Source organism: Loktanella sp. S4079 (assembly GCF_000967725.1).
Lineage (GTDB): Bacteria > Pseudomonadota > Alphaproteobacteria > Rhodobacterales > Rhodobacteraceae > Yoonia.
This window is the reverse complement of record NZ_JXYE01000002.1, coordinates 508365-623707: the sequence shown is the minus strand read 5'-3', so window position 1 is coordinate 623707 and position 115343 is coordinate 508365. Positions and strand designations below refer to the sequence as shown.

Sequence of the window (115343 nt, the reverse complement as noted above, 5' to 3'; positions counted from 1 at the left end):
CGTCACAGCGCTGGCTCCCACCATTGGCTATGACAACGCCACTACCGTCGCCAAAACAGCGCATAAAAACGGCACCACCCTCAAGGAAGAAGCGATCAATCTTGGGTTTGTCGACGAAGAGACCTTTGACAAGGTCGTACGCCCAGAAGACATGATCGGCCCTAAGTGAAGCCCATCAACCTAAACCAGGCCCGCAAAGCGCGTACCCGCGCCGAGGCCAAAGCCAAAGCGGACGCCAATGCTGTCCGCTTTGGTCGCACGAAGGCTGAACGCCTTTTAGATGCGGCACGTGAAAAGCAATCCCAAGATCGGCTTTCACAGCTGAAATTCGAAGATGATTGAACACGCGCGCCCTGTAAAACGGTCATTGACCCTACGTGGGCACCGAACAAGCGTGTCTTTAGAGGACATCTTCTGGGATCAGTTTCGTCAAATCGCAGCAGAAGATGGCAAAACAATCAACGGTCTTGCCGCTGAAATAGACGAAGGTCGAGGAGACATCGGTCTCGCTTCGGCCTTGCGTGTCTATGTACTGGAACGCGCCTTGATGCGCGGTCAGTCTTTGGAATAAAGCGCTCCGCGCAGACTTCCTAAGCGCTCTTGATCACGTTTTTCAACGTCGTTCAATTTAGTTGGTTTCGCAGCACGAGCGGCAGCTGCGTCTTTGTTGAACATTTTGGCGACTTGTTCAGGTGTAAGCTGCTTTTCAGCAGTCGGTGCTTTCTTTTCTGACTTGGATTTGCGCCCAAATAATCCACCGATACCTTTTTTGGACGAACCCGGTAGTGCAATGGTCATGTCAGTTCTCGTTTCGTTGAGTGGTTTCGAATTTCCCGCGGTAGCGAGCAATCCATCAAAATCACAGCTACCTTAAATTCATGTTAGCGCTTGTTTTCTTTAAGTGTCGACAAAAACCGTACGTTAACGCAACTGTGAGCAGATAATCGCACAATAGGACATACCATCGGCAAGCTTACGCCCCATTGCTGCCACGGTTGGGCGTGCTGCGCTCATTTTTTTATCATTTAGTTAAATTAATGCGGAATCGCGCCGTCTGATTCGTAACCAGATCCCATCTTTGGCGCGGACAGTCAGATGTGCCACGGGCACTGGTTCTTGGTCTTCGACAATCTCAAACGCGAATGCACGTAGCAGAGCCGCCAAAAGGGTAACCCCCTCGATCATTGCAAACCCCGCGCCAGTGCAAACGCGTGGCCCCGCAGAGAACGGGATATAGGCATCCCTAGCGCAGGCTTTGCCGTTCTCCGTCTGCCAACGATCTGGATCGAACCCATCGGCATTGTCCCAAAGTCGGGTGTGACGATGCAGGTGCCACGGAGAAAGCACGATTTGCGCACCGGTTTTGATGGCGCGTTTGCGAAACTCAGTTGGCTCTGACGCCTCGCGCACCATCATCGGCACAGGCGGATACAGACGCAGTGCTTCGCGAAAAACATCACGGGTCACCTTGAGACCTGATAGCGATCCAAATTGATTGTCAAAATCCGCCGCTTCGGCTGCAACCTTTGCCTGCCAATCTGGATAGAGCGCCAAGAGATAAAGCGTCCATGCCAGCGCCGATGCACTGGTTTCATGACCTGCAAGGAAAAAGATCGCGACCTGATCCACCATCTCTTCGACGTCAAAGGTTTCGCCGGTTTGTGGATCAACCGTTGTCATGATCTTGGTTGCCAGATCATCAGGTGCGGTCCCTGCCTTAATCATTTCTAGGCGATTGACGGTCAATTCCGTGATAAGCGCCCTAATACGCTTTGCCGCGTGTTTCGTGTCGCGCCGAAAAAACCGCGGCATCCAGCGAGGACCCGGAATAAAGGCAGCAAGGTTCAAAATCGGCTGGCTTCGCTGATAGTCGCGAAACTCAACAAACACTTGCTGCGCAAGTTCGTCTTCGATCGGCAGCGAAAACAGCGTACGAAAAATCACATCGGCAGCGGCATGGCTCGTCAGCGCCTCGATTTCTTGGGGCGCCCCGTCTGCCAGTTCCGCAAAGCGCAATTGCGCTGCCTTGCCAGCCGCGATCATACCCGGAAACGTATCGCGCAGGCGCCCCCCATCAAAGGCAGGGTCAATGATGCGGCGCTGCCGTTTCCAAGTCTCGCCATTCGTCAAGAACACGCTGTCACCCAGCAAGGGTCGCAAGCCTGCGCCCACGCGATCCGATTTTGGGAATTGGTCTGGCCGGGTCTTGAGCACCTTTTTTATCAGATCGGGATCATTCACGAGGTAGCTGCGGAAAAACGGCGTCCGAAACTCTGCCATCCACGCACGGTACAGTTTGGCAGGTTGCGCCGATAAGATATCACGCCGAAACAAGCGCATATAGCGCATTAAAGATACGCGTTCAGGGCGCGCGGTTGGTTTCGGGGGGATCCGTTTCACAACGGTAGCACCGAAGTATATTTCGAGGCGACCACATCAATACGTGACCGCGATGGCGGCCTATCTTTGAAGCGCTGCGCGAGCGTCATCGGTCCTGCGGTGATCTGAAAATAGTCGTAATCTTTGGGCTGATCAAACGCACAGAGGTATTGGAAATGCAGGCGAAAGAAACGCCAACGCAGCTCCTTCCAGCGTGCTGGCGTCAGGCTCTGCGTATAGGCTGCTGATATGACCAAGGGCCAATGTTTGCCGGGCGGCGCAACGCCTGTGACGCTCACTGGATCGCAAAGCGCAAAGGAACAGCCATCACCCGGCGCAGTCACATCGACCCATGTTAAGGCGTTCTGGGTAGATAAAAATGCCAGATCAGTCCGCAGTCGGCGCGCCTTGGGCAAGAAAGAGACCATCGGCACCACCTGCCCCAATGACAAGAACGCGAGCTTGGGTCCATTGGCAGGCACCCGCCCCTGCCGTATCAGATCGGCTAGAATTGAAACCGCCAAATGCGCCCCCGATGAATGCCCAACGACGAGAACCTCATCAACATTGCTTCGAAATGCCTCTGCGATTGTATCACCAAAGGATTTCATCCGCTCTTCTAATGCAGGTGGGTTTGCACCATTGAGCCGCGCTGAGAATGCATAGTCATGCATTAGGTAGTAGGCAAAGAATTTATTATCTTTGCCCTTAAACCAGCGCAACAGTTGCACCGTGACAAATGCCCAAAGAAGGTATTTGAGAGCCCAACCGACCCAAGACCCCCCAGTTTCGATGAGCCCAATACCAGTTAATGTGCCAACCTTTGTCAGAATGCTTTGGACAGTGTTCCCAAGTATCAACCCAAGCCCAAGCGCGACCAGTAGCTGAAGCAGCAGCATGCCCACAGGATAAAGCGCCGCGATCACCGGCCCTTTGCGCATCCACATCAGACGGCGCAGCGTGCCAGAGCTGATGTAGATCCACGCGGTTTGCACTAACTGCCAGTAAGTTGCCGGAATGGACTGCGCCATACTATCGCGCACGATATCGGACCACACCAACACGTCGATCCGGGCCGCCACATCTTGTTCATCAATGTGGGCGTTGACCGACCAGCCAAAGGATTGCTCAGATTGCCGTGCCTGAACATCAATCTCGTAACCGCTGATTTGCGCCTGCGCCGCGCTTTCGGTGCGATATAGCTCGCGGTAACGGCGCGGATGGATCGGATCATATCCGGGAATGTGAAACACCCGGCGTTTTTTGACCTGATGGTTCTGGTCGGTCATCTGTGATCCTTTTCCTGTCTTTCGGCAGGTTAGCGGATCATTTCACAAAACATAAGTCTTAACCCACAGCGGCGAGCGCAGGGAAATTCTCGAGCAACCAATAGCTTATCGCGGCGAATTGTCCCGTGATCATCATCAGCCCCACAGTCCACAAGAGCAGTCCAGAGGCGCGTTCGATTTGGCTAAGGTGGCGTTTCATCCAGTCCATCATCCCCTTGAGCCTTGGGAAAAACGCCGCGACGAGCAAAAAAGGAATGCCCAGACCGACCGCGTAGACCGCAAGCAACAATGTTCCGCGCCCAATGCTCGCCTCTGAGGCAGCGAGGCTTAGGATTGCGCCCAGGATTGGGCCCAAGCAGGGAGTCCATCCAAATGCAAAGGCAAGCCCCAAGAGATATGCGCCAAAAGCTGATCCGCCACGATCCCCTGCATCCACGCGCATTTCACGATCCAGGAACCCGATACGGTAGACCCCCACGAAATGCGCCCCCAAGATCATCACAGTAATCCCAGCAATCGTGGTAAAATAGTCCTGAAACTGTAGCAGCGCGCGGCCCATCGTCGAAAACGCCAATCCAAGCAGAACAAATACCGTCGAGAGACCAAGGACAAAGAACAGCGCGGCAATCAACACTCGTTTGCGTGCGGCTGACTGGGCCTCCATTTCATTGACAGATACCCCACCCATGTAGGCCAGATATGGCGGAACAACCGGCAAGACACAGGGGCTTAAGAACGACAGGATACCTGCAGCTATTGCGACCACCATCGCAGGCATCAATGCGGCATCAAAGATCGTTGTTGTTTCAAACATAGGGTACCTCTGGCCCCTTCCTAAGCGACAAGTCAGGCCGGGTCACCTGCCGATTTTTCACATCTTAGTGGACATGTTGAAATATCCCTTCTAAGCGAAGTGTATGACCTATGATGCTGAACTTGATGCCCGCGGGCTGCTCTGCCCGCTTCCTGTGCTCAAAGCGCGCAAACGATTGATGGCCCTCGACAAAGGTCAAGTCTTGCGGATGGTGGCAGACGACCCTGCCGCGATAATTGACGTCCCGCATTTTTGTGCTGAATCTGGTCATCAGTTGATCGACACGCATGAATCCGACGGCGCCCAAATCTATCTGATTGAAAAAGCCTAAAACGAAAACGCCGCCCTCGCATGGGGCGGCGTTTCGATTTTGTGACCAAACTGGCAACTACCGGCCCAGCGACCACCAGCCTTTGCGTTTTGGCTTTGGCGCTTCTTCTGGCGTGTCAGCAACAACAGGCTCTGGCGCAGGTGCTGGTGCTGTCTCAGGCTCCGCCGATACGACCTCAACCGGGGCTGTGTCCTGAACAGGCTCAGGTGTTGCTGTGTCTTGCGGCGTCGCTTCAGGTGTAGGCTCGGCTACAACTTCAGCAACTGGTTCAGCTACCGTCTCAGCAGCTGGCTCCTCTACTGCTTCGGCCTCGGGCGCAGGTTTCGGTTTGGCCCGGCTACGCCGCTTTGGCTTTGGTTTTTCCTCGGCAGGTTTGTCTTCGGCTTCGGCGGGCGCAGCTTCGCTCGCCTCTGCGGATTCTTCGGTTACCTTTTTGCGCGAACGCGTGCGTTTCTTAGGCGCAGGCTTTTCATCGTCGGTAGCCTCTGACGCTTCTGCAGCTTGCTCTTGCGGTTCTTCACCCTCAGTTTTGGACTTGGCCGAGGATTTGCGGGTCCGCTTGCGCTTTGGCTTTTCTGCAGGCTCTTCCTTGGCTTCCTCAGTTGGGGTATCCACGGCGTCTTGGGTTGTGGCCTCCTCAGCCTCAGCGCCATTTTCAGCCGCCTCACCCTGCTGGTTGTCACCATTGCCGCTACCGCCGCGACGACGGCGACGACGACGGCGCTTGCGCTTTGGCTTCTCTTCGCCATCGATCTCTGAGTTGGCTTCAGCCTCGTCAGCCTCAGCATTCAGGTCTTCGTCATCCATATCAACCAAAGTCGTCACAACAGGTGCGGCCTCTGGAATGACGCGCGTGGCGGTCTTGAACTTTTCGATGGCAAAGTCCGGCGATACCAGCGTTGGGTCGCATTCGATCCGAACCGACAGACCATAACGGGCTTCGATGTCGCCGATATGCTCGCGTTTGCCGTTCATCAAGAAGTTGGCAATGGCGATTGGGGCCTTGACCAACACTTCTTTGGAGCGCCCGCGCACGCCTTCTTCTTCGAGTTGACGTAGAATGGAAAGCGATACGTTATCGTCTGAACGCAGCAGACCCGTGCCGTGACAGTGCGAACACATCTGTGTTGTCGCCTCGAGCATACCCGGACGCAGTCGCTGACGTGACATTTCCAACAGGCCAAAGCCAGAAATACGACCGACCTGAATACGGGCACGATCTGTCTTGAGCTTCTCTTTAAAACGTTTTTCGACGGCGCTGTTGTTCTTGCGCTCGTCCATGTCGATAAAGTCGATGACGATTAGACCAGCCAAATCACGCAGGCGCAGTTGTCGAGCGACCTCGTCCGCGGCCTCAAGGTTGGTCTTGAGCGCGGTTTGCTCAATCGAACCCTCCTTCGTGGCGCGGCCAGAGTTTACATCAATAGCAACCAGCGCCTCTGTGATGCCGATCACGATATAGCCGCCCGATGGAAGTTGAACGGTTGGGTTAAACATACCGCCCAAATAGCCTTCGACCTGATAGCGGGCGTAGAGCGGCAGTTGTTCGCTGTAGTATTTCACGTTCTTGGCGTGGGACGGCATGATCATCTTCATGAAGTCCTTTGCGGTGCGATACCCCGCCTCGCCCGCGACGATCACCTCATCGATCTCTTTTGAATAAAGATCGCGGATCGAGCGTTTGATCAGATCACCTTCTTCGTAAATCTTGGCAGGTGCCACCGACTTCAAAGTCAATTCGCGGATCTGTTCCCACATACGTTGCAGGTATTCATAGTCGCGCTTGATCTCGGCCTTGGTGCGCTGAGCGCCAGCGGTGCGAATGATCAGGCCCGCCCCATCAGGGACAGTCATCTCACCCGCAATTTCCTTGAGCTTTTTGCGATCAGAAGCGTTCGTGATTTTGCGGCTGATCCCGCCGCCACGAGCCGTATTTGGCATCAAAACGCAGTAGCGCCCCGCCAACGAAAGATATGTCGTGAGCGCCGCACCTTTGTTGCCACGTTCTTCTTTGACCACTTGGATCAGCAGAACCTGACGGACCTTGATGACTTCTTGGATTTTGTAACGCTTGGGGCGCGGCTTGCGTACGGGACGAACATCATCAGTATCGTCCTCTTCGGCGACGCTTTCGATGTCGTCATCCTTTGCATCGGACTCAGCATCTGCATCATCGTCGGCATCTGCCTCATCAGCGGCGGGCGTTTCAACAGGCGTTTCACCGACCAAGACCATCGGAGAGTTACCTTCGTCCTCATCCTCGTCTTCGCCAAGGTCGATGGTTTCCATGCCAGCAATATCACCTGAAGTGGTCTCTTCGGGCGTTTCAACGGGTTCGACAACATCAGTAGCGGGTGCTTCTGATGTCGTTTCAACCACTTCCTTGGCTTCTTCTTCGGCGACCTCTGCCGTTACGACCGCATCTTCTGTTTCAACGGGCGCAGCCTTTGGCTTTGAACGGCTCCGACGACGCTTGGGCTTTTCCGCTTCGGCTTCAGCTTCGGCTTTCAAACTTTCTGCATATGCCTTTTCTTCGGCAATCAGCGCCTCGCGATCAGCGACGGGGATTTGGTAGTAGTCGGGATGGATTTCAGAGAACGCAAGAAACCCATGCCGATTGCCGCCGTAGTCGACAAATGCGGCCTGCAGTGATGGTTCGACGCGCGTAACCTTAGCGAGGTATATGTTGCCAGCTAACTGGCGCTTGAATTGGCTTTCAAAATCAAATTCTTCGACCTTGTTGCCGTCTACGACCACAACGCGGGTTTCTTCCGCGTGTGTCGCATCGATGAGCATTTTCTTTGGCATATTTTCCGTTCGCACATAACCCGAACGCCGCCCCGGGGGGCGCTGTTGTTCGTGTTACATGTCTGATTAAGGCGATCTGCGCGCGGGCGAAAGCGAGGCCCCTCAGGGCCGCTGCATCCTTGCCTATATACGTCGCGCGTTGCATCGCGTTTCTTCTCCGACCTTAGATCAAGCTAAGGCCCATTCAGGGCCCGGTCGGCGTGTATCGTCGCGCGACCAGAGCGTTCTTCTGATCCCTTCGGATCAAATCAGCTGCGCTCAATACGATCACATCAGTATTGATGCAGAGAATCTTTCGAGGCTGCAGGCCAAACCTGCGTCACCCGTTCCTCATACATAAGGGAGGACTGCGTCAGATTACAATCGGAAACTGTTTCTTTTCCGTTCACGCGCAGCTTACCAGTGGGCGATTTGAACAAATCAGCGGCATTTTTGGCAAATTTAGCCACTTCAAATGCAAAAGGGGCAAAAGCGAATTGCGCCCCTGCCCCAATTGAATTCCGAATATGACAGATGAATTAACCGCCTAAATAGTCTGAACGCTGCAATCCATATTTTGCCATTTTCTCGTTCAAGGTACGGCGCGGAAGACAGAGCTCTTCCATGACAGAGACAATAGAACCACGGTGGCGTCGCATCGTATTGTCGATCAGCATTCGCTCAAACGCTTCAACGAATTCTTTGAGCGGCTTACCTTCGGTTGTCATCGCAGGCTTCATCTCTTCGGTATCCGCCATCAAGAGCGAAGCAATCGAACCAGAGCCGCGACGATTTTGCAGCACAGCGCGCTCTGCCACGTTGATCAACTGACGCACGTTACCGGGCCAAGGCGCCTGCAATAGCTGCGCGGCCTCTTGGGCGCTCACCTCTGGTGCATCACAGCCATATTCATCCGCGAACTGCTCGCTCAAACGTGCGAACAGGCTCAGGATATCTTCGCCGCGTTGACGCAACGGTGGGACCGTAATCCGCAAAGCTGCAAGACGATAGAACAAATCCGGACGCAGAACGCTTTCACAGGTTTTGTCCTGCTCTTGCAGGTTACAAATCGCCACGATCCGCGTTTCCGCAGGCGTCCCCTGCTCATTGATTGCTGTCAACAAACGCGCCTGAAGCGCGTGACTTAGCGCCTCGATATCCTCAAGCACCAAAGTGCCGCCTCGCGCCTCTTCGATGGCTGGAATAGGTTCGTCATCATTCGCTGGGCCAAAAATAACGCGCCCCAGCGTTTCCTCGTCATAGGCCGAACAGCTCAGCAGGACAAATTTCTTGGACGCACGGGCACCGACCGCATGCAAAGCATGTGCAACAAGTGTCTTGCCTGTCCCTGTCTCACCCTCGATAAGAACGTGACCATCGGCTTGCCCTAGATCAAGGATGTCTTCCTTGAGGCGTTCCATTGGTGGAGATTGCCCAATCAGTTTCTTGATCAGTGCGGAACCGTCCGACAACTCTTTGCGCAGTGCCCGGTTATCAAGCGTCAACCGACGGGCCTGCGTCGCTTTTTTCGCCAAGGCGGTCATGCGATCAGGGTCAAATGGCTTTTCAAGGAAATCAAATGCACCGACGCGCATCGCCTCGACCGCCATTGGCACATCGCCATGGCCCGTAATCATAATGACAGGCAAAGTGCTGTCGATTCCCTTGAGTTTCTTCAAAAACTGCATGCCATCCATGCCGGGCATACGCACATCTGAAACAACAATGCCGGGGTAATCTGTGCCCAATCCCTTTAGCGCGTCTTCGGCAGACGCAAAGGTTTCGGTCTCAAAGCCAGATAAGGTCAACCACTGACTGATCGATTGACGCATATCAGTTTCGTCATCGACAATTGCGATTTTCATGGCTTTGTTCATGCTCATTCTTCTTTCCTACTCTGCCGCAGCAACCCCAGTTTTCAACCGAGGGAGCTGGACCTCAAAAATTGCGCCGCCATCAACAGCGTTGCGCGCCATCAAACGTCCACCTAAATCACTCACAATTCCCGAAGAAATCGCGAGACCAAGTCCCGTCCCATCACCCGGCTTTTTCGTCGTGTAAAAGGGCTCAAAGAGTTGATCTAGGTTTTCAATACCTTCTCCGTTGTCACGGATCTGTAGACTAATTGTATCGCCAGCCGCGAGCAAAATTTCAACCGTCGGGTTACTCGCGCCTTGCGTTGCATCCAACGCGTTGCGCAAAAGATTGACGATCACTTGCTCCAGACGCAGCCGATCCCCGATAATCATGACCGGTTCATTGGGAAGCGACCTGATGATGTTGACATCTCGAATCTTAAGTTGCGGTTCCATCATCGCAAGTGCCGTTGAGACAGATGCGCGAATATCCATCGGCTCAAATGCATCGGCCCCTTTGCGTGCATAAGACTTTAGCTGACGGGTAATTGCGCCCATACGTTCAAGAAGATCGTCAATGCGTTGGAATGACGACATTGCCTCTTCGGGGCGTTCACGTTGCAACAAGAGCCGCGCCCCCGCGAGATAGGTTTTCATCGCCGCCAGTGGTTGGTTCAGCTCGTGACTGACCGCCGCCGACATTTCCCCCAAAGCCGCGAGCTTTGACGATTGTGCGATCGTTTGTTCGGCGACCTGCAGCGTTTGCTCGACCTTCTCGCGCTCGGCAATTTCTCGCTGTAATCGCCTATTAAGAGCACGCAACTCAGCGGATTCCCGTTGAAAAAACACCAATCGCGAGGCCGTTTTACGAGACATAAACCAAAACATCACGGCCAAAAGAATCGCAAAGCCCATGCCTTCGATGGCCAAGATGCCATTCACCCGCTCGCGCACTGATGCATAAGAGGTGAAACTGACCATCTTCCAACCCTGGTGGGGAACACGCGCTTCGCGGCGCAAGACAGCCTCGCCACGTAGGTAGGCATCAGGGGAAAGCCCAATCATATTACGCACGTGGCGTTGCACCTTGTCATAAAGACCAAGACGCACACTACCGTTCAGCGCTTCTTCTTCGGTTAGCCCGCGCCATGCGGGATTCGAGGACATGATGATCGTGCCTTCACCATCCAGCACCAAGACGGCCTCGGGTCCACCAACCCACCCCGCCTGAAGCAGCGCTGAGTTAACCTCGACTGCAATCACGCCGCGCAACTGTCCGAACACCTCTATCCGGCGTGAGAATACATAGCTGTAATTACCGTCATCATCGCGCACGGTGGAATAGACGGTTTGACCACTCTGAAGCGCATCCATGAAATAGGGTTCTTGAGTATGGAATACACCGACCTCTTCTGCATTGGTGGCCGCCACGGTTTCCCCAATGCGATCAAGCAACATCAACGATGACGAACCAATTTCCGAGACATATGAAACCAAGTGTTCCGAGGAGTTGGAAAAATCGCGACTTTCGAGTGCACGGATCAGTTGCGGATCACGCGCCAAAAGTTGCGGCACAACTGAATTGCGCTGCAATTCGCTGGTGACATTCGTCACATAAAGCGCAAGGCGCACTTCGGAACTGTCGCTGATTGTCGTGGTAAAACGTTTGGTCAGAACCTGATTGGATACATAGATCACAATCAGTGCAAAAACGCAGACCACAAGAATAGAAAGACGCAGAAACCATCTGCCTTTGCCACGTCTTTCACTATTTTGTCGTGCTGCCCTCATGCCAGCACTCTATTGCCGCGACCACGGCACAGCAAGGATTCAACTTAGGCAGAGACCAGTTGATCCAAAACTCCGCGGAAAAGCGCCTGTCCATCCGTACCACCGTGACCTGCATCAACGGCACGCTCTGGGTGCGGCATCATGCCAAGCACGCGGCGATTTTCAGAGAGAACACCTGCAATATCCGCGACAGACCCGTTAGGATTATCCACATAGCGGAACGCAACGCGGTCTTCGGCTTCCAACGCCTTGAGACCTTCGTCGTCGATTGAATAGTTCCCGTCATGATGGGCAACCGGGTAGCTCACCACATCACCAGCAGCATAACCATTGGTAAAAGCAGAATCACTGGTGCCGACGGTCAGATCGACTGATTTGCAAATGAACTTTAGGTTTGCGTTGCGCATCAAAGCGCCAGGCAGCAACCCCGTCTCAGTCAGCACTTGAAACCCGTTACAAACCCCAAGCGCGTAGCCGCCGCGCTGCACATGTTCGACAACGGACTTACAGATTGGCGATTGCGCGGCAATTGCGCCGCAACGCAAGTAATCACCAAAAGAGAACCCGCCCGGTACAGCAACCAGATCAACATTGTCAGGCAATGCCGCATCTTTATGCCAAACCATTGACACATCAGCGCCAGCCGCCTTCAGCGCAACCGCCATATCGCGGTCGCAATTCGAGCCGGGAAAGACAATGACAGCCGCGCGCATCAAAGCACCTCGATCCGGTAGCTTTCAATCACCGTGTTCGCCAACAGCTTTTCACACATCTCAGTGATAGTTTCTTCTGTTGTGCCGTCCGCAAGGTCCAGCTCGATCACTTTCCCCTGACGCACACCAGACACGCCATCAAAGCCCAGACTTCCAAGCGCGTGACGTACTGCTTCACCTTGCGGATCTAATACGCCGTTCTTCAACATTACATATACGCGGGCTTTCATCAGTGGCTTTCCCTTGTCTCGCTTTGTTTCAAATACTCAAAATCAACGCTAGTTGATCAGTGTTGGCTTTGGTCGATGGGTCACATTGGACGGCATCACGCCCAAACGTTTTGCGACTTCGGTATAGGCGTCGGTCAGGTTACCCAGATCACGACGGAACACGTCTTTATCCAGCTTCTGACCCGTTTCGATATCCCAAAGGCGACAGCTATCTGGGCTAATCTCATCGGCCAACAAAAGGCGCGGGAATTCATTGTCCCAAACGCGTCCAATCTCGATCTTAAAGTCGATCAGCTTGATACCGACACCAAACATCACGCCAGACATCCAATCGTTTACCCGCAACGCAAGGCTGATGATATCGTCTAGATCTTGCTGGCTCGCCCACCCAAAGGCGACGATATATTCTTCAGGGACCAAAGGATCACCCAAAGCGTCATCTTTATAGGAAAACTCCACAATCGGACGCGGCAGCGCGGTGCCTTCTTCCAGCCCCAAACGTTTCGCCATCGAACCGGCGGCAAAGTTACGCACGATGACCTCGAGCGGCACGATCTCAACTTGACGAACAAGTTGTTCACGCATGTTCAGCCGCTTGATAAAATGCGTAGGTACGCCAATCTGGCTCAGACCTGTCATGAAGAATTCAGATAGGCGGTTGTTCAAAACGCCCTTACCTTCGATGACCGCCTTTTTCTCAGCATTAAACGCCGTCGCGTCGTCTTTGAAATATTGTACAAGCGTTCCAGGCTCCGGACCTTCATACAAGATCTTCGCCTTACCTTCGTAAATCTTCTTACGGCGTGCCATGCTCACCCCTTTGACCGTGCGCATACCCGCCCTGGGCCGCGTCATACGCGCGTCATAGTCCAAGCCAACCTTGCGAGCAAGCACCTGCGGCACCATATATCCTTTATCGGTTCAGCAACCCCAGAGGTGACTATGAACACGTTTGAAGATCGCGAACGCGCAGCTGAGGCTAAATTCGCCCATGACGCAGAACAACAATTTCAACAAAGGGCGCACAAAATAAGTCAGATCGCCACTTGGGCGGCGCAGTTACGAAAGTTAAGTTACGACGAAACAAAGGCTTACACCGTTGAGCTCCGCAAGCTATCGCTTCAAGCCCCGACGCAGGATGCGTTTGTCAGTAAGCTTTGCTCTGATCTTGAAGGACTGGTCGGCAAGTCAGAAATCTTAGAAAGAATGCAGCCTTTGCTTGGCGCTCACGCAGCCAAATAGCACGCGGGCTGCCGCTCAAACGGCACGCTCGTCACGCAATGAAAAGAATTTTCTGCTCGCATTAATGGGCGATTCATCACATATGCCTAACCCGGAATTGACACTCCGGAGAAGCAATGCCCCGAAATCGCGCGACACATATTGGCAAGATCGCCCTACGTATCCTGAAATTGGCTTTGCCTCTGGCCTTTTTGGGTATCTGCGGCGCATTGTTGTGGTCCAAAGTTGCCGCGATGGACCACGCTGCAATTTGGTCTACACTCCTTCAAATGAACTTCTGGGTCTGCATCGCAGCGGCCTGCGCAACTTGGGTCAGCCTACGCGCGGTTGGGCAATACGACGCCATCTGGCACGAAATTCTACGTACGGGCGTACCCGCACATCGCGCTGCGGCTTCGGGGACTACGGCCGTTGCAATCTCGCAAAGCTTGGGTTTCGGCGCAATCACAGCAAGCCTTGCGCGACTGCGCCTGTTGCCGCAATTGACTTTGTGGCAAATCACCCAACTTTCTGCAGCGATTTCAATCACCTTTATGACCTGTTGGGCGCTTTATGCCCTGATCGCGACGTGGTGGCTGGGCACTTACAGCGGGCTATCCCCAACTTGGGTTGTGAGCATCGCTTGCGCTTCAGTCGCGCTATTGGCTGCGGCAATATTCGGCAAGGACAGGTTGGGCGGCACTCTGACCCTACGCCACATTGGGCGTTTGATGGGATGGACAATGGGCGACATCTTCTTTGCCACGCTTGCGCTTTATGTGCTTATTCCAGCTGATGCAGGCGTCGGCTTCGCAACAGTTCTTGCAGCCTTTATCATCGCGCTCGGGGCGGGACTAATGTCCAATAGCCCCGGTGGCGCGGGTGCCTTTGATTTGACGATCATCACGCTACTGAACGGCCAAGAAGAACTGGTCGCTGCATTGATCGCATTTCGCCTCATCTACTACGTTATTCCGGCATTAATTGCTGCTATATCGCTCGCGTGGCCCACCAAGTCGGCGGTCAATTGTGGCACGGGGCCCGCCCTCTGGACGCTGACCCACCAAACCGGAGACCTATTGCACATCGCTGGGCGCAATTGGTTTATCGGCAAACTCCCCTTCTTTCATTGTAGCATCGGCGCGCAGCAATCCAGCCCTGGACAAGCATTTGACCTTTGCGCCCTACGTCGCGCGGCCAAACGACGCGGAAAATGCGGCGTTCTTTACAATTGCTCACCGCGTCTCGCGGCCACGGCAGCGCGTGCCGGCTGGTTTGTCCGACGGATCGCAATGGAGGCCATTATCCGCCCGCAAGAGTGGACGACCCACGGCCCTAAAAAGCAGCGCCTTCGCCGAAAACTCCGTAATGCAGAGGCTGCCGGGGTCTCAATTGTTGAACAAAACCCTTCCGAACCCATCGATGACCTGCAAAAGATTGCGCGCGACTGGGCTATTCAACAGGGTGGTGAAATGGGCTTCTCAATGGGGCGTTTTTCTCCTGAATTAATCCGAGAGCAGCGTACATTTCGCATCACGATCAACGCGCAAACATATGGATTTGTTACATTTTGCACAAGCCCAGACGACTGGCACCTTGATCTCATCCGCTATCGTGGCAACCTGCCTGATGGCGCGATCCATATGGCAATTGCAGCGGCCATTGAAGCCGCCGCAACGGAAGGCGTCCAGGTGATCTCTCTCGCCTCTGTGCCAGATCCCGAACATACGCCCGCCCTATGGGCCGCCCGCAAAAGTGGATTGATGCAGTTCAAGCGCAGCTTTGTCCCGATCTGGGTACCACGCTATCACGCAGCACCGAACCGGTTAATGTTTTGGCTTAGCGGGTTTGCCATCGCAATCGCAATCCATCGCCCGCTGCAAAACCTGCCATGGAAAATGTTGCAACTGATCAAAAAAGGCGCTTTGGAATTGAAGTCACTCTCAAGACGTGAGAAGCGACTATTCAAACAAAACGGGAGCCCCGAAAGATCATGACGAACGCCCTTTCAGAACTGCTTGAGACACGCGACTGGCTGATGGCAGATGGCGCGACCGGCACCAACCTGTTCAACATGGGCCTCATGTCGGGCGATGCGCCCGAACTGTGGAACATCGATGAAACCGCAAAGATCAAGGCGCTTTACAAAGGTGCCGCAGATGCTGGCAGTGACATTTTCCTCACCAACAGCTTTGGTGCAAACGCGTCGCGCCTAAAACTGCACGGCGCCGAAAAACGCGTACGTGAGCTAAACAAAGCCGCAGCAGAGCTGGGCCGAGAAATCGCAGATGCATCGGGCCGCAAGATTGTCGTTGCGGGCTCGGTTGGTCCTACGGGTGAAATCATGGCACCGATGGGCAGCTTGACCCACGAAGGTGCTGTTGAAATGTTCCACGAACAGGCCATTGGCCTCAAGGAAGGTGGCGCAGACGTATTATGGGTTGAAACCATCAGTGCCGCCGAAGAATTCGATGCTGCCGCCGAGGCCTTTGCACTGGCCGAAATGCCATGGTGTGGCACCATGAGCTTTGATACGGCCGGGCGAACCATGATGGGCCTAACCTCTGCTGATATGGTCAAGAAGGTCGGCAAAATCGCGAACCAGCCGCTCGCCTTTGGTGCAAACTGTGGGGTTGGCGCATCTGATTTGTTACGGACCGTTCTGGGCTTTACGGCCGCCGGTCCAACCGCCCCAATTATCGCCAAAGGCAACGCCGGTATTCCGAAATACCACGAAGGCCACATCCACTATGATGGCACCCCTGAACTGATGGCGGATTACGCCGTGCTCGCACGTGATTGCGGCGCGACGATCATCGGTGGGTGCTGCGGCACTACGCCGGAACACCTGCGCGCTATGCGCGACGCACTGGAAACACGCCCACGCGGTGATCGCCCCACGCTCGAGGTGATTGCAGAACGTTTGGGCGGGTTCTCTTCGGAATCTGACGGAACAGACGGTGCGGGACCAAACGCAACCCCACGCCGCGGTCGCCGTCGCAAGTCCTAAAATAACGAGAGTTGGTCCCCGCTTTGCGGGGGCCGCGCAAAAAGATCGGTCCGTAATGCGGGCAATGACCGATCCAATCCATGCTGAGCCGCCGCCAACCTAAAGCGCTGCCGCATGATTTTCGCCCATTCCCCCTGCCCGTTCATCCGTTTACCAAATTCCGGATCATAAGATTTTCCGCCGTGCAGTTCACGCACGCGGTTCATCACCCGATCCGCCCGGTCAGAAAAGGCAGATCGCAGCCATTCTTCGAACAGTCCGGCAACTTCGCGGGGCAAACGCAGTACAATCGAAGAAGCAGCCACAGCCCCCACTTTCGCCGCAGCCGCGAGAATACCTTCCAGTTCATGATCGGTTAGCGCTGGCACGACTGGCGACACCATAACGCGCACGGGGACGCCCGCGTCAGTCAAACGCTGAATACTACGCAAACGTGCTGCAGGAGATGGCACGCGCGGCTCCATCGCGCGTGAGGTCGCGTTGCTCAGGGTCGTCACAGAAATGCCGACACGTAACAGCCCTTTGGCGGCCATCGGTGCAAGAAGATCAATATCTCGCTCAATCAAAGTACCCTTGGTTACGATGGCGACCGGATGATTGAACGCGGACAGAATGCTAAGCACCTCGCGCATGATCTTGCGTGACTTTTCAATCGGTTGATACGGATCGGTGTTGGTCCCGATCGCGATTGTCGCGGGCACATAATTGGGCTTTGAAAGCTCCGTGTGCAATTGCTGCGCTACATTCGGCCGGGCGACAAGCTGTGTTTCAAAATCCAGACCGGGCGACAAACCAAGGTAGGCGTGACTGGGACGTGCGAAACAATAGATACACCCATGCTCGCAACCACGATATGGATTAACCGAACGATCAAACGACAAATCAGGCGAGGTATTACGGCTAATCGCTTGCTTTATCTGTTCATCACGGACTTGAGTGCGCAGCACAGGAAGCTCTTCTTCGCTGTACCAACCGTCGTCGAACGCAGTGGTCTGTTGCCGATCAAACCGCACATGCGGATTTGAGACAGCCCCCCGCCCCAAGCGACGGCTGTAGCGCGATGTCATATCCTCTACCATAACTTAAAATGGAACAAATAAAGAACAAACGCAAGAGCGGGTCGGTCCTGAATTTTTGAATGTCGCAATTCACTGGCTGGTCAAATCAATAAAGGCGCATTACGTAAGGGACAAACGCAATAGAGGTGCCAAATGTCCGACGAAGAAGATGACATCATCCTGTCCGAACTGAATGACGAAGATCTCGTCGCGCAGATGTTTGACGACCTTTACGACGGCCTCAAGGAAGAGATCGAAGAAGGTGTGAACATCCTGATCGAGCGTGGCTGGGAACCCTATAAGGTCCTGACCGAAGCTCTCGTGGGTGGTATGACCATCGTTGGTCACGATTTCCGCGATGGCATCTTGTTTGTTCCAGAAGTTCTACTTGCCGCGAATGCGATGAAGGGTGGCATGGCAATCCTGAAACCCTTGTTGATCGCCACTGGTGCCCCGCGCATGGGCAAGATGGTGATCGGCACGGTTAAGGGCGATATTCACGATATCGGCAAGAACCTTGTTGCGATGATGATGGAAGGTGCAGGATTCGAAGTCACTGACCTTGGCATCAACAACGCGGTCGAAGCCTATCTTGAAGCGCTGGAAGCCGAACAGCCTGATATTCTGGGTATGTCTGCTCTTTTGACGACGACCATGCCTTATATGAAGGTTGTGATCGACACGATGGTCGAAAAGGGAATGCGCGATGATTACATTGTGCTTGTCGGTGGTGCGCCCCTGAACGAAGAGTTCGGCAAAGCCATCGGTGCGGACGCCTATTGCCGTGATGCCGCTGTTGCGGTTGAAACGGCAAAGGAAATGATCGCACGCAAACATAACCAAGGTGTTGCGCCCTAAATAGCAGGTCGTGGCATCCATGCGCCAAAGGATAGGTGACGATGCCACGCGCTTACTTTGTACTGATCCTGATCTCGGTGATTACAGCGGCAGCCGTGACGGTCTGGATTGCGGCGACATTTGGAATGGCCTTTAGCGGGATCACGGTTCTAGGCGTCGTCATCCTCGCCGTCATTGTCCGCCTGCATCTGGCGAAGTCATCATGACAAGCGACACCACCCTCACCCAAAGTGGACTGCCGCCCAGCGGTCAGGGTCAGGTCCTGCTGATTGCTTGCGGTGCGCTCGCCCGCGAAATCCTTGCGATCAAGGCGTCGAATGGTTGGGACCACCTCGATCTGCAATGCCTTCCTGCGATATTCCACGCACGTCCCGAACGCATTGTTCCCGCCGTGCGCGAGGCAGTTGCCAAACATCAAGAGAATTATGACCGCATCTTTGTCGTCTATGCCGATTGCGGCACCGGCGGAGAATTGGCCACCGCGTGCCGTGATCTTGGGGTTGAAATGATCGCAGGGCCACATTGCTACGCATTTTTCGAAGGGAACGCGGCGTTCAATGAATTGGATGAAGTGACCAGCTTTTATCTGACCGACTTTCTCGTGCGCCAGTTCGACGCCTTTGTTTGGGAACCACTAGGCCTGAACAAGCACCCGCAATTGCGCGATATGTACTTTGGAAACTACGAAAAGCTGGTCTATCAAGCGCAGATCAAAGACGATAACCTCGTCGAAAAAGCGCGCAATTGCGCAGAACGATTGGGGCTTGCCTTTGAATATCGCTTCACGGGTTACGGCGACCTGACCGAGGCGCTACGGAACGCTTAGGCGGCGGCTGCAGTTTCCCGAATACGTTCGACCATTGCGCGCAGGCCATTTGAACGCTGCGATGACAGATGCTCGTTCAAACCTAAACGGCCCAATTGAGCAGGCGCATCAATTGCGACGATATCGGCAACCGGTTGATTGTTGTAGAGCGTCAGAAGCACCGCAATCAGCCCCTGTACGATCATCGCGTCGCTTGCCCCACGAAAGGTAAAAACGCCATCTTGAATCTGTGGCACAAGCCAGACTTGACTTGCACAGCCGTCAACCTTTGTCGCCGGAACGCGCAGTGCCTCATCGAGGGGTTCCATCGCCTTGCCCATTTCAATCACATGACGATAGCGATCTTCCCAATCGTCAAGAAATTCAAATGTTTCGACAAGCTCTTCGAACTCTGGATTAGCCATATCTGCACCTATTACGCTTATCTGTTTGATGTAATTCCACCTGCGCCGCAGGTCCAGATCAAAGCGTCACAGTCACGACTTTTTGCCCCTTAACGGCCAAACCGACGAGCCCGTCACACATACGCAACGCATCGTGGCCAAACACCTCGCGGCGCCACCCCTTCAGGGCGGGAACATCACGTTGCCCCCCTGCCAAGGCATCGAGATCAGCAGATGTTGCGATCAGCTTTTGCGCCACACCTTCTTGATCCGTTTTCGCCTTGAGCAGCACGCGCAACATGTCGGCCAGCGCCGGATTTACCTGAAGTTTCGCACGTGGGTTTTCCACCTTTGGCATATCTTCGGGCTTTACGTTTTGCCCGTCTTTGACAGCCTTTAGAATTCCTTGGGCGATGTCGCCTTTGCGCGCCTCGCGAAGCAATAGGCGCGAACGCCCCAAATCCTGCTCACTCTGAGGCTTGGTTGACGCAACTTCGACCAAGGCATCGTCCTTAAAGACGCGGCTGCGTGGAATATTGCGTTCTTGCGCGTAAGTCTCGCGAAAACGTGCCAATTCACGTACAATCGCCAGAAAACGACCCGACTGCGTCCGCGTTTTGACCCGTTTCCATGCTTCATCAGGATCAGCCTGATATGTCGCGGGATCCTTGAGAACCGCCATTTCTTCAGCGACCCATTTCTTGCGACCTGATTTATCCAGCTGCTCCGAAAGGAATTCATAAATGTCGCGCAAGTGCGTAACATCAGCCAATGCGTATTTGGCTTGCGCATCCGTCAACGGACGGCGCGACCAATCGGTAAAGCGCGAAGATTTATCCAAATCGGCCTTTGCCACCTTGCGCACGAGGGTTTCATAACCAACCTGCTCACCAAAGCCACACACCATCGCGGCGACTTGTGTATCAAACAAAGGCTCTGGAATGACGCCGGCATCGACAAAAAAGATCTCAAGATCCTGACGTGCAGCATGAAAGACCTTCACCACGCCAACATCTTGGAACAGCGCATATAGTGGATCGAGCGATAACCCCTCTGCCAAAGGATCAACGAGAACCGCGTCAGCACCCTTTTCGTCTTGATAGGCAAGCTGCACCAAACACAGTTTTGAATAATAGGTCCGTTCGCGTAAAAACTCTGTATCTACAGTCACATATGGCCGCTTCGCCGCCTCGTTACAGAATTCTGCCAAGGCTTCGGTCGTAGTGATCTTTTTCATGCGTCGTCCGTCAATCGTTCAATACTAGGCCACAGTGGTAACGTTTGATAAGCGATTGACCCCAAAATGAAAAGGTCACACCTCGCCTAGCCGTCAATGAACAGCGGGGTGCGATCCCCAGCGGCGTATCGCTGCAACACTTGTGGGTAGAGCTTGTGCTCGAGCGGCAGCAACCGCGCGGCCAATGTGTCGGGCGTATCATCGGGATCAATCGCAAGTTTCGCCTGTCCCAAGATCGGCCCGCCATCAAGTTCGGCAGTGACCTCGTGCACAGAGCATCCGTGTTCTTTGTCACCTGCTTCCAATGCGCGGGCATGTGTGTGCAGCCCTTTGTATTTGGGCAGCAATGATGGGTGAATGTTTAACATCCGCCCTTCCCATTGGCTTGTGAACGCGGGCGTAAGGATGCGCATAAACCCGGCCAGACAGATGATATCTGGCCGGGCCTTTTCGAGCGCATCTTGCAACGCCGCCTCAAAGCCCGCACGATCCTTGCCAAAAGGTTTGTGATCGACAGCATATGTAGGCACATTGAGCGCACGGGCCTTGGCCAGCCCACCTGCATTCGGATCATTCGACATCACCAAAACAGGACGTGCCGGATGGTTTCCCGTCATGGATTCAACCAGCGACACCATATTGGAGCCGCCGCCAGAAATCAGAATAGCAACACGTTTCGTCACAAAAGCGCGCCCGAATAAGAAACGCCTTCGCCTTTGGTAACGGTACCTAGGTTGTGTACGGTTTCACCAGCCTCGGCCAACAAGACGGTCAATGCTTCGGCCTCTGAAGCGTCAACAGCCAATACCATGCCGATCCCGGCGTTAAAGGTCTTGAGCAACTCAGCCTCTTGCATACCGCCTGTTTCCGCCAACCAGCGGAATACAGCGGGCAATTCCCAAGATGACAAATCAATTTCTGCGCCCAGACCTTCGGGCAAAACACGTGGCAAGTTTTCAGTCAAACCGCCACCAGTGATATGTGCCAGCGCGTGAACGCCCCCTGCCCGCACAGCAGACAAGGCTTGTTTCACATACAGGCGTGTCGGCGCCAAGAGCGCCTCTCCCAAGGTAGTATCTGCGAATGGTGCCTGATCGCCCCAAGCGAGGCCAGACATCTCAACCACGCGACGCACCAGTGAGTACCCGTTTGAATGAACTCCGTCAGAAGCAAGTCCCAACAGCACATCACCTTCGACCACGCCAGCAGGCAGCTCTGCTCCGCGCTCCATCGCGCCAACAGCGAATCCCGCAAGATCAAAATCACCTGCATCATACATGCCCGGCATTTCGGCGGTCTCACCACCAATCAATGCGCAACCAGAGGCCTCGCAGCCAGCGGCAATCCCTTCGATGATGCGGGTCGCTTCTTCGAGTTCGAGCTTGCCTGTCGCAAAGTAATCCAAAAAGAAGAGTGGTTCCGCGCCCTGACACACCAGATCGTTCACACACATGGCGACCAAATCAATCCCGATGGTATCAACGTTGCCAGTATCAATCGCGATGCGAAGCTTTGTACCAACACCATCTGTGGCTGCAACAAGCACCGGATCGGTGTATCCCGCACCCTTTAGATCGAACAACGCGCCAAATCCGCCAAGGCCAGCCATCACACCCGGCCGGGCCGTGCGTTTTGCCGCTGGTTTAATGCGCTCAACCAGCGAATTGCCAGCATCGATATCCACCCCAGCGTCTGCGTAGGTCAGGCCGTTTTTCGTCATTTGGACACCCCATCTTTACGTTGCAGCTGCGATAGCCCAAGCCTTGCCATTTCGCAACGTACAGCGGTGGCTATTCTTCAATTAAATGCGATCACGATACGCTTTGTTAACGATTAGCGTGGCATTTAGTGGATGAGACCAGAAGCCCTCCTCAACTTCGTGGAAATCTCGTATCCCCGTGATCAGCAGGCATTGCGCAGCAATGTGCAGCGCCTGCTGAACCATTCTTCGCGTAACGCCAGAACAATGAAAAGATTGCACAACTGCTTCTTGACGCCTCCGCACGGTCTGATACTCCATGCGCCATGGCGGGCCTGTAGCTCAATTGGTTAGAGCAGAGCGCTCATAACGCTTTGGTTGGGGGTTCAAGTCCCTCCGGGCCTACCAACCGCCGATCATATCAGTCACGCTTCAATCAAATTGCTTCAGCATGCTGGGAGGGATACCCCAACAATTGAGTCGTGAAAATTGTGTATACTATCGTATACAGCCTTTCTGCGCAGATAAATTTGCGCTATGGCAGAAACAGAATCCATCCTTACACGGAGAGACACATGACAAAGATCAAGGTAGAGAACCCCGTCGTCGAACTCGACGGCGACGAAATGACTCGGATCATTTGGGACTTCATCAAGAAAAAACTCATCCTGCCTTATCTGGACATCGACCTGAAGTATTACGATCTGGGCATGGAAGTGCGCGACGAAACCAACGACCAGATTACAATTGATGCCGCAGAGGCGATCAAGAAATATGGCGTTGGCGTCAAATGCGCGACGATCACCCCTGACGAGGCACGCGTTGAAGAATTCGGCCTCAAGAAAATGTGGCGCAGCCCTAACGGTACAATCCGAAACATCCTTGGTGGTGTTGTTTTCCGCGCGCCAATCATCTGTAAAAACGTGCCGCGACTTGTGCCCGGCTGGACTGACCCGATTGTGATTGGCCGCCACGCGTTTGGTGACCAATATAAGGCGACCGATTTCTTGATGCCCGGCGCAGGCAAACTTAGCATGAAATTTGTCGGCGAAGACGGCACTGTCATTGAAAAAGAAGTCTATGACGCGCCATCCGCCGGTGTTGCGATGGGAATGTATAACCTTGATCAGTCGATCATTGATTTCGCCCGTGCATCTTTCAACTACGGCTTGAATATCGGTTGGCCCGTTTATCTTTCGACCAAGAACACGATCCTCAAGGCCTACGATGGTCGCTTTAAGGATCTGTTCCAAAAGGTTTACGAAGAAGAGTTCGAGGAGCAGTTCAAGAAAGCTGGTATCTACTACGAACACCGCCTGATTGACGATATGGTTGCCTCTGCAATGAAATGGTCCGGAAAATTTGTTTGGGCGTGTAAAAACTACGATGGCGATGTTCAGTCCGATACCGTTGCACAGGGCTTTGGCTCTTTGGGACTAATGACATCGCAGCTGATGACGCCCGATGGGAAAATTGTCGAGGCAGAAGCCGCACACGGCACCGTAACGCGCCACTATCGTCAGCATCAGGCGGGTCAGGCAACATCGACCAACTCGATTGCGTCGATCTTTGCTTGGACGGGCGGCCTAAAGCACCGCGCCAAACTGGACGACAACAAACAGTTGATGGGCTTTGCCTCAACGCTGGAAAAAGTGATCGTCGATACGGTTGAAAGCGGCTTCATGACCAAAGATCTCGCGCTGTTGGTTGGCCCAGATCAAAGCTGGCTAACCACCGAAGGTTTCCTCGAAAAGATTGACGAAAACCTAAACGCAGCGATGTAAAAGCGATATGGGGGCGGAACATTCCGCCCCTTTCCTTTTGGCGCGATGCCCTCTTGTGAAGGTCAACAATATTGACCTACGGTCCCGCCATGACCGAATCTGCGCAAACTCCAAAACACAGCCGCATTGATGATATCCAAGGCTTGGGCCTTGGTGTTTTTCTATGCGGCATTGGCCTTCATATTCTGACACATGTCGGCCTGATCACTGGGCAAACCGCTGGTCTAGCCGTGATCATTAGCTATCTGAGCGGCTGGTCGTTCGGTGCAGTTTTCTTTGTACTCAATATTCCGTTTTACGTCCTCGCCTACCGGAGATTGGGTCCGGCTTTTACGGCAAAGTCGCTCTTGTCCGTGACGCTGCTTTCAGTGGTGACTGAATTACTGCCACATGGTTGGCAAATGGGCACAATTGAACCTTGGCTCGGTGCTGTGATTGCTGGCTGCGTCACAGGGGTGGGATTGATTGTCATGTTCCGACACAACGGGTCACTTGGCGGATTCGGCGTGCTTGGCCTCATTATCCAAGACACAACGGGATTCCGGGCGGGTTATTTCCAACTGATTGTTGATGCTATTTTGTTCGGCGTCGCGTTCTTTATTCTGCCACCACATTTGGTGATCTGGTCATTGTTGGGGGCAGTCATCATTAACCTGAGTATCGCAGTCAATCACCGCCCCGACAGATATGTGGCGCGCTAGTCGTCGGTTGCAATAAAGGTGCCGACACCCTCGAACTGATCAAATTCAAGCGCCGTCACCCCACCGATTTCTTCGGCAGACGGACCATAAAATGTCGCGTCCAAACTAGAGGCCGAGGTCGTACAGCCAGATGTACAGATCAAATCGCCGCTGAAACCATTTTCAGATACTGATGCGGCGTCGAGCGACAAGATAACGTTCGTGCTATCGTTGACGTCCCCATTCAATGTCCCGTCAACATTTCCACTGAAATCAACATCGAGGCTAATCGCACCTTGATATTCAGCCTCAGCGCCGACGATCTGACCAATGGCGAGGAAGTCCCCAGTATAAGTCGCAGTACCGCTTGGGATGTCTGATGCTGGGGTTTCGGTTCCGACAACAAGTCCCGTTTCGCCAAATACCCCGCCCGTGGCATCGAATACGGTGACCTCAATTGGGGCAACAAACTGGCCTGCGCGATCTTCTTCATAGATGACAGCGACATCCTTGCCGTCGCTCATACGGCCCGAACCATTGGTGACCGTGACCGTTTCGCCAAATAGTTCCAGCTCTGCATCCAATGGCCCGCCAGTTAGGAACCCACTGTCCAAAGTGATCGTCATGCCGTCTGCAATGTCCGCACCCTGGCCAGGGCGATACGTCGCTGAAGTTACTGAAACTTCCTCACCCGTGATGTCAGGCAAACTCGGCGGTGGCGTTGTTACTTCCTCACCGCCACTACCACCACACGCAGACACAGTCGCTAAGATCAGCAAAAGAGAAGCAGTGGTTCTAACTGGCATGAAGTGTGTCCTATGTTGCTTGGCAGTTTGGAGAAACTGCATGTTAATTTCTTGGCCTGCCCACCATAGACAATTCCAGCGCGACTGCGATACCTGATTAGTTGAAAGCTATTAATTTTGCGCAAACCTGCCAATGCTGCTTTTGCCACGTAAAAAGATTGAGATCGCCCCCACAAATGCCCCTGCACTACATTCACCTGATCCTCGCCATTATCACCGAGACAATTGGCACATCCGCGCTTCAGGCCAGCGCGCAGTTCACACGATTTTGGCCATCGGTGTTGGTGGTCGTTTCCTATGCCGCGTCATTTTACCTGTTGGCGCTTGCGCTCAAGGTCATGCCAGTTGGAATTCTCTACGCCATCTGGTCCGGGCTTGGCATCGTCCTGATTGCGGCGATTGGCTATGCGATTTTTGGCCAAAAGCTTGATCTACCGGCAGTTCTTGGGATTGCGTTGATCCTTGCAGGTATCCTTGTGATCCATCTCTTTTCGAACACATCCACGCACTAACGCGCCGTCTTGATAATAAGGGCTAGATTTTGCTGCGATTGCACGGTATCCGCGCGGCAACTTACCCAAAAGGCAGACTTATGGATATCCGCAATATCGCGATCATCGCGCACGTTGACCACGGCAAGACTACTCTTGTTGATGAACTTCTCAAGCAATCCGGCGTATACCGGGAAAACGAAGCTACCCAAGAACGGGCGATGGACAGCAATGACATCGAACGTGAACGTGGGATCACCATTCTGGCGAAATGTACGTCTGTCGAATGGAAAGGCACACGGATCAATATCGTTGATACCCCCGGCCACGCCGACTTTGGTGGCGAAGTTGAGCGCATCCTGTCCATGGTTGACGGCGTTGTCCTACTGGTTGACGCGGCCGAAGGCCCGATGCCCCAGACTAAATTTGTGACGTCTAAGGCGCTTGCGCTTGGTCTGCGCCCCATTGTTGTTGTGAACAAGGTCGACAAACCCGATGGTGAGCCTGATCAAGCTGTAGATGCGGTATTTGACCTCTTTGCCGCGCTCGAAGCTGACGACGAACAGCTGGACTTCCCAACCATGTATGCCTCTGGTCGTTCTGGCTGGTGTGACAACGAATTGGACGGACCACGCGAGAACCTTGACGCCCTGTTCGACAAAATTGTTGAGCACGTCCCAACGCCCAAGCAGATCGAGCATAAAGACGAGCCGTTCAAAATGCTGGCAACAACCCTATCTGCTGACCCGTTCATCGGTCGGATTCTGACGGGCCGTGTTGAAACCGGCACATTGAAAGCGGGCGACACCATCAAGGCTTTGTCACGCACGGGCGAAAGAATCGAGCAATTTCGCGTTTCAAAAATCCTCGCCTTCCGTGGTCTGCAGCAGCAGCCAATCGACGTTGCCGAAGCTGGCGATATCGTGACGGTAGCTGGTATGACCAAAGCGACCGTTGCTGACACACTATGTGACGTTAGCATCGAAGAACCGATCCCTGCCCAGCCGATTGATCCACCGACCATCACGGTGACCTTTGGTATCAATGACAGCCCGCTTGCTGGCCGCGACGGCAAACACGTGCAGTCACGCGTTATCCGCAACCGTTTGGAAAAAGAATGCGAAGTGAACGTTGCGATTAAGATCGCTGACACCCCCGGTGGTGACGCATTCGAAGTATCCGGCCGTGGCGAATTACAGATGGGTGTTTTGATCGAAAACATGCGCCGCGAAGGCTTTGAGCTGTCGATCTCACGCCCACAGGTTATCTTTACCGAAGAAGACGGCCAGCGCATGGAACCTGTCGAAGAAGTCACCATCGACGTAGATGATGAATACACAGGTGTTGTGGTCGAAAAACTGACCGGCCCACGCAAAGGTGACTTGGTCGAAATGAAGCCAGCCGGTGCTGGTAAAACCCGCATCATCGCGCATGTGCCGTCACGCGGTCTGATCGGTTATCACGGCGAATTCCTGACCGATACGCGCGGTTCTGGAGTATTGAACCGCATCTTCCACGGTACAACGCCGTACAAAGGTAAGATCGAAGGCCGCCGTCAGGGCGTTCTGATTTCGATGGAGAACGGCACATCTGTCGCCTTTGCTCTGTGGAACCTCGAAGATCGCGGTAAGATGTTCATCGGTGCGCAGGAACCTGTGTATCAAGGGATGATCATCGGTGAACACAGCCGTGAAAACGACCTTGAGGTGAACCCGCTGAAAGGTAAAAAACTGACCAACGTCCGGGCATCCGGCACCGATGAAGCGGTGCGCTTGACCCCTCCAACCATCATGTCGCTGGAACAGGCGATTGCCTATATCGACGATGATGAACTGGTCGAAGTCACACCAAACGCTGTGCGCCTGCGCAAGCGTTACCTTGACCCACACGAGCGTAAGCGCCAAGCGCGCGCAAGCTGATATATCTGCATTTTTGCACAGGGCGGCCCGCATGGCCGCCCTTTTTCTTTGCGCAAACACAGCTATCTTGTTTCCCAACAAAGGAGACAATCATGCGCAAGCTACAAACTCAAGGCGTGCATCACATCACGATCACCGGCGCCGACCGCCAGTCCACGATTGATTTCTGGGAGGGTGTGCTAGGCATGCCATTTGTTTTTGAACAGCCCAATCTGGATGATCCAAATCAAGGCCATCTTTACTTTGATCCCGGCGACGGGCGGTTGATTACAGTATTCACGGCCGAGGATCGCACACCCAAACGCCAGATCGTGGATCAATCGCAAGGTTACCTGCACCATCTGGCATTTAACGTATCAAAGGTCACGTTTGATCAGGCCGTTGAACGCCTCAAAGCGCGGAAAATCCCGAACTCCGGCCCCAAGGATCGCGGGTTCATGGATAGCATCTATTTCCGTGATCCATGTGGCATGTTGATCGAATTGGCCAGCTACCGCTTTGAACCGCCAGAAGGCTTCACGCACACGGATGTGCTTCATCGTGCCCACCGTATTCGCGTGGCGGTAGGAGCGGATCACATCGACAAGGTTCACCTTGCCGACGCCATTCAGGAATTGGTCGGGGAAAGTGCGCCAACCCTATCATAAAAAAGCGCGGGTTAGACCCGCGCTTTTCTTATTCAGTGATCTCAACAACCATCAATTCACGTTCTGATGCACCACGCGCGTGGTCGAGCGCGGCTTGATAAGCGGCGGAATTATAGCAATCGACCGCTGCCTCAACCGATGGGAACTTGGCCACAACATTGCGTGGGCGTTCCTTGCCTTCTAGCTGCACAAACCGACCACCACGGGCCAAAAACGTGCCGCCATGCTCTGCAATCGCTGGGCCCGCGAGTTCGGCGTATTTCTTGTAGGATGCTTCATCCGTTACGGTGACATGGGCAATCCAAAGCGCGCTCATTTTAATCCCTCCAATACGGATTTTGCAGCGGAAATCGCAGCCTCTGCATTTTCGGCCGATGCTCCGCCACCTTGGGCCATATCGGGGCGGCCACCGCCACCTTTACCGCCCAACTCAGGCGTCACAGCGCGTAAAATGTCGACCGCAGATACACGATCTGTCATATCCTTTGTCACGCCAACGGCCACGGCCGCTTTGCCACCGGCATCTGCGATCAATAGAACCGCGCCGCTTTCCATCTGTGCTTTCATTTCGTCGATGAGCGCAGGTAGGTCTTTGCCCGTCACGCCTTGTAAAACCTGCGCCTGAAACGCAACGCCGTTGATCACCTCGGTTGGTGCGGCCTCTTTCGCGCCGCCACCCATGGCGACCTCACGACGTAGCTGTGCGACCTCGTTAGAAAGCGCTTTGCGTTCATCCATCAGCGCCTTAACGCGTGCGGCCAGTTCGGATGCGGGGGCTTTCAGTACAGCTGCTGCTTCGGTCAGTTGTTTGTCTTGTTCGCGCAGATAATCAAGTGCCGCCTGCCCTGTTAGCGCTTCGATCCGGCGGACACCTGCACTGCTCGCACTGTCGCCGAGCGCAACAAACGCGCCAATTTCGCCCAACTGTTTGACGTGCGTACCACCGCAAAGCTCTAGCGAATAGGTATCACCGGAAAGCCCTTTGCCAGAACCATCCTGACGACCCATCGACACAACGCGAACCTCATCACCGTATTTTTCGCCAAACAAGGCCTGCGCACCCAATGCGCGGGCATCATCAGGGGTCATAATCCGCGTTTCAACGGTGGTATTCTGACGAATAATCGCGTTCACGTCACGCTCGACCTGCGCGATTTCTTCGCTGGTCAGCGCCTTGGTGTGGCTAAAGTCAAACCGCAAACGATCCGGCGCATTCAACGATCCGCGCTGCGCAATGTGATCACCCAGCACTTCGCGGAGGGCTTCGTTCAATAGGTGCGTGGCCGAGTGGTTCGCCTGGATAGCGCTACGGCGATCCACGCCGACTTCCAAGGTGGCGCCTTGTCCTTTGGTAATTGTACCTTCAGTGACTTTCGCAAAATGGATGTAAACACCAGCGACCTTTTTCGTGTCCGTAATTTCTGCGACACCTGTTTCGGTACGCAAGATACCCGCATCGCCAACCTGACCACCGGCCTCGGCATAGAATGGTGTTTGGTTAAGCACGATTTGCACATCAGCATCGGCGCTATCGACCAGTTCACCACCTGCAACCAAGCCGACAATTTGTCCTTCGGCGTTCAGTGTATCGTAACCCAAGAAATCCGTTGTGCCGTCTTGTTCGGCCAGATCAAACCAAATTGCACTATCAGCTGCCTCGCCAATACCGGACCAAGCTGCGCGGGCTTTGGCCTTTTGCTCGGCCATAGCGGCATCAAAACCGTCCGTATCAACTGTCCGTCCCTTTTCGCGCAGCGCATCTTGGGTCAGATCAAGCGGGAAGCCGTAAGTATCATAAAGTTTGAAAGCTGCCGCGCCCGGTAATGCATCACCGTCTGGCAGATCAGATAGTTCATCATCGAGCAGCTTAAGGCCGCGCTCCAATGTCTGTTTAAAACGCACTTCCTCGTTCAACAGCGTTTCTTCGATCAATCGCTGGCCCTGCCCCAGCTCAGGGTAAGCGGCCCCCATCTGTTGAACCAAGGCAGGCACCAATTTGTGCATGACCGGGTCTTTGGCACCGAGCAAGTGTGCGTGACGCATCGCGCGGCGCATAATCCGGCGCAGTACATAACCGCGCCCTTCATTTGATGGCAAAACGCCTTCTGCGATCAGGAAGGATGTCGAACGCAAGTGATCAGAAATCACACGGTGATGGACATTTTGATCGCCGAAAGGATCAGTGTTTGTCGCGTGGGCTGACGCCTCGATCAGTGCCTTAAACAGGTCCGTCTGATAGTTATCATGGCTGCCCTGCAAAAGCGCTGCAATCCGCTCTAGCCCCATGCCGGTATCGATGGACTGCATATCAAGCGCGCGCATCGAGCCATCTTCGAACTGCTCGTTTTGCATGAAAACGACGTTCCAGATTTCGATAAAGCGGTCACCATCCTCTTCGGGCGAGCCTGGAGGGCCACCCCAAATGTGATCGCCATGGTCGTAGAAGATTTCGGTGCAAGGACCGCATGGGCCGGTTGGCCCCATCTGCCAAAAGTTATCAGATGTATCGATACGGATGATCCGATCCTCTGGAACACCAACTTTCTTCCAGATTTCAAAGGCTTCATCGTCAGTGTGATAAACCGTGGTAAGCAGTCGTTTCGGATCAACACCAAACTCTTTGGTCACCAGCTCCCACGCGAATGGAATAGCCTCGGATTTAAAGTAGTCGCCAAACGAAAAGTTACCCAGCATTTCAAAGAAGGTGTGGTGCCGCGCCGTGTATCCGACATTGTCCAAATCATTGTGTTTACCCCCAGCGCGGACACATTTTTGTGCTGTGGTCGCACGCTGATAGTCGCGTGTTTCGACACCTGTAAAACAATTCTTAAACTGAACCATACCCGAGTTGGTGAACATCAAAGTGGGATCATTGCGCGGGACAAGAGGGCTAGAGGCAACAATCTGGTGACCCTGCTTTTCGAAGTAGTTCAAAAACGTGGATCGGATATCAGCAAGACTGGTCATGGCAGGCTTTCATAAATGCGTCATATTCGCTTGCAGAAATAGCGAGGGACCTGCCTACTGTCCACAGTACAGGCGCATTTCATAACCGGCATTTCGGGTGCAAACGCAAGAAAGGCGCTACAACTGCAGCGCCTTTCGTTCATCTGATCGAAAAATTAGACTTCGACTAGGTCGTCATCATCTGAGCCCCCAATGGGGGCATCGAAATCAAGCCCGTGCGCCGCACGAATTTTATCTTCAATTTCCAGTGCGATGGCCGTGTTTTCACGCAGGAAGGTTTTTGAATTTTCGCGCCCTTGTCCGATGCGTTCATCACCATAACTGAACCACGCGCCCGATTTATCAACCACGCCAGCCTTGACCCCCAAATCAAGCAGTTCGCCCGTTTTGGAAATCCCTTCGCCATACATGATATCGAATTCGACTTGCTTAAATGGCGGTGCAACTTTGTTCTTCACGACCTTTACGCGTGTGGCGTTACCGACCACCTCATCACGGTCCTTGATCGAGCCAATGCGACGAATATCCAAACGAACCGAGGCATAGAATTTCAGTGCGTTACCGCCAGTTGTTGTTTCAGGTGACCCGAACATGACGCCGATTTTCATGCGGATTTGGTTGATAAAGATAACCATACAGCCAGAACGATTGATCGAGCCGGTCAATTTACGCATGGCTTGCGACATCAAGCGCGCGTGGACGCCCACGCTACTGTCACCCATGTCACCTTCAAGTTCGGATTTTGGTGTCAGCGCAGCAACTGAATCGACGATGACCATGCTAACAGCGCCCGAGCGCACAAGAGTATCAACGATTTCAAGCGCTTGTTCACCTGTATCAGGCTGCGAAATCAGCAACTCATCCAGATTCACGCCCAGTTTTTTCGCATAAGCCGGGTCAAGCGCGTGTTCGGCATCAACAAATGCACAAACGCCGCCTTTTTTCTGCTCTTCGGCGATAGTGTGAAGGGTCAGCGTGGTCTTACCCGAGGATTCTGGACCATAGATTTCGACAATCCGCCCTTTCGGCAGCCCGCCAATACCGAGCGCGATATCTAAGCCCAGAGAGCCCGTTGATGTCGCCTCAATATCAGCCATCTTGTTATCGCCGCCGAGCTTCATAATTGAGCCCTTACCGAACTGCCGTTCGATCTGTGCCAGCGCGCTTTCGAGCGCTTTTTCTTTATCTGCCGTTTTCTTGTCAGCCATTTTGAGGAGCTCTGCCGTTGCCATGTTTCAAGTCCTTATTTCACGCGCCAGCCAAGGCGGCAATCACTGCTTTGTTCTTTTTATGTTCTCAATATTAACTAGACCAAAACAAGAACATTGCAAGATTAATTTACGTTTCCACCTTTGGCTCGAAACGGTTAAGGTTTGGTTTATACGTGAATATCCCCGGAAGTTGATCGAAAGAGCGACATATAAATGCTTGTTTTTTGGAAAGAAAATCTCGTTCTGCTTTCCGTCCCAAAGACCGGAACAACGGCGCTTCAGGGGGCTTTAGCGCCACATGCAGCAATGGTTTTGCGCAATCCACCGCACCTGAAACACTCTCCTGCCTATCGTTATAAACGATTCCTTAAGCCATTTTTCAAACAGGCTGGCGGACAAGATCCAGAAGTCATGGCTGTGGTGCGTAATCCAATTGATTGGCTCGGGAGCTGGTATCGGTATCGTTCGCGCGAAGACCTCATTGGGCATCCGAACAGCACGTATAATGTTAGCTTCGACACCTTTGTCGACGAATACTGCAAAGGCAACCCTGCCCAATTTGCCGCGGTAGGGTCGCAATCAAAATTCATGTATGTCAACGGTACATTGGGCGTTGATCATTTGTTCCGTTATGAGGCGCAGGACAAGATTATCGCGTTTTTGGAACAACGGCTTCAGCGGACGATCAAGCTAAAGCAGTTGAATGTCTCACCAAAGAAGGACTTCGTGCTCTCGCCCGAAATCGAAGCGAAACTACGCGAAAAACGCCCCGAAGAGTTCGCGATCTGGGAACTTGGCCAAAGTTAGTCCTCGACTGGACCTTTGAAACCGGTCGCAACGACGAATTTCTCTGAACTATCAGAACGTGACGCTGGCGGTTTGACGTTCGCGACCTTTTTGAACCGCGACTTCAATAGCTTTTGCAGATCCCCCTCTGCCCCACCAGCAAGAACCTTCGCAACAAAAGTGCCACCTTCGGCCAAGACATCAAATGCGAAATAAGCAGCTGTTTCGCAGAGCGTCATGATCCGCAGGTGATCGGTCTGTTTATGTCCAGAAGAAGCCGCCGCCATATCAGACATCACAACATCGGCCGAACCGCCAAGCCACCCCATGACCTTTTGGTCGGCGTCATCTTCTAGGAAATCAAGTTGGTGAATTTCGGCGCCCGCGATTGGCGCGACCTCTTGCAGGTCCACCCCCAAGACATACCCCTGCGCTTTGCTCTTGCGTTCACCCAACGCATTGACACGCTTAACGGCGACTTGCAACCAGCCGCCCGGAGCACAGCCCAGATCAACAACGCGCGCACCGGGCACGAGAAAGCGATACTTGTCATCCAGTTCAAGGATCTTAAACGCAGCCCGCCCACGATAGCCTTCGGCTTGCGCGCGCTTCACATAGGGATCATTCAACTGTCGCTGCAACCAGAGCGTCGAGCTAAGCTTGCGTCCGCGCGCGGTTTTGACTTTGACGGTCAGGTCACGCTGTCCGCGTCCCGATGTGTTTTTTGTTGTCTTCTTGGCCATAGCATTGCCTATCGCTTAAAACGGTGCGTCTTCCAAGACCCCATCTGCAGACATTTGTGCATAAAGTAGGCCTTCGCGTAGTCCGCGATCCGCCACGGACAGACGATCTGTTGGCCAGAGCCGCATGAGCGCCTGCAAAATCGCAGAGCCAGACATGATCAAAGCCTGCCGATCCTTACCAATGCGCGGGTCCGCACGCCGCCCGGTTGGGCCAAGCGAAAGGTAATCGCGGATCACGGCATCAATCTGATCAGAGGTCATCCTCAGACCGTCTACTTTGGTCCGGTCATAGCGTTTCAACCCCAAATGGCTGGCCGCAACTGTCGTTACCGTGCCACTCGTCCCAATGATCTGAAAACCCTCACGGGCTTGGGCCGCCGCATAGGGAGAGAACTCTTCAAGGTTTTCCTCAAAAAACCAGCTCATTAGCGCAAAACGCGCGGAATCATCTTCGACATCTGCGAATTGATCACGCAAAGTTGCAACGCCAAGCGGGACCGAAATCCAATCAACCACCTTAGCGGCGGCAAAGGGACCGGGGTCAGATTTAAACCCAGCATGCAAACGCATGATCGCCCTCGGGCGTTCGCGTTTGGGTACATTTGTCAGGTCAATCCATACCAGTTCAGTAGAACCACCGCCGATATCAACAACCAGCAACTGGTCGGTGTTTACGCTCACCAACGGGGCACATGAGATCACCGCGAGCCGCGCTTCTTCCTCGGGCTTGATAATCTCAAGCTGCAAACCCGTTTCGCGGCGCACCTGCGATATAAACTTGTGACCGTTCTGTGCACGCCGACAGGCTTCTGTCGCGACCAGCCGCATGTGTTTCACGCCGTGGCGCTTGAGCTTTTCACGACAAATACGCATCGCCGAAATCGTACGATTCATCGACGCACGCGACAAACGACCAGTGCTTTCCAGGCCATGGCCTAGCTGCACAGATTTTGAGAAGCTATCGACAACATGAAACTGGCTGCCCTTCGGCTGGGCAATCAGCATACGACAGCTATTTGTGCCCAAATCCAATGCCGCATAGAGCGACGCAGGATCGGGACGTTTTGGCGCGGGGGTATCGACCGCTTTTGGGAACGCGCCCGCACCTTTGGGACGCTTGGGCGCCATTGGACACGCCCTCCATTTTTCGAGTTACTCACAAGCTAGGCCGCGAAATCGGTTTGCACAAGCCTTGTGATCAACTTCGTGAATAGGATGCATCTTGGATATGAACATTATGGGACGCCGATGATATGGCCCCACTGCTAGGCATGGGTTAGCAAGTGCCCGTCGCTCAATGCGTCCGTGATGTCGAAAATCGACATCGTTGTCGAAAATCGAATGCTAGAACCAAAGATACAGCAATAGGGGGAATCACCACATGCCCGACGTCACAATTGTCTACTGGCGCGATATGCCCGCCCAAGTCATTGTCGGCCGTGGTCGTAAAGGCACAAAAATGCCCCTGCCAGAACGGTTCGAACAAGCAATTGATCGCGCTGCGATGAAATCGGGGGCCGCAGAATCTGACGATTATCTCGCCGGGTTCCGCAAGGCCGCGCCCTACCCTGTTGTTGGAACAGATGTCGAAGCCGCCACAGCCGAGGCTGCGCGGATCGACACCGAATATGATCAAGAGCGCCTCAAAGCGCTTATCGCCAACGACGGCTGGAATTGAAACCGAACGCCAGCATAACCGCGCGCATCACGGAGGTCGCAATGTCCCTACTTCCCTTTATGAAACGCAAAGAATCCACATTGCCGGGGGTTAGCCCTGACGTGGTCGCGTTTCTCAAAGATTATTCGATCGAGGTGATGCCACGAACCGCCGAAAAGGTTGACGACTTCAAAGATCTACTTCCAGCGGGAACGCGTGTTTATATCGCACATATCGACGGCACCCCAATCGACGACATGGTCGCGACGGCCAAACGGCTCGCGTCTGATGGGTTTCAGGTGATGCCGCATTTCCCTGCTCGTATTATCCAAGACCGCGCAACTTTGGCCGATTGGATCGACCGTTATCAGTCGGAGGCAGGCGTCAACCAAGCATTGCTATTGGCGGGCGGTGTTTCAGAGCCCAAGGGTGATTTTCACAGTTCGATGCAATTGCTGGAAACCGGCCTGTTTGGCGACTTCGCGCGCCTCCACGTCGCAGGTCACCCCGAAGGAAACCGCGACATCGACAAAGATGGCAGCGACAAAAACGTGATGGAAGCTCTGCACTGGAAACAACGGTTTTCGGACACGACAGATGCGAAAATGGCCCTCGCGACACAGTTCGCCTTTGAGGCCGCGCCGATTATCCAATGGGCAGATGCCCTGCGCGATGCTGGCATTACGATCCCAATCCATATCGGGATCGCTGGCCCGGCCAAGCTTCAGACGCTGATTAAGTTCGCCATCGCCTGCGGTGTTGGCCCGTCGCTCAAGGTGCTACAAAAACGTGCCATGGACGTCACAAAACTGGTCTTGCCCTACACCCCTACAGATGTGGTTGCAGACCTTGCCGCACATAAGGCCGCGAACCCAGACTTTAACATTACCAATGTGCATTTCTTTCCGCTTGGCGGGATCAAGACAAATGCAAATTGGGCCATCGAAAATGGCGGTAGCTTTGCAACGCCCGCCAACCAAACCAAGGAAGTTTCATGACCCGTACGATTGTCGAATCCAAAACAAAGACCGCCATCATCGGGTTCGATCAGCCCTTTTGTGTGATTGGGGAACGGATCAACCCAACTGGCCGAAAGATCCTCGCGGCTGAACTGGAACAAGGCGATTTTAGCCGAGTTGAGGCCGATGCAATCGCCCAAGCAGCGGCGGGCGCGAACATTCTGGATGTGAACTCAGGCGCTGTTTTCTCCAACAAAATGGCCGAAGACCCACGCTATGCCGACAATAACTTTGTCGAGCCACCCTTGATGAAAGAATTGATCGAGCGCGTGCAAGCTGTCGTGGATATCCCGCTGTGTATCGATAGCTCTGTACCCGGCGCGCTGGAAAACGGCCTTGCCGCCGCCGAAGGTCGCCCATTGCTGAACTCTGTAACCGGCGAAGAAGAACGGCTCGAGCTCGTTTTGCCGCTAGTTAAGAAATACAACGTCCCCGTGGTCGCGATTTCGAACGACGATACCGGCATTTCCGATGACCCAGACGTGCGCTTTGCGGTAGCGAAAAAGATCGTTGAACGCGCCGCTGATTTTGGCATCCCTGCGCATGACATCGTGGTCGATCCGCTGGTCATGCCGATTGGCGCGAAGGCGACAGCGGGCCTGCAGGTCTTTACGCTGGTGCGCCGCCTACGCGAGGAACTGGGTGTGAATACCACATGCGGCGCCTCAAACATTAGCTTTGGCCTGCCCAACCGTCACGGCATCAACAACGCTTTCTTGCCCATGGCAATGGAGGCGGGCATGACCTCAGCGATCATGAACCCAATCGCCCTGCCCGTTGGCCCAACCAAAATCGCAGAAAAGAAGGCAGCCGTCGAAGCCGCAGGGATCATCCTGCCCGAAGGCATGGACGACGAAACATTCGTCACTCTGTTCGGTATGGGATCAACAAAACCCAAAGCTGGCTCTGAAATGGAAGCCATCCGCGCGGCCAACTTTTTGACGGATAATGATCCATCCGGTGCGGATTGGATTCAGTTTAACCGCGCACCAGCCAAGCCTGGCGAAGGGCGCGGACGTTCCGGCCGTCGTCGTCGCGGCTAAGCATCAAAACTTTAGGGCCGCATCCAAAGTTGCGGCCCTGTTCGTTATCAGTCGTTCAGCGATAATATAGCGACTGACCGTTGTGAAAGATCTGAACCTTTTCTGGCTCAGCTTGCATGCGCACCGTTTTCCCACGCAGACCAGCGTGAATACCGGGCAACTTACCAATCACAGCGTCATTATCACCAATCTTGTCGAAGTAGAGCAACGTTACCTCGCCCAAGGCTTCTGTAATATTGACTTTGCCTTCAAACAGATAGCTGTCCTCTGTCGTTTCGATCATATCCTCGGGGCGGACACCGACGTTGACCTTTAGCCCTTTGTCGCTGGCTTGGGTTGGGACAGCCGAAACGACGCTGCCGCCGTTCTCCAAGCGAACCACCGTCTGTGCACCCGTTTCCACGATTTCGCCGGGTAACAGATTCATTGCGGGTGACCCGATGAACTGGGCGACAAATTCGTTCTCGGGGCGCTCGTATAGCTCAAGCGGTGTGCCGACCTGCGCGATACCCTTGTTGGCAAGGACAACGATGCGACTGGCGAGTGTCATCGCCTCGACCTGATCGTGCGTGACGTAGATCATCGTGCTTTCAGGCATCGATTCTTTGAGTTGCGCAATCTCGATCCGGGTCGCAACGCGCAATGCGGCATCCAAGTTCGAAAGCGGCTCATCAAAGAGATAGACCTTTGGGTCACGGACAATAGACCGACCAATGGCAACACGCTGGCGCTGTCCGCCAGATAACGCCTTGGGCAAACGATCCAAGTAATCCTCAAGCTGAAGGATCTTGGCCGCTTTATTCACGGCCTCGTCGATTTCTGTTTGGGATTTCTTGGCCAGTTTCAGGGCAAAGGACATATTTTCGCGCACGGTCATATGCGGATAAAGCGCATAGGATTGAAACACCATTGCGATCCCACGCTGCGCCGGAGGCACATCGTTAACCAGTTGCCCATCAATCTCGAGCGTCCCGCCTGTGATCTTTTCAAGCCCAGCGATCATGCGCAAAAGCGTAGATTTACCACAGCCGGATGGGCCGACAAAAACGATCAGCTCGCCTTCTTTGATATCGAGATTAATGTCCTTTAGGACATCAACCGTTCCGCCATAGGTTTTGGCGACATCTGTCAGTTTCAGATCGGCCATTACTGCTCCCCCCTCGTTTAGTTTGTTGTCTTAAGCACTAGGCAAGACTGCCAAGGCCCAAGTTGCAAGCGTCCACCCCCAGAAAACAACGCGCTGCCCAGTTCTGCACCGATTGGTGCCCATTCACCGGCCGGCAAATCAAAGTCGGACGGCGTATCGCTTAGGTTAAATGCGCAGAAAATCGTTTCTGTCTCATCGCTGCGGGTAAAGTAAATCACGTCACCCGTCGCCTGTAGTTTATTATGCGAACCACGGCTTAGCGCGGGATGCGCGTGACGGAATGCGATAGCCTTGCGGTAATGATGGATCAATGCGCCGGGCTCATCCTCTTGGGCGTTGACGGCAAGTGGCAGATGTTCAGATGCGACCGGTAGCCACGGTTTCGAAGCAGAGAAACCGCCATTTTGATCACCTTCTGTCCAAACCATTGGCGTACGGCAGCCATCGCGCCCTTTGAACTCGGGCCAAAACTCGATGCCATAGGGGTCTTGCAGGTCTTCGAATGCGACGTCCGCTTCGGGCAGCCCCAATTCTTCGCCTTGATAGATGCAGACCGATCCGCGCAGACACATGATGAGTGTGGTAAACAAACGCTGTGCAGCAGGTGACAGCGACCAACGCGAAGCGTGGCGTACCACATCGTGGTTCGAGAATGCCCAGCAGGCCCATCCATCGCCAGCGACATCGTCAACTTCGGCCATGACCTCAACAAAACGTTGGGCAGTTGGCATCTCTGCCGCGAGGAATTCAAAAGCGTAGCACATCTGCATCAAATCGTCGCCACGGGTATATTCGCCCAAGATCTCTAGCCCGCGCTGGCTATCGCCCACTTCGCCGACAGCGGCCGCACCAAAAGGTTCCATTACGGCGCGCAGACGGCGCAGAAATTCGACATTTCTTGGATGGTTCTTGTCGTAGAGGTGCTCTTGGTGGTTATACGGATTCACCGCGGGCGCAGTATTCGCGTTGCGCCGTTCAGGCGCGAGCGCAGGGTTATCGCGCAGCTGCTCATCGTGCATATAAAAGTTGATCGTATCCAGGCGGAAGCCATCAACACCACGGTTCAGCCAGAACCGCGCGACATCCAGCAGCGCTTCTTGGACTTCAGGCTCATGGAAATTCAAGTCAGGCTGCGACACAAGAAAATTGTGCATATAGTACTGTTCGCGGCGCGCATCCCACTGCCAGCCAGAACCACCAAAGATAGACAACCAGTTGTTTGGCGCGGTGCCATCAGGTTTGGGGTCAGCCCACACATACCAGTTCGACTTTGGGTTGGTTTTATCTGCACGGCTTTCGGCAAACCATGGATGCTGATCACTAGTGTGGCTCATCACCAGATCAATCATCACTTTGATCCCGAGCTTATGCGCAGTGTCGATGACAGCATCAAAATCAGCAAGTGAGCCAAACATTGGATCAACGTCGCAATAATCGCTCACGTCGTAACCAAAATCTTTCATTGGCGACATAAAGAACGGCGAAATCCAAATCGCGTCCACACCCAGCGACGCGATATATGGCAGGCGCTGTACGATCCCCAAAAGGTCACCGATACCGTCACCGTTACTATCCTGATAGCTACGCGGATAGATTTGATAAATTACCGCTCCGCGCCACCAATCTTTGTCGTTGGCATTCGCGGGTTTTGTGGCAAGAGCCGAAGTCATAGACGTCTTTCCTACTGCACCCTGCCCCATTACATCGCATGGGGCATCTGGGTGGATTTGATCAAAGCTTTGGGCGCACCCAAAGCAGGCTTACTTAACCGAGCCGGCCAATAGACCGCGCACAAGATATTTTTGCATGGCAAAGAACACCGCCAATGGCACCGCAATCGAGACAAAGGCCGCTGTGGCAAGAATTTCCCAATTACCGCCCCGCGTTCCCAAGAGTTCGACAATTTGGTTGGTCATCACCGTCGTTTGTCCGGTCGCATCGATGAGGAACACTTTAGCCACCAAGAGATCATTCCAAGTCCACAGGAATTGGAAAATCGCGAATGATGCCAACGCAGGGAACGACAGCGGCAGAATAATCTTGGTGAAGATCTGGAAATCCGTCGCGCCATCGACCTTTGCGTTTTCAATGATGTCGCGTGGCAGCCCCACCATATAGTTCCGCAGCAAATAGATCGCGAGCGGAAGCCCAAAGCCCGTATGCGCCAGCCAAACCCCCAGATAGCCTTTGCCGATACCGATATTCAGGTGAAGCCGCAGCAGCGGAATGAGCGCCAGCTGCAACGGCACCACCAGCAACCCAACAACGAGAGCGATCAGGATCGCACGGCCTGGGAAGTCCATCCAAGCCAGCGCATAGGCGGCAAAGGCCGCGATCACGATGGGAATGATAGTCGCCGGGATCGTCACGGTCAGCGTGTTAAAGAACGCTTTGGCCATGCTGTCCGTCGAAGAACCGCTGAACAAAACACGTTTATAGTTATCGAGCGTGAACTCGGGCGGCGTTGCTGCCGTTGCAAAGACACGCTGCCCACGCCCCGAGAGTTCCTCGGTTCCGGTCCAAACGTAATCACCGTTGGCCTCAACAGTAATTGTTTCGCCATCCCCCAGATCGGCGGTTTCACCAGCTGAGTAGGCATCAATCGCCCGCGAAGATGTGCCCCAAACGCTGATCTCGGCGCCCATTTCTTCAAAGAGGTTGCCGGTAATCGTATACACACCATCAACAAGCGACTGAACGCCATCATCATCGGGGTCCGTTGCCCGCAACGTCACATTCTGCTCTGTCGGAAACAAGGATTGCCACCAACCAGAACTAGAAATCTGATCCGTTGTCCGAAAAGACGAAACCAACAGGCCGACTGTCGGAAACAGCCAAAGCGCGACCAGCAAGGCCACCGAAATATGTACAATCCACGTCAAAGAGGATTTGCTGCCAGCAATATTGTCCATCAGCGCATCTCCTTACGGGCATTATAGACGTTCCAGATCAAGATGGGCGAAACCAAGAGCATGATGATCATCGCACTTGCCGATCCCAGCCCCCAGTCGTTTGCCCGGAACAGTTTGTCATACATATAGTTGGCCAGCACTTGGGTTTCCCATTGGCCATTTGTCATGGCGAAAACGATGTCAAAGACCTTGAGAACAACCAGCGTGATCGTGGTCCAAACAACCACAATCGTACCTGAAATCTGCGGCATCTTGATCTTGAAAAACACCTGAAACGGGTTGGCGCCATCTACGATCGCGGCCTCAACTGTTTCTTCTGGAATACCGCGCAATGCGGCCGATAGGATTACCATGGCAAACCCGGTCTGAATCCAAATCAAGACGACCATTAAGAAGAACGAATTCCACCCCGGAATAGTCAGCCATGTCTGTGGTTCGCCGTAGGGGTAGTCCTTGGTGAATGCGCCAAACGCGAGTGAAAGCGCGGCCAATGCGATCCCCGCGAGGATGACAACGAAAACCACACGCAGGCTCGAACCTATTTTGCTCACGCCGGGCGCACGCATTTTTTGCAAACTGCCCCAAGCCACATAAGCCGCAGCAGCAGCCGCACATAACATCAAGAGGCCCGGCAACAAACGCAAGATCAGGAAGGACCCAACACCGCCATCAAACTGCAACCAAACCGCGTTTAGCACGCCGATCTGGCTTTGGCCTACTGGGCGGGTGTCATAGATCAATTTGAAAATAACCGACGCACCAACAAAAGAAATCGCCATCGGCATAAAGATCAGGGATTTAGCAATTGCGCCCCATTTGATCCGGTCAGTCAATTGCGCTGCCAACAGGCCAAATGCGGTCGAAGCAGCAGGCACAACAAGCAGCCAAAGCATGTTGTTCTTCACAGCTTCCCAAAACTTAGGGTCAGCAAACATCTGGTTGTAATTATCAAGGCCAACGAAAGCGCCACCTTGGTCACGGTCGGTCAGCGAATACCACAGCGTCGCAAAGACCGGATAAGCGAGGTAAAGCCCAAGCGCGAAAATCGCCGGGAAGAGAAACAGCCACGGGCGTACCATATTGGCGCGGTTAATGTTCCGACCAGCGTGTTCGCCCTTTGCAGGAAACAGAATTTTGTCCAAGAATTGGTTGGAAAAATAGAAATAGGCGATACAGCCACCTACCCCTAGAAAAATTGTCAAGAGACCCTGTGCCGCAGGATGCATCGTCCGTTCCCCCCCGGGTAAAACTTGTGGGGGCCAGCGCGATTGTTACCGCGCTGGCCCGCTTCTCACGTGAGTGATGTCACTTACTTAATTGCATCCCAAGATGCTTGGATGTCGGCAGCCACTTCGCCTGCGTCTTTGCCGCCGGTGTAGTCAACCATGCCAGTCCAGAAAGAACCCGCACCAACTGCGCCTGGCATCAGGTCAGAACCGTCAAAGCGGAACGATGTCGCGTTCAGCAGAATGTCGCCCTGACCACGTAGCGTGTCATCAGCATATGTCGCTGTGTTCACGCCAGAGTGTGGTGTCAGGAAGCCGCCCTGCGCCATCATTGCTTCGTGAGCGACTGGCAGCTTCATGAATTCCATGAAAGCGTTGGTCGCGTCAGATGCAGAAGTGATCGCCATCAATGTACCGCCACCCAGAACTGGATTGCCCAGATCTTCGGCTTCGAAAGATGGGAAGTAGAAGAAGTCAGCATCTTCGCCAAGCTCTGTACCTTCTGGGAAGAACGCAGGGATGAATGACGCCTGACGGTGCATGTAGCACTGTGGTGGGCTGTCAAACATACCCTTTGGGCTTTCGCGGAAGTCAGTGGTTGCAACCGCAGCTGCACCACCTGCAACCCATGCGTCGTTACGCGCAAATTTACCAAATGTTTCGATCGCGTTGATCACAGCTGGATCATCAAAAGGAACGTCGTTCGTTGTCCAACCATCGTATGTTTCCAACGATGCAGTCCGCAGCATGATGTCTTCGACCCAGTCAGTCGCTGGCCAGCCAGTCGCTGCACCCGAACCCAAACCAATACACCAAGGTGTGCCACCTTCTGCAACGATCTGGTCAGATAGCGCGAGTAGTTCTTCCATTGTTGTTGGCACTTCGTAGCCCGCGTCTTCGAAGTTTTCAGGAACGTACCATACGAGAGATTTAACGTTCACGTTAAAGAAGAAACCGTATGTTTCAGTCTCGCCGCTTTCGTTTGCATAGCTACCCAGATCAACCCAAGATGAACCAGCAGCGTAGTTGTCATTGATCCAATCGGCTGTTCCTTCTGGCAGGGCTGTCAGCAGGCCGCGGGACGCCATGTTCGCAGCAAGGCCCGGCTGCGGGAACACCGCGATATTTGGTGCAGAACCCGCCTCTGCGTCGATAACGATCTGCTGTTCAAAGCTGTCAGAGCCGACATAAGATACGCTTGCGCCTGTTGCGGCTTCGAACAACGCGGCCATGTTTGAGAAATTATCAGCCTCTGCCCCCAACCAAGGACCAGAGATCGTGACTGTTTGACCGGAGAAATCATTTGCTTCCGCAAATGCAGTATAGCTGTCCCAAGTAAAATCACCCTCACCTGGTGTCAGCTCAACATGGTTACCAGCCTGCGCCATCCCTGCGGACAAAGCAACTGCAGCAACCCCTGCATAGAGTCTCGTTTTCATGGATTATCCTCCCATTCACGCCGTCGCGGCGCGCAACTAAAATTGCACCTAAGTGCGATTACTTCCGTCAAACACATCAGGAATCAAATTTCCCAAAGCGCTTTGGATTTGCTTACACTCCGACAAGCATCTCACAAAGTCAACAACTGCCTCGCATCAAAAAAGTTCTTGGAATTTCGACAAATGCTGACTACTGAAACGTTTACGAAACGGTTTTTCGCCCAAAAAATGGGCTTTCACATCTAACAACGCGTATAAAATGCGGCACCAAAGAGTACCATGAACCTCAAAGAACTCTCGAAAAACCTTGGTCTTAGCCAAACAACAGTTAGTCGCGCATTGAACGGCTATCCTGAGGTCAGCGCGGCGACCCGCAAGCGAGTCGAACAAGCCGCAAAAGAGTTCAACTACCATCCTAGCACCCGCGCAAAGGGTTTGGCTACAGGGCGTGCTCTCGCCATTGGACATGTGATTCCCGTTTCCACACAGCATGAAATGGTAAACCCCGTTTTCGGCGATTTTATCGCTGGTGCGGGTGAAACCTATTCACGCAACGGATACGAGATGATCCTCTCGATCGTTGATGACATGAACGAGGAACAAATCTATCGCGGCCTAAAATCAAGGCGCGCAGTCGATGGGGTGATTGTGCATGGCCCGCGCATTGACGACCCGAGGATCGCCCTACTGACCAAGCTGGGGCTGCCCTTTGCGGTACACGGACAGGTCACACGCTGCGATACGCCCTACACTTTGCTCGACGTGAATAACCACGAGGCGTTCGAACAGGCGACGAAATACCTGCTGGATCTGGGGCATCGCCGGATCGCTTTGGTGAACGGCCTTGAAAGCATGGACTTTGCCTATCGACGCCGCAGCGGATACGAGGCAGCGCTGCACGCATGCGACATTGCGATCGACCCAGCCTTGATGTGCTCGGGTGAAATGACCGAGGTGATCGGTTATGAAAACGCTCAGGCATTGCTGCAAACCGCAGATGCACCGACCGCCTTTTTGTGCTCGTCTTTGATCAGTGCGATGGGTGTTCGGCGCGCAATTCAAGAATGCGGATTGACGATGGGCAAAGATGTTTCAGTCATCACGCATGATGACGTGTTGTCCTATCTTCAAAACGGTGGTGACACGCCAATTTTCACTGCGACCCGATCCTCTGTGCGTACAGCCGGTCGTCGCCTTGCCGAAGTGCTCCTTGAATCAATCAAAAACCCAAGCTTACCGCCGCAGCGGGTCATCTTGGAATGTGAATTCGTCGTCGGTCAATCAACCGGCCCTGCCCCGCGAAAGGATTAACATGGACTTTAAACGCTCTGATTTTCCATCAGATTTTCAGTTTGGCGCGGCGACCGCCGCCTATCAAATTGAGGGCCATAAATTCGGCGGTGCAGGTCTAACGCATTGGGATACGTTTGCTGCGACACCCGGTAATGTCATCCGTGCCGAAGATGGCGCATTAGCTTGCGATCACTATCATCGCTATGCCGAGGATCTCGACCTACTCAAAGATGCAGGAATGGACGCCTATCGTTTTTCGACGTCATGGGCGCGGGTGATGCCAGATGGGCGCACGGTGAACCCCGAGGGCTTGGATTTCTACGACCGTCTGACAGATGCCATCCTGGAACGCGGTCTAAAGCCCTATCAGACGCTTTATCATTGGGAATTGCCCTCTGCGCTTGCGGATAAAGGCGGCTGGACCAATCGAGATACGACCAAATATTTCGGCGACTATACTGATGTGATCACTGATAAAATTGGTGACCGAATGGAGGCAATCGCCACCATTAACGAACCTTGGTGTGTGTCCTTCCTATCGCATTTCTTGGGCCATCATGCACCCGGCCTACGCGATATCCGCGCGACCGCCCGCGCGATGCATCACATCATGCTCGCCCATGGCGAAGCAATGACACGACTACGCGCCAAGGGCATGAAGAATTGCGGCATCGTCCTAAATTTTGAACATAGCCCACCTGCCAACGATGAACCGGAAACAGTCAAAGCAGCGGCGCTGCAAGACGCGATCTATAACCGCTGGTTTATTGAGGCCGCGACTAAGGGCACGTACCCCCAAGAAGTCTTGGATGGGCTCGCACCACATATGCCCGAGAACTGGCAAGATGACATGCCGCAAATCAGCCAAAAAATGGACTGGCTCGGTGTCAATTACTATACGCGTCACGAAATCCTGCCTGATCCGGACACAGCATGGCCAAGCCTAAAGGCTGCGGAACCCACACTCGACCTCACGCAAATGGGGTGGGAAATTTACCCACAGGGGCTTCAAGCCATTCTAACCCGTATGGCGAAAGAATACGTTGGCGATATGCCAATCTATGTCACCGAAAACGGTATGGCTTGGGACGATAAGGTCGAGAATGGCGCGGTCTATGATCCGGTCCGTATGAAGTATGTTTCAGATCACATCTTGGCCGCCAAACATGCGATTGACGCAGGCGCCAATGTCAAAGGTTTCTTCTACTGGTCGCTCTTGGATAACTACGAATGGGCCTTTGGTTACGAAAAACGGTTCGGCATGATTCACGTTGATTTTGACACCTTGAAGCGCACGCCAAAAGCATCTTATCACGCGCTCAAATCTGCCATTTCTCGATAGGTCCGACCATGAGCCATCCAACAAATACATATTCTTTGGTTGCCGATATTGGCGGTACCAATACGCGTGTTGCGCTGGCAAATGGCCGCCAGATTCTACCCGAAACAATTCGGCGCTACACGAATAGTAAGTTTCCCGGTCTCGAAACCGTCATTCGCCAATATATCAGCGATGAGAATGACGTTGATCCGATTGCGGCCTGTGTCGCCGTCGCTGGACCAGTGCGTGATGGCGCAGCAACTATGACCAATCTGGATTGGACCATCGACAAAGATACGCTAACCCGCGCGACCAGTGCAGAAACGGTCGCCATCCTGAACGACCTTCAGGCGCAGGGCCATGCGCTTGGTTATATTGATCAAGCTAATATTCAAACCGTCCTACCGGGCCAAAAAGCGCCCGACAATGCAGCGCGGCTTGTCGTTGGGGTTGGTACTGGTTTTAACGCTGCACCTGTTTTTGACCACGAACATGGGCGTATCGTTCCACCCTCGGAAAGCGGTCATGCGAATTTGCCGATCCGCAATGAAATGGAGCTTCGTCTTTGCCAATTCGTTTCAACGGCACATGGTTTTCCTGCCGTCGAAGACGTGCTGTCGGGGCGCGGATTGGAACACGCCTATGCCTTCTTGGGCGTTGAAGCGAATGATCCGCGCGAGCTGTCGGCAAAAGACATTATGGAACGCTGCAACAACCAGACCGATCCCCGCGCCGAAGAGGCCGCGCGCCTGTTTACGCGCATTTTGGGTACGGTCTGCGGCAACCTATCATTGATCCAGCTCCCCTTTGGCGGCGTCTATCTGGTCGGAGGTGTTTCGCGCGCATTCTCTGCCCATCTGACGAATTTCGGCTTCGGCGAAGCTTTTCGCGATAAAGGCCGATTTGCAGGTTTCATGGGCAATTTTGGCGTGCATGTTGTCCACGACGACTACGCGGCGCTGACAGGCTGCGCGGCCCATTTGGTGAGCCTCAGCAAATCAAACTAGCTGGCGACCGCCTCTCCCATCTGCACTTTAACAGTATGCGCTAAGGCACTGAGAGAAAAAGGTTTCGGCAGAAACACTGAATTGGGGATACGCGGTTGCCCGTCCCCAAACGCATCTTCTGCGTATCCCGATACGAACACCACTTTTGTATTTGGGCGGTCTACCAACGCCTTGCGCACCCATGTAGGGCCATCCATGCCCGGCATGATAACGTCGGTTACGAATAGATCGACATGTACCTCGGGGTCAGAGAGCAAATCAATCGCCGCCTCAGCGCAGTCTGCCTCGAGCACTGTGAACCCCTGCAAGCGCAAAGCGCTTGACGCAAACGACCGCACAGGCGCTTCGTCCTCGACAAGTAGAACGACGCCATCAGCGGGTTGATCGAGAATTTCCGATGCTTCTGCCAATGGTGGGATCGGTTCTGCCACAGGCAGGTCATAACTCGGAAACAAGAGCGAGAATTCCGTCCCGCTACCAACCTCACTGTCGGCAAAAATAAAGCCACCCGTCTGTTTGACGATCCCATAGGCCGTGGAAAGACCAAGTCCGGTTCCCTCCCCGGTGCGTTTCGTGGTGTAAAACGGTTCAAAGATCTTAGGCAGTTTTTCAGGCGCGATCCCGTGCCCTTCGTCGACAACTTTGACCAAGACATATTCGCCGGGCGGAACCACTGCACGGTCCTTGACCATCGGTTCGGTCAGGATCAGATTTTCTGTCTCGACCTGAATTTCGCCAGCACCATCCATCGCGTCGCGGGCATTCACAACGAGGTTCATCAGCACCTGCTCCAACTGCCGCTTATCCGCTTTGATTTGCGCTAGAGCCGGGTCGTGATGCAGCGACAATGTCACCTTTTCCCCGACAAGGCGGTTCAAAAGATGCGTCAGGTCAGACAGTGTATCACGCAGGTCTAGGACCTCTGGCTGCAGGTTTTGTTTACGTGAAAATGCCAGTAGCTGCCCGACAAGGCTCGCTGCGCGGTTGGCGTTTTGATGAATTTGGATCAAGTCGCCATAGTTTTGGTCGCCCTCATCATGGCGTAACAACAGTAGATCACAGTGACCAGAAATCGCCGTCAAAAGGTTGTTAAAATCATGGGCCACCCCACCAGCCAGTTGCCCGATCGCTTGCATCTTTTGGCTCTGCACGAATTGCGCCTCAAGCGTTTTCAATTCGGTCACGTCATTCAAGACAGCAATTAAGTGCGGCTCATTCGCCTTACCCGCGATATTCAGTGTCACCTGCACAAAGGTGTCCTGACGATTGCCCCGACCGCGCAAGAACTGTGATACGTGGCCACCACGCCCTTCGGCGGCTTCACGCAGCCAATCGTTTATTGGCCGACCAAGCCCATCCAGCACATCTGCCACGCGCTGTTCAAGCGTCGCATCCATCCCCAAAAGCTGCCGCGCCTCGCGATTCGAGGCCAAGATGCTCCCATCGGAACAAATCTTTAGCAGTGGGACGGGCAAATCTTCGATTTCGTCCCAACCTGCCCCGATCGTTGGCGGTTTCTTGGGCAAATGGGCCGATGGCATCAGCACGATATCGCGTCGGCCAGCGTGCCCTTTCATTTCTGCGATCACAACGGGGATTTGTCCGGTCAGTGATTTCATCCGCACCGTTTGCCCCGAAACCAGCGGAAGTTCGTCAAATAAATCGCGAAGGCTATTGGCCTGCCCGCCATGCAATTCGCGAAACGCCTTATTCTGGTGGGATATCACCCCATCAGACGCCACACTCAAGAGCGGAAAGGCCAAGCCCTCGCCTTGAATCACATCAACACCGCCTAGCTCGTCAAGTCGCCAAAGAAGGCTATTCGCACTAAGGAGCGAGAGGCGCAGTCGAAAATGTGCGCGACGCGTGATGATATATTCTTTGCAAGATTGGCTACGCAAATTTGTCCGCTGCATCCGTTCCAGCAGTGTAACCGGGTCAGCGATCAAATTTTCAAAAACGCTCGAAAGTTGCCGCCCATTGCAATCACCAAAACGTGCAACAGCTTTGTGATTGGTGTAGCGCACTTTGCCGGAAACATCGGTGATGAATGCATGATCAGGGTCGAGCGCAATAAGCCGTGCAGAGCGTTTTTCAATCCCTCTTGGGCGCAATGTCCAATAGCCTAGCACCGCGCCAGCAAGAACAAGCAAGAGCCGCCCCCATAGCGGCACAATGAACAAAGATGCCCCCAAAAGAACCACTGTGATCGACAAAAAGAGTATCCGACGAACCCTAGAAACAGGTGGAGATAGATGCGGAAACTCAATCGTTTGATCTGTGGACACTGCCAACCTCACTGCTCGCTCGGGTCTGGCTTATCGCATTAATGCTTAACCATTTATTAATGGGTAACGATCAATGCGCCGCATTCCTATGTTTTTCGCAATAAATTCAGATAGAAACCGTCATTATTTGGGCCAGGGATCAGCTGATGTCCGAGCGCGCTCTGCCAGTCGGGATGGTTGGCGCAAAACGCCTCTACGATTTTGCTATTTTCCACATCAAGAACGGAACAAGTCGCATAGACCAGCGCCCCACCAACGGCCACCAGCGGTGCCGCACTTTCGATGACGTCGCGTTGCATTTGCGTCAGACGATCAAGCTCTTCGCTGGTCAGTCGCCATTTGGCGTCAGGGGTGCGCCGCCACGTTCCGCTTCCTGAACAGGGAGCATCGCAAAAGACCACATCAAACGGCCCCACGCCCATGAGAGATTGCGTAGACAACGTTTCTATCGTTACCCCCGCCCGCGCCGCACGTTCAGGGATATCCTTCATGCGTTGCGGGGCGATGTCATGTGCAAACACCTGCGCATCATAGATATCTGCGAAAGCGAGCGCCTTGCCGCCGCCGCCAGCGCAATAATCTAGAACCCGTGCCCCATCATTGACGGGCACCTCACGGACCGCAAATTGTGACGCCGCATCTTGAAGCTCTATCAGACCGTCCTGATAGGCCCTCGAATTCTTGACCCGACGCGCGTTTTCAGTAACGCGCAAACATCCCTCAACTGTCGGATGCGGGACGGTAGAAATACTGTCCCCCGCCAAAAGTTTTTTTGCCATATCAACTGTCGCCCGACGTCGATTGACCCTCAGGTACACATGCGCACGTAATTGCTGAGCAATCGCTGCGGCCTCTGCCTCGGTACCTAAGCTCGATTGCCACAAATCCCACAGCCATTCGGGAACATCACATTCCTGCGCCTGCGTAAGAGAAGCAGGTTTCACGAGTACCTCTCTCTCTGCATCGGACAGAGGCGCAGGCGCGTGCCCCTCTCCTGCAAAGAACGCATCAACGTCTAAACCATCACGCCGTAACAGCGCGGCCAACAATGCACGGCCAGTGCCATTGCCCAAAGATAGCTTTGCACGCAACACGTCAAAAACATGATCACGGACAGCAGCCCGATCTTTGGATCCTGCAAAACGGCTATTGCGCGCCCAAGTGGTGAGCGCCTGTTCGGCAGGCTGCCCATCTCGGATATCGTCCAATATCGAAATCGCCGCAGCTACTCTTGCGCCGGGGGTCATGTCACGCTCCTTGGAAATATACGCGCGCCCTGCGATCAATCTGTCGCTGGGCGCGGTAAAATGATCTACCCAATCCTATAATTCGGACTTTCGCGTGTGATCTGCACGTCGTGCACGTGGCTTTCTTTGAGGCCCGCGCCTGTAATTTTAACAAAATTACAGTTCTTGCGCATCTCAGGCACCGTTGCGTTACCCGTGTAACCCATTGCCGCACGGAGACCGCCGACCAGTTGGTGGATCACGGCATTCGCAGAGCCTTTGTATGGAACTTGGCCCTCGATACCTTCTGGGACCAGCTTGTCGCTTGCAGCGTCTTTCTGGAAATAACGATCCGCAGAACCACGCGCCATCGCGCCAAGGCTACCCATACCGCGATAAGATTTGAACGAGCGACCTTGGTACAGGATTACCTCGCCTGGGGACTCGTCGGTTCCCGCGATCATCGAACCAACCATGGCACAAGACGCACCTGCCGCAATGGCCTTAGCAAAATCGCCCGAGAATTTGATCCCGCCATCGGCGATGACTGGGATATCACCAGCGGCAGCCGCGCAATCCATAATTGCGGTCAACTGAGGTACACCAACCCCAGCAACCATGCGCGTCGTGCAGATTGATCCGGGGCCAATCCCGACCTTAACCGCATCTGCACCCGCTGCGATCAATGCTTTGGCTGCCTCGCCCGTTGCGATGTTACCTGCAACGACCTGAACATCGCTCGACAGTGCTTTGGCACGTTTGACTGCCTCGGCGACGCCTTGCGAGTGACCGTGTGCGGTATCAATCACAACCATATCAACGCCCGCTTCGATTAGGGCCTCTGTCCGTTCAAACCCTGCATCACCCACACCCGTCGCCGCAGCGACGCGCAAACGGCCAAGGCTATCTTTGCAAGCGATTGGGTTCAGCACCGCCTGTTCGCTATCCTTTAGGGTCAAAAGCCCTGTCAGTTTACCTGCGGCATCCGTGATCAGCAGCTTTTCGATGCGCCGCGACTGCATTAGCGAGCGCGCCTCGTCCAGATCGGCTGGCTCTTGCAAGACCGCCAAATCCTTGGTGGTCATCATGACGCTCACAGGGGTGCTATCATCTTGGGCGAAACGCATATCGCGATTGGTGACAATCCCCACGATCTTGCCATCCTCGCCGACAACGGGGAAACCAGTGATGCGGTAGCGCTCCATCAACTCCTTTGCATCTGCAAGAGTTTGTTCTGGGCGCAAGGTCACAGGGTTATAGACGGTCCCTGACACAAAACGCTTTACCCGACGCACTTCTTTGGCTTGCTGTTCAACGTTCAGGTTCTTGTGGATGACGCCCATCCCGCCGGCCTGTGCCATGGCAATCGCCATCTTGCCTTCGGTCACTGTGTCCATCGCGCTTGATAGCAACGGAATGTTCAGTGCAATTGATTTCGTCACATGCGTGCGTGTGTCCGCCGTGGACGGCATAACACTGGATGCCCCTGGCACCAACAACACATCATCAAAGGTAAGCGCCTCGCGAATCTCCATCAACCGTCTCCTTGGGTGGCATCGTTGGCACTGCGCTATCGCACGGATAGGCACGCAGCAAAAGCCCCAAAGCGTGAAGTGCGGATAATTCCAAGCGATTTACTATGTCAGTTTACTGATGGCGCGCAGTCTGTGCAAAAAGGCTATCTAAGAAATAGGCAGATAACGCGACCCGACCAGATATGCCCGCCTTACGATAAACCGCATTAGCCCGATCGCGGACTTGCGCCAAGGACGTCCGTTGAGCAAGCGCGATTTCCTTCAATGACGCCCCCTTCAAGAGCAGTTCTGCGACGTCCATCTCTTCGCCCGTAAGCCCCCAGGCCCGAAACTCTAGCGCGATTGCGTCGCTCATTGCTGCGATTTCTTGCGACCGCGCTGCACGCCAGTCAGCGCCCTGCGCGGCATGACGCACCAAGGCGTCACGAAACGCCTGTTGATCGTCGCGCATTTGCGTGACGCGCTGGGTCGACCACGCAACAGCAACAACCATCAGAACCAGCAGCGCTGTTTCCGCAATGTCCAGAGCAATATCACCCATGTCCCAAGGGGGTGATTCCCGGACAATATCGAGCGCGCAAACAACGACAAATGCGCAAACAGGCAAAATAATGAACCAATTCGGACGCATCATGTCATATCCCATTATCATCTCAGAGCATCTGCGCATGGGTTTAAGCTAATTAAACATAAGATCACAGCTTTGATGACGCTTCGCATAATGATTATGACGGGTTCTGACCTTACATTTCTTGATGTGCACGCTATCTAGGGCGAAACAACCCAAGGCCGCGTTCATGAGCACTGATCCACTTGTTATTTTTACCCCTTCTGGCAAACGCGGAAGATTTCCGGTGGGGACACCCGTTTTAACAGCGGCGCGGCAGCTGGGCGTGGATCTCGATAGTGTCTGTGGCGGGCGTGGTATTTGTTCGAAATGTCAGATCACCCCGTCCTATGGCGAATTCTCGAAACATGGCGTCACAGTCGCACCTGATGCCCTATCTGAATGGAATGCGGTCGAGGAACGGTATGACAACATTCGCGGCCTCAAAGCCGGACGCCGACTGGGGTGTCAGGCTACGGTGCAAAGCGACGTTGTGATCGACGTTCCAGCCGAAAGCCAAGTTCACAAGCAAGTCGTGCGCAAACGCGCAGAGGCGCGCGAAATCACGATGAACCCATCCACGCGGCTTTATTACGTCGAAGTCACCGAGCCCGATATGCATGATCCGTCCGGCGACCTCGAAAGGTTGGTCGAGGCGCTCCGCCGAGAATGGGAATTGCCACATCTTGAGGCCGACTTGGGCGTTTTGCGCGCCCTTCAGCCCGCGTTGCGCAAGGGCGAATGGAAAGTCACTGTCGCTGTCCACTTGGGCGATGACACCTATAGCCCGCGGATCATCCAGATTTGGCCGGGCTACTACGAAGGTGCGATCTATGGGCTTGCAGTTGACCTTGGCTCGACGACCATCGCCGGTCACCTATGTGATTTGCGAACTGGTGAGGTCATCGCCTCATCTGGGATCATGAACCCACAGATCCGATTTGGCGAGGACCTGATGAGCCGGGTCAGCTATGGGATGATGAACGACACCGGTTCTGTCGAGATGACAGCCGCAGTGCGTGAAGGGATGAATGCACTGTTTGTGCAAATCGCGGCAGAGGCGGAAATCGACCCCGGTTTGATTGTTGATGCTGTGTTTGTCTGTAACCCAGTAATGCATCACTTGTTTTTGGGCATTGATGCCTATGAACTAGGTCAGGCACCCTTTGCGCTGGCGACCTCCGATAGCCTATCCGTGCGCGCCGTCGATCTTGATCTGAAACTACACCCTGCTGCGCGTGTCTATATGCTGCCCTGTATCGCGGGTCATGTCGGCGCAGATGCCGCCGCTGTCGCCTTGTCAGAGGCGCCGGGCAAATCTGATGACTTGATGCTGGTCGTGGACGTTGGCACCAATGCCGAAATCATTCTTGGCAACAAGGACAAGGTGCTTGCCTGTTCGTCCCCAACTGGCCCCGCCTTCGAAGGTGCTCAGATCAGCTCCGGCCAGCGTGCAGCGCCCGGCGCAATCGAACATGTCGAAATCGACCCTGTGACCAAGCTCCCTCGGTTCAAAGTGATCGGATCAGAACTTTGGTCAAACGAAGACGGCTTTGATGCCGCCATCGCGCAAACTGGTGTGACCGGTATTTGCGGATCCGGTATTATCGAGGTCGTCGCTGAAATGCGCATGGCGGGAATTGTTGACGGCCCGGGACTGATCGGATCGGCCGAACAAACAGGATCACCCAATTGTTTCGCTGATGGGCGTACGAATTCATACCTGCTTTATGATGGCACCGAACACGGTGGCCCAAAAATCACTGTCACGAATACCGATATTCGGCAAATCCAAATGGCCAAGGCGGCGCTCTATTCGGGTGCACGGCTATTGATGGATAAATTTGGCGTTGATCATGTTGATCGCGTGATCTTGGCCGGGGCGTTTGGCGCGCATATCAGCCCCAAACACGCGATGGTGCTCGGGATGATCCCTGATGTCGCCTTGGACAAGGTCACAAGCGCTGGCAACGCCGCAGGCACCGGCGCGCGCATCGCTCTGCTCAACACAGATGCACGCCGCGAGATCGAAGAAACTGTTCGCCAGATTCACAAGATCGAAACAGCAATCGAACCGCGGTTCCAAGAGCATTTCGTCAATGCCTCTGCGATGCCAAATGCGGTCGATCCTTTTCCGATCCTGCGTTCAATCGTCCAACTGCCCGACGTCAGCTTTAACGAAGGTAGCGGACAAACAAGACGGCGGCGCAAACGGCCAAGCTGACGGCTCGAATGTCCTGCCAAATTGGCGTTGACGACGGCGGACCTGCGGCTTAGACGCATAGGAACAAGCGGGTATGGTGAAAAGGTATCACGAAAGCTTCCCAAGCTTCAGTTACGGGTTCGATTCCCGTTACCCGCTCCATTCATTGACATAGCAAAGAGGCCACGATGCCCGATATTACCCGCAAGCACACAAACGCCCGGATGAGCCAATTGGTGATTCACAATGGGATTGCATATTTGGCCGGTCAGGTCGGCATTCCAGGTGCTTCGATCACCGATCAAACCAACGATGTCTTGGCCAAGATCGACGCGCTACTGGCCGAAGCTGGCACCGACAAAACCAACATTCTGACAGCACAGGTTTGGGTGTCCGACATTGCCACCCAGTTTGAGGAAATGAATGCTGCATGGGACGCATGGGTACCCGAAGGGCACGCCCCCGCACGCTGGACCGGCGAAGCCAAGCTCGCTACGCCGGACTACAACGTTGAAATCATCGTGACTGCTGCAATCTAACTTAGGGTGGATCTTGATCCACCTACCCCCAGAACATCCCAAGCAAGCCTGCCACAGCAATTGGCAGGCTCATCGGCAGAATCTGCCGGGCCAATACTGCCCATTGGCTATCCTCTGACCCAACAGCTTTGCGGATCATAATCATGAGCGGGAACAGGACAAATACAGATCCGAGAAACCCGAGCACCGCAACGGTGCCCTGGGATGTGGGCACAATTAGTGCAGTACCCGCCATCAACTTCACCGCACCGGCACCAATTCCGCCTGCAGCAAACAACGCAATACCCGCAAGAAAAACAAGCCCCCCTTGCAACAGCTGCCATCCATAAACAGATGGTTCGGGCGCTGTTGCTAGCTGAACAATGAATAAAACCACGGGCAGCAAGGTCAGCCAGTTTGGCATACGCGCTGTTCGCAAATCGATCATCAAGGCAACAATGAGAACAGCTGCCATCGCATAGGGAATATATTGGGTGATCATTGTGAAACCTTTTTCATTGATCACCCAGATGTGCGCTAAACGCCGTTCTTTTGCAAGAAATCCACCAGCGCAGCCGTTGATCCATCTTTGCCTGCGGTATCCTGTGCCCCTTCGACAACAGGCTGCAACGCAGTTGCCAGCTCCTTGCCCAGTTCAACCCCCCACTGATCATAAGAATTGATCCCCAAGATCACCCCTTCGACAAATACGCGGTGTTCATACAGCGCGATAATCTGTCCCAGAACAAAAGGATCAAGCTTTGGATAAGCAATCGTGACCGACGGGCGGTTGCCCGGAAAGACACGATGACGCGCTTGACGCTCCAATTCCTCTCCGCTGAATTTGTCAGAAACCTTGTCACGGGCCTCATCCAGATCACGACCCCGCATCAATGCTTCGGACTGGGCCAAACAATTGGCGACCAGCAATTGGTGTTGGTGGTGCAGGTCATCTTCGTGACCACGTGCCGCCACCAAGAATTCGCACGGAATAACGCGGGTCCCCTGATGGATCAGCTGATAGAACGCATGTTGGCCGTTGGTGCCCGGTTCCCCCCAGACCACAGGACCGGAATTTACGGGCAGATCAGCACCATCCATGCTGACGCCTTTGCCGTTACTTTCCATCTCAAGCTGCTGCAAATACGCTGGCAAGCGACCTAGCAAATTGTCGTAGGGCAGCACCGCGCGGGTCGCATGGCCGCAAACCTGATTGTGCCATACCCCAACCAAAGCCAGCAATGCAGGCAGGTTTTCATGCCACTCTGCCGCCTTAAAGTGTTGGTCCATCGCCTGCCCACCACGCAAAAACGCGCGAAAAGCGTCTGGTCCAATAGCGATCATCAATGACAATCCAATCGGCCCCCACATCGAATAGCGGCCACCGACCCAATCCTCGAACCCAAAGACCCGGCTTGCGTCAATGCCAAATGCCGCGGTTTTATCCGCAGCCGTCGACAGCGCCGCAAATTGCGCACCGGTGTCCGATACCTTCTGCGCCATCCACGCCTGTGCAGTACGCGCGTTAGTCATGGTTTCAATGGTCGTGAACGTCTTTGACGCGACAATCACAAGGGTCGTTTTCGGGTCACAGGCCCGCAGCACGCCCGCGATATCCGCAGGGTCAACGTTGCTCACAAAATGACAACGTGGCCCATCGTGATATGGGGCCAGCGCCTGCACTGCCATGGCAGGCCCTAAGTCAGAACCACCAATCCCGACATTCACAACATCAGTGATTTTGCCACCCTGACCGACATAGCTGCCATCACGAATAGCCGTAGCAAACGTGCTCATGCGATCAAGTGTCGCCTGCACCTCGGGCATCACGTCGTCGCCGTCCAGCAGGATTGGGTCACCATCAAGATTACGCAACGCCGTATGCAGCACCGCGCGCCCTTCGGTTTCGTTGATCGCAACGCCAGAGAACATCGCGTCACGCTTTTGCGCGACACCTGTCACCTCGAGCAATTCGATCAGTAAATCGCGCGCTGTGGGGTCAATATTTGTCTTGGAATAGTCAAACAACATATCCCCAGCGCGCGCCGAAAAATCCTCTGCACGCGCGGTATCCAGCATCGTTTCAAAGCGACGATCCGCGACAGATTTATGGTGATCCTTGAGCTTATCCCACATCTTATTTCTCCGCCCAATGCACTGTTGTGCCATTTAGAATGGCAGCCACGGGCGCCTCTTGTGGTGAGAGCGTCTGCGCCTTTTCCAAAGCGGCACGCTTTTCAGGACCGATGATGACGATGTGACGGTTCATTGCCGCATTCAAGACGGATGCTGATAGCGTTATTCGAGGCTCGGGCGCGCCCGGCGCACGCATCGCAACCAGCCGGTCCGCCCCATTCAGCGCCAAATCCAATTGGTCCGCCCCCGGAAAGATCGACGCAGTATGCATATCGGCGCCCATTCCCAACAGACAAACGGAAATCGGCAAGGCAGCCTCCATCGCATCTGCGAGGTCTGGCAGCTTTTCCTCTGGCGTTTCGGCTTCGGCGTAGAGCGGAACATATTCTGCATCTGCCGCGCGATCGACCAACAGCCGACTGCGCAACAACCGTGTGTTCGACCGGTCGGATGTTTCTGGAACCCAGCGCTCGTCGGTCAGCATGACCTTAACACGAGACCAATCCAAGTCGACGCTACACAGGCTATCGAAAATCGGACCGGGTGTCGTCCCGCCCGGCACAGCCAGCGAAGCTGTCTCGTGGGTCAGGAGTGTATTCTTCAACTCTCCGGCCAAAGTATCAGCCAGATTCATCATCATCATTTCAGCGTCAGGATACTCGAGCAGCTTCATTTACCCCACCTCATTTTCGATATTCAACTAGATTAGCTTTGCCTATTTAGGCTTTGATTTCACGCCATCTTCTTCCGTCACGATGGATCATCGCAAGCGCATCTTCGGGCCCGGCCGAGCCAGCATCATAAAGCTTGGGCACATCGTTGCGCGCCTCCCATCCGTTGATCAACGGATCGGTCCAGCTCCATGCGGCCTCAACTTCATCACCACGCATGAACAGCGTCTGATTTCCCCGAATAACATCCATGATCAAACGCTCGTAAGCATCTGGAACTTCTTCGGCGTCAGGACCCAAAGCGTCAGCGAAAGTCATATCTAGCGGCACATCAATCAAGCGCATCCCGCCTGGGCCCGGCTCTTTGATGGTAACTTGCAAATCAATGCCTTCGTTGGGTTGCAGACGGATGGATAGAATATTGCGATGACGCGCCTCGTCGCCTTCAAAAATTGAATGGCCCAAATCTTTGAAGACCACAGTGATTTCTGATGAACGTGCCTTCATCCGTTTGCCTGTGCGCATATAGAAGGGAACACCCGCCCAACGCCAATTCGCGATTTCGCATTTCATCGCGATAAAGCTCTCGGTGAAGGAACGTGGATTTTCAGCATCTTCGCGATAGCTTGGCCCATCGGGACCGGCGTCATATTGACCACGGACGATGTGATGCGGCTCGACCGGCTGGAGCGCACGAATGACCTTGAGCTTTTCGTCGCGCACTTCGTCCGCGCCAAATTGGCTTGGGGGTTCCATCGCGATCAGGCAAAGCAACTGCATCAAATGGTTTTGCACCATATCGCGCATCGCGCCCGATTTATCATAATAAGCGCCACGACCACCGACGCCGACAGTTTCAGCAACCGTGATCTGAATGTGGTCGACGTAATGGTTGTTCCAGAGCGGCTCGAACAGCATATTGCCAAAGCGCACGGCCATCAGGTTCTGGACGGTTTCTTTCCCAAGATAATGGTCAATCCGGTAAATCTGCCGTTCGTCAAAATGGCTCGCTAGCGTTTCATTCAGCGCACGCGCCGTATCGAGGTCGCGCCCGAATGGTTTCTCAACAACAATGCGGCTTTCTGCGTTCGCAATCTTATGCGTATGAAGCCGCTCTGCCAGATCACCAAACAGCGACGGCGCAACTGAAAAATAGAACGCTTGCACGACGTCTTGCCGAACGAGACCGGCGAGTTGCGCCCAACCGCCCTCACCTTTTGCGTCGATGGCGACATAGTCAAGCGCTTCAATAAATGCCTCTAACCCTTTGGTATCGTTCTTTTCAGCACCACCAAACTCTGCGACGGCATCTCGGATCATCTGCTGATAACCAGCACGATCCAAGTCTGAACGCGCGGCACCAATGATCCGTGATCCATCCGGCATTTGACCAGAAAGGAAACGACGGAACAGTCCGGGCAGTATTTTTCGGCGAGCCAAATCACCGGTCCCGCCAAAGATGACAAGATCAAAAGTTTCGACGGGAATGACGCGAGAGACCATAGCTTACTCCGCTTAGTTTAGGTACGTTAGCGCTAACGTCGCGTATCTAACCCGCGCAGCAACCCAAGTCTAGCACCAGTTCACGCTAAGCTTCTAGTTCTGCATCCCAATAAAGAAAATCGACCCAGCTTTCGTGCAGGTGATTGGGCGGAAATTTGCGTCCCGCGTTGTGCAATTCTTCGGTCACAGGCTGACGCGGCGGCTTGCGCAGGCTCATGCCACATTGTTTGAGAGACCGCGACCCTTTTTTAAGATTGCATGGTGAGCAAGCAGCCACAACGTTTTCCCAGCTTGTCACACCACCTGCCGCGCGCGGAACAACATGATCAAAGGTCAATTCACCCTTTGCGCCGCAATATTGGCAGCAAAACGAATCCCGTAAAAACAGATTAAACCGCGTAAAAGCTACCTGCTTGCGCGGTTGCACAAAATCCTTGAGCACAACGACGCTAGGTATTTTGATTTGCGTCGTTGGGCTGCGCACATATTCGTCATATTCGCTTACGATATCAACGCGATCTAACCACGCGGCCTTGATCGCGTCCTGCCAAGGCCAAAGCGAAAGCGGATAATATGACAATGGCCGGTAGTCGGCGTTAAGCACCAATGCCGGAAATTGTTTGAGTGCCGCAGGGGCACGTACAAAATCGGTTCGAAAATCGGCCTGCGTCATATCCATATCCCACACACGAAGCGCGGGAACTTAATTCAGCGGCGTTCCCGCAGTCCTCTTAATAAAGGACTATATATCGCGTCAGAAATGTGACAACCCCCAGCATCTACCGGAAATTGTGAAATTTTGTGCAAATTAAGCAGCTTTTGGCCAACCCCGTAGAATCACACGCGCCCGCCCTTCTGCCTTAGCGCGATTAAGCGCCCGTTCTGCAAATCGCAAAAGCACTTCGATTGATGGCTGCCCCCGAACGACCACTGCACCGACCGATATTGTGGCCTCATGCACCTGACCGCGCGAACAGACCTGAATCCCATCGGCAAGGCGATCTGCAATATCACTCGCGGAATCAGCCGGGGCGCCCGGCATATAAATAGCAAACGATGCACCATCGAGCCGTCCGATGATATCGGTGACGCGAGTTAGCTCACGACATCTTTGCGCCAGCGCGAGCAAGCAAACATCCCCGGCGCTACGTCCATGCGCCTGGTTGATTGATCCCAGATGATCGATGTCCAGTACGAGTAAAGCGCCTTTTTGCGGCAATACCCGCATCGCAGCGGCACTAAAGGCGCGTCGATTAAGTAACCCAGTCAAAGGATCAGAGCGACCAACCGCGTTCACCCGTTGCTGTAGTCTACGCAACTGCCCAGCCGTCAAACAGATGAGACCCACGACAACCGCTGATAGTGAGAATGCCACCACCCCATATGCGTGTTGCGCCATCCCCAAATGGCCAAGCAAAAACAATTGCGCAAACACGATTGCCGCAAGGCAGATCGTAAGCGCAGGCATAAACAGCAGCCATCCCCACAAGGACCTTGGCGCAATTGCAGTCAAAACCTGGGGATGGAACATTTTTAAAGCCTCTACCAAATCGGACACGCGCACGACTGTAGGCGTAATCGGTAAGGGCTTTGTTAATAGGACAAATTTTAAGTTTAGCTCATACCAAATCGGTCGCGCATGAATGCCAAGGCAACTTGCAACCCATCAGGCGCGATGCCGTGGCCCGTGCCTTTCATGATATGCGCGTAGACTTCTTTCCAGCCCGCCTGCTGCAAAGTCTCAGCCGCATGCGGCAACGATTGCGGTGGCACCACATCGTCTTGATCCCCGTGAACCAACAAAACCGGGGGCCGGCACTGAACCTCATCCGAAAGCAACTCTGGCTCCAGCAAACGCCCAGAGAAGGCAACGATGCCAGCAACTGGGTCTTCGCGACGCGGTAGCACGTGTAGCGCCATCATGGTCCCTTGGGAAAAACCCAAAACGATCACCTGCTCAGGAAGGAGATCTTCGTCGACCATCACGCCATCAAGAAAGGCATCCAGATCAGCTGCGGCACGCTCTAGCCCGGCGCGGCTTTCTTCTTCGGATGATCCGTCGATCCATGGGATCGGAAACCACTGAAAGCCCATCGGCGCGCCGGCACATTCCTCGGGGGCATCGGGGGCAATAAACAGGGTATCTGGCATGTGCTCTCCAAGCGGATCAGCAAGTCCAATCAAATCGGCCGCATTCGCGCCATAACCGTGCAGAAACACGACGCATGATCTGATCTCACCAGATAGTGGTTCGCGCCGCTGCGCCTCGAGTGCCCGTGTCATCTGATACCTTCTCGTTGTTTACTGTGTTTGTAGTAGGCCCACATGATGCGCGCCGCAACCGATCGCCACGGCGACCACGCATGTGCCATCGCACGAAGCTCGCTTTCCTTGGGGCGCTGATCCAAATCAAAGATCAATTTCGCCGCCTCTTGCAGGGCCAAATCCCCCGGTGCAAAGACATCCGCGCGACCCAATGAAAACATCGCATAAATCTCGGCCGTCCAGACACCGATGCCCGAAACAGCCGTGAGCGTTTTGACAACCTCATTGATCGGCAAATCACGCAACCCCGCGTAGTCGATTTCTGCCTCAGCCAAGGCGCGGGCATATTTCGCCTTTTGACGGCTGAGGCCGAGCGCGCGCAACGCTTCATCATCGACCCGCATGATTGCCGCCGCGGTCGTCATGTCGGCATCTTGCAAACGACCCCAGATCGCATTGGCCGAGGCGACGCTCACTTGTTGACTGACAATCGCAGCGAGAAGCTCCGCAAACCCATCAGGTTTTAATCGCAACGGCAGCGGCGCTAACCCATTCATCGCGATTTCAAACCTTGGCTCAGCGGCGCAAAGCCACGCAGCACCCTCGGCGATACAGGCCGGGCCAACGATCCTTCGCTCCGCCATCACGCATTCACCCAATTCAATGCGGCCTCAATCGTCGTGACACAGGGCCAATCCCCCGATGGCGGACGCGCGATCATCAATACCGGAATCCCCAAGTGATTGGCCGCCGTAAGCTTGGTCCGGCTCGCCGCACCACCAGCATTCTTGACGATAAGAAAATCAACATTCAGCTCTTGAAATAGCTTCACTTCATCGGCGACCGAAAATGGCGGTCGCCCCACCAAAAACCGCCCACCCGCAAAAGGGAACGCACCCTCAGGCGGATCAATCTGGCGGCAAATCACTTCGCAACCAACCAGATTATCAAAACGCTGCAGCGTTTGGCGTCCGGTCCCAAGAAACACGGTTGATCCCGCAGGGATATGTTGGGCGGCCTCTTCTTCATGCGCGATTTCAGTCCAATGATCACCCGCCTCTGGGGACCACCCCGGACGTAAAAGCTGTAGGTATGGCAAGCCCAATTCCGCGCATACCCGCGCAGTGCGCTCGGTGATGCGATGGGCAAATGGATGGGTCGCATCCAAAACCCGCGAGATCCCACTCTTGGTCAGAAACTGACGAAATCCTTCTTCTCCGCCGAATCCGCCAGTCCGTGTTGGCAAACTCATCTGCGCGGGCGTCCGTGTCGCGCCTGCAAGCGAAACAATAGCGTCCTGCCCTGCGAGCACACTGGCGATTTGTTTGGCCTCACCTGTCCCACCCAAGATTAACAGCGTCATGACTGCGCCTTTGCGATAATGTTGCCTGCCCGGTCGATGACAATCGTATCAATCTGTGTCTGCAGACCGACAAGGGCCTGCGCCTGAACGCGCGCGGCAATCGCGATGCGGTTGGCAAGCTCCGCACCCACGATTTCATAGGCCTCAAGCGCCGTATTCGCCTCTTTGACGCGTGTGTCGCCCACCAATGCGGCAAGTTTCGTGAAATCCACCTGAGAGCGCGAAGAATGCAGATCAACGGCCCCTTGCGCCAGTTTAGCCATCTTTCCGATCCCCCCGCCGATCGTGACACGCTCAACTGGGTTTTTCTTGATGTACTTCAAAAGCCCGCCTGCAAAATCCCCCATGTCCAGCATGGCGTGATCCGGCAGATCAAAATGCTGTTGCACCGCCCTCTCTGACGTTGCACCTGTACATCCGGCCACATGGCGTAACTGATCGGCACGAGCAACATCGACACCACGATGGATCGACGCAATCCAAGCCGCGCACGAGAAAGGTCGCACCACACCGGTGGTCCCCAAAATCGAAAGGCCACCCTTGATGCCTAGGCGCGGGTTCCACGTCTTTTGCGCAATAACCTCACCGTCGGGAATGGAAACTTCGATTTCAACATCTGCGGGTCTCGCATATTTTGCAGCCATCTCATTGACGACAGCACTCATCATCTGTCGTGGAATGGGGTTAATGGCAGCTTCACCAACTGGAATCGGCAGCCCCGGCTTTGTCACTACTCCGACGCCCGTGCCAGCCGTAAACTTGATCCCGTTCCCCCCCGGACGAACAGTAACAACAATTAAGGCACCATGTGTGACGTCCGGATCATCGCCCGCGTCTTTCGTGATACCAACGCGTGCCCAATCCGCACCACACTCAGACAAAGCAAGCGGAAAAACAGGTTTTTCCCCGCGCGGTAACACAATCTGAACATCAGATGGAAACGCCCCACGCCAAAGCCGGATCAGCGCAGCCTTGGTTGCTGCGGTCGCACAAGCGCCTGTGGTCCAGCCACGGCGCAATTCTCCGGAGGGCTTTCTTGTCATCAGTCCGACTATAAGCCTGCATTTGGATGCCGCCAATCCGCAATCGGTGGTCGTTTGGCACCTTTCCAACGGTCGCGTTCAACGGCATAAGGGATCTATGACGCATACACCTGAACTCCCCGCCTTTCGCTGGCCCCAAATGGAACCCGGATGGGTCTGGCTCTGTGGTGCAGGTCCGGGCGATCCCGGCCTTCTGACACTGCATGCAGCCAACGCCCTGCGTCAGGCGGATGTTGTGATCTATGATGCATTGGTCCAAGAGGCGATTTTGGATTGGGCCGCCCAAGCCGAACATATCTACGCCGGTAAAAGAGGTGGAAAGCCTTCTGCCAAGCAACGGGATATTTCGCTACAACTGGTTGATCTCGCGCGAGCCGGGAAAAAGGTTCTACGCCTCAAGGGCGGCGACCCTTTTGTCTTTGGCCGCGGCGGAGAAGAGGCACAGACCCTCGTCCAACACAATGTTCCGGTGCGCATCATTCCCGGTATTTCTGCCGGGATTGGGGGGCTAGCCTATGCAGGCATTCCTGTCACCCATAGGGACGTCAATCAATCGGTCACCTTTGTCACAGGGCACGACCAGTCTGGAAACACCCCGGGATCGCTCGATTGGGGTAGCATTTCCAGAGGATCACAGGTGATTGTCATCTATATGGGGATGAAGCACATCGCCCAAATCGCCGAAAAATTGTTAAACGCAGGTCGGCCCATCGACGAACCCGTCGCCGTGGTAACCTCTGCCACAACCGACGACCAAACGGTCCTCGAAACCACATTAGGTAGAGTTGTCGACGATATCGCCAATGCGGGGCTCGAACCGCCCGCAATCATCTGCGTCGGCAAATCCGCACTCATGCGACAGGTGCTCGACTGGCAGGGCATGGCCGCAGGGCAAGCCCCGCGTAACCTTGACCCCCTCGGACGCGGCCGCCCGGCGGAATCAGCCTAATGTCCCTCGCTTTGTTCAAAATACTCCCGCCGGAGGCAGCGCAACGGCACCACAAGCGATGAGCTTTATTGTTAGCGCCCCATCGTCTGGTAGTGGCAAAACAACCATTACGCTGGGGTTACTGCGCGCGTTGAGCCGCACACAGCCCATAAGGGCCGCAAAATCCGGTCCCGATTACATTGACCCACGCTTTCACGAGGCCGCTTGTGGTCGTCCGTGTGTCAATCTCGATGCTTGGGCAATGACACCAGACCGGATCAAATCACTCGCCCACGGTGATACCCCACTGATCATCGAAGGCGCGATGGGTCTCTTTGATGGCGCGCCGCCGGAAGGGAAAGGTGCGACAGCGGACCTTGCCCGTATTTTGCGTTTGCCCGTGGTGCTGGTCATTGATGCAGGAAAAATGGCTGGATCAGTTGCTCCGCTTGTGCACGGCTTCATGAATTTTGACCCAAGCGTTCAGATCGCTGGCATCATCCTGAACAACGTCGGCTCACCCCGCCATGAAAAGATGCTGCGCCACGCATTGGGGGACATTAAAGTTTATGGCGTGGTGCCACGCACGCGTGATCTTACGCAGCCTTCGCGCCACCTTGGCCTTGTCCAAGCCCAAGAACGGCCTGACTTAGAACGCTACCTTGACGACGCTGCTGACCTCATCACGCGGAGCGTCGACCTAGACGCGCTGATGGCACTTGACGCACGACCGCTTGCAGCGCGACCTACCTGCAACCTGCAACCGCCGGCCCAATCTATCGCCATAGCCCAAGACGAGGCTTTCGCATTCACCTACCCGCACGTCCTAAACGATTGGCGCACAAAAGGAGCGACGCTTAGCTTCTTCTCGCCACTCAACAATGATCCGGTTCCAACCGCAGATTTCGTATACCTCCCCGGTGGATACCCAGAGCTTCACGCCGGGCGCCTCGCAAGCAATCTTACCTTCCTCGACAGCCTAAGGGGCATCAAAGCCCCCATTTTCGGTGAATGCGGCGGGTATATGATACTCGGCGACGGGTTGATTGATGCAGATGGCGAACGTCACGAAATGGCCGGGCTCCTGCGGCTCGAGACATCATTTGCACAACGCAAGCTCCATCTTGGTTATCGCCATGTTACGGCAACCCACGGACCCATGGCAGGCTCTTGGACGGGCCATGAATTCCACTACGCGAGCACATTGCGTGCAGAGGGCACCCCGCTGTTCAATGCGCGTGACGCCGAAGGTCATGACCTCGGCGCAGCGGGCCTGATTAACGGGAAGGTTTCCGGGTCATTTTTCCATTTGATTGATGCGTCATAAATACCATTGCGTCAGCGAGATACGCTGTTTACCGATACGCATATGGAACATTCAAACGACAGACGCGCCAAACGTAACGTAGCCGTACTTGTGCTCGCTCAGGCTATTCTGGGCGCGCAAATGCCGATGATTTTTGTGATCGGTGGATTGGCCGGCGGCATGCTGGCGGATAACCCCTGCCTTGCGACCTTGCCAATCTCATTTATCGTATTTGGATCAATGACAACGGCGCCTTGGCTCAGCCCGCTTATGCAACGTAACGGGCGGCGGTTTGGATTTGTCTTGGGGGCCTGCGCAGGCGCGCTTGGTGGGCTCATCTCAGCCTATGGATTGTACCAAGCCTCCTTTGGGCTCTTTCTTGCTGGTTCATATATGACTGGTATCTATATGTCAGCACAGGGCTTTTTCCGGTTTGCCGCCACCGACACCGCGTCCGAGAGCTTCCGACCCAAGGCGATTTCATATGTTATGGCTGGTGGCCTACTATCCGCGATGATCGGCCCACAGTTGAACAAACTCGTCCAAGACGCTTACGCAATTCCGTTTCTTGGCAGCTACCTTGCTGTTGCGGCAATCAACATCGGCGGGATGCTCTTGTTTATTTTCCTCGATCTGCCCAAAGGCGCAAAGCAAGATCAAACACAACACGAACAACCGACCCGTAGCCGCATGGCGCTCTTGCGTGAACCAAGGGTCCTTGTCGCCATCATCTGCGGCATGGTTTCCTATGCGCTGATGAACCTCGTGATGACATCGACGCCTTTGGCTGTGGTTGGCTGCGGCTTTGATAAAAACAACGCCAATGACATCGTGTCTGCACATGTGTTGGCAATGTTTGTGCCGTCATTCTTTACCGGGCATCTGATCGCCAAATTCGGTGTTGAAAAAATCGTCGCAACTGGGCTCGCAATCCTTGCAGGCGCAGGTGTCGTTGCTCTCAGCGGCGTGACTTTGATCAACTTCTACGGCGCATTAATTCTGCTTGGATTGGGCTGGAACTTTGGGTTTATTGGGGCGACGACAATGCTCGCTGGCGCCCATTCACCCCATGAACGTGGCATGGTCCAAGGCCTGAACGACATGATTGTCTTTGGCATGGTTACGGTCGCTTCGTTGGCCTCAGGCGGATTGATGAACTGCTCAGGTGGTACAGCCGTCGAAGGTTGGACCGCCGTGAACCTCGCCATGATCCCATTCCTCGTACTTGCAGGCGGATCGCTAATCTGGCTCGCGCGACAGCCAAGAGGCATAAAATAGATGTTCTGGCGTCGCTCTCAAAGCATCAGTGACGAACTGAAAGAATGGATCGTCGACAGCTTCGATTGGGCAGATACCACATTCGGGCCGGACTGGAGCAGCTCGCGCAAACTTATCAAGGCAACCAAAGAGTTTTTCACTGCCAAGGCTGGTGACAGCCCAGAAGTTGCACAACAAATCGCGGATGATATTGCGCGTTTGCTCCCATTGCCATCCATTCCTGTATTGCCTCTAGGATCGATCGACCCTGAATATAGGCACAACTATCAAGATCTCTCGGCAGTAGCTGGCCTGTACCATCATGACGATGATGCGCCCATGATCAACTACGACCCTGCTTTGATGCGCCAACCGATTGGCTTTATTAACACCATGACGCACGAATTAATGCATGGCCGTCTTGCTAATTATATCGACGCGATGCCAGGTGGTGAACCAGTGCATGAACTATCAACCGACTTGCATTGTATCACACATGGCTTTGGGCTCTTTGCAATTGAGGGGCCTGCTCAAATGGGGTGGTCTGGTTACATGACCCAAGAGTCACGTTCCTATGCGCTGGCAGAATTCCTCGCGCGGCATGACATTGATCCAGCTGAGGCGCTGAGTCGCTTAAGCCCACGCGGACATAAAGCGTTAAAACGCGCGATCAAAGAACACGCTGCCGACTAGCGCCACCATCCCCGCAGCGCGACATGCATAAACCGCAAATGTTCGCGCAACGGTGGTAGCCCAAGCGCTCCACGGGCAACCTTACCCGGATCTTTGCGAATTTGGTGTAAGACGGGGCGTGTCAAATAACCCGAATACAAGACAGGTGCTGCGTCACTCGCGACCCCATTGCGTTGTTCAATCGCGGCAATCAGTTGCGCCTCAGCCCGTGTGGCGAGTGACAAAACACCCGCTTCAGACCCATCCGGCAATGGCTTGCGGCCACGCTCTTCCAAGTCCGGGATCGCGCGAAACCAATTTGCCACGCCTGCGGCATAAGCAAAATCCCGGATAACAGCTTCATCGCGCTGCCCCAGCAACCGCGCAGCGGTCCACATCAAATGTCCTGAGGTTGCATCGATGTAGCTATCAAAATGGGCGGCATCCTCGAACGGATCCTTGTAGATATCCCAACGACGCGCGGCGACCAAACCATCCAAGAGCGCCGCACCTTCCGCATCCAAAACCTCGGCGAGCGCATCAACCACCTCATGCTTACGCGGCTTCTTATCGCCCGCAATTTCTTCAAGCGCGTCACGCCACCATTGCAACCGCATTTCTGCAATCATCGGCTCTTGCGTCACCCAAGGAGCGCGCGCAACCTCAACATTGAACGCATATAACGGAAACAACACGCGACGCGCGCCAACAGGTGCCGCCATCGTCGCACGAAAGCGTTCAGGATCGGCCTTTTCAACCAAAGCGGCACAGGCATTCAGGCTCATTGCTCTATCATCTTGCCAAAAATACTCAAAAAATCAGAGCGTTGCACCATCACGAATCAACTTCCAATTGATCGCATCGACCAATGCATCGAACGAGGCATCGACGATGTTGGCACTGACTCCGACCGTTGACCAACGCTTGCCCTGCCCGTCTTCGCTATCAATGATAACGCGTGTGACCGCTTCGGTGCCCCCATTTGTGATACGCACCTTAAAATCCACCAGTTGCATATCTTCGATATATTGCTGGTATGGCCCCAAATCCTTGGACAAGGCCCGCGACAAAGCGTTGACGGGACCTTGGTCACTACCGTCTGGTCCTTGGCTTTCCGAAACGTTTAGGAACCTTTCACCGTTCACCTTGGTCACGACGACGGCTTCGGACAAAGATACCATCTTACCGCGCTTGTTCTTGCGGCGCTCAATCGTCACACGGTAGCGCTTCACCTCAAAGAATTCCGGCAAAGTTCCCAATTCGTCACGGGCGAGCAGTTCAAAACTGGCCTGTGCCGTGTCGTAAGAAAACCCTTGCGCCTCTTTTTCTTTGATCCGCTCAACAATCCGCGACAAGGCCGGATCACCTGCCTCTACGGCAATCCCCGCATCGGCCAGTCGCGCGCGCAAATTGGATTGCCCGGCCTGATTGGACATGGGAACAATGCGGCTGTTACCAACCGCACTCGGGTCGATGTGTTCGTATGTCGATGGGTCCTTTGCAATCGCCGAGGCGTGCAAACCTGACTTATGCGCAAAGGCAGACGCACCCACATAGGCGGCCTGTTTTGCTGGCACCCGGTTCAAAATGTCATCGAGCATCCGTGACGCTTTGCGCAGTCCTTTCAACGCATCAAGGCTGACACCCGTTTCAAATTTGCTGGCGAATGGTTCCTTGAGCAACAGCGTCGGGATCAGCGTGGTCAGGTTCGCGTTGCCGCAGCGTTCGCCTAGACCGTTCAACGTGCCTTGGACCTGACGACAGCCCGCCATGACAGCGGCCAACGTGTTGGAAACCGCATTTTCAGTATCATTATGCGTATGGATCGCGAGGTGATCGCCCGGAATACCACTTGCGATGACGGCGGTGACGATCTCGGTCACCTCATGTGGCAGCGTTCCGCCGTTAGTATCACAGAGGACGATCCAGCGCGCTCCGGCATCATAGGCGGCATGGATCGCCTCTAGCGCATAATCGGGATTAGCTTTGTAGCCGTCAAAGAAATGCTCGGCATCGAATAATGCCTCGCGGCCACGATCCTTGAGGTAGGCAAAGCTCGCGCGTAGGTTCTCGGTGTTTTCCTCAAGCGTGATGCCCAGCGCGGTTGTCACGTGAAAATCATGCGACTTGCCCACCAAACACACAGCAGAGGTCCCCGCATTCACCACCCCCGCCAGAATATCGTCGTTCTCGGCAGAGCGACCCAAGCGTTTGGTCATGCCAAATGCGGTCATGGTCGCATTTGTCTTTGGCGGATTGGCAAAGAATTCGGTATCTGTCGGGTTTGCACCGGGCCAACCGCCTTCGATATAATCTATGCCCAATTTATCCAGCACAGCCGTGATCTGACGCTTTTCATCAGCCGAGAACTGGACCCCTTGGGTCTGCGCCCCATCACGGAGCGTCGTATCGAATAGGTATAGACGTTCTTTGGTCATGACAGCGCCTCAAGTTTAGAAGGATCGAAATTTGGTCCAGCGTCCAGCTCGACCCCGGTCTTGGACATACGCACCTCGACACCTGCAGCGATCAGCGCAGATTTCAGCGCGTCCACAGGGGCAAAGTCTTTGGTCCCCATCGCAGTTGCGCGCAAGCCTGCGAGTTTATCAGCAAGCGCAGATAAATCAGGCCCCGCAGTTTCCCATCCCGCCAAGTCATCGGTCAAAAGCCCAAGCAATTGCGCAGAGGCCAGCATCGTTCCTTTTTCATAGAAACAATCCTTTTGCGGGTTCGCCGCGATGTCTTTGGCCATGCGGTGCAGCTCGGCAATCGCGCCTGATGTGTTCAGGTCATCTGCTATCGCGGTCACAACGGCCTCATCAGGGCCGGTTGGCTCGGCAGCTGCAAGCAGCTTGCGCCACGCCTTTAGGGTCGTCTGCGCCTGCGCCGCCTTCTCCGCCGTCCAATCCATTGGCTTACGGTAATGGGTTTGCAGGAACACAAAGCGGATCACCTCTCCGGGGATACCCTGATCTAGCAGGTCGCGGACGGTAAAGAAGTTCCCCAAGGACTTGGACATCTTCTTACCTTCGACTTGCAGCATCTCATTGTGCAGCCAGTAGTTTGCAAAGCCTTCGCCGTCATCAGCATGGCCAGAGGCGCAGCAGCTCTGGGCGATTTCGTTTTCATGGTGCGGAAACATCAAGTCATTGCCCCCCCCGTGGATATCAAAGCGCTCGCCAAGCAGATCATGCGCCATGGCCGAGCATTCGATGTGCCAACCCGGACGTCCCCGCCCCCACGGGCTATCCCATCCTGGCAGATCATCGCTCGATGGCTTCCATAGAACAAAATCCATCGGATCACGTTTGTTGTCAGCGACCTCAACACGGGCACCTGCGATCATATCATCGACGGACCGCCCAGAAAGCGCACCATATTGCGGGTAGGACTTGACCGAGAACAGCACATGCCCAGCGCCGTCAGGATAGGCATGCCCCTTTGCAATGAGATCTTCGATCATTGCAATCATTTGTGGAATGTACTGCGTAGCGCGTGGCATCTGGTTCGGGTTTAGCGCACCAACTGCGGTCATATCATCGAGATACCAGCTTGCTGTTTCGTCAGTGATCTCTTGGATGGTGCGTCCACTCTCGGCTGCGCGCGCGTTAATTTTGTCGTCCACATCGGTAAAATTGCGCACATAGGTCACGTGATCGGCGCCATAGACATGGTGTAGCAAACGATAAAGCACGTCAAAGACAACGACAGGCCGGGCATTCCCCAAATGGGCGCGGTCGTACACCGTCGGCCCACAGACATACATCCGCACGTTTTCTGGATCGATCGGGACAAAGTCCTCGCGTTTGCGGGTCTTTGTATTTTGCAGCCGGATAATTGTCATAACGCCTCACGCACGGGTTTCGCCGGCGGGCTTACCAAGTTCAGCATCTGATTGAAACGTGAAAGAGCAGCCCGCGACAGTTGTCAGCAGGTAATAATGCAGCAGATAATGATGCTCATGCTTTTCATAAGTTTTCTTTAGCAGTCGCCACCGCACAGGTCCAGCATAGAATAGCCGGCCCTGCGCCAATCTCCTAGGATTTCACCTAAGCTCGGGCTATGCATAGATAAAACACATGAGGTTCGCTATGCGTCGGCACATTATTACCCTTATGGTCCTATCCTTGCTTGCTAGCTGTGGCAGCGTGGTTGGGGACCGCACAACCGTACAGAATGTCGGAGCAGATCAGCTGCTCAAGCTTCGATCTGGTCCCAGCCTAGGCTACAATATTATTCTTGGCCTTCCTGACGGTACCGCATTGAATCGACATGAATGTGTGACAGAGGTCGGGCAAAGATGGTGTCGCGTGTCTCTTGGCAATGCCCCACAAGTCAGCGGCTATGTCTCGGCCGACTATCTGACCGAATAACTGCCATTAGCTAACTTCCAACATCTGACCGATCTTGCGCATTGTATTCAGGTTTCGGGCGGTGGCGGTGCCAATACAGCTTTCCATTTTTCCGGCCAGCTGTGACCGCCCCATCCCATCTGGCGCAAAGAGCCAAACGGTACGATCAATAATCGCGATTTGTTCATTCGCCGCCTTAAGGCAATCAATCTTGCTTTGATCCACAATGGGGTCTCTCAGACATAAATAGGCGTGTACTTTGTTCCCCTGCCCATCGGGAAAAGGACACGCCGTAAGAACCGCGCCAAATGCGCTTTGGCTTAATAGAACAATGGCAATTTCAAACCCGTACTTAACCTTGATCGCCCGGCAAAGCTGATTTTCAATATCGCCGATAGCAAGGTCTGTATTGAAGACCAAATTACCCGATGCAATGTAGCTTTGTACATTTTGCGCCCCCAGGACGCAGGCACATAGTTCTCGCAACTCTGACATCGGTATCATGTGGTTTCCACCAACATTGATCCCGCGAAACAATGCGACGTATCTGGGCATAATGTGATCCTTTGTCACCGCGACAATGGCACGGTGACATCTCAGGTCAAGCCTTGGTACGGATCAGGGGTAACTAATCACCTCGAACTCGACACCATCGTCATCGGCAAAGTAAAACCTGCGACCCGGTTCATAATCTGCGTGGTTCTGAGGCGTATAGCCCATCGCGATCGTCTTTTCTTCGATGACATCAATATCATCAACGACAATACCGATATGATTGATCGCACCCCGTGTCGCATAGCTGGCGTCCGACTTTGGAACGACCTGCTTGGGGTCTTTGCCGGAATAGACAGCAACATAGCTATCATCGGTGCCAACATGCACAGTGTAGCCCTGCCCATCCATGGCTTCGCCCTCCCAACGAATGCGCCAGCCAAAAAGCTGTTCTAACATCCGTGCAGTCGCGATTGGATTTGAAACGGTAATGTTCACATGTTCAAGACGGCTCATTTTGAGGTTCCTTTTTATGATTTTCATAAATCGCTCAATCCAACTGGGCTGGGGCTGACGCGGTAACATCACGCTCTTTGCATCATGATCCCAGCCTATCCCGTCATGCCGCAATGCGGCGGCTGCACGGTGATCGTTCAGATAATATCTTGCGCTGTACTGGCTCATGAGATTTCCCACTGGATTTCTGCGATGAATCGGTTTGTAATTTCTCAAGTTAACTTTAGATCAAGGATTAATTTCATGAGCCAAGGACTATCGATTGGGGACCTTGCCACGCGGACGGGTTTGGCTGTCTCGGCGATACGGTTTTATGAAACACATGGCATTGTGAAGCCCCTGCGCAATCAAGGCGGCCACAGGCGCTATGGCAAATCAGACATTCGACGCCTGTCATTCGCGATGGCTGCTCAAACCTTAGGGTTCCCATTGGCCGAGATTGCAAACCACCTGCGGCCCTTGCCCGATCACAAAGCCCCGAACAAGGCTGACTGGACCCGGATCAGCAAAACCTTTCGGACCGAGATTGACGCCCGCATTGCGGCGCTCGAAGAGCTGCGCGACAAATTAGATGGCTGTATCGGTTGCGGATGCCTGAGCCTCAAGAGCTGCGCACTATACAACCCATCAGACGTCAAATCCGAACAAGGACCGGGCCCGCGCAATTTGACCAAGCTACCCGCTTGACTTTGCCTCCGGTGCACTATTCCCATGCGGAATGGAACTCTCTGAACGTATTACGCAAATCACCACCGGCGGATCTGACGGTTGGGAAACTTTCTATCGTGCACGGCGTATGATCGCCAAGGGCATCGACGTTACCGAGCTAACCATCGGTGAACATGACATCAGAACCCACCCAGACATTTTGAACGCCATGCACGTCGCCGCATTAGGCGGGCATACGGGCTATGCTGTTGTACCGGGCACCCAGAGTTTACGCACAACGATTGCAAACCGCATCCAAGAGCGTACTGGCGTCCGGACAACGGCCAACAACATCCTTGTGACGCCGGGCGGTCAAGCGGCACTATTCGCTGCACATCATGCGACCTGCGATCCGGGTGATACCGCCCTATATGTTGATCCGTACTATGTGACCTACCCCGGCACGATCCGCAGCGTCGGCGCAACCCCTAAGGCAATCATAACAACACCAGAGACCGGATTTCAGCCTACGGCCAACGCACTCGACTTGGCCGCAAAAGGCGCCAAATCGCTACTCGTGAATAGCCCGAACAATCCAACTGGTGCCGTTTATTCTGATGCTACATGGGCCGCGATTGCCGAGACCTGTAAGAAACACGATCTGTGGCTCATCTCAGACGAGGTTTACGACACACAAATTTGGGATGGTGCGCATATCAGCCCCCGCGCCCTACCCGGTATGGCGGAACGCACCCTTGTGATTGGCTCTATGTCCAAGAGCCATGCCATGACAGGCAGTCGTGTTGGCTGGATATGCGCCCCACAAGATGTGATCACCCATCTGATTAACCTTGCCACGCACACGACCTATGGCGTCGCAGGTTTCATTCAGGATGCAGCCGAATTTGCCCTCAAACAAGGTGCTTTAGTGGAAGCAGACGTCGCAGCCCCGTTTCAACGCAGACGCGCCATATCGATGGACATCTTGCAAAAACAAGACATCGTTAAATATGTGCCTGCACAAGGTGCTATGTACCTGATGCTGGATATCCGCGCGACGGGCATGACCGGACAGGAATTTGCCAACGCCTTGCTTGACGCCGAAAAAATCGCCGTGATGCCGGGCGAGAGCTTTGGGAAGGCCGCTGCCGGGCATATCCGGGTCGCGATGACCATTGACGATGCGCGATATGCGGCAGCACTGGAACGATTGATACAATTCGCTACAAATCAGGTTCCTAAATAGACGCCCGATATTGGGCGACAACGAAAATTAGAATCGTCTAATCTGGCGTCATGCTTATGAACCTGCCTGACCACGACACGCTTTATACGGCCCTACTGGCTCGCGACCCTGCCTTTGATGGCACAGCCTATGTCGGTGTTTCATCGACTGGGATTTTTTGTCGCCTCACATGCCCCGCGCGCAAGCCAAAGCGCGAGAATTGTCATTTCTATGCGACGACATCTGCCTGCATTGATGCTGGCTATCGCCCTTGCAAGCGCTGCAACCCAATTTCACCCGCAGCCAAAGATGACCCGATGGTGCAACCTTTTCTCGCCGCATTGGATCGTGATCCCACGCATCGTTGGTCCGAAACTGACATTGCCACAATGGGCTATGATCCATCGACTATTCGGCGCAGTTTTAAACGTTACTTTGGCATGACCTTTCTGGAAATGGCCCGCAAAAGACGCTTAGCACACGGGTTTACTGCGCTTGAGACCGGGCGCGTGATTGATGCGCAGCTTGAATCCGGTTTTGATAGTGCTTCTGCTTTTCGCAAGGCTTTCGCGAAGCTGCTGGGGACACCGCCCAATAGTTTTCGCGCCAACGCCACGCTGCGCGCAACGCACATCCCGACACCGATGGGTGATATGATAGCCGTGTGCGATGAAAGCTCTGTGCATTTGCTGGAATTTGCGGATCGCAAGGCGCTACCCGCTGAACTGAACCGACTACGCAAAATTGCAAAGGATGATCTTGGTGTTGGCCGCTATTCGATTACTGATGTGCTCGCGGCAGAGCTAAACGCCTATTTCGCCGGGAAAAGCGCTGTGTTCTCTGTTCCGCTCACGTTGCATGGCACCGCGTTTCAGCGCCAAATCTGGCATTCCCTGCGTGATATACCGCCCGGTCAAACACGCAGCTATCAGCAATTGGCACAAAAGATCGGTGCACCAAATGCTACACGCGCCGTCGCCCGTGCCAATGGGGCGAACCAAATCGCATTGATCGTGCCCTGCCACCGTATCATTGGTGCAGACGGCAGCCTCACTGGCTATGGCGGTGGGTTATGGCGCAAACGGCAACTTATTGATCTTGAGAAACAATTCATAACAAAGGCATTGCAATGAACGACCACGCTACAGACTTTCGCGCCATGCATGTTCCCGGTGCTGCTTTCATCCTTGCAAATGTCTGGGACAAGGGCAGCGCCAAAATGATGCAAGCGCTCGGTGCCAAGGCGCTTGCGACTTCTTCGGCCGCGCATGCCTTTACCATGGGGCGGCCTGATGGTGGAACATTGACCCGTGACGAGGCGCTCGCCCATGCAAGCGATATTCTCTCGGTGGCCAAGGTTCCTGTTCAAGGCGATTTCGAAAATGGGTTTGGAGAGGCACCAGAAACCTGCGCTGAAACTGTGCGGTTAGCCGCTGAGATCGGTCTGGCCGGAATCTGCATCGAAGACACGGCTTTGCCCAGTGATGCACCTTATGAATTTGACCTCGCGGTCGAACGCATCCGCGCGGCTGCCAGCGCTGTGCGTGCGATTGGCTCGGATTTTGTACTGACCGCCCGCGCCGATGGAATTATGATCGGGTCATATGTCACGGATGAAGCCATTCGACGCCTACGCGCATTTGCTAACGCCGGCGCGGACTGCCTCTATGCGCCACTGCCGCCTGACATGGCTGCCCTGAAACGGATTTGCGATGCGGTCAATAAACCCGTGAATGCGCTTGTCGCAGGCCAGTTTACCGCCCAGAAACGCGCCGATTTCGCGGCCATTGGCGTTGCGCGGCTTTCACTTGGGTCTGCCTTGGCACGGGTGACGCATCGGGTCATTCATGATGCCGCACTTCAGATGTTTGATGGCGCGTTTTCGGATCTTGGCAATGGGATCGACGGCCAGATCATTGATGAACTGCTCACCCAATAGCAAAGACCCACGGCTTGCACCGTGGGTCCAACAATTCATCCGCATTTTCCACAGGGGACGGGAGGACAACGCAGACAAATCTAGCTTGCGTTCGCTTAGAACTGGAACGACACGCGGGCTGCTGCCGTTGTCGCGTCGATGTCTACGCCAGTGTTATCAAAGTCCTCAAACTGGTGCTGAAGTACTTCTGCACCAACGCGGATGCTGTCGCTCACGCGGTATTCAGCGCCAAGCCCGGCGAAGCCACCTGTATCATCGGCATCAATGGAACCAGATGTACGCGCCTGTGCCACGCCGGCGGTCACATATGGCAGCCAGTTGCCCGCGTCATAACCCACGCGCAGCTTGGCACGTGTGATCGCATCAACAGCGACGTCGGCTGTTTCGTCTTCGATTTCAGTGCCGTCGATGTCGAGCTCAGCACCCACGACCCAGCTACCCATGTCATAAAGGTAACCAGCGTGCGCACCATAGGTCAGCCCATCGGGGTCTTCGGTCAGGGCATCAGAATCCAATTGGCCGTAACCCAGCTGACCACCAGCATAGAAACCAGTCCAGTCAGAACCAGTCATCACAGGTGCCGCGGCAGGCACTGGGGTCGGTGCAACTGTTTCCACTGGCTCGGCCAGCCCGCCTGCAGAAGCCATACCAGCGGCCAGAGCCAGAGGAGCGGCAAGAATGCTCGTGCGAACAATTTTATAAGACGTAGTCATTTGTTTTCTCCGTTCGTCTTGTTGTCGTCTGCACATACAACTGCTTACGAAGCCAAAAGGTTCAATCCCCCCTCACAGCGCTGTGAATTCAGTCGGCAGGATCGAGCAAAAAACCAGAGAATTCTGGCGAAACCCCGCGTAGTTTCAATCACTTGCCGTCACATCACTGTGAACAAAGGGTATTTTACATCTGGGATCGGAGTGAGATCACCCAGACATCACCTGAGTCGCGGGAAATGCGAGTCGCCCGCCGGTCATGGGGACCCTGACTCCGGTGGTCATTGGAGCTGAAATGGGTAGCCCGCGTGCCACCCGCACCGCCAGATATGCGAAAGCCTGCGCCTCGAGCATATCACCATCAATGCCCACATGTTCGACTGCATATACCGGACAAGCCAAGGCCGCACGCAACCCAGCCATCAGCGTATTATTCTTGCGCCCCCCTCCGCAGACATAAACGCTGTGCGGTGGTTGCGGACAATGCGTCATCGCATCGGCTACGCTTGCGACGACGGCCTGCGTGAGGGTGGCAACCGCATCTTGATCAGCTAATCCCTGTACCGCGTCGACCAATCCGGCAAAGTCATCACGATCAAGCGACTTAGGCGGTCGTTTTCTAAAATACGGGCCAGCCAAGAAACGCGTGATGATGTCGGCGTCCACCTTCCCCATCGCTGCGATGTGACCGTCCACATCATAGCTGGCGTTAAATTTGCTTTGCATCAGGTCATTGATCGGGGCGTTTGCAGGCCCGGTATCAAATGCAAGCAAGGCGTCCGATGCAGCCGGATCATCGGCAAGGGGGTTCACAAACGTAATATTGCCCACCCCGCCCAGATTAAGAAACGCGATGGGCGCAGTCGCCCCAATCCATTTCGCAAGAGCAAAGTGAAAAAACGGTGCGAGAGGTGCGCCCTCACCGCCTTGCGCGACATCCTCAGTGCGAAAATCCCACGCAACAGGCACGCCGATCATATCTGCAATCCGCTGCCCGTCCCCACATTGATGGGTTCTGCCACGCGCCGGGTCATGCGCCAGGGTCTGACCGTGAAATCCTGCAATATCTGCCCCATCGAAACGCTTCATCAATTGAATATGCGTGTCCTCAACGGTTTGCGCGGCTTGGATGACGTCATCATTTTGCCAGCGCCCTAAATGACCGCGTAGCAGACGCTGATCAGCCTCAGAATAAGCAATGTATCCGCTGGGTCCAAATGCTGTGATGATATCGCCGTCTGTTTCGATCACTGCGGCGTCCACACCATCCAAAGAGGTGCCGGACATTGTTCCGAGCGCCTTCACAATTCCTGCCTTCAACATACGCTTTCCCTTGCGGTCTGACCTGACTATAGAGTGCACTGAGCAAACCGCAGGAACAAGCTAATGACTTACCATCCCAAATCCGAATTTCTCCGCGTGATTATCGAGCGGGGTTTTCTGGCGGACTGCACGAATTTGCAGGAGCTGGACGAAGCACTCTCAAACGGGATGGTAACCGCATATATCGGCTACGACGCGACAGCGTCGTCACTGCACGTTGGTCACCTGTTGAACATCATGCTTTTGCGGTGGTTCCAGAAAACGGGTCACAAACCGATTACGCTGATGGGCGGCGGCACGACAAAGGTCGGCGATCCATCGTTCCGATCAGACGAGCGCCCGCTGTTGGGGCCAGAACAAATTGATGCCAACATCTCTGGCATGCAGCAGGTGTTCGACCGCTATCTTGCCTATGAAGATGCAGGCAATGGCGCGTTGATGCGTAACAATGCTGAATGGCTCGATGATCTAAACTACCTCGAGTTTTTGCGCGACATCGGCCGGCACTTTAGCGTGAACCGGATGCTGTCATTCGAAAGCGTCAAATCGCGTCTTGACCGGGAACAATCTCTGTCTTTCCTCGAGTTCAACTACATGATCTTGCAGGCCTATGACTTTCTCGAGTTGAACCGCCGCTACGATTGCCTGTTGCAAATGGGCGGATCAGATCAGTGGGGCAACATCATCAACGGGATCGATCTGACACGTCGTGTTCTTGACCATGAAATTCACGGGCTGACCACACCGCTTTTGACCACATCGGACGGCAAAAAAATGGGCAAGTCCCAAGGCGGCGCAATCTGGTTGAACGCTGATATGCTATCTCCTTACGAGTTCTGGCAATTCTGGCGCAATACCACCGATGCCGATACGGGTCGGTTCCTCAAGCTTTACACAGAGCTTCCTGTCGAGGAATGCGACCGCCTTGGCGCGCTCGAAGGGTCTGAGATCAACCAAGCCAAGATCATCCTCGCCAATGAGGTTACAACCCTGTTGCATGGTGCAGAGGCTGCCAAAGCCGCCGAAACCACAGCGCGCGAGGTCTTTGAAAAAGGCGGCGTTGGTGATGATCTACCGACACTGACGCTTAGCGCCGACGAACTGAGCGACGGCATTTCAATTGTGCAGCTTTTTGTCCGTGCTGGCCTCGCTGGTAGCGGCAAAGAGGCCAAGCGCCTGATCGCCGAGAATGGCGCAAAAATGAACGACGAGCCGCTCACACAAACCAACGTGGTAATTGACGCAGCAGCGCTGTCGCAGCCGATCAAGCTAAGTGCCGGAAAAAAACGCCACGCGCTGGTTCAACTGGCCTAAAGCAAGAGCAAATCCACAACTAGAACCGTCACACCGACGGGAAAAGTAACGAGGGCGGCCATGAGTGCCGCCCCTATTATCGTTGGGCGCGGTGCAGGTGCATCAACGCCATGCACAATTGTCGTAGGCTTTGTTTTTTTCATGCCGGTATTAACCACGCCTTAGGTTTCCAATGGCTTAACGGCGGATATGACCACCGTTTCACCACCTCTCCAACAGCATCCAAATTTTCGTCTGGCATTGGCACAGATCGGGGTGAAAACCTTTGAATGTGACCTTAGATGCGCGACCCCGGTACAGTGTATCCGCAGATTTGGACTGAACGCAGCGATGCGTGGCCCTGTTTGGAAAAGCCCCCACGCTGACCACGCAGAACTACACAGGTCGAACCTCAGGCTCATTAACAGCGATGGGGGCGACACAGCGATCTTACAAAAGGCGGGGTTCCGGCAAATCATGACGCCTGCTCATGTCGCCGAACTGGCCTTATCGGACGACATTTTGACAACGGCCAAACCCAAGTGGCGCAATATCTGGCGGCAAAGCCAACGTGGCCCCATCGCAATTTCAACCGCCCCCTTTCACGCCAAACATCACGACTGGCTCTTGCAGGCAGATCAAGTCCAACAAAAGCAAAAGCGATTTCGCGCTCTGCCACACGAGATCATTCACGCCTACGCGAAAACTGCGCCGTATGATGTAAAAGTTTGGAGCGCATATCTGAATAAAGAACCAATCGCTGGGATGTTATTCCTACGCCACGGCGATCGCGTAACTTATCATCTGGGTTGGTCCGGCGCATTGGGTCGTAAACATGCGGCGCATTACGCCATGATCATCCACGCTGCGCTGTATTTCAATTCACATGGTGTTCGGCAGATGGATCTCGGCACTGTCGATACACACAACGCCCCCGGCCTCGCCCGGTTCAAGATTGGCACTGGGGCTCTTATCCGACCATTGGGCGGTACTTGGCTCCGTTTGCCATAGCTGTAGCCGGGCGGCTTACCACCTGCTAAGACTTAAGAAATCGTATTGGGGGCTATTTTGACATTACTGCAGATTACTTCGCTTCTTATCGTGCTCGCGGGCGTCTTTGGGTCAATTAACTATCTCTTTTTACGGCTTCCCGCCGCGATCGGGATTCTCGTCGTGTCCTTGCTCGCGTCTTTTGCTGTGATGGTTCTGGATTTCATTGTTCCTGGGCTGGGTCTTGAACAAACCGTCCGCAACACGGTGCTAAGCATTGATTTTTCTGATGCATTACTCGAAGGAATGCTTGGACTGCTCTTGTTTGCTGGTGCGCTCCACGTCAAAATTTCTGACCTTAGACGCGAATGGATGCCTGTTGCACTGATGGCAACCATCGGCATTGCCCTATCGACCAGCATTGTCGGCTACGGATTTTCATGGCTCACAGGAATGCCGCTGCTTACAGCCTTGGTCTTTGGCGCATTGATTTCACCAACCGATCCTGTCGCTGTTTTGGGTGTTCTGCGCGAGGCGGATCTACAAAAGTCGCTTGAAACAAAGATCGCAGGCGAGAGCCTGTTTAACGACGGCGTCGCCTATGTGGTCTTTTTGATCCTTGTAGGTCTCGCGTTCCCACATGGCGATAGCCACGGCAATGGCGCGGCCGCAGTCCTCGAACTCTTTATCCAAGAAGCCATTGGCGGCGCTATCTTGGGGATTGTTTTGGGATGGCTGACCTTTCGCGTTATGCGTCGGATCGACGATTATTCGCTCGAGGTGTTGATCACGCTTGGACTGGCCTTTGGCGGCTATGAACTGGCCGTATATTTACATGTTTCCGCCCCGATTATGGCTGTCTGCGCTGGTTTGCTGATTGGTGATGTCGGTGCCAAACACGGTATGTCCGAAGAAACACGCCATTATGTCGATGCGTTCTGGAAGCTGATTGATGAAATCTTGAACGCCGTTTTGTTCCTGATGATCGGGGTTGAGGTCTTTGCCATCGCGTTTGACGCAAGCTATGTCGTCACTGGCTTTGCTTCGATTGCACTGGCCTTGTTCGCCCGGCTCGCGGCGGTTGCAGTGCCCGTGATGATGCTCAAGCCTTTCCGCAGCTTTGCGTCTGGCGTGATCCCGATCATGACATGGGGTGGGCTCAAGGGCGGTATTTCGGTTGCATTGGCACTGTCGCTTCCGGCGAATGAATGGAAACCGCTGATCCTGACGGCCACATATGTCGTGGTGATTTTCTCGATCATCGTACAGGGGCTGACAATTGCGCGCCTTGCCGAACGGGTGGGACGCGAACCGGAACTGCCGCAATGACCAACTATGTCGTGTACGACGTCTTTACGACGCAGCCCTTTGGGGGCAACCAGCTTGCCGTCGTTCCAGACGCACGATCGCTGCCCGAAGCCGATTTGCAAAATATCGCGCGTGAATTCAATTTCTCGGAAACGACGTTTGTTTATCCCCCGGCGAATCCCGCACATACCGCCAAGGTCCGGATATTCACCCCAACGATGGAAGTGCCCTTTGCCGGGCATCCGACCATTGGTACGGCAGTCGCGCTGCGTGATTTAGGGCATCGGGGCGATCTGGTGCTCGAACTTGGCGTTGGGCCGATCCCCTGCCGCTTTGACGGTGAGGTGGCATCGTTTACGACCTCTGCTGCGCTGGAACGGATTAGCACACCAGAGCCTGCGCTGGTGGCGGCCTGCCTCGGAGTTCCCGAATCCACCATCGTCAATGAAACCCACGTACCTATCCAAGCGAGCCTGGGGCTCACGTTTGTTTTTGTTGAACTGTCAGACCGCGCCACGTTAGCGAACTGTCAGCCAGCCATTGACGCCGTGCGCGAAGGTGCGCGCAGATACCCTGCGGGGCTTGATTTCGCGATTTACGCCTATTGCAAGACCGGCGATCAGGTTCACGCGCGCATGTTCGCCCCGCTCGATCAGATCCCCGAAGATCCCGCCACAGGCAGCGCTGCTGCGACGCTGGCCGCGCTTTTGACAGAGCAACTCCAAAGCGCGCAATCGATCCTGATTACACAGGGCGAAGACATGGGACGCAAGTCAACGATTACTGCCAAAACATCACTGCAATCGCCCGTGCCGGTGACAATCAGTGGGTCGGCAGTTCCCGTGATGGAAGGGAAATTGATCTATTCTTCCAGCTCTGATCTGGAAACCAAAGGCGACTAACTGTAACAAGGACAAACCCCAAAACGCCGAGACTGATATGAAGCCAACAATTCTTGATCGCTGCGAAGCAAACGGACTGCGTATGACAGAACAGCGCCGTACAATTGCCGCTGTTTTAGAAGCCGCAGACGACCATCCAGACGTCGAAGAATTGTATAAGCGCGCCGCCAATGCGGACCCGCGCATCTCTCTCGCGACCGTCTATCGGACAGTTAAGCTTTTTGAAGAATCAGGTATTTTGGAAAAGCATGAATTTGGCGATGGGCGCGCCCGCTATGAAGCGGCGGATCGGGATCATCACGATCATCTGATTGATATGCACTCTGGTGAAGTGATCGAATTTGTCGATCCCGAGATTGAGGCGCTTCAGGAACGTATCGCCGCTAAACTTGGCTATGAACTCAAGGGGCACCGCCTTGAGCTATACGCGGTGCCCATCAAAAAGGACTAAACGCCAGTCAGTCCGATTTCGGCAGAAAAGGCCACGGCGCTTGGCCCTTCGGCGACTGTCGTGACCATCTGCGCGGCTAACTGCCGCTCTGTGCTATCGCCGAATACGTTGTCAGAGGCCAATGTTTGGACCGCAAGATTTGGGATGCTATCGGCGTAACGTGCATCAGCAGCATAGTATCGGCTCACCAAGCTCTCTTCAAAGGCAAGCTGCCCAACCAAAAGCGCCTTTTCCCCTGCCACCGCCGCCTGTGCACTGCGGAACACCTCAAAATGCACATGTGGCCAGCGTCCCCGATACGTGCCGGGTAGGATGCTCTTGAACGTGACGGCACCCGTCGCATCTGCGATCTGCATGCCACGCAAATAGTTTTGGTCTTCGATCTCGTAGAGAGAATATTTTCCAGCGGCATCGCAGTGCCAGATATAAACTGCCATATCCGCGATCGGGCTACAGGCCGTATCAACATTGACGAGGTTCATCGTCAAATCCATACCGATCCCTTCGGCAGTCCCCGACAATCCGGCGATACTATTTGTAATATCCGGCCGGATCACCCCTGCCAAAGTGAGCGCGTTCACCGTTTGCCCATCGCGTGTGTTGGTGCCGTCCGCCGGAAATGGCCCATTGGTTTCAGCCGGCTGGCCGACACAGACATCGCCATTTGCTGCGGTCCCTAGAACTTCGGGGCTAGGCGTCATGGGGGGCGGACGCATCCCACCTGCCTGCGCATAGAGAGCCGCACCAGTAAGAGACAGCGCACCGGCACCAAATAGCACTTTACGTCTACTCACCAGCTGTTTGAAATCGCTTAAAAAATCGCCATCATGATGCGGATCATTGGGGTGCTGGGACATTGTTCCTTGCCTTTATTATTGAGCGCCCTGAGCGCCGTTACATTCCTGATACGTAGTCGTGCCAAATCTCCGTCGCAGAAATTCGCTGCCAGATAACGCTATCAGCCTTTGCTTCTGTCCAAAGCCCGCGTATGCCTAGCGGTGAATACCGGTAAATGAGGCCAACGAATGGACAATATCCGCGGTAGCGCTTTGATGGTGGCTGCCATGCTTGGCTTTGCTTTCGAAGATATGTTTATCAAGCTGATTGCCGGGGCTCTTCATGTGGGTCAGATTTTGATCCTGCTTGGCGGTGCGGGTGGGATGGTCTTTGCCCTGCTCGCACTTAGCAAAGGGGATCGGCTGTGGTCCAAGGACCTGCTGCACCCTGCTGTACTGATCCGCAACGCGGGCGAAGTATTCGGCACCTTGGGCTTTGTGACCGCAATTGCGCTCACCCCAATTTCGTCAGCCTCTGCGATCCTGCAAGCCACCCCCTTGGCCGTGACCATTGGTGCTGCGCTGTTTTTGGGCGAGACCGTAGGCTGGCGTCGGTGGATGGCCGTATGTATCGGGCTTGGCGGGGTGTTGATGGTTCTCCGACCGGGGTTGGATGGCTTTGATGCGAACTCGCTCTTTGCAGTTCAGGGTGTAATTGGTCTGGCGATCCGTGACCTCGCTACACGTCGTGTGCCTGCGGGTGTGACCTCGCGCCAGCTATCAACATATGCTTTTTTGATTTTGGTGCCGACAGGCGCCATCGTTATGATCTTCGCTGGTGAAACGATGGTGATGCCCAATGCCGCGAACATTCTACGCTTGATTGGCGCGGTTATCGTCGGCGTCATCGCCTATTATATGCTCGTCGCGGCAACCCGGATCGGTCAGATGTCGCTGATCGCGCCGTTCCGCTATACGCGGCTTGTCTTTGCCTTAACGATTGGTTTTGTCGTGTTTGACGAAAACCCGGATGCCCTGACCCTATTGGGCGCTGCAATCATTGTGACATCCGGAGTCTACACTCTCTGGCGCGAGGCGCGACTGCGTCGTACTTCCCTTGCGTCCAAACCCGCGCTATAGAGCGCATGATACCGCTAACATTCCACCAACGGAGCACATTATGAGCACCATCATCGACATTCACGCCCGCGAAATTTTGGACAGCCGGGGGAACCCAACCGTCGAAGTCGACGTGATCCTAGAAGACGGAACAATGGGACGTGCGGCGGTACCATCGGGCGCATCCACAGGTGCGCACGAAGCCGTCGAAAAGCGTGACGGCGACAAATCACGTTACATGGGTAAAGGCGTGCTCGAGGCCGTTGCTGCCGTAAACGGTGAAATCGCCGAAGCAATCGTTGGTTTCGACGCGACTGAACAAGTTGGCATCGACATGGCGATGATTGAACTCGACGGCACTCCAAACAAAGGCCGCCTTGGCGCAAACGCAATTCTCGGCGTATCGATGGCAGTGGCCAAAGCTGCGGCAGATTTCACAGCGCAACCTCTTTTCCGCTACATCGGCGGCACATCTGCACGCACCCTGCCCGTTCCAATGATGAACATCATCAACGGTGGTGAGCACGCAGATAACCCCATCGACATCCAAGAATTCATGATCATGCCTGTCTCTGCGACCAACATCAAAGAAGCAGTACGCATGGGTTCCGAAGTCTTCCACACGCTGAAAAAAGAACTCTCAGCTGCGGGCCACAACACAGGTATCGGTGACGAAGGTGGCTTTGCACCAAACCTTGGATCCACCCGCGAAGCACTTGATTTCATTATGACTTCAATCGAGAAAGCTGGTTACAAACCGGGCGAAGACATCTACCTCGCGCTCGATTGTGCAGCGACGGAATACTACAAAGGCGGCAAATACGAAATGGCTGGCGAAGGCGTTTCTCTGACGTCCGAGGAAAACGCAGCTTACCTTGCTAAACTGGTTGCCGATTACCCGATCATCAGCATCGAAGACGGCATGTCCGAAGATGACTGGGATGGTTGGAAGACACTGACAGACATGATCGGCGACAAGGTTCAGCTGGTCGGCGATGACCTGTTCGTCACCAACCCTGCCCGTCTGGCTGACGGCATCGCCAAAGGCTCTGCCAACTCTATGCTGGTTAAAGTTAACCAAATCGGCACGCTGACAGAAACGCTGCAAGCGGTCGACATGGCGCACCGCGCGCAATTCACCAACGTCATGTCGCACCGTTCCGGCGAAACCGAAGACGCAACAATCGCGGACCTCGCTGTCGCAACAAACTGCGGCCAGATCAAAACCGGGTCATTGTCACGCTCTGACCGTCTTGCGAAATACAACCAGCTGATCCGCATCGAAGAGCTGCTTGGCGAGACAGCCACATATGCAGGCCGTTCGATCCTGAAGGCCTAATGCATTTGCCCCGCTTATCTTTTTAGATTGGCGGGGCTTGTTTTTATAGCCTAAGCTACCCCAATGTTAGAACCCGGTTTTCACGAAGTACCGCGCGGGATGGTGGCTACAATCGTCACCCATCTGGAAATGCGCCAACCCGCAAACACCGGGCCGGTCAGTAATGACTGGGTTTTTCATCGGCATCACCATGCGTCACCGGATTGGTATCGCAGCATATTCTCCAACGTCGGTCGCGATTGGCTGTGGTTTTCGCGGTTGCATTTGTCAGACGACGATCTGACAGCAGTCATTCACCATCCCGACTACGAATTATGGACCTTGCGGATTGATGGTGTCGACCTTGGTCTCATCGAACTAGATCATCGCACGCCAGACGCCTGCGAGTTGGCCTTTTTTGGTGTCACCCCGCAAATGGTTGGAAAAGGCGCAGGCCGCGCGATGATACAGCACGCGATTGCACGCGCATTTACACGCAATATTAGTCGGTTTCACGTCCATACCTGCACGCTCGATAGTCCGCAGGCACTCGGTTTCTATATCAAGGCCGGGTTCACGCCAATCAAACAAGAAGTCGAAATCGCCCCAGATCCGCGCCTCACCGGGTATATCGAACGTGATGCCGCCCCACAAATCCCGGTATTCGCATGACAGCCGCTGACATTATCGAAAAGCTGAACCTCAGCCCACATCCCGAAGGCGGCTATTACCGTCAAACATGGATCGCAGATAACGAAGGCCGCGCCAGCGGAACCTGTATCTATTTTTTGTTAAAGGCTGGCGAAGACAGCCATTGGCACAAGGTCGATGCGACTGAAATTTGGCTCTATCATGCTGGCGCGCCAATTGTTTTATCCCTGGCAGAAACCGACCTTGGTCCAGCCAAGGATCATATCTTGGGGCCTGATATACTGTCCGACGAACACCCGCAGCTTATTGTGCCTGCACATCATTGGCAGGCTGCGCGCACCACTGGCGCGTGGACATTGGTGAGCTGCACGGTCTCCCCCGGTTTTGACTTCGCGGGATTTACCCTCGCCGCGCCGGGGTTTGACATCCCACGCTAGCGGTCGCCAAACAGATCCCCCAAACCGCCCAGAACGGACCCTTCGCCTTTGCTACCGCCCGGCCCGGCAGCCCGAATAATCCGGTCAGCAAGCCGCGAGAACGGTAAGCTTTGCAAATAAACTGTGCCGGGGCCGCGTAATGTCGCTACAAAGATGCCTTCGCCACCAAAGACCATCGATTTCAGATTTCCCGCGCGCTCAATGTCATAGGTCACGCCCGCTTCAAAGGCGGCGATGCAGCCGGTATCAACGCGCAACACCTCTCCGGGTTGGAGTTCGCGTTTGATCACAGTGCCGCCCACATGGATAAAGGCCATGCCGTCACCACGCAGACGCTGCAAGATGAACCCTTCACCACCAAAAAACCCCGCGCCGAGCCGCTTTTGAAACGCAATATCGGTCGAGGTACCAAAGGCCGCGCATAGGAATGCGTCTTTTTGGCAAATCAGCTCTTCGCCGACTTTGGACATATCGATCGGAACAATCTTGCCCGGGTATGGTGCGGCAAAGGCGACGCGCTTTTTACCGTGCCCGCTGTTTGCGAAATGGGTCAAAAAGATCGACTCGCCCGTGAGGACCCGTTTGCCAACATTCAACAGCGCCCCCATCATACCGCTGGTCGGGGTGGTTCCGTCGCCCATCTTGCTTTCAAAGGTAATACCGTCTTCCATGTAATTCATGGCCCCAGCTTCGGCGATTACCTTTTCCTGCGGGTCCAGCTCGACCTCGACGATCTGCATATCATCGCCAAATATCTCATAGTCTACTTCGTGGCAGCGCATTCAAATCTCTCCGTTCCAAATTCATTGCGTTTCACATGGTGCGACCCACGCAGTTTTTCAAATCAACTTGCTGAGATATCGGGGAAAAATGGCGGGAACTCGCCAAAAGACAAAAAAAGGGGGACCGAAGCCCCCCTATAGTCTCGCTGATCAGGCTCACTCTTTGTGTACTGCCCGGTTTGTTGCCTGCGGCCTGATCTACGCCAAGGGCGAGCGCACCCGCCCTGGATCTCTTTATGCGGCGCTCAGGGCGCCGAAGATTGCGGTACAGCCGTTTGCTGCATCAGTGTTAATCGCCTCGATCGCATAGTTCGACGCCAGCGCCGAAGCCCCGAGGAAAGACACTGTCGTGTTATTGCTGAAGGCGTCAGACAATGGACCCGCAGCATCATTTGCAAAGCTGGCCTCGAGCGTCCGACCACGCATCCGCATGGAGTTGGCCTCGCAACGAAAGCCCGCAATTTCAAAAGCAAAATCCATTGTCTGTTCGTTCCTTAGCTGCAACCCGAGGTGCCGCCACATGTGTTACATTTCATGCAGGTCCCGTTGCGGACCAATGTGTAGTTGCCACATTCACCGCATGGGTCGCCTTCATAGCCCTGCATCTTAGCTTTATCGCGCGCAGAGATGCTGACAGTGCCCGTGCTGATCGCTGTTTCTGCCACCGTTTCCGGCACCAAAGTTTGCAACGCAGCTTGCGGATCTTGACCGTTTGGCAGTGCAGTCCCACCGGCCCCGCCCTGAAGAACCACCAGATCCTGTGGCATCCGCTTGCGCAGGTAGCCGCTCGATGAAATCTGCTTGAGCACTTCCAACGACCGCGTTGCTGCGTTTTCTGTAGGTGTTTGGACGTTCGATACGCCCTCTTCTTCGCCGCGACCGATATCGTCGAATGACGCACCTTCTGGCTTAACGTGAGCCAGATCAGTCCGGTCGAGATACGACACAGCCAATTCGCGGAAGACGTAATCCAAAATCGACGTTGCGCTCTTGATGCTGTCGTTACCTTGAACCATTCCGGCAGGCTCAAATTTGGTAAAGGTGAACGCATCGACAAACTCGTCGAGCGGCACGCCATACTGAAGCCCAACCGACACAGCGATCGCAAAGTTGTTCATCATCGCACGGAAACCGGCGCCTTCTTTGTGCATATCAATAAAGATTTCACCAAGGGTGCCGTTCTCATATTCGCCCGTCCGTAGATAGACCTTGTGCCCACCGACGATGGCCTTTTGGGTGTAACCCTTACGGCGTTGCGGCATCTTTTCGCGTTCGCGATTGCGCACTTCCTGAACGATGACCTTTTCGATCACCTTCTCTGCCAGCACGGCTGCTTTTTCTTGTGGTGTCCCACTCTCAAGCGTTTCTGCCGCTTCATCATCATCTTCGACGAGTGCGGCTGCCAACGGCTGCGACAGCTTGGAACCGTCACGGTACAGTGCGTTGGCCTTTACCCCAAGAGACCAAGACAGCTCGTAGGCCTTTTGACAGTCCTCGATGGTTGCGTCGTTCGGCATGTTGATCGTTTTTGAGATCGCGCCAGAGATGAACGACTGCGCCGCTGCCATCATGTAGATATGGCTATCAACGCTCAGATAGCGTTTGCCTTTTTTGCCACATGGGTTCGCACAGTCAAAGACGTTGTAGTGCTCTTCCTTGAGGAATGGCGCACCTTCGAGCGTCATTGTACCGCATACGTGGTCGTTGGCCGCTTCGATTTCTTGCTTAGAGTAGCCAAGGTGGCGCAGCAGATCAAAGGTGGGATCGTTCAGCTTCGCATGTGGAATGCCCAAGGTCTTGGTGCAGAAATCTTCGCCCAAAGTCCATTGGTTGAACACAAAACGAATGTCAAAGGCAGATGCCAATGCCGCTTCGATTTTGTCGATTTCCGCTTGGCCAAAGCCATGGCCGATCAGCGAGGTATGATTGATCGCCGGGGCCTGACCGATGGTACCGTGACCGACGGCGTATGAAATGATCTCTTCGATCTGCGCTGGACCATAGCCCAGTTTTTCAAGCGCAGCAGGCACCGACTGGTTGATGATCTTAAAGTAGCCCCCGCCCGCAAGTTTCTTGAATTTCACGAGGGCAAAGTCAGGCTCGATCCCTGTTGTGTCACAATCCATAACCAGACCAATCGTCCCGGTTGGCGCAATCACAGAGACCTGAGCATTGCGGAAACCATGCTGTTCGCCCAGTTCCAGCGCCTCGTCCCAAGATGAAATCGCAAGATCGATCAAGCGTGGGTCAGGACAGTTTGCGTGGTCCAATGGTACCGGTTTTACATCAAGGTTGTCATAGCCCGTTGATTTGCCCAATGCCGCCTGACGGTGGTTTTTGATCACGCGCTGCATGTGCTTTGCGTTTTTCGCATAGCCTGGGAATGCGCCAAGCTCACCCGCCATTTCGGCAGATGTCGCATAGGACACGCCTGTCATGATCGCAGTCAACGCGGCACCCATCGCACGGCCCTGATCACTGTCATAGCCAAGACCCATGTTCATCAGCAGACCGCCGATGTTGGCATAGCCCAACCCCAATGTACGGAAGTCATATGAACGCTGAGCAATCTCTTTGGATGGGAACTGCGCCATCATGACCGAGACCTCTAGCGTCACAGTCCAAAGACGAGTCGCATGGATGTAGTCTTCGACTTGAAACTCGCCGTCTTTGTAGAACTTTAGCAGGTTCATCGACGCAAGGTTACAGGCCGTATCATCAAGGAACATGTATTCAGAACAAGGGTTTGATCCGCGGATCTCACCGTCTTCTGGACATGTGTGCCATGCGTTGACTGTATCGTGGAACTGGATGCCCGGATCAGCACAAGCCCATGCTGCATGGCCGACTTGCTCCCAAAGGTCACGCGCTTTGATGATCTTAGCAACTTCACCGTTCTTGCGGTTGATCAGCTTCCAGTCGGCATCATCTTCGACGGCCTTAAGGAAGGCATCAGTGACGCGAATCGAATTGTTCGAGTTTTGACCTGAAACTGACGAATACGCCTCTGAATCCCAATCTGTGTCGTAAGTCGGGAATTCAATGCTGTCGTAGCCTTGCTTTGCGTAGTCTAGAACGCGCTTGATATATGTCTCTGGAATTGCAGAGCGCTTTGCCGCGCGCACAGCAGTCGCGAGGGCGCTGTTCGATTTGGTGTCATAGGCATCATCGGCGCTGCCATCCCACGACTTAATCGCGGTGAAGATGTCATTGAGGTAGCGTTCGTGCATTTTCGAGCCAGCAACGATGCTCGCAACCTTTTGCTCTTCAACCACCTTCCAGTTGATGAATTCTTCGATATCTGGGTGGTCGGCATCGACAATCACCATTTTCGCGGCACGGCGTGTTGTACCACCTGATTTGATCGCGCCAGCTGCACGGTCGCCGATTTTCAGGAAACCCATCAAACCAGACGATTTGCCACCACCAGACAAAGGCTCTCCTGCCCCGCGCAACGAAGAAAAGTTCGTGCCGGTACCAGAGCCATATTTAAACAGACGCGCCTCACGCACCCAAAGGTCCATGATCCCGCCTTCGTTCACCAGATCGTCCTGGATCGATTGGATAAAGCAAGCATGTGGCTGCGGATGCTCATAGCTTGAGGCAGATTTGGTCAGCTCACCCGTTTGGTAATCAACATAGTAGTGGCCTTGTGCAGGACCATCGATTCCATAAGCCCAGTGCAGGCCAGTGTTAAACCACTGCGGGCTGTTCGGCGCCGCACGTTGTGTAGCAAGCATATGGCGCATTTCGTCGAAATAGGCACGCGCATCATCCTCTGACGAGAAATAGCCGCCCTTCCAGCCCCAGTAAGTCCACGCACCCGCAAGCCGGTCAAAAACCTGCTTTGCAGATGTCTCGCCGCCGAACGTCGCACCTTTGGCGGGGACAGACCGCCACAGGAACTCAGGGACACCCTTTTCTTTGACTTTCTTCAGCTCCGAAGGAACGCCCGCCTTGCGGAAATATTTCTGTGCGATCACGTCAGATGCAACCTGGCTCCAACCGCCCGGAATTTCACATTCGTCGAGTTTGAAAACAACTGTGCCATCGGGGTTCCGAATCTCAGACGTGGTCGTCTTGAATTCGAGCCCTGCGTAGGCGTCTTCACCTGACTTGGTAAAATTGCGTTCGATTTTCATCTGTCTGCCCCTGTTTATCGACGTTGCTGACGTTGCAGCAAATAACTTGATCCCAACCGCCTGCGCGATACTGACTATGTGCTTCCCTGTGGGTTCAAATGGCCGAACAGTACCGCCCCAGCCAATGGCTGGACCGCGCTGGGATACTGCAATTTGGCGTAAAGCCTAGCTGTTGAACCGCCCCCGGTTGTCAGCACTACATATTGTGTTGCGCCGACTTGCCCGCACAAACTGACGCATCTAGCCCTAGTGGGTCAACGCATTTTTAACACAAAATACGGATTAATTCGGTTGACGGCTTATCTCCGCCACATGGGCAAAAAGCTAACTGATTCATCCACCAAATTGTCCACAGAAGGTTAATCAAAGTGCAAAAACAGAAAGCCCTTAAGTTCGGCTAACTTAGTCAAAGTTTTTCAGATTCGAGTCGAAGGTTTTCCACCGATTTGCAGCTATGCTGTTAATCTTTATGGCGAATTATTGGGCGCGACCAAAACGACACAGCAGCCCGGAGGCTGCTGTCGTGATATTCAAGCTTTTGTTGAATGGTCGGGGCGGAGAGATTCGAACTCCCGACCCTCTGTTCCCAAAACAGATGCGCTACCAGGCTGCGCTACGCCCCGACGAGGGCTTCTCTAAACCCAGTGAACTGATTTGAAAAGGCCTAATCGTCACTCTTTTCGTCGCAATTTAAAAATGCCTTAGAACCAAGGGCCGGATGCTGCAAAAAATCTCCCTCAGCGATCCCAAGACGCGCCGAAAGCCCGCCGTTAATCTCTAGAACGACCAAAATTCCGTCCCCACCGGGAATCGGTGTGGTTTCTAAAGGAATCGCATTTTCATGAATCGAGAGAATCTCGCCGTCTGGTGCGGCAAAAATCATATCCAAGGGAATCAGTGTGTTCTGCATCCAGAAGCTCACTGGCTGCGGCTGCTCGTACACAAACAGCATTCCTGACATGATCGGTAGGTCTTCGACGAACATCAGCCCACGGGCGCGTTCTTGGGGATCGTCGGCAACATCGACGCTAAAGCGCGCCTGCCCCCAATCCCCGCTGACCGTCACCTTATCTTCTGCGCATGCCGCCCAGATTGGTTGGGCTGCGAAAATGAAACCAAGGGTGACGATCAGATTTTTCACTTAGCGGCTATCTCCCAGCCGACGACTTCGATCGCCATGCGACCCCGTTCGCCATCCACCAGTCGCAGGCCAATGGCCTCGCCGGATTGAAGGTCGGACAAGCCCGACCGCCGTAAAACTTCGATATGAATAAATACGTCGTCGGTATTTCCAAAAATATTGGCGAATCCGAATCCCTTCGCCTTATCGAACCACTTCACGCGGGCTGGTTCTATTTCGCGCTGCGCGATATCTTCGGCCGAAAACTCGGCCATATCCTTGAGCGGCACTGCTGTTTCAGCTTGTGGCGGTGTGATCGACAGAACCTCTGTCGCCTGCAGCCCACGCTGCGTGTCTTGTACAACGATTTCGATTTGCGATCCGTCAACGACAGACCCCTGTCCGAAATTGCGCAAGACATTTGCGTGTAGCAAAATGTCTGATCCACCCTGATCTGCAACGACAAAGCCAAAGCCCTTTGCCGGATCAAACCATTTTACCAGTCCATTAACACGCTTTTGGTTACTAGCACCCTGCGTTTCCATTACGTCTTCCCCTCGGGCACAGTCGCAACCGCCCCCGTCTTCCTCAATTTGTCCCGTTCACCACCGGAAAACCTTGACGACATTAATATAGAGTTTTCACTATACGCGAAACTCATGGATTTAGTCGCGTGATTTCCCACGGCCCACTTGTTGTTTTGCGTGACCACCGAAACCGATCATGCAACCTGTATGCACCATCTGACCAAAACTCGACTTCCAGAGGTACAATCCGGAAACCACCCCAAAAAGGTGGCCGTCCCGGATCCACCCCTTTTTGTAACGTTACTTTTGCGACTTCTGCCATCAACGCAGAGCGTGACGACAAAGGCCGCGATTGCCGTGATGCCCAAGCGCCAATGCGGCTCTTGAGCGAACGCGACTTGTAATAAGCATCAGCAATCGGCCCATCCTCACGTGAGACCAACCCCCTTACTCTAATCTGCCGCGCTAACGACTTCCAGTGTAACACAAATGCGGCTTTGCCCGAGTGCGCGATTTCTTGCGCCTTCTGACTTTCGTAGTTGGTGTAAAACACAAATGCGTCTTGCTCAATCTCCTTGAGCAAGACCATGCGCACGTTTGGCAAACCTGTTGCATCGACAGTCGATAGTGCGATGGCGTTCGCGTCGTTAGGTTCAGAATGAGTAGCGGTCTCAAGCCACTGGCGCGCAATGGCAAACGGGTCTTCACCCGCGAATATACCATCTCTGTCACCCATTACTCTGCCTCACTCTTTCCTTGCGGGATAGGCTTAGGCACAATCACAGAATGTCGCAACCTTTTTGAACGTCTGTTCAAAAGCTTGCTGCGGGTACTGCAATCGCCTAAACGAGGCTAACGCGAAGTAAACCAAGACGAAGGAACGACAGCGATGACGTCTCAGCTGATGCAAGGCAAACGGGGCCTGATTATGGGCCTTGCCAATGACAAATCCATCGCATGGGGGATTGCAAAAGCCTGTGCCGAAGCCGGCGCTGAATTGGCATTTTCCTATCAGGGCGACGCACTCAAGAAACGTGTCGGTCCGCTTGCGGAATCGGTTGGGTCAGACATTGTTCTACCCTGTGATGTGGGTGACGAAGCGTCGATTGACGCCCTCTTTTCAGAGCTAGAAAGCCGCTGGGGAAAGCTGGACTTTATCGTTCATGCCATTGGTTTTTCAGACAAAAATGAACTCCGCGGCCGTTACGTAGACACCAGCCGCGACAATTTCCTGATGTCGATGGATATCTCGGTCTACTCGTTCACAGCCGTGGTAAAACGTGCCGAAAAAATGATGACCGAAGGTGGCTCATGTTTGACACTTACGTATTATGGCGCCGAAAAAGTCATGCCGCATTACAACGTCATGGGCGTCGCCAAAGCGGCACTCGAGGCATCGGTGCGTTACCTTGCTGAAGACCTCGGAAAAGACGCCATTCGCGTGAACGCAATTAGCGCCGGAACGATCAAGACCTTGGCGGCTTCTGGCATCGGCGATTTTCGGCTCATCATGAAATGGAACGAATATAACGCCCCTCTACGTCGCACCGTGACACAAGAAGAAGTCGGTAAATCCGCACTGTACCTGCTGTCTGATTTGGGCAGCGCAGTCACAGGCGAGGTGTTGCATGTCGACGCCGGTTATCACGTCGTCGGAATGAAAGCCGTAGACGCACCTGACGTTACCAAAGAGTAAGGTCACGCCCGAGACATTGGAACCATCCGGTTTCTACATTCGCGCGCAGCCAATGCCCCCGAACTGGGGGTTATCATTGCTGCGCGCACAATGCCCTATTGATTCTCTTTCGCGCTAATACCCCAGCGCGCGATGCCATCCATAACTTGCGACTCGTCTCGCTGATCCCACGATTTCCATTCTGTATCGTGTGATCTGGCTGGGCATCGTACCGCACGGCACATCTTTCTCTTTATATACAGCAAGACTATTGGCGGTGTTTTTCTAAGAAACTGCGCGGAATAGCATGGCGGCGCGCATTTTTTCACTTGAAAGGACACGCTAAGGCTACATAAGCCTATCAACTCTGATTGATCGCGTGTTTGGTGCAACTCTTGCGCTAATTGGTGCTAAGGTAACCGCCACGTGATCGCTGCCACAAGGAATATGCCATGACCGATACCCGCCTGCCTCATGAAAAAGGGTTCCACATTAGCTGGGATCAAATTCACCGCGACAGTCGCGCGCTTGCGTGGCGGCTAGACGGGCAAGGGCCAGATGACGGGGCGTGGCGTGCTGTCGTGGCCATTACACGCGGTGGCATGGCACCTGCGATGATCGTCGCCCGCGAACTGGACATCCGGACCGTCGATACGATCAGCGTAAAAAGCTATGATCACCAAGAGCGCTCCGAAGCCAAAGTGCTAAAGGCCCCTGATGCCGAGCTGATGGGCGACGGGACTGGCATTTTGATCGTTGATGATCTGGTGGACAGCGGCAAAACACTCGAACTGGTGCGCAAGCTCTATCCGAACGCGCAATTCGCGACAGTCTACGCTAAACCTAAAGGACGCCCGCAGGTCGACACATTTATCACCGAAGTCAGCCAAGATACTTGGATCTTTTTCCCTTGGGATATGGCACTTCAGTATGTTGAGCCCTATCGCGGCAAGGACTAACGCATTACTGATGGCAGTATATCAAACCGCGCGGCGATCTGAATTGTCGTGCGGTTTGGCCATATTATCGGATTAGATCATGACGATTTCACGCACCGCCACGACATTTGCCCCACCCGTGATGGAGGCGCGCCGTTGGCTCGAAGGCGTGGAACATCCCGCAGATCGCCCGCTGCTAAACGTGAGCCAAGCAGCCCCCGTTGACCCGCCTCCGCCACCACTTCGCGAAGCGATGGCGCAAATTGTTCTCGATGATCCAGAGGCCCATCTTTACGGTCCTGTCCTCGGGCTACCAGGCCTGCGCAATGAAATCGCAACGCGATGGAGCAAAGCATATGGCGGCACCATCACTGATCGACAAACTGCGATCACTTCGGGCTGCAACCAAGCATTCGCCGCAACGATTGCAACGCTCTGCAATGAGGGTGACGAGGTCATCATCCCGGTCCCTTATTATTTTAACCACCGGATGTGGTTGGATATGTCTGGTGTCAAAACCGTAGCGCTGCAAACCCGCGATGGGATGATTCCCGATGCGACAGACGCCGCCAAACTGATCGGGCCGCGCACCCGCGCAATCGCCTTGGTCACTCCGAATAACCCTTGCGGGGCAGAGTACCCCGCGCAGGTCTTGCAAGACTTTATGACATTGGCGCGCAAACACGGCATTGCGCTAATCGTTGATGAGACCTACCGCGATTTTGATAGCCGCACCGGTGCGCCCCACAATCTGTTTCAAGACCCAAATTGGGATGACACGCTGATCCAGCTCTATTCTTTTTCAAAGGCTTACCGCCTGACTGGGCATCGCGTTGGCGCAATCGTGGCGAGCCCGTCACGTCTGGCCGAAGTTGAAAAATTCTTGGACACCGTCACCATTTGTCCAAACCAGCTTGGTCAGCGTGCCGCGCTTTGGGGGATGCAGAACCTTGATACATGGCTTGCGGGTGAACGTTTAGAAATTTTGAATCGCCGCACGGCCATTTCAGAACATTTTCACAAACTCGAATCAAAGGGTTGGAAGCTACTGGGATGCGGCGCGTATTTTGCCTATGTGACCCATCCGTTTGCGCAGTCTTCGGCTGATCTCGCGCCGAGAATCGTTGCAGACGCAGGTGTTCTCCTGCTTCCGGGTACGATGTTTATGCCAAATGATGTGGCGGGCGGCGAAACCCAATTCCGGATCGCTTTTGCGAACATCGACCGCGACGGAATCGAAACGCTCTTTGATCGGCTCGCCAACCTGCCCTACTGACCCTTGCACCCTTGGGCGCAGGGCCGTATTCATGGCCCACCAATTAGGGCGGAGCGCACGAAGTTTATGGCAGAGAAAAAGAAAAATCGGTACGGCCCATTGGTCATTGTCGGGGTTGTTCTTGTTGGCATGGCTGGATTTGGGTCCAGCGGCTTTACCAGCAGTATGCGAAGCCTTGGGACCGTTGGAGACAAAGATGTACCGATCACGGATTACCAGCGCCAGCTCAACGCGCAAATCCAAAACATGTCGCGCCAGTTCAATACGCAAATCACCTTTCAACAGGCGATTTCTTTGGGGCTCGACCGTCAGGCGCTTCAGGCTGTTGTCCAAAACCGCACTCTCGACAATGAGGCAGCGAACCTTGGTCTTTCTGTCGGAGACCAGCGCGTTTTTGATCAACTCAAATCGATCCCAGAATTTCAGGGCCGCAACGGTTTTAACGCCGACAGCTATCGCCTAGCTCTCCAGCAATCGGGCCAAAATGAAGGCGCCTTTGAAACATCGCTTCGCGAAGAAATGGCGCGCACATTGCTGCAAGGCGCTGTCGTCGGCGGTGTGCCCCAGCAGGATGTGTTTGGCGACACAATGATCGCCTATATTGCGGAACGCCGCAGCGCGACCTGGGCCGCGATTGATGCAGAGGCGCTTGACGCGCCAACGCCAGGTGCGACGGATGCGGATATTCAATCCTATTACGACGAACACCCCGAAGATTTCACGCTGCCGGAAACCCGTGACATTACCTATGTCTGGCTTGCGCCCGACATGATCCAAGATGAAATGGATGTGCCGGAAACCGCGATTGAACAGCTATACCAAGACCGTATCGCTGATTTCGTCCAGCCAGAGCGTCGCTTAGTTGAACGCCTTGTCTATCTTGATGCACAAAAAGCCGAGGACGCGCGCGCACGTGTCGACGCCGGTGAAGCCACATTTGAAGATCTGGTGACTGAACGCGGTCTGTCACTTAACGACGTTGATATGGGTGACGTTGACCAAGAGGAACTGCGTGCCGCAGGAACTGCCGTCTTTGAGGCCGCGCCCGGTGACGTTGTTGGCCCGTTCAATTCGCCGCTCGGCCCTGCGCTATTCCGGATGAACGCTGTCTTGGCGGCGCAAGAAACGCCACTTGAAGAAGCATCAGCAGAATTGCGCGATGAACTTGCCGCGGATGCCGCACGCGAGGTGATCTCGGATAGTACGGACGGTATTCTCGATTTGATTGCTGGCGGTGCGACGCTCGAAGATTTGGCTGACCGCACGAACCTGGAACTTGGCACCATCAATTGGACCGATCAAATCGCCGAGGGAATCGCAGCTTACGACGATTTCCGCGATGCCGCTGCCCGTGTCGAAGAAGGTGCCTTTGCCGAGGTAATCGACCTTGCAGACGGTGGTATTTTTGCGCTGCGCCTTGATGGCATCACGCCCCCTGCTGTGCGCCCATTGGATGAGGTCCGCGATGCCGCCGCTGAAGCGTGGCAAGTCCAAGCCCGCCAAGACGCTGTAATGGCACGCGCCACGGAACTATCCGCCGATATCCAAAGCGCAGAAGACTTTGAAACGCTTGGGCTGATCGCCAATACCGAAGAAAACATGACACGTACCGACTTCATCGAGGGCACACCGCCTGTATTCAATGAAGAGCTATTCAAAATGGCTGTGGGTGATGTGGCTGTATTGGACGCAGGTGACCGCGCCGTAATCGTTCGTCTTGATGCAATCGCGGGTCCAGATGAATCTGATGAACTCACCGCGAGCCGCATTGAAGCGCTGGCCGGAAATGCCACGACGGCGATTGCGCAGGACATTTACCAAGCCTACTCAGCCGCGCTTCAGCAAGAAACAGACGTGAACATCAATCAGGCCACCGTGAACGCGGTCAACGCCCAGTTCCAATAGGTTAATATGTCACTCCTTCCTCAGTATGATGCTTTCGCCCGCGGCTATGACGCTGGCGAGAACCAAGTTGTGTACACGCGCATTGCCGCCGATCTGGACACCCCTGTTTCATTGATGCTCAAGCTATCGGGCGCTGGCAAAAACGCCTTTATGCTTGAAAGCGTCACAGGCGGCGAAGTGCGCGGGCGCTACTCCATCATCGGGATGAACCCTGACCTCATTTGGGAGTGTCGCGGGACAACCTCGCGCGTTAATCGCAACGCCCGCTTTAGCGATGACGATTTTGTCGATCTTGATGACGATCCGCTAACAGCCTTGCGCTCTGTGCTCGCGGAATCGCGCATTGATCTGCCTGCTGATCTGCCTGCGGCTTCTGCCGGGCTGTTTGGTTATCTGGGATATGACATGATCCGCTTGGTCGAACATCTCCCCGATATCAACCCCGATCCACTGGGATTGCCCGATGCAATGATGTTGCGTCCTTCGGTGGTGGCCGTTCTTGATGGGGTTAAGGGCGACGTGATTCTGGTGGCACCCGCCTATGTCCGCGATGGCATTGACGCGCGCGCAGCCTACGCCCAAGCGGCAGAGCGCGTTATGGACGCACAGCGTGCACTTGAACGTCCCACACCCGGTGACGGTCGCGCGCTCTCTGATCCGACGCCAGTAAACCCGCCGGTTTCGAACTTTACCCATAGTGGTTATTTGGAAGCCGTGGAAAAGGCCAAGGAATATATCCGCGCCGGGGATATCTTTCAGGTCGTCCCATCCCAGCGCTGGACCCAAGAGTTCCGCGAACCGCCCTTTGCGCTCTATCGCAGTCTGCGTCGGACAAACCCATCACCATTCATGTTCTTCTTTAACTTTGGCGGCTTCCAAGTCATCGGGGCAAGCCCGGAAATCTTGGTGCGGGTCTTTGGCAAAGAGGTCACAATTCGCCCTATCGCTGGCACCCGCCCTCGCGGTGCAACCCCTGCGCAAGATAAGGCGAACGAGGCAGAATTGCTGGCCGACGAAAAAGAACTGGCCGAGCACCTTATGCTCTTGGACTTGGGCCGCAACGATACCGGCAAAGTCAGCAAAATTGGTACGGTGCGCCCGACCGAAGAATTCATTATTGAACGCTACAGCCACGTGATGCACATTGTGTCCAACGTCGTTGGCGAGCTGGCTGATGATCAGGATGCGCTTTCAGCATTCTTTGCTGGTATGCCTGCGGGGACAGTGTCTGGCGCACCCAAAGTTCGCGCCATGGAAATCATTGATGAGCTGGAACCAGAAAAGCGTGGTGTCTATGGCGGCGGCTGTGGCTACTTTAGTGCGAATGGCGACATGGATATGTGCATCGCCCTACGGACAGCGGTGGTAAAAGACGAAAACCTCTACATCCAAGCTGGCGGCGGCGTCGTACACGACAGTGATCCAGAGGCCGAGTATCAAGAAACCGTTCACAAATCGAACGCGATCCGCAAAGCCGCGTCAGACGCGACAATGTTCCCCAGTGGCGGCAACTAAGTAAGCGAAACGTAGGGTGGATTTTAATCCACCCTTTTTCTTATTTCATGCTCTTTAGTACGGCTGAAACAGGTGCCAAAACCATTTGTTCCTGATCCACCGATAGCGCCCAATTGGTAAGCGCAGAGATCGTCTCAGCCCGCACTTGTCCAAACAGCACAGCGCTCCCCATCTGGCGCGCACGTAGCGCAGACTGATCAAGTGCCCGTTCAATTGCAGGCTGGTCTTCGCCTTTCGCGTCAAGTTCGCGCAAAATCGTGACTGCGGGCACCTCTGCCGCCTCTGCTGCGCGTAATGCGCCGCCGAGACCACGCTGCACGGTCACAAGCCCACGACCGTCCTCAGAAAGAATCTGCATCGCTTGATCAATCGCAGCACGGTTACTTTGCAAGACGCCTGTCCCATCAGAATAGAGCGCAATGGCCTCTGGTAAGCTGCGGAACCCTGCTTCGAACGCGACCTCGACATCTGTCGGAACGGCCCCTTCCGGCAGCGAAGCCTGCATGATGACTTCGATCCCATAGGCGCGATAGGCCCCCATATAGTCGGCGGCATTCGGATCAAGCGCATTCAAAACCACAGTCACCGGAACGGGCATTGCAGATAATTCTGATGCCATCACCCCGTTTGAACCATCATCCAACAGCATCACCGAAATCATCGGCAGCCCGCGCGGATTTTCAAAGGCGGTCGCATAGCGCCCGAGCGCAGTTGGATCTGTCCGCCCAATGGCTAGAGGTGCAGAGCCAGCCTCTTCGCCCCCTTCTGTTGTTGCGGCAGATGGGCGATTCACTCGGATACGCTTCCCATACTCAGGCGCAGCGGCCACTGGTTCTTCGGCTTGGGCAGTTGTGGTCTCTTCGGTAGCTTCGGCAGTTTCAGCCGTTTCGCTCTCGGATGTTTCTGGCGCCGCATCGGAGGGTTGCACATTTGGCGCAGCCACTGCCCCGCTACCACCCGATGGTTGATCTGACGCTTGTTCTGACACACCCGCCTCAGGCGCTACACTCGGTTCAGGAACAACAATCGGTGGCAACATTGCCACCCCCTCAGAAGAGGGTTCACTGATTGACGGCGGAACCAAATCGCTTGGTCCACCCTCAACGATATAAGGTGCGTCTTGTGATGGCTGGGGATCATCAAAATTACCAAAATCTGGCACCATCATCTTATTTTCTGTTGTCTCAACAACGCTCGGCTCAACTTCGGCAGGGAGCGCCTCAACCTCAGTTTGGGTCTCTGGATCAATCCAAACCAATGTCCCGTCATCGCTCACGCCGGGCTGGAGCACGGTTTCAACCTCAGCTTCAACGACCTCAGACGCATCATCAGTTGGCAACGGTGTCTCAAAATTCGCGACATCCTCGGCGATTTCAGTAACACTCGGTGCTTCGGCTTGATCTGCCTCGACAATCGGCGCAGGAGGCTGCGGCGTCATAACAGAGGTGTCATTTGTGGTCGGAACCGTCAGCGGAGCGGCCTCTGTCGCGGGCAATGCAGGTGCTTCGAGTGAGGTCACAACCTCTGATTCGTCTATTTCAACAGGCGTGTTCAGCTCGGCCTCGACCTCTGTTGTCTCAGGTGCCGCAGGCGGATCAGTATCTGCTGGTGGCTCTGCGATTTCAGCCTCTGCCGCAGAGACGCGCGGCGCGCTCACGGCAAAGTCACGGTCTGCTGGCGGTGCCAATTCACCGGGATCGCTCTCGACTTCGGCGGTTTGCGCCACCTCAGGAGCCGCGATCAGCGGTGTCTGCGGGGGTTCATTTCCGGCTGGTTGTTCCCCAATCAAAGACGCGACACCCAGTCCTGCCCCACCAAGAACAAGCGCCCAAACACCCCCTGACACACTACTCCGCATAAAAAATTCGCCCCTTAAGTCGTATGTATTCCAGCCGTTCGATCTTGACGCTGCCCCGCGTCCCGGCCCATGTATGGCATGATTATACCGTCAGCCATGGGGGAGACGGTAGCCCTAATTCGACCTGCAGGGGATTTTGTCATGCTTTTGCTGATAGATAACTACGATAGCTTCACCTACAATCTGGTTCACTACCTTGGTGAACTGGGCGCTGACGTCGTGGTTCGCCGCAATGACGCCTTGGATGTTCAACAGGCCATGGGCATGCGTCCCGATGCAATTTTGCTTTCTCCCGGCCCTTGCGACCCTGCACAGGCCGGCATTTGTTTGCCGCTCGTTCATGCCGCGGCCGAGGCTGAAATCCCGCTGATGGGGGTATGCCTTGGCCACCAGTCCATCGGCGAGGCATTTGGTGGCAAGGTAATCCGCTGCCATGAGATCGTTCACGGCAAGATGGGCGCAATGCACCACACTGGCAAAGGCGTCTTTGCAGATTTGCCCACCCCCTTTGAGGCCACCCGCTATCACTCACTGATCGTCGAGCGTGAAACCCTGCCCGATTGTTTGGAGGTCACAGCCGAACTCGAAGACGGCACAATCATGGGGCTTCAGCACAAGACCTTGCCAATTCACGGTGTACAATTTCACCCCGAAAGCATCAAATCCGAACATGGTCATAAGTTGCTGAACACCTTTCTTGATGTTGCAAAGGTGCCGGCATGAACGACGCTATGAAGCCCCTGATCTACGCAGCCTCCGAAGGTCCGCTTTCGCGATCACAAGCCGAAGAAGCATTTGGCTATCTTTTTGAAGGGAATGCCTCGCCCGCTCAGGTTGGTGGATTTCTGATGGCGCTGCGCACACGTGGTGAATCTGTGGCCGAATATGCAGCAGCAGCCGCTGTAATGCGCGCCCATTGCGTGCCGGTAAAGGCACCCGAAGGTGCAATGGACATCGTCGGCACGGGTGGCGACGGCAAACATACGCTGAACATATCGACCGCGACCGCATTTGTTGTCGCAGGCGCTGGCGTTCCGGTGGCAAAGCACGGAAACAGAAACCTATCGTCAAAATCAGGCACTGCAGATGTTCAAGGCGCGCTTGGGATTGACGTGATGGTTGGCGCGGATATCGTCGAACGCGCATTGGCCGAGGCTGGCATTGGCTTTATGATGGCCCCGATGCATCATCCTGCGATGAAACATGTTGGCCCCGTGCGCCTGGAACTTGGATGCAAAACGATCTTTAACATTCTGGGACCATTAACAAATCCTGCTGGGGTTAAACGTCAGCTAACGGGTGCATTCGCCGTAGATTTGATCCATCCCATGGCGGAAACCCTGCAACAGCTTGGCTCGGAAAAGGCGTGGTTAGTTCACGGCAGTGATGGCACGGATGAGATCACAATTTGCGGACCCACCGCTGTCGCCGCACTTGAGAATGGCAAAATATCATCCCGCGAAATCCACCCAGAGGATGCTGGCCTGCCCGTTCACAACTTCGCGGATTTGATCGGCGGAACGCCTGAGGAAAACGCCAACGCGTTGCGCGCGCTGCTTGACGGTGAAACCGGTGCTTACCGCGACGCGGTCTTGTTTAATGCCGCTGCGGCGCTTGTTGTTGCGGACAAGGCGACGAGCCTGCCTGAGGGCGTCGAAATCGCCCGCGCAAGCATCGACGCAGGAAAGGCAAAGCAGGCCGTTGAAACTTTGGCCCGGATTAGCAAAAGCTGATGTTCGACCTCAGCGCGATTGGTGATTGGGCGGAACTGTCATTTTTTGATCAGGATTTGCCTGCGATCACTGCGCATCTTGATGACCGCATTCTACCGCCGCCTGCCCTGACCTTTGCAGCGTTACAGCGCTGCCAACCACAGGACACCCGTGTCGTGATCATCGGCCAAGACCCCTATCACACGCCGGGCAAGGCAGATGGCCTTGCGTTTTCGATCCCGGACAGTTTTGGCGGGCGGCTTGATAGTTTGGGCAATATCTTTAAGGAAATTCAAAGCGATCTAGGCGTGACGCGCAGCAAAACCGGACTAGAAGACTGGGCCGATCAGGGCGTGTTGTTGTTGAATACCGCGTTGACCGTTTTACCGGGTAAACCCAAATGCCACGCGAAAATCGGGTGGTCGAAACTTGTTGCACAGGTTTTGAAGCATCTGGGCGACCGCCCACGTGCCTTTATCCTGTGGGGCGGTCCCGCACAGACCTACGCTAGATATATTGCCGACGATCATCTCGTGCTGACCTCGGCGCATCCATCACCCTTGTCCTGCCATCGCGGTTTTTTCGGCTCTCGCCCATTTTCAAAGACCAACCAGTGGCTTATTGATCAAGGCCAAGAGCCAATAAACTGGGCGGACCCATGACTGACATTCTCGAGAAAATCAAAACCTACAAGTTAGAACATGTGGCCGCATGCAAAGCTGCGCATCCTCTCTCAGAGATCGAGGCACGCGCGAAAGACGCCCCGCCGACCCGTGGGTTTGCTGCGCGTCTGCAAGAAGCCTCGCGCGAGGGCTACGGGCTGATCGCTGAAATCAAAAAGGCGAGCCCATCCAAAGGTCTGATCAGACCAGACTTTAACCCGCCAGAGCTTGCCAAAGCTTACGCGGACGGTGGCGCGACCTGCCTTTCTGTCCTTACTGATGGTCCATCATTTCAGGGCGACGACAGCTATTTGACCGCTGCCCGCAGCGCAGTTGACCTACCCGCCCTGCGCAAAGATTTCATGTATGATACATATCAAGTGGCCGAAGCACGTGCGCTTCATGCGGATTGTATCTTGATCATTCTGGCATCCGTCAGTGACGCACAGGCCCAAGAGCTCGAGGCGGCTGCCTTTGAGTGGGGTATGGATGTGCTGCTAGAGGTGCATGATGCACAAGAGTTGGAACGCGCAAGCCTATTGAAGTCGCCGTTAATGGGCATCAATAACCGCAATCTCAAGACCTTTGAAACCACGCTCGACACGACGCGCACGCTATCCAAACTTGTCCCCGCTGATCGCACAATCGTTTGTGAAAGCGGGCTGAATACGCCTGAAGAGCTTGCAGATATGGCGCGGTATGGTGCGCGGACATTCTTGATTGGTGAAAGCCTGATGCGCCAAGATGACGTGACCGCAGCGACCCGCACCCTGCTTGCCAATCCGGCAGCGACTGGGGGCATGTAATGACTAGCCTGAGCCATTTTGATAGTGACGGCAAGGCCCATATGGTCGATGTCTCTGACAAACCGGACACGGCGCGCATCGCCGTTGCCGAAGGTCACATCAAAATGTCACCAGAGACATTATCGTTGATTGTCGAAGGCCGCGCAGACAAGGGTGACGTTTTGGGGATTGCGCGCATTGCTGCGATCACTGGCGCCAAGAAGACCGCTGACCTCATCCCGCTGTGTCACCCATTACCGATCAGCAAGGTCGCCGTAGATTTCACACCTGATACAGCCCTTCCCGGCGTGTACGTCCGTGCTACGGTCAAAACGACTGGGAAAACAGGTGTGGAGATGGAGGCCCTAACCGCAGTGAGCACAGCCACTCTGACAATCTACGACATGGTGAAGGCCGTGCAGAAAGATATGGAAATTGGCGGTATTCGTGTCGCGCTAAAGGATGGCGGAAAATCCGGCCGCTTTGAAAACACATGATTTCTGTCGCCGAAGCGCTTGATCATCTTTTTGCGCTGGTAGATCCGCTGCCGTCGGAACAAGTAGCGCTGCGATCAGCACATGGTCGCGTGCTGGCCGCTGACGTTGTGGCCCTTCGTGATCAGCCGCCTTTTGCTGCTTCGGCGATGGATGGATATGCGATTTCACGTGCCGATGCTCTCCCTGGTGCTAAACTTCGCATCATAGGAGAAGCCGCCGCTGGCCATGCCTTTGCAGGTGCCGTCACCCCAGGCGAGGCTGTACGTATATTCACCGGTGCGCCCATGCCGACGGGCACCGATTGGGTCGTCATCCAAGAAGATGTCGTCGCTACGGGCGATGAAATCACCCTCAACGAAACGTTAGAGCAATCCGCCTATGTCCGTGCGGCCGGCGCAGATTTCACGGCGGGTTCACGTATTACCGCACCACGCCTGATTTCGCCCGCCGATACAGCGCTGATGGCTGCAATGAACGCTGCCACGATTCACGTTACACGCAAGCCCGTCGTGGCCATCATCGCAACAGGCGATGAATTGGTTCAACCCGGCGAAACACCGCGTGCTGATCAAATCATCGCCTCAAATAGCTACGGCATTGCGGCGCTGGTCGAAAACTTTGGTGCCACAGCGCGCCTCTTACCAATCGCCAAAGACAACGCACCCTCGCTCGAATTGGCGCTTGATCTCGCGTCGGACGCTGATCTGATTGTGACAATAGGCGGCGCGTCTGTTGGGGATCATGATATCGTCGGCGAAGTTGCACAGAGCCAAGGTCTAGACCGCGCGTTCTACAAAATCGCAATGCGACCTGGTAAGCCGCTTATGGCAGGGCGGCTCGGCCAAGCGGCCATGATAGGTCTGCCCGGCAATCCGGTCTCTGCAATGGTTTGCGCGCATATCTTTTTGGGTCCTGTGATCCATTATATGCTCGGACTTGGCGCGCACCCTGCCCCAACCCATACTGCCCAGCTCACGAACCCGCTCGGCGCGAATGGCCCACGCGAACATTACATGCGCGCGCGAGTCACGGGTCACCATGTCACCGTGTTTGAGCGTCAGGATAGTGCACTGCTTTCTGTTTTGGCGGATGCCAATTGCCTCGCGGTGCGTCCGCCACATGATCCTGCGCGCAAAATCGGGGACGAGATCAAAATCATCCATCTCAACTGATTTCCCAACACAACACGCCAGAGTTGACACAAAACAGGAACATGCATAGAACATATGCAAAACCTGCTAGGGGAATCTGTGATGCTGACGAAAAAACAACTCGATTTGCTAGAGTTCATCCACAAGCGTGTTCAACAAGATGGGGTTTCCCCAAGCTTTGATGAAATGAAAGAGGCGCTGGATCTACGATCAAAGTCCGGCATTCACAGGCTCATCACCGCATTGGAAGAGCGAGGTTTTATTCGGCGGTTGGCTCATCGTGCCCGTGCACTTGAGATTGTAAAATTGCCAGAGGCCATGCAGGGCAAAACTGGATTTACCCCGCGCGTGATTGACGGGGACAAACCCGATAGCACCCCCGCAGCAGCATTGCCGATCGACAACGGTGCGGTTGAACTGCCTTTGATGGGCCGTATCGCTGCTGGTGTGCCGATTGAGGCCATCAATCAAGTGTCGCATAACGTTTCTGTACCGCAATCCATGATTGGATCTGGCGATCACTACGCGCTCGAGGTCAAAGGCGATTCGATGATCGAAGCAGGCATCAACGACGGTGATGTTGTCGTGATCCGCGAAACGACGGTTGCGGACAATGGTGATATTGTTGTTGCCTTGGTCGAAGGCCACGAAGCGACGCTCAAAAAGTTCCGCCGGAATGGTAGCGCAATTGCCCTTGAGGCTGCGAACCCAGCCTATGAAACACGTGTATTCCGCGATGATCAGGTTAAGGTGCAGGGTAAGCTGGTCGGGCTTATTCGAACCTACTGATTTTCAAAGGTCTTACGCTGCAGGATGATGTCTTCATAGATGGCATCATCCGCGTTATTCCATGGACGCTGACCGGATTTGGCGTTGGCTGGGGTGACAATTAGCTCTTGATCCGGGCCTATATCCAAGGCCAGCGCACCTGTCTGACGTAAGCGCCTAAGGTCGAAAACCTCGCATGGGCGATCAATTAGATCCTCTTGGTTACTGACCAAGACATCCGCTCCGTCGCAGCCATCCAAATCAGCAAGCGCCGTTTTCCCAGAGACTTGCAATATCTGCCAATCGCCGATCCGAACGCGAACGCTGCGCCCTTCTCGCGTATATCCAGCGCGCGATGCAGCATCCTCTTGCGAAATAAGGTCGCCGTCGTTTTCCAGCCAAATCCCCGCGATAAATCCACTCCCCGTTGGCTTTGACAGGGCGCGGCCATTTGGCGTCATCACCCCCACCAATGCCCCATTGTCAGCAATAAGAACATGTGGTCGTTCTGAATGTGCCCATAACACAAAGGCAGCACCAACACCCAGAACCCCAAGCCATCGGGCCCTGCCCTGCCACAACACCAGCCAAAGCAGAGTAATCGCTAAGATCGGCAGCACCCATGAATTCGGCGCCACAACACGCCCAACCGCGCCGTCCCAATCAGCAACGGAATCGGCAACAAACAAAATCCATCGCAAACCAACGGCCATGACCGAAAAACCAATGGCCGATAGCCCAACTGGGGCAAGGCACAGCGCCAAGACCGCAGCTGGCATGACCAACACCCCCATCAGCGGGACGCTCAGCAAATTCGCGATCAAACCGAAATGGGCGATTTGATTGAAATGTGCGGCAGCAAAGGGCGCGGTGGCAAAACCCGCAACTGCAGATGACAAAACGACTGAGAGCATGGCACGCAGCCATTTCGGCCAGCCCGACAAATCAACGCCACGCAATAACCCTAACACTGCAACCAATGCCGTTGTCGCGGCAAATGACATTTGAAATCCCGGCCCAGTGATTGCCTCTGGCCGCAGCAAAAGCACGATAATAGCCGCTAATGCCACAGCCCGGATCGTGAGCGCGCGACGATCCAAGATCACCGCGACCAACATGACAGCGACCATGATAAACGCACGTTCAGTTGCGACATTCCCACCCGACAACGCAAGATAGCCCGCGCCAACGACCATTGCACAGACCGCTGCGATCTTTTTCGTGGGGTAGCGCAGCGCGAACCCTCCACAAAGCGCGAGACCGTAGCGCACAACCCCAAAAATGAATCCTGTCAGTAATCCCATATGCAACCCGGAAATCGCCAACAAATGCGCAAGATTTGTCGCCCGTAGATTAGCCAGAGTTTCTTGGCGCATGGCAGAGCGGTCACCCGTCACAATCGCCGCAGCAAATGCGCCCGCCTCGCCGGGAATCGCGTTTTGTACAAAGCGCGATAGCCCCATGCGGATTGCAAAAACACGCATCGATAGAGAATTGATCTCGGGTTCCTCGAGACGCAACACGGGTGTTCTCGTGTATCCGACCGCGCCCAATTTCATGAACCACGCATGGCGTTGAAAGTCGAAGCCGCCCGGCTCTGCTGGGCCAGCCGGTGGCGATAGATGCCCTGTCATGATCACGGTCTCACCGGGATGGAAATGCTGGATGACCTGTTCACCGTGAATAGATATTCTTATGCGCGACGGCGTACGCCCCGGTGACATCCGAGACAGCACGACCTGATCCATCGTGATCCGCGGGGCATCGCTGGCCGATCTATCAACACTGACGACCCTGCCCTGTATCGGCCCGTAATACCGAAATCCAAGCACGGGCTCGGCGACGAACGCGCTGCGCATCGTCGCGATTGTTGATCCCGCGAGGATCAGGGCGACGCCAATGCACAACGGCGCAATGGCAGGATTGACCCAACGTGATCCCCAGCACAACAAAGCGGCGACCACTACGCCAAAGGCTATTGTGATCATTTGCGGCTCTGACGGCAGCGCGAAATATCCGCCAATCCCAATGCCAAGGCAGACAGGAACCCATCCAATCAACCCGCCGCGTTGCGCAAGCAAAGCAAGGAGAAAGGCCGTCCGCACTTGTTCTTTATTCCGCAGTTTCGTATCTCCGACTTAATCGGGACACTACCCGAAAGCTGGTTAGCGAAAGGTTAATTCTCCATGTCAGTCGTCACTCGTTTTGCCCCGTCACCCACTGGTGCGCTGCACATTGGCGGTGCCCGCACAGCATTGTTTAACTGGCTTTATGCGCGTGGCCGTGGCGGTAAATTCCTCTTGCGCATCGAAGACACGGACAAGGCCCGATCCACCGATGAGAACAAACAAGCGATCCTTGATGGTTTGACTTGGCTTGGTCTCGATTGGGACGATGAACCCACCAGCCAAGCCGCAAATGCTGAGCGTCATGTGGCGGTTGCCTTGGAGTTGCTTGCCAACGGGCATGCGTACAAGTGCTTTAGCACACAAGAAGAAATCGAGAATTTTCGCGAAACCGCACGTGTGGAAAAGCGGTCTACTTTGTTCCAGTCTCCTTGGCGTGACGCCCCGGAATCAGTGCACCCCGACCTGCCTTATGTAGTGCGGATCAAGGCCCCGCGCTCCGGAAAAACGACGCTGCATGACAAGGTCCAAGGCGATGTCACCTGGTCGAATGACCAGTTGGACGACATGATCCTGCTGCGTTCCGACGGCACGCCCGTTTATATGCTCGCTGTTGTGGTTGATGATCACGATATGGGGGTCACGCATGTTATTCGCGGTGATGATCACCTTGCGAATGCGTTCCGCCAAAACCTGATCTACGAGGCAATGGGTTGGGACAAACCAGTGTTGGCGCATATTCCGTTGATCTACGGGCCCGATGGCAAAAAGCTATCTAAACGTCACGGTGCAACCGGCGCTGCCGAATACCAGCAGATGGGTTACCCTGCGGCAGGGATGCGAAACTATCTCGCACGGCTCGGCTGGAGCCATGGGGACGATGAATTCTTTTCCGACGCGCAAGCAAAGGAATGGTTTGATCTTGATGGGATTGGCAAATCGCCAGCGCGATTTGATTTCAAAAAGCTCGCGAACATCTGTGGCCAACACATTGCCGTGACTGACGATGCTGCGCTGCTGCAGGAAGTGCATGATTTTCTCGCATGCACAGGGCAAACCGCGCTATCGGACGAACAATCTGATCGTTTGCTGCGCGCGATGTACTGCCTGAAAGAACGCGCGAAGACCATTCCGGACCTCATTGAAAAGGCAGAGTTTTCTCTTGCGTCACGGCCCTTGCAGCCAGACGAAAAGGCGCAGGCGCAACTAAATGATGTATCCCGTGGTATACTGTCGGAATTGACGCCGCAGTTGCAAAATGCTAGCTGGACGCGTGACACCTTAGAAGAGATTGTCGCGTCAGTTGCCGAAGCTCATGATACGAAACTTGGCAAACTTGCTGGGCCGCTGCGT

Annotated in this window: 111 protein-coding genes and 3 tRNA genes (2 of these 114 cut by a window edge); 57 read left to right on the top strand and 57 right to left on the bottom strand. The window is 54.4% G+C overall.

Annotated features, from left to right (window positions below; genetic code table 11):
* The 3 genes in view from fumC to TW80_RS04230 are tightly spaced (each overlapping or abutting the next) and all read left to right on the top strand, a layout consistent with a single transcriptional unit that may run on beyond the window.
* On the top strand, positions 1-169 hold the final stretch of the coding sequence (fumC, locus tag TW80_RS04235) for a class II fumarate hydratase (RefSeq protein WP_045996066.1). Its footprint begins 1223 nt before the window's first position; 169 of the gene's 1392 nt are visible here — the last part of the coding sequence; its start codon lies off the left edge, out of view; the stop codon is at positions 167-169.
* Entirely contained in the window at positions 166-342 is a 177-nt protein-coding gene (locus TW80_RS17775; protein WP_071210173.1) for a DUF4169 family protein, read from the top strand. The genes fumC and TW80_RS17775 overlap by 4 nt, the downstream gene beginning before the upstream one ends.
* On the top strand, positions 335-571 hold the full coding sequence (locus TW80_RS04230) for a ribbon-helix-helix domain-containing protein (RefSeq protein ID WP_045996065.1): 237 nt from the start codon (positions 335-337) through the stop codon (positions 569-571). Before TW80_RS17775 ends, TW80_RS04230 begins: the two co-directional genes overlap by 8 nt.
* Here the strand turns inward: TW80_RS04230 and TW80_RS04225 are convergent.
* The 4 genes from TW80_RS04225 to TW80_RS04210 all read right to left on the bottom strand — a co-directional run bounded on the left by TW80_RS04225 (position 556) and on the right by TW80_RS04210 (position 4482).
* A complete protein-coding gene (locus tag TW80_RS04225) occupies positions 556-798 on the bottom strand; it encodes a hypothetical protein (protein WP_045996064.1) in 243 nt (80 codons plus the stop codon). The genes TW80_RS04230 and TW80_RS04225 overlap by 16 nt on opposite strands.
* 231 nt (positions 799-1029) lie before the next feature.
* Positions 1030-2340: a cytochrome P450 gene (locus tag TW80_RS04220; RefSeq protein WP_084625743.1), complete on the bottom strand. Its 1311-nt coding sequence runs from the start codon at positions 2338-2340 to the stop codon at positions 1030-1032.
* A gap of 56 nt (positions 2341-2396) precedes the next feature.
* Positions 2397-3668, bottom strand: a complete 1272-nt coding sequence (locus tag TW80_RS04215; protein WP_045996063.1) for a hypothetical protein — start codon at positions 3666-3668, stop codon at positions 2397-2399.
* A 58-nt stretch (positions 3669-3726) separates the two neighbouring features.
* On the bottom strand, positions 3727-4482 hold the full coding sequence (locus TW80_RS04210; RefSeq protein WP_045996062.1) for a cytochrome c biogenesis CcdA family protein: 756 nt from the start codon (positions 4480-4482) through the stop codon (positions 3727-3729).
* Positions 4483-4585: 103 nt separating this feature from the next.
* Between TW80_RS04210 and TW80_RS04205 the strand changes: the two genes are divergently transcribed.
* On the top strand, positions 4586-4813 hold the full coding sequence (locus TW80_RS04205) for a sulfurtransferase TusA family protein (protein WP_045996061.1): 228 nt from the start codon (positions 4586-4588) through the stop codon (positions 4811-4813).
* Between the two features lie 57 nt (positions 4814-4870).
* On the opposite strand, the gene TW80_RS04200 is transcribed toward TW80_RS04205, so the two are convergent.
* The 6 genes from TW80_RS04200 to purC form a co-directional block, all read right to left on the bottom strand.
* Positions 4871-7621: an Rne/Rng family ribonuclease gene (locus TW80_RS04200; RefSeq protein ID WP_045996060.1), complete on the bottom strand. Its 2751-nt coding sequence runs from the start codon at positions 7619-7621 to the stop codon at positions 4871-4873.
* Between the two features lie 518 nt (positions 7622-8139).
* Positions 8140-9477 carry a sigma-54-dependent transcriptional regulator gene (locus tag TW80_RS04195; RefSeq protein WP_045997008.1) on the bottom strand — a complete coding sequence of 446 codons (1338 nt, stop codon included), beginning with the start codon at positions 9475-9477 and terminating at the stop codon, positions 8140-8142.
* A gap of 15 nt (positions 9478-9492) precedes the next feature.
* Positions 9493-11247, bottom strand: a complete 1755-nt coding sequence (locus TW80_RS04190) for a sensor histidine kinase (protein ID WP_045996059.1) — start codon at positions 11245-11247, stop codon at positions 9493-9495.
* Between the two features lie 44 nt (positions 11248-11291).
* Complete coding sequence (gene purQ / locus TW80_RS04185) at positions 11292-11960, bottom strand: phosphoribosylformylglycinamidine synthase subunit PurQ (RefSeq protein ID WP_045996058.1); 669 nt, start codon at positions 11958-11960, stop codon at positions 11292-11294.
* Positions 11960-12190: a phosphoribosylformylglycinamidine synthase subunit PurS gene (gene purS, locus TW80_RS04180; RefSeq protein WP_045996057.1), complete on the bottom strand. Its 231-nt coding sequence runs from the start codon at positions 12188-12190 to the stop codon at positions 11960-11962. Before purS ends, purQ begins: the two co-directional genes overlap by 1 nt.
* Positions 12191-12238: 48 nt before the next feature.
* Positions 12239-13000, bottom strand: a complete 762-nt coding sequence (purC, locus tag TW80_RS04175) for a phosphoribosylaminoimidazolesuccinocarboxamide synthase (RefSeq protein ID WP_045997007.1) — start codon at positions 12998-13000, stop codon at positions 12239-12241.
* Positions 13001-13132: 132 nt separating this feature from the next.
* Here purC and TW80_RS04170 point away from each other — a divergent pair, with 132 nt between their 5' ends.
* From TW80_RS04170 to bmt, 3 genes are all read left to right on the top strand, one after another.
* Positions 13133-13432 carry an ATPase inhibitor subunit zeta gene (locus TW80_RS04170; protein WP_045996056.1) on the top strand — a complete coding sequence of 100 codons (300 nt, stop codon included), beginning with the start codon at positions 13133-13135 and terminating at the stop codon, positions 13430-13432.
* A gap of 116 nt (positions 13433-13548) precedes the next feature.
* Complete coding sequence (locus TW80_RS04165) at positions 13549-15408, top strand: phosphatidylglycerol lysyltransferase domain-containing protein (RefSeq protein WP_045996055.1); 1860 nt, start codon at positions 13549-13551, stop codon at positions 15406-15408.
* Positions 15405-16421 (top strand): betaine--homocysteine S-methyltransferase, encoded by a 1017-nt coding sequence (bmt, locus tag TW80_RS04160; RefSeq protein ID WP_045996054.1) that lies wholly within the window; start codon positions 15405-15407, stop codon positions 16419-16421. Before TW80_RS04165 ends, bmt begins: the two co-directional genes overlap by 4 nt.
* On the opposite strand, the gene TW80_RS04155 is transcribed toward bmt, so the two are convergent.
* On the bottom strand, positions 16418-17488 hold the full coding sequence (locus TW80_RS04155) for a PA0069 family radical SAM protein (RefSeq protein WP_045997006.1): 1071 nt from the start codon (positions 17486-17488) through the stop codon (positions 16418-16420). The two genes, bmt and TW80_RS04155, sit on opposite strands and share 4 nt — an antisense overlap.
* 144 nt (positions 17489-17632) lie before the next feature.
* Here TW80_RS04155 and TW80_RS04150 point away from each other — a divergent pair, with 144 nt between their 5' ends.
* Genes TW80_RS04150 through TW80_RS04145 form a run of 3 tightly spaced genes read left to right on the top strand, consistent with a single transcriptional unit; the run spans position 17633 to position 19163 of the window.
* Positions 17633-18337 carry a corrinoid protein gene (locus TW80_RS04150; protein WP_045996053.1) on the top strand — a complete coding sequence of 235 codons (705 nt, stop codon included), beginning with the start codon at positions 17633-17635 and terminating at the stop codon, positions 18335-18337.
* A gap of 41 nt (positions 18338-18378) precedes the next feature.
* Positions 18379-18543, top strand: coding sequence for a hypothetical protein (locus TW80_RS18005; RefSeq protein WP_157033206.1), 165 nt, complete (start codon positions 18379-18381; stop codon positions 18541-18543).
* Positions 18540-19163, top strand: a complete 624-nt coding sequence (locus TW80_RS04145; protein ID WP_045996052.1) for a DUF1638 domain-containing protein — start codon at positions 18540-18542, stop codon at positions 19161-19163. Before TW80_RS18005 ends, TW80_RS04145 begins: the two co-directional genes overlap by 4 nt.
* Here TW80_RS04145 and TW80_RS04140 read toward each other — a convergent pair.
* From TW80_RS04140 to purM, 4 genes are all read right to left on the bottom strand, one after another.
* Positions 19160-19567 (bottom strand): SufE family protein, encoded by a 408-nt coding sequence (locus TW80_RS04140; protein WP_045996051.1) that lies wholly within the window; start codon positions 19565-19567, stop codon positions 19160-19162. The two genes, TW80_RS04145 and TW80_RS04140, sit on opposite strands and share 4 nt — an antisense overlap.
* A 58-nt stretch (positions 19568-19625) precedes the next feature.
* Positions 19626-20783 carry a ribonuclease D gene (rnd, locus tag TW80_RS04135; RefSeq protein ID WP_045996050.1) on the bottom strand — a complete coding sequence of 386 codons (1158 nt, stop codon included), beginning with the start codon at positions 20781-20783 and terminating at the stop codon, positions 19626-19628.
* A gap of 86 nt (positions 20784-20869) precedes the next feature.
* On the bottom strand, positions 20870-21466 hold the full coding sequence (gene purN / locus TW80_RS04130) for a phosphoribosylglycinamide formyltransferase (RefSeq protein WP_084625710.1): 597 nt from the start codon (positions 21464-21466) through the stop codon (positions 20870-20872).
* Entirely contained in the window at positions 21463-22503 is a 1041-nt protein-coding gene (purM, locus tag TW80_RS04125; RefSeq protein ID WP_045996049.1) for a phosphoribosylformylglycinamidine cyclo-ligase, read from the bottom strand. The genes purN and purM overlap by 4 nt, the downstream gene beginning before the upstream one ends.
* A 310-nt stretch (positions 22504-22813) precedes the next feature.
* Here purM and TW80_RS04120 point away from each other — a divergent pair.
* The 3 genes from TW80_RS04120 (at position 22814) to TW80_RS04110 (ending at position 24967) form a co-directional block, all read left to right on the top strand.
* A tRNA-Ile gene (locus TW80_RS04120) sits at positions 22814-22890 on the top strand.
* 167 nt (positions 22891-23057) lie between these two features.
* A complete protein-coding gene (locus TW80_RS04115; protein WP_045996048.1) occupies positions 23058-24266 on the top strand; it encodes an NADP-dependent isocitrate dehydrogenase in 1209 nt (402 codons plus the stop codon).
* A gap of 89 nt (positions 24267-24355) precedes the next feature.
* On the top strand, positions 24356-24967 hold the full coding sequence (locus tag TW80_RS04110; protein WP_045996047.1) for a YitT family protein: 612 nt from the start codon (positions 24356-24358) through the stop codon (positions 24965-24967).
* Here TW80_RS04110 and TW80_RS04105 read toward each other — a convergent pair.
* On the bottom strand, positions 24964-25752 hold the full coding sequence (locus tag TW80_RS04105) for a transferrin-binding protein-like solute binding protein (protein ID WP_045996046.1): 789 nt from the start codon (positions 25750-25752) through the stop codon (positions 24964-24966). The genes TW80_RS04110 and TW80_RS04105 overlap by 4 nt on opposite strands.
* A 176-nt stretch (positions 25753-25928) precedes the next feature.
* Here TW80_RS04105 and TW80_RS04100 point away from each other — a divergent pair, with 176 nt between their 5' ends.
* From TW80_RS04100 to TW80_RS04090, 3 genes are all read left to right on the top strand, one after another.
* Entirely contained in the window at positions 25929-26264 is a 336-nt protein-coding gene (locus TW80_RS04100; protein ID WP_045996045.1) for a DMT family transporter, read from the top strand.
* 80 nt (positions 26265-26344) lie between these two features.
* Positions 26345-28162 carry a translational GTPase TypA gene (gene typA / locus TW80_RS04095; RefSeq protein WP_045996044.1) on the top strand — a complete coding sequence of 606 codons (1818 nt, stop codon included), beginning with the start codon at positions 26345-26347 and terminating at the stop codon, positions 28160-28162.
* A 92-nt stretch (positions 28163-28254) separates the two neighbouring features.
* Positions 28255-28809 carry a VOC family protein gene (locus TW80_RS04090; protein WP_045996043.1) on the top strand — a complete coding sequence of 185 codons (555 nt, stop codon included), beginning with the start codon at positions 28255-28257 and terminating at the stop codon, positions 28807-28809.
* Positions 28810-28837: 28 nt separating this feature from the next.
* On the opposite strand, the gene TW80_RS04085 is transcribed toward TW80_RS04090, so the two are convergent.
* The 3 genes from TW80_RS04085 to recA all read right to left on the bottom strand — a co-directional run bounded on the left by TW80_RS04085 (position 28838) and on the right by recA (position 33008).
* The gene (locus TW80_RS04085; protein ID WP_045996042.1) at positions 28838-29125 is read right to left on the bottom strand and encodes a DUF1330 domain-containing protein; all 288 of its coding nucleotides are present in this window, start codon (positions 29123-29125) and stop codon (positions 28838-28840) included.
* On the bottom strand, positions 29122-31776 hold the full coding sequence (gene alaS, locus TW80_RS04080; RefSeq protein ID WP_045996041.1) for an alanine--tRNA ligase: 2655 nt from the start codon (positions 31774-31776) through the stop codon (positions 29122-29124). Before alaS ends, TW80_RS04085 begins: the two co-directional genes overlap by 4 nt.
* Positions 31777-31931: 155 nt before the next feature.
* Entirely contained in the window at positions 31932-33008 is a 1077-nt protein-coding gene (gene recA / locus TW80_RS04075; RefSeq protein ID WP_045996040.1) for a recombinase RecA, read from the bottom strand.
* Between the two features lie 192 nt (positions 33009-33200).
* Here recA and TW80_RS04070 point away from each other — a divergent pair, with 192 nt between their 5' ends.
* Entirely contained in the window at positions 33201-33794 is a 594-nt protein-coding gene (locus tag TW80_RS04070; protein ID WP_045996039.1) for a hypothetical protein, read from the top strand.
* Here the strand turns inward: TW80_RS04070 and TW80_RS04065 are convergent.
* Together TW80_RS04065 and TW80_RS04060 are read right to left on the bottom strand one after the other, a co-directional pair.
* Complete coding sequence (locus TW80_RS04065; protein WP_045996038.1) at positions 33791-34516, bottom strand: RlmE family RNA methyltransferase; 726 nt, start codon at positions 34514-34516, stop codon at positions 33791-33793. The two genes, TW80_RS04070 and TW80_RS04065, sit on opposite strands and share 4 nt — an antisense overlap.
* Positions 34517-34531: 15 nt before the next feature.
* Entirely contained in the window at positions 34532-35644 is a 1113-nt protein-coding gene (locus TW80_RS04060; protein ID WP_045996037.1) for a Ppx/GppA phosphatase family protein, read from the bottom strand.
* Positions 35645-35897: 253 nt separating this feature from the next.
* On the opposite strand from TW80_RS04060, the gene TW80_RS04055 reads away from it, so the two are divergent.
* Genes TW80_RS04055 through TW80_RS04045 form a run of 3 tightly spaced genes read left to right on the top strand, consistent with a single transcriptional unit; the run spans position 35898 to position 38235 of the window.
* Positions 35898-36194 (top strand): virulence factor, encoded by a 297-nt coding sequence (locus TW80_RS04055; protein WP_045996036.1) that lies wholly within the window; start codon positions 35898-35900, stop codon positions 36192-36194.
* Positions 36195-36235: 41 nt separating this feature from the next.
* Positions 36236-37171 carry a methylenetetrahydrofolate reductase gene (locus tag TW80_RS04050; RefSeq protein ID WP_045997004.1) on the top strand — a complete coding sequence of 312 codons (936 nt, stop codon included), beginning with the start codon at positions 36236-36238 and terminating at the stop codon, positions 37169-37171.
* Positions 37168-38235: a methyltetrahydrofolate--corrinoid methyltransferase gene (locus TW80_RS04045; protein WP_045996035.1), complete on the top strand. Its 1068-nt coding sequence runs from the start codon at positions 37168-37170 to the stop codon at positions 38233-38235. The genes TW80_RS04050 and TW80_RS04045 overlap by 4 nt, the downstream gene beginning before the upstream one ends.
* Before the next feature lie 55 nt (positions 38236-38290).
* Here the strand turns inward: TW80_RS04045 and TW80_RS04040 are convergent, their stop codons facing one another.
* The 5 genes from TW80_RS04040 to TW80_RS04020 all read right to left on the bottom strand — a co-directional run bounded on the left by TW80_RS04040 (position 38291) and on the right by TW80_RS04020 (position 44959).
* Positions 38291-39382 carry an ABC transporter ATP-binding protein gene (locus TW80_RS04040; RefSeq protein WP_045996034.1) on the bottom strand — a complete coding sequence of 364 codons (1092 nt, stop codon included), beginning with the start codon at positions 39380-39382 and terminating at the stop codon, positions 38291-38293.
* Between the two features lie 17 nt (positions 39383-39399).
* A complete protein-coding gene (locus TW80_RS04035; protein WP_045996033.1) occupies positions 39400-41052 on the bottom strand; it encodes an alpha-amylase family glycosyl hydrolase in 1653 nt (550 codons plus the stop codon).
* A gap of 90 nt (positions 41053-41142) precedes the next feature.
* Complete coding sequence (locus TW80_RS04030; protein ID WP_045996032.1) at positions 41143-42294, bottom strand: carbohydrate ABC transporter permease; 1152 nt, start codon at positions 42292-42294, stop codon at positions 41143-41145.
* On the bottom strand, positions 42294-43520 hold the full coding sequence (locus tag TW80_RS04025) for a carbohydrate ABC transporter permease (RefSeq protein ID WP_045996031.1): 1227 nt from the start codon (positions 43518-43520) through the stop codon (positions 42294-42296). The genes TW80_RS04030 and TW80_RS04025 overlap by 1 nt, the downstream gene beginning before the upstream one ends.
* 83 nt (positions 43521-43603) lie before the next feature.
* The gene (locus TW80_RS04020; RefSeq protein WP_045996030.1) at positions 43604-44959 is read right to left on the bottom strand and encodes an ABC transporter substrate-binding protein; all 1356 of its coding nucleotides are present in this window, start codon (positions 44957-44959) and stop codon (positions 43604-43606) included.
* Positions 44960-45238: 279 nt separating this feature from the next.
* Between TW80_RS04020 and TW80_RS04015 the strand changes: the two genes are divergently transcribed.
* From TW80_RS04015 to TW80_RS04005, 3 genes are read left to right on the top strand one after another with little or no spacing between them, the layout of a single operon-like run.
* Positions 45239-46270: a LacI family DNA-binding transcriptional regulator gene (locus TW80_RS04015; protein ID WP_045996029.1), complete on the top strand. Its 1032-nt coding sequence runs from the start codon at positions 45239-45241 to the stop codon at positions 46268-46270.
* A 1-nt stretch (position 46271) separates the two neighbouring features.
* The gene (locus TW80_RS04010) at positions 46272-47594 is read left to right on the top strand and encodes a GH1 family beta-glucosidase (protein WP_045996028.1); all 1323 of its coding nucleotides are present in this window, start codon (positions 46272-46274) and stop codon (positions 47592-47594) included.
* 8 nt (positions 47595-47602) lie between these two features.
* On the top strand, positions 47603-48580 hold the full coding sequence (locus TW80_RS04005) for a glucokinase (RefSeq protein ID WP_045996027.1): 978 nt from the start codon (positions 47603-47605) through the stop codon (positions 48578-48580).
* Here the strand turns inward: TW80_RS04005 and TW80_RS04000 are convergent.
* The 4 genes from TW80_RS04000 to TW80_RS17590 form a co-directional block, all read right to left on the bottom strand.
* Positions 48577-50868: an ATP-binding protein gene (locus tag TW80_RS04000; RefSeq protein ID WP_239450485.1), complete on the bottom strand. Its 2292-nt coding sequence runs from the start codon at positions 50866-50868 to the stop codon at positions 48577-48579. The two genes, TW80_RS04005 and TW80_RS04000, sit on opposite strands and share 4 nt — an antisense overlap.
* 86 nt (positions 50869-50954) lie before the next feature.
* The gene (locus tag TW80_RS03995; RefSeq protein WP_045996025.1) at positions 50955-52115 is read right to left on the bottom strand and encodes an RsmB/NOP family class I SAM-dependent RNA methyltransferase; all 1161 of its coding nucleotides are present in this window, start codon (positions 52113-52115) and stop codon (positions 50955-50957) included.
* Positions 52116-52180: 65 nt separating this feature from the next.
* Positions 52181-53629 carry an IMP dehydrogenase gene (gene guaB / locus TW80_RS03990; RefSeq protein ID WP_045996024.1) on the bottom strand — a complete coding sequence of 483 codons (1449 nt, stop codon included), beginning with the start codon at positions 53627-53629 and terminating at the stop codon, positions 52181-52183.
* A gap of 112 nt (positions 53630-53741) precedes the next feature.
* Positions 53742-54263, bottom strand: a complete 522-nt coding sequence (locus tag TW80_RS17590; protein WP_157033205.1) for a helix-turn-helix transcriptional regulator — start codon at positions 54261-54263, stop codon at positions 53742-53744.
* Between the two features lie 163 nt (positions 54264-54426).
* Between TW80_RS17590 and TW80_RS03980 the strand changes: the two genes are divergently transcribed.
* The 3 genes from TW80_RS03980 to TW80_RS03970 all read left to right on the top strand — a co-directional run bounded on the left by TW80_RS03980 (position 54427) and on the right by TW80_RS03970 (position 56978).
* Positions 54427-56460, top strand: a complete 2034-nt coding sequence (locus TW80_RS03980) for an ASKHA domain-containing protein (protein ID WP_045996023.1) — start codon at positions 54427-54429, stop codon at positions 56458-56460.
* A gap of 67 nt (positions 56461-56527) precedes the next feature.
* A tRNA-Gly gene (locus tag TW80_RS03975) sits at positions 56528-56601 on the top strand.
* Positions 56602-56627: 26 nt separating this feature from the next.
* On the top strand, positions 56628-56978 hold the full coding sequence (locus TW80_RS03970; protein WP_045996022.1) for a RidA family protein: 351 nt from the start codon (positions 56628-56630) through the stop codon (positions 56976-56978).
* Between the two features lie 22 nt (positions 56979-57000).
* Here TW80_RS03970 and TW80_RS03965 read toward each other — a convergent pair whose 3' ends face one another.
* From TW80_RS03965 to TW80_RS03920, 10 genes are all read right to left on the bottom strand, one after another.
* The gene (locus TW80_RS03965) at positions 57001-57459 is read right to left on the bottom strand and encodes a prepilin peptidase (RefSeq protein WP_045997002.1); all 459 of its coding nucleotides are present in this window, start codon (positions 57457-57459) and stop codon (positions 57001-57003) included.
* 35 nt (positions 57460-57494) lie between these two features.
* Positions 57495-59093, bottom strand: a complete 1599-nt coding sequence (pgi, locus tag TW80_RS03960; RefSeq protein ID WP_045996021.1) for a glucose-6-phosphate isomerase — start codon at positions 59091-59093, stop codon at positions 57495-57497.
* A gap of 1 nt (position 59094) precedes the next feature.
* Positions 59095-59766, bottom strand: a complete 672-nt coding sequence (gene pgl, locus TW80_RS03955; protein WP_045996020.1) for a 6-phosphogluconolactonase — start codon at positions 59764-59766, stop codon at positions 59095-59097.
* Between the two features lie 46 nt (positions 59767-59812).
* Entirely contained in the window at positions 59813-61267 is a 1455-nt protein-coding gene (gene zwf / locus TW80_RS03950) for a glucose-6-phosphate dehydrogenase (protein ID WP_045996019.1), read from the bottom strand.
* An 85-nt stretch (positions 61268-61352) separates the two neighbouring features.
* Positions 61353-61946: an HNH endonuclease gene (locus TW80_RS03945; RefSeq protein WP_204218466.1), complete on the bottom strand. Its 594-nt coding sequence runs from the start codon at positions 61944-61946 to the stop codon at positions 61353-61355.
* Between the two features lie 129 nt (positions 61947-62075).
* Positions 62076-62798: a GGDEF domain-containing protein gene (locus TW80_RS03940; RefSeq protein ID WP_157033204.1), complete on the bottom strand. Its 723-nt coding sequence runs from the start codon at positions 62796-62798 to the stop codon at positions 62076-62078.
* Between the two features lie 83 nt (positions 62799-62881).
* On the bottom strand, positions 62882-63550 hold the full coding sequence (locus TW80_RS03935; RefSeq protein ID WP_045996018.1) for an alpha/beta hydrolase: 669 nt from the start codon (positions 63548-63550) through the stop codon (positions 62882-62884).
* On the bottom strand, positions 63547-64176 hold the full coding sequence (locus tag TW80_RS03930; protein WP_045996017.1) for a DNA-3-methyladenine glycosylase family protein: 630 nt from the start codon (positions 64174-64176) through the stop codon (positions 63547-63549). Before TW80_RS03930 ends, TW80_RS03935 begins: the two co-directional genes overlap by 4 nt.
* Positions 64176-64895, bottom strand: coding sequence for a cobalt-precorrin-6A reductase (locus TW80_RS03925; RefSeq protein WP_045996016.1), 720 nt, complete (start codon positions 64893-64895; stop codon positions 64176-64178). The genes TW80_RS03930 and TW80_RS03925 overlap by 1 nt, the downstream gene beginning before the upstream one ends.
* On the bottom strand, positions 64892-65938 hold the full coding sequence (locus TW80_RS03920) for a cobalt-precorrin-5B (C(1))-methyltransferase (protein ID WP_045996015.1): 1047 nt from the start codon (positions 65936-65938) through the stop codon (positions 64892-64894). Before TW80_RS03920 ends, TW80_RS03925 begins: the two co-directional genes overlap by 4 nt.
* A gap of 97 nt (positions 65939-66035) precedes the next feature.
* Between TW80_RS03920 and cobA the strand changes: the two genes are divergently transcribed.
* From cobA to TW80_RS03900, 4 genes are read left to right on the top strand one after another with little or no spacing between them, the layout of a single operon-like run.
* Positions 66036-66887 carry a uroporphyrinogen-III C-methyltransferase gene (gene cobA / locus TW80_RS03915; RefSeq protein WP_045996014.1) on the top strand — a complete coding sequence of 284 codons (852 nt, stop codon included), beginning with the start codon at positions 66036-66038 and terminating at the stop codon, positions 66885-66887.
* Positions 66888-66945: 58 nt separating this feature from the next.
* Positions 66946-68193, top strand: a complete 1248-nt coding sequence (locus tag TW80_RS03910) for a cobyrinate a,c-diamide synthase (protein ID WP_045996013.1) — start codon at positions 66946-66948, stop codon at positions 68191-68193.
* A 42-nt stretch (positions 68194-68235) separates the two neighbouring features.
* Complete coding sequence (locus TW80_RS03905) at positions 68236-69450, top strand: MFS transporter (RefSeq protein WP_045996012.1); 1215 nt, start codon at positions 68236-68238, stop codon at positions 69448-69450.
* A complete protein-coding gene (locus TW80_RS03900) occupies positions 69451-70122 on the top strand; it encodes a hypothetical protein (protein WP_045996011.1) in 672 nt (223 codons plus the stop codon).
* Here the strand turns inward: TW80_RS03900 and TW80_RS03895 are convergent.
* Genes TW80_RS03895 through cysS form a run of 3 tightly spaced genes read right to left on the bottom strand, consistent with a single transcriptional unit; the run spans position 70119 to position 73945 of the window.
* Entirely contained in the window at positions 70119-70886 is a 768-nt protein-coding gene (locus TW80_RS03895; protein WP_045996010.1) for a squalene/phytoene synthase family protein, read from the bottom strand. The genes TW80_RS03900 and TW80_RS03895 overlap by 4 nt on opposite strands.
* A gap of 33 nt (positions 70887-70919) precedes the next feature.
* Positions 70920-72539: a citramalate synthase gene (gene cimA / locus TW80_RS03890; RefSeq protein WP_045996009.1), complete on the bottom strand. Its 1620-nt coding sequence runs from the start codon at positions 72537-72539 to the stop codon at positions 70920-70922.
* Positions 72536-73945 carry a cysteine--tRNA ligase gene (gene cysS, locus TW80_RS03885; protein ID WP_045996008.1) on the bottom strand — a complete coding sequence of 470 codons (1410 nt, stop codon included), beginning with the start codon at positions 73943-73945 and terminating at the stop codon, positions 72536-72538. Before cysS ends, cimA begins: the two co-directional genes overlap by 4 nt.
* Positions 73946-74192: 247 nt before the next feature.
* Between cysS and TW80_RS03875 the strand changes: the two genes are divergently transcribed.
* The gene (locus TW80_RS03875; protein ID WP_045996006.1) at positions 74193-74474 is read left to right on the top strand and encodes an SH3 domain-containing protein; all 282 of its coding nucleotides are present in this window, start codon (positions 74193-74195) and stop codon (positions 74472-74474) included.
* Positions 74475-74480: 6 nt separating this feature from the next.
* Here TW80_RS03875 and TW80_RS03870 read toward each other — a convergent pair whose 3' ends face one another.
* A complete protein-coding gene (locus tag TW80_RS03870; protein WP_045996005.1) occupies positions 74481-75008 on the bottom strand; it encodes a DUF1697 domain-containing protein in 528 nt (175 codons plus the stop codon).
* 63 nt (positions 75009-75071) lie between these two features.
* On the bottom strand, positions 75072-75461 hold the full coding sequence (locus tag TW80_RS03865) for a VOC family protein (RefSeq protein ID WP_045996999.1): 390 nt from the start codon (positions 75459-75461) through the stop codon (positions 75072-75074).
* A gap of 243 nt (positions 75462-75704) precedes the next feature.
* Here TW80_RS03865 and soxR point away from each other — a divergent pair, with 243 nt between their 5' ends.
* From soxR to TW80_RS03845, 4 genes are read left to right on the top strand one after another with little or no spacing between them, the layout of a single operon-like run.
* Positions 75705-76148 carry a redox-sensitive transcriptional activator SoxR gene (soxR, locus tag TW80_RS03860; RefSeq protein ID WP_045996004.1) on the top strand — a complete coding sequence of 148 codons (444 nt, stop codon included), beginning with the start codon at positions 75705-75707 and terminating at the stop codon, positions 76146-76148.
* Positions 76149-76179: 31 nt separating this feature from the next.
* Entirely contained in the window at positions 76180-77355 is a 1176-nt protein-coding gene (locus TW80_RS03855) for a pyridoxal phosphate-dependent aminotransferase (protein ID WP_045996003.1), read from the top strand.
* A gap of 50 nt (positions 77356-77405) precedes the next feature.
* Positions 77406-78467 (top strand): bifunctional transcriptional activator/DNA repair enzyme AdaA, encoded by a 1062-nt coding sequence (locus TW80_RS03850; RefSeq protein WP_045996002.1) that lies wholly within the window; start codon positions 77406-77408, stop codon positions 78465-78467.
* Positions 78464-79273, top strand: a complete 810-nt coding sequence (locus tag TW80_RS03845) for an isocitrate lyase/PEP mutase family protein (RefSeq protein ID WP_045996001.1) — start codon at positions 78464-78466, stop codon at positions 79271-79273. Before TW80_RS03850 ends, TW80_RS03845 begins: the two co-directional genes overlap by 4 nt.
* Before the next feature lie 95 nt (positions 79274-79368).
* Here TW80_RS03845 and TW80_RS03840 read toward each other — a convergent pair whose 3' ends face one another.
* Together TW80_RS03840 and TW80_RS03835 are read right to left on the bottom strand one after the other, a co-directional pair.
* Entirely contained in the window at positions 79369-79986 is a 618-nt protein-coding gene (locus tag TW80_RS03840) for an outer membrane protein (RefSeq protein ID WP_045996000.1), read from the bottom strand.
* Positions 79987-80193: 207 nt separating this feature from the next.
* The gene (locus TW80_RS03835) at positions 80194-81306 is read right to left on the bottom strand and encodes an anhydro-N-acetylmuramic acid kinase (RefSeq protein WP_045995999.1); all 1113 of its coding nucleotides are present in this window, start codon (positions 81304-81306) and stop codon (positions 80194-80196) included.
* 63 nt (positions 81307-81369) lie between these two features.
* Here TW80_RS03835 and tyrS point away from each other — a divergent pair, with 63 nt between their 5' ends.
* The 5 genes from tyrS (at position 81370) to TW80_RS03810 (ending at position 86250) form a co-directional block, all read left to right on the top strand.
* Positions 81370-82620, top strand: coding sequence for a tyrosine--tRNA ligase (gene tyrS, locus TW80_RS03830; protein WP_045995998.1), 1251 nt, complete (start codon positions 81370-81372; stop codon positions 82618-82620).
* Positions 82621-82809: 189 nt separating this feature from the next.
* Positions 82810-83610 carry a GNAT family N-acetyltransferase gene (locus tag TW80_RS03825; protein ID WP_045995997.1) on the top strand — a complete coding sequence of 267 codons (801 nt, stop codon included), beginning with the start codon at positions 82810-82812 and terminating at the stop codon, positions 83608-83610.
* A 57-nt stretch (positions 83611-83667) separates the two neighbouring features.
* A complete protein-coding gene (locus TW80_RS03820) occupies positions 83668-84918 on the top strand; it encodes a cation:proton antiporter (RefSeq protein ID WP_045996998.1) in 1251 nt (416 codons plus the stop codon).
* On the top strand, positions 84915-85799 hold the full coding sequence (locus tag TW80_RS03815) for a PhzF family phenazine biosynthesis protein (protein WP_045995996.1): 885 nt from the start codon (positions 84915-84917) through the stop codon (positions 85797-85799). The genes TW80_RS03820 and TW80_RS03815 overlap by 4 nt, the downstream gene beginning before the upstream one ends.
* Before the next feature lie 37 nt (positions 85800-85836).
* A complete protein-coding gene (locus TW80_RS03810; RefSeq protein ID WP_045995995.1) occupies positions 85837-86250 on the top strand; it encodes a Fur family transcriptional regulator in 414 nt (137 codons plus the stop codon).
* On the opposite strand, the gene TW80_RS03805 is transcribed toward TW80_RS03810, so the two are convergent.
* Positions 86247-87107, bottom strand: a complete 861-nt coding sequence (locus TW80_RS03805) for a dioxygenase family protein (RefSeq protein WP_052700879.1) — start codon at positions 87105-87107, stop codon at positions 86247-86249. The genes TW80_RS03810 and TW80_RS03805 overlap by 4 nt on opposite strands.
* A 168-nt stretch (positions 87108-87275) precedes the next feature.
* Between TW80_RS03805 and TW80_RS03800 the strand changes: the two genes are divergently transcribed.
* The 4 genes from TW80_RS03800 (at position 87276) to TW80_RS03785 (ending at position 90551) form a co-directional block, all read left to right on the top strand.
* Positions 87276-88166: a DMT family transporter gene (locus TW80_RS03800; protein WP_045995994.1), complete on the top strand. Its 891-nt coding sequence runs from the start codon at positions 87276-87278 to the stop codon at positions 88164-88166.
* Positions 88167-88206: 40 nt separating this feature from the next.
* Positions 88207-89484 (top strand): phosphopyruvate hydratase, encoded by a 1278-nt coding sequence (gene eno, locus TW80_RS03795; protein ID WP_045995993.1) that lies wholly within the window; start codon positions 88207-88209, stop codon positions 89482-89484.
* Positions 89485-89547: 63 nt separating this feature from the next.
* Positions 89548-90135, top strand: coding sequence for a GNAT family N-acetyltransferase (locus TW80_RS03790; RefSeq protein ID WP_045995992.1), 588 nt, complete (start codon positions 89548-89550; stop codon positions 90133-90135).
* Entirely contained in the window at positions 90132-90551 is a 420-nt protein-coding gene (locus TW80_RS03785) for a cupin domain-containing protein (RefSeq protein ID WP_045995991.1), read from the top strand. The genes TW80_RS03790 and TW80_RS03785 overlap by 4 nt, the downstream gene beginning before the upstream one ends.
* On the opposite strand, the gene TW80_RS03780 is transcribed toward TW80_RS03785, so the two are convergent.
* From TW80_RS03780 to pdxH, 7 genes are all read right to left on the bottom strand, one after another.
* Positions 90548-91333, bottom strand: a complete 786-nt coding sequence (locus TW80_RS03780; protein ID WP_045995990.1) for a TIGR00266 family protein — start codon at positions 91331-91333, stop codon at positions 90548-90550. The two genes, TW80_RS03785 and TW80_RS03780, sit on opposite strands and share 4 nt — an antisense overlap.
* 234 nt (positions 91334-91567) lie before the next feature.
* Positions 91568-91813: a hypothetical protein gene (locus TW80_RS03775; RefSeq protein ID WP_157033203.1), complete on the bottom strand. Its 246-nt coding sequence runs from the start codon at positions 91811-91813 to the stop codon at positions 91568-91570.
* A 14-nt stretch (positions 91814-91827) separates the two neighbouring features.
* Complete coding sequence (locus tag TW80_RS03770; RefSeq protein WP_045995988.1) at positions 91828-95475, bottom strand: vitamin B12-dependent ribonucleotide reductase; 3648 nt, start codon at positions 95473-95475, stop codon at positions 91828-91830.
* Between the two features lie 546 nt (positions 95476-96021).
* Positions 96022-96098: transfer RNA gene (locus TW80_RS03765), tRNA-Pro, on the bottom strand.
* Positions 96099-96139: 41 nt separating this feature from the next.
* Positions 96140-96616, bottom strand: a complete 477-nt coding sequence (locus tag TW80_RS03760; RefSeq protein ID WP_045995987.1) for a DUF192 domain-containing protein — start codon at positions 96614-96616, stop codon at positions 96140-96142.
* Entirely contained in the window at positions 96613-97140 is a 528-nt protein-coding gene (locus TW80_RS03755) for a cold-shock protein (protein WP_045995986.1), read from the bottom strand. Before TW80_RS03755 ends, TW80_RS03760 begins: the two co-directional genes overlap by 4 nt.
* A gap of 112 nt (positions 97141-97252) precedes the next feature.
* Complete coding sequence (pdxH, locus tag TW80_RS03750; protein WP_045995985.1) at positions 97253-97858, bottom strand: pyridoxamine 5'-phosphate oxidase; 606 nt, start codon at positions 97856-97858, stop codon at positions 97253-97255.
* Between the two features lie 153 nt (positions 97859-98011).
* Between pdxH and fabI the strand changes: the two genes are divergently transcribed.
* From fabI to trpE, 5 genes are all read left to right on the top strand, one after another.
* Positions 98012-98818: an enoyl-ACP reductase FabI gene (gene fabI, locus TW80_RS03745; protein ID WP_045995984.1), complete on the top strand. Its 807-nt coding sequence runs from the start codon at positions 98012-98014 to the stop codon at positions 98816-98818.
* Positions 98819-99249: 431 nt separating this feature from the next.
* The gene (gene gpt, locus TW80_RS03740; protein ID WP_045995983.1) at positions 99250-99756 is read left to right on the top strand and encodes a xanthine phosphoribosyltransferase; all 507 of its coding nucleotides are present in this window, start codon (positions 99250-99252) and stop codon (positions 99754-99756) included.
* 79 nt (positions 99757-99835) lie between these two features.
* Entirely contained in the window at positions 99836-101011 is a 1176-nt protein-coding gene (locus TW80_RS03735; protein ID WP_045995982.1) for an aminotransferase, read from the top strand.
* 66 nt (positions 101012-101077) lie between these two features.
* Complete coding sequence (locus TW80_RS03730) at positions 101078-102916, top strand: peptidyl-prolyl cis-trans isomerase (RefSeq protein WP_045995981.1); 1839 nt, start codon at positions 101078-101080, stop codon at positions 102914-102916.
* A gap of 6 nt (positions 102917-102922) precedes the next feature.
* A complete protein-coding gene (gene trpE, locus TW80_RS03725) occupies positions 102923-104431 on the top strand; it encodes an anthranilate synthase component I (RefSeq protein ID WP_045995980.1) in 1509 nt (502 codons plus the stop codon).
* 40 nt (positions 104432-104471) lie between these two features.
* Here trpE and TW80_RS17585 read toward each other — a convergent pair whose 3' ends face one another.
* Positions 104472-106289, bottom strand: a complete 1818-nt coding sequence (locus TW80_RS17585; RefSeq protein WP_052700878.1) for a divergent polysaccharide deacetylase family protein — start codon at positions 106287-106289, stop codon at positions 104472-104474.
* Between the two features lie 141 nt (positions 106290-106430).
* Between TW80_RS17585 and TW80_RS03715 the strand changes: the two genes are divergently transcribed.
* From TW80_RS03715 to lexA, 7 genes are all read left to right on the top strand, one after another.
* Complete coding sequence (locus TW80_RS03715) at positions 106431-107012, top strand: anthranilate synthase component II (RefSeq protein ID WP_045995979.1); 582 nt, start codon at positions 106431-106433, stop codon at positions 107010-107012.
* On the top strand, positions 107009-108022 hold the full coding sequence (gene trpD, locus TW80_RS03710; protein WP_045995978.1) for an anthranilate phosphoribosyltransferase: 1014 nt from the start codon (positions 107009-107011) through the stop codon (positions 108020-108022). The genes TW80_RS03715 and trpD overlap by 4 nt, the downstream gene beginning before the upstream one ends.
* Positions 108022-108663 carry a uracil-DNA glycosylase gene (locus tag TW80_RS03705; RefSeq protein WP_045995977.1) on the top strand — a complete coding sequence of 214 codons (642 nt, stop codon included), beginning with the start codon at positions 108022-108024 and terminating at the stop codon, positions 108661-108663. The genes trpD and TW80_RS03705 overlap by 1 nt, the downstream gene beginning before the upstream one ends.
* On the top strand, positions 108660-109469 hold the full coding sequence (gene trpC / locus TW80_RS03700) for an indole-3-glycerol phosphate synthase TrpC (RefSeq protein ID WP_045995976.1): 810 nt from the start codon (positions 108660-108662) through the stop codon (positions 109467-109469). The genes TW80_RS03705 and trpC overlap by 4 nt, the downstream gene beginning before the upstream one ends.
* The gene (moaC, locus tag TW80_RS03695; RefSeq protein WP_045995975.1) at positions 109469-109945 is read left to right on the top strand and encodes a cyclic pyranopterin monophosphate synthase MoaC; all 477 of its coding nucleotides are present in this window, start codon (positions 109469-109471) and stop codon (positions 109943-109945) included. The genes trpC and moaC overlap by 1 nt, the downstream gene beginning before the upstream one ends.
* Positions 109942-111117 carry a molybdopterin molybdotransferase MoeA gene (locus tag TW80_RS03690; RefSeq protein WP_045995974.1) on the top strand — a complete coding sequence of 392 codons (1176 nt, stop codon included), beginning with the start codon at positions 109942-109944 and terminating at the stop codon, positions 111115-111117. Before moaC ends, TW80_RS03690 begins: the two co-directional genes overlap by 4 nt.
* 81 nt (positions 111118-111198) lie before the next feature.
* Complete coding sequence (lexA, locus tag TW80_RS03685; RefSeq protein WP_045996995.1) at positions 111199-111885, top strand: transcriptional repressor LexA; 687 nt, start codon at positions 111199-111201, stop codon at positions 111883-111885.
* Here lexA and TW80_RS03680 read toward each other — a convergent pair.
* Positions 111879-113969 (bottom strand): ComEC/Rec2 family competence protein, encoded by a 2091-nt coding sequence (locus tag TW80_RS03680; RefSeq protein WP_045995973.1) that lies wholly within the window; start codon positions 113967-113969, stop codon positions 111879-111881. The genes lexA and TW80_RS03680 overlap by 7 nt on opposite strands.
* 81 nt (positions 113970-114050) lie before the next feature.
* Between TW80_RS03680 and gltX the strand changes: the two genes are divergently transcribed.
* A protein-coding gene (gene gltX, locus TW80_RS03675) for a glutamate--tRNA ligase (protein ID WP_045995972.1) crosses the window boundary here: on the top strand, positions 114051-115343 show its 5' portion. It continues 102 nt past the right edge of the window; 1293 of the gene's 1395 nt are visible here — the first part of the coding sequence; its start codon is at positions 114051-114053; the stop codon falls past the right edge of the window.

What these genes read in the sequence shown, in the direction of transcription:
- TW80_RS04230 (WP_045996065.1), top strand. Translation starts at nt 335, where the DNA reads ATGATTGAACACGCGCGCCCTGTAAAACGGTCATTGACCCTACGTGGG.
- TW80_RS04225 (WP_045996064.1), bottom strand. Translation starts at nt 798, where the DNA reads ATGACCATTGCACTACCGGGTTCGTCCAAAAAAGGTATCGGTGGATTA.
- TW80_RS04220 (WP_084625743.1), bottom strand. Translation starts at nt 2,340, where the DNA reads ATGCGCTTGTTTCGGCGTGATATCTTATCGGCGCAACCTGCCAAACTG.
- TW80_RS04215 (WP_045996063.1), bottom strand. Translation starts at nt 3,668, where the DNA reads ATGACCGACCAGAACCATCAGGTCAAAAAACGCCGGGTGTTTCACATT.
- TW80_RS04210 (WP_045996062.1), bottom strand. Translation starts at nt 4,482, where the DNA reads ATGTTTGAAACAACAACGATCTTTGATGCCGCATTGATGCCTGCGATG.
- TW80_RS04205 (WP_045996061.1), top strand. Translation starts at nt 4,586, where the DNA reads ATGACCTATGATGCTGAACTTGATGCCCGCGGGCTGCTCTGCCCGCTT.
- TW80_RS04200 (WP_045996060.1), bottom strand. Translation starts at nt 7,621, where the DNA reads ATGCCAAAGAAAATGCTCATCGATGCGACACACGCGGAAGAAACCCGC.
- TW80_RS04195 (WP_045997008.1), bottom strand. Translation starts at nt 9,477, where the DNA reads ATGAACAAAGCCATGAAAATCGCAATTGTCGATGACGAAACTGATATG.
- TW80_RS04190 (WP_045996059.1), bottom strand. Translation starts at nt 11,247, where the DNA reads ATGAGGGCAGCACGACAAAATAGTGAAAGACGTGGCAAAGGCAGATGG.
- purQ (WP_045996058.1), bottom strand. Translation starts at nt 11,960, where the DNA reads ATGCGCGCGGCTGTCATTGTCTTTCCCGGCTCGAATTGCGACCGCGAT.
- purS (WP_045996057.1), bottom strand. Translation starts at nt 12,190, where the DNA reads ATGAAAGCCCGCGTATATGTAATGTTGAAGAACGGCGTATTAGATCCG.
- purC (WP_045997007.1), bottom strand. Translation starts at nt 13,000, where the DNA reads ATGGCACGCCGTAAGAAGATTTACGAAGGTAAGGCGAAGATCTTGTAT.
- TW80_RS04170 (WP_045996056.1), top strand. Translation starts at nt 13,133, where the DNA reads ATGAACACGTTTGAAGATCGCGAACGCGCAGCTGAGGCTAAATTCGCC.
- TW80_RS04165 (WP_045996055.1), top strand. Translation starts at nt 13,549, where the DNA reads ATGCCCCGAAATCGCGCGACACATATTGGCAAGATCGCCCTACGTATC.
- bmt (WP_045996054.1), top strand. Translation starts at nt 15,405, where the DNA reads ATGACGAACGCCCTTTCAGAACTGCTTGAGACACGCGACTGGCTGATG.
- TW80_RS04155 (WP_045997006.1), bottom strand. Translation starts at nt 17,488, where the DNA reads ATGACATCGCGCTACAGCCGTCGCTTGGGGCGGGGGGCTGTCTCAAAT.
- TW80_RS04150 (WP_045996053.1), top strand. Translation starts at nt 17,633, where the DNA reads ATGTCCGACGAAGAAGATGACATCATCCTGTCCGAACTGAATGACGAA.
- TW80_RS18005 (WP_157033206.1), top strand. Translation starts at nt 18,379, where the DNA reads ATGCCACGCGCTTACTTTGTACTGATCCTGATCTCGGTGATTACAGCG.
- TW80_RS04145 (WP_045996052.1), top strand. Translation starts at nt 18,540, where the DNA reads ATGACAAGCGACACCACCCTCACCCAAAGTGGACTGCCGCCCAGCGGT.
- TW80_RS04140 (WP_045996051.1), bottom strand. Translation starts at nt 19,567, where the DNA reads ATGGCTAATCCAGAGTTCGAAGAGCTTGTCGAAACATTTGAATTTCTT.
- rnd (WP_045996050.1), bottom strand. Translation starts at nt 20,783, where the DNA reads ATGAAAAAGATCACTACGACCGAAGCCTTGGCAGAATTCTGTAACGAG.
- purM (WP_045996049.1), bottom strand. Translation starts at nt 22,503, where the DNA reads ATGACGAAAAACGGCCTGACCTACGCAGACGCTGGGGTGGATATCGAT.
- TW80_RS04115 (WP_045996048.1), top strand. Translation starts at nt 23,058, where the DNA reads ATGACAAAGATCAAGGTAGAGAACCCCGTCGTCGAACTCGACGGCGAC.
- TW80_RS04110 (WP_045996047.1), top strand. Translation starts at nt 24,356, where the DNA reads ATGACCGAATCTGCGCAAACTCCAAAACACAGCCGCATTGATGATATC.
- TW80_RS04105 (WP_045996046.1), bottom strand. Translation starts at nt 25,752, where the DNA reads ATGCCAGTTAGAACCACTGCTTCTCTTTTGCTGATCTTAGCGACTGTG.
- TW80_RS04100 (WP_045996045.1), top strand. Translation starts at nt 25,929, where the DNA reads ATGCCCCTGCACTACATTCACCTGATCCTCGCCATTATCACCGAGACA.
- typA (WP_045996044.1), top strand. Translation starts at nt 26,345, where the DNA reads ATGGATATCCGCAATATCGCGATCATCGCGCACGTTGACCACGGCAAG.
- TW80_RS04090 (WP_045996043.1), top strand. Translation starts at nt 28,255, where the DNA reads ATGCGCAAGCTACAAACTCAAGGCGTGCATCACATCACGATCACCGGC.
- TW80_RS04085 (WP_045996042.1), bottom strand. Translation starts at nt 29,125, where the DNA reads ATGAGCGCGCTTTGGATTGCCCATGTCACCGTAACGGATGAAGCATCC.
- alaS (WP_045996041.1), bottom strand. Translation starts at nt 31,776, where the DNA reads ATGACCAGTCTTGCTGATATCCGATCCACGTTTTTGAACTACTTCGAA.
- recA (WP_045996040.1), bottom strand. Translation starts at nt 33,008, where the DNA reads ATGGCAACGGCAGAGCTCCTCAAAATGGCTGACAAGAAAACGGCAGAT.
- TW80_RS04070 (WP_045996039.1), top strand. Translation starts at nt 33,201, where the DNA reads ATGCTTGTTTTTTGGAAAGAAAATCTCGTTCTGCTTTCCGTCCCAAAG.
- TW80_RS04065 (WP_045996038.1), bottom strand. Translation starts at nt 34,516, where the DNA reads ATGGCCAAGAAGACAACAAAAAACACATCGGGACGCGGACAGCGTGAC.
- TW80_RS04060 (WP_045996037.1), bottom strand. Translation starts at nt 35,644, where the DNA reads ATGGCGCCCAAGCGTCCCAAAGGTGCGGGCGCGTTCCCAAAAGCGGTC.
- TW80_RS04055 (WP_045996036.1), top strand. Translation starts at nt 35,898, where the DNA reads ATGCCCGACGTCACAATTGTCTACTGGCGCGATATGCCCGCCCAAGTC.
- TW80_RS04050 (WP_045997004.1), top strand. Translation starts at nt 36,236, where the DNA reads ATGTCCCTACTTCCCTTTATGAAACGCAAAGAATCCACATTGCCGGGG.
- TW80_RS04045 (WP_045996035.1), top strand. Translation starts at nt 37,168, where the DNA reads ATGACCCGTACGATTGTCGAATCCAAAACAAAGACCGCCATCATCGGG.
- TW80_RS04040 (WP_045996034.1), bottom strand. Translation starts at nt 39,382, where the DNA reads ATGGCCGATCTGAAACTGACAGATGTCGCCAAAACCTATGGCGGAACG.
- TW80_RS04035 (WP_045996033.1), bottom strand. Translation starts at nt 41,052, where the DNA reads ATGACTTCGGCTCTTGCCACAAAACCCGCGAATGCCAACGACAAAGAT.
- TW80_RS04030 (WP_045996032.1), bottom strand. Translation starts at nt 42,294, where the DNA reads ATGGACAATATTGCTGGCAGCAAATCCTCTTTGACGTGGATTGTACAT.
- TW80_RS04025 (WP_045996031.1), bottom strand. Translation starts at nt 43,520, where the DNA reads ATGCATCCTGCGGCACAGGGTCTCTTGACAATTTTTCTAGGGGTAGGT.
- TW80_RS04020 (WP_045996030.1), bottom strand. Translation starts at nt 44,959, where the DNA reads ATGAAAACGAGACTCTATGCAGGGGTTGCTGCAGTTGCTTTGTCCGCA.
- TW80_RS04015 (WP_045996029.1), top strand. Translation starts at nt 45,239, where the DNA reads ATGAACCTCAAAGAACTCTCGAAAAACCTTGGTCTTAGCCAAACAACA.
- TW80_RS04010 (WP_045996028.1), top strand. Translation starts at nt 46,272, where the DNA reads ATGGACTTTAAACGCTCTGATTTTCCATCAGATTTTCAGTTTGGCGCG.
- TW80_RS04005 (WP_045996027.1), top strand. Translation starts at nt 47,603, where the DNA reads ATGAGCCATCCAACAAATACATATTCTTTGGTTGCCGATATTGGCGGT.
- TW80_RS03995 (WP_045996025.1), bottom strand. Translation starts at nt 52,115, where the DNA reads ATGACCCCCGGCGCAAGAGTAGCTGCGGCGATTTCGATATTGGACGAT.
- guaB (WP_045996024.1), bottom strand. Translation starts at nt 53,629, where the DNA reads ATGGAGATTCGCGAGGCGCTTACCTTTGATGATGTGTTGTTGGTGCCA.
- TW80_RS17590 (WP_157033205.1), bottom strand. Translation starts at nt 54,263, where the DNA reads ATGATGCGTCCGAATTGGTTCATTATTTTGCCTGTTTGCGCATTTGTC.
- TW80_RS03980 (WP_045996023.1), top strand. Translation starts at nt 54,427, where the DNA reads ATGAGCACTGATCCACTTGTTATTTTTACCCCTTCTGGCAAACGCGGA.
- TW80_RS03970 (WP_045996022.1), top strand. Translation starts at nt 56,628, where the DNA reads ATGCCCGATATTACCCGCAAGCACACAAACGCCCGGATGAGCCAATTG.
- TW80_RS03965 (WP_045997002.1), bottom strand. Translation starts at nt 57,459, where the DNA reads ATGATCACCCAATATATTCCCTATGCGATGGCAGCTGTTCTCATTGTT.
- pgi (WP_045996021.1), bottom strand. Translation starts at nt 59,093, where the DNA reads ATGTGGGATAAGCTCAAGGATCACCATAAATCTGTCGCGGATCGTCGC.
- pgl (WP_045996020.1), bottom strand. Translation starts at nt 59,766, where the DNA reads ATGAAGCTGCTCGAGTATCCTGACGCTGAAATGATGATGATGAATCTG.
- zwf (WP_045996019.1), bottom strand. Translation starts at nt 61,267, where the DNA reads ATGGTCTCTCGCGTCATTCCCGTCGAAACTTTTGATCTTGTCATCTTT.
- TW80_RS03945 (WP_204218466.1), bottom strand. Translation starts at nt 61,946, where the DNA reads ATGGATATGACGCAGGCCGATTTTCGAACCGATTTTGTACGTGCCCCT.
- TW80_RS03940 (WP_157033204.1), bottom strand. Translation starts at nt 62,798, where the DNA reads ATGTTCCATCCCCAGGTTTTGACTGCAATTGCGCCAAGGTCCTTGTGG.
- TW80_RS03935 (WP_045996018.1), bottom strand. Translation starts at nt 63,550, where the DNA reads ATGACACGGGCACTCGAGGCGCAGCGGCGCGAACCACTATCTGGTGAG.
- TW80_RS03930 (WP_045996017.1), bottom strand. Translation starts at nt 64,176, where the DNA reads ATGGCGGAGCGAAGGATCGTTGGCCCGGCCTGTATCGCCGAGGGTGCT.
- TW80_RS03925 (WP_045996016.1), bottom strand. Translation starts at nt 64,895, where the DNA reads ATGACGCTGTTAATCTTGGGTGGGACAGGTGAGGCCAAACAAATCGCC.
- TW80_RS03920 (WP_045996015.1), bottom strand. Translation starts at nt 65,938, where the DNA reads ATGACAAGAAAGCCCTCCGGAGAATTGCGCCGTGGCTGGACCACAGGC.
- cobA (WP_045996014.1), top strand. Translation starts at nt 66,036, where the DNA reads ATGACGCATACACCTGAACTCCCCGCCTTTCGCTGGCCCCAAATGGAA.
- TW80_RS03910 (WP_045996013.1), top strand. Translation starts at nt 66,946, where the DNA reads ATGAGCTTTATTGTTAGCGCCCCATCGTCTGGTAGTGGCAAAACAACC.
- TW80_RS03905 (WP_045996012.1), top strand. Translation starts at nt 68,236, where the DNA reads ATGGAACATTCAAACGACAGACGCGCCAAACGTAACGTAGCCGTACTT.
- TW80_RS03900 (WP_045996011.1), top strand. Translation starts at nt 69,451, where the DNA reads ATGTTCTGGCGTCGCTCTCAAAGCATCAGTGACGAACTGAAAGAATGG.
- TW80_RS03895 (WP_045996010.1), bottom strand. Translation starts at nt 70,886, where the DNA reads ATGAGCCTGAATGCCTGTGCCGCTTTGGTTGAAAAGGCCGATCCTGAA.
- cimA (WP_045996009.1), bottom strand. Translation starts at nt 72,539, where the DNA reads ATGACCAAAGAACGTCTATACCTATTCGATACGACGCTCCGTGATGGG.
- cysS (WP_045996008.1), bottom strand. Translation starts at nt 73,945, where the DNA reads ATGACAATTATCCGGCTGCAAAATACAAAGACCCGCAAACGCGAGGAC.
- TW80_RS03875 (WP_045996006.1), top strand. Translation starts at nt 74,193, where the DNA reads ATGCGTCGGCACATTATTACCCTTATGGTCCTATCCTTGCTTGCTAGC.
- TW80_RS03870 (WP_045996005.1), bottom strand. Translation starts at nt 75,008, where the DNA reads ATGCCCAGATACGTCGCATTGTTTCGCGGGATCAATGTTGGTGGAAAC.
- TW80_RS03865 (WP_045996999.1), bottom strand. Translation starts at nt 75,461, where the DNA reads ATGAGCCGTCTTGAACATGTGAACATTACCGTTTCAAATCCAATCGCG.
- soxR (WP_045996004.1), top strand. Translation starts at nt 75,705, where the DNA reads ATGAGCCAAGGACTATCGATTGGGGACCTTGCCACGCGGACGGGTTTG.
- TW80_RS03855 (WP_045996003.1), top strand. Translation starts at nt 76,180, where the DNA reads ATGGAACTCTCTGAACGTATTACGCAAATCACCACCGGCGGATCTGAC.
- TW80_RS03850 (WP_045996002.1), top strand. Translation starts at nt 77,406, where the DNA reads ATGCTTATGAACCTGCCTGACCACGACACGCTTTATACGGCCCTACTG.
- TW80_RS03845 (WP_045996001.1), top strand. Translation starts at nt 78,464, where the DNA reads ATGAACGACCACGCTACAGACTTTCGCGCCATGCATGTTCCCGGTGCT.
- TW80_RS03840 (WP_045996000.1), bottom strand. Translation starts at nt 79,986, where the DNA reads ATGACTACGTCTTATAAAATTGTTCGCACGAGCATTCTTGCCGCTCCT.
- TW80_RS03835 (WP_045995999.1), bottom strand. Translation starts at nt 81,306, where the DNA reads ATGTTGAAGGCAGGAATTGTGAAGGCGCTCGGAACAATGTCCGGCACC.
- tyrS (WP_045995998.1), top strand. Translation starts at nt 81,370, where the DNA reads ATGACTTACCATCCCAAATCCGAATTTCTCCGCGTGATTATCGAGCGG.
- TW80_RS03825 (WP_045995997.1), top strand. Translation starts at nt 82,810, where the DNA reads ATGACCACCGTTTCACCACCTCTCCAACAGCATCCAAATTTTCGTCTG.
- TW80_RS03815 (WP_045995996.1), top strand. Translation starts at nt 84,915, where the DNA reads ATGACCAACTATGTCGTGTACGACGTCTTTACGACGCAGCCCTTTGGG.
- TW80_RS03810 (WP_045995995.1), top strand. Translation starts at nt 85,837, where the DNA reads ATGAAGCCAACAATTCTTGATCGCTGCGAAGCAAACGGACTGCGTATG.
- TW80_RS03805 (WP_052700879.1), bottom strand. Translation starts at nt 87,107, where the DNA reads ATGTCCCAGCACCCCAATGATCCGCATCATGATGGCGATTTTTTAAGC.
- TW80_RS03800 (WP_045995994.1), top strand. Translation starts at nt 87,276, where the DNA reads ATGGACAATATCCGCGGTAGCGCTTTGATGGTGGCTGCCATGCTTGGC.
- eno (WP_045995993.1), top strand. Translation starts at nt 88,207, where the DNA reads ATGAGCACCATCATCGACATTCACGCCCGCGAAATTTTGGACAGCCGG.
- TW80_RS03790 (WP_045995992.1), top strand. Translation starts at nt 89,548, where the DNA reads ATGTTAGAACCCGGTTTTCACGAAGTACCGCGCGGGATGGTGGCTACA.
- TW80_RS03785 (WP_045995991.1), top strand. Translation starts at nt 90,132, where the DNA reads ATGACAGCCGCTGACATTATCGAAAAGCTGAACCTCAGCCCACATCCC.
- TW80_RS03780 (WP_045995990.1), bottom strand. Translation starts at nt 91,333, where the DNA reads ATGCGCTGCCACGAAGTAGACTATGAGATATTTGGCGATGATATGCAG.
- TW80_RS03775 (WP_157033203.1), bottom strand. Translation starts at nt 91,813, where the DNA reads ATGGATTTTGCTTTTGAAATTGCGGGCTTTCGTTGCGAGGCCAACTCC.
- TW80_RS03770 (WP_045995988.1), bottom strand. Translation starts at nt 95,475, where the DNA reads ATGAAAATCGAACGCAATTTTACCAAGTCAGGTGAAGACGCCTACGCA.
- TW80_RS03755 (WP_045995986.1), bottom strand. Translation starts at nt 97,140, where the DNA reads ATGGAAACGCAGGGTGCTAGTAACCAAAAGCGTGTTAATGGACTGGTA.
- pdxH (WP_045995985.1), bottom strand. Translation starts at nt 97,858, where the DNA reads ATGGGTGACAGAGATGGTATATTCGCGGGTGAAGACCCGTTTGCCATT.
- fabI (WP_045995984.1), top strand. Translation starts at nt 98,012, where the DNA reads ATGACGTCTCAGCTGATGCAAGGCAAACGGGGCCTGATTATGGGCCTT.
- gpt (WP_045995983.1), top strand. Translation starts at nt 99,250, where the DNA reads ATGACCGATACCCGCCTGCCTCATGAAAAAGGGTTCCACATTAGCTGG.
- TW80_RS03735 (WP_045995982.1), top strand. Translation starts at nt 99,836, where the DNA reads ATGACGATTTCACGCACCGCCACGACATTTGCCCCACCCGTGATGGAG.
- TW80_RS03730 (WP_045995981.1), top strand. Translation starts at nt 101,078, where the DNA reads ATGGCAGAGAAAAAGAAAAATCGGTACGGCCCATTGGTCATTGTCGGG.
- trpE (WP_045995980.1), top strand. Translation starts at nt 102,923, where the DNA reads ATGTCACTCCTTCCTCAGTATGATGCTTTCGCCCGCGGCTATGACGCT.
- TW80_RS17585 (WP_052700878.1), bottom strand. Translation starts at nt 106,289, where the DNA reads ATGCGGAGTAGTGTGTCAGGGGGTGTTTGGGCGCTTGTTCTTGGTGGG.
- TW80_RS03715 (WP_045995979.1), top strand. Translation starts at nt 106,431, where the DNA reads ATGCTTTTGCTGATAGATAACTACGATAGCTTCACCTACAATCTGGTT.
- trpD (WP_045995978.1), top strand. Translation starts at nt 107,009, where the DNA reads ATGAACGACGCTATGAAGCCCCTGATCTACGCAGCCTCCGAAGGTCCG.
- TW80_RS03705 (WP_045995977.1), top strand. Translation starts at nt 108,022, where the DNA reads ATGTTCGACCTCAGCGCGATTGGTGATTGGGCGGAACTGTCATTTTTT.
- trpC (WP_045995976.1), top strand. Translation starts at nt 108,660, where the DNA reads ATGACTGACATTCTCGAGAAAATCAAAACCTACAAGTTAGAACATGTG.
- moaC (WP_045995975.1), top strand. Translation starts at nt 109,469, where the DNA reads ATGACTAGCCTGAGCCATTTTGATAGTGACGGCAAGGCCCATATGGTC.
- TW80_RS03690 (WP_045995974.1), top strand. Translation starts at nt 109,942, where the DNA reads ATGATTTCTGTCGCCGAAGCGCTTGATCATCTTTTTGCGCTGGTAGAT.
- lexA (WP_045996995.1), top strand. Translation starts at nt 111,199, where the DNA reads ATGCTGACGAAAAAACAACTCGATTTGCTAGAGTTCATCCACAAGCGT.